Source organism: Mediterraneibacter agrestimuris (assembly GCF_943193195.1).
Classification (GTDB): domain Bacteria; phylum Bacillota; class Clostridia; order Lachnospirales; family Lachnospiraceae; genus Schaedlerella; species Schaedlerella agrestimuris.
The window spans coordinates 1-110977 of the sequence record NZ_CALPDG010000009.1; the positions used below are offsets into that span (position 1 = coordinate 1).

A 110977-nucleotide genomic window follows, 5' to 3' on the forward strand; every position below is an offset into this window, starting at 1 on the left:
AACCAGAACACATCAGCATAAACGAGCACTCGCGTTGACTTCCCGTAAATTTATACGTCTGCTCTTTGGTCTGCTGGGCAAGGGCCAACTCTACTCTCTGGAAAAGAGTAGGTAATCCATATCGAATTCCTAACTTACGTCTTTTTTTGAGAAACAAGCCGTAGGTTTATTAAGATTACCCTTTTCCCTGAAAATCTTTTTAAAATAACTCTTGACTATTTACCAAATTGCTTTCTATGATGCTGCCCGTAAGCTGATTCGTTATTATTCAATATAACAGAGGAAAGTGACAGGAGAGTGACAATTTCATAAAAACAGAAAAATACGGCAAGGGTATGTGGAGCACTCCTCAGCCGCATTTTTTATGTCTTATACAGTTATTTCTAGTCTTCTTTTTCCATGGATACGGACCTTTTTCATATCTGCCTGTACCGTTAATTATATAAAATTCTTTAGATTTATGCAACTTGAGGAATGAGGAATGTTACTTTTCACACCCGGGCCGTGCACTACGCTGCACGGCCTGGGACCAGTACAGTATCGGGGCTGGAATCCGGTTTCTTGCCGTAAGGCAACTTTAAATAGACCGGATTCGTTGCTTTGAGCACCGTAGGTGTGAAAAGTAACGATTTGTGGTTGACTTTTAAAAAGAAACGGTGTAAAGTAATCTTACTAGAAACAGAATAATGCAACTTTCTCTTATTCAGAGCAGTGGAGATACAAAGGATCTGTGAAGCTGCGGCAACCCCTTTTAAAGGAAGGTGCCAGCCTGAGCGATGAAGTCGAACAATAAGGGGATTGTTATGATAATAATTACGACAGTCCGCTTTTTACGCGAAAAGCAACGAGTCGGGATGAATAAGAGGGAGAACCGTTGAGAATTCTGCTTGCAGAAGTTCCAACGGTTCTCCCTCTTATTCATGGGGCGATTGCCCGCAGTCAAGAAGTGCAGTTTCGAGACACAGCGGCGAGGAAACAGAAGAAGCGCAGTTTCGAGAAATAGCCAATAGAGAAGAGAAAGGCAAGTATAAGAAAAAGGAGAATACAAATGGAAAAGATTTTATTTACTTCAGAATCAGTAACAGAAGGACATCCGGATAAGATGTGCGACCAGATTTCAGATGCTATTCTGGACGCTTTGGTAGAGCAGGATCCGATGAGCCGTGTTGCCTGCGAGACATGTACGACTACAGGTCTTGTAATGGTGATGGGAGAAATTACGACCAACGCTTATGTGGACATTCAAAAAATTGTCCGCGACACAGTGCGTGAAATCGGATATACAAGAGCAAAATATGGATTTGATGCAGAAACCTGCGGTGTTATTACGGCAATCGACGAACAGTCAGCAGACATTGCTCTTGGAGTAGACAAGGCTTTGGAAGCAAAGGAAAAACAAATGTCTGATGAAGATGCTATTGAAGCGATCGGTGCAGGAGATCAGGGGATGATGTTCGGATATGCATCTGATGAGACAGAAGAGTATATGCCGTATCCGATCGCTATGGCACACAAGCTGGCATTACAGCTCACAAAGGTGAGAAAGGATGGAACGCTTGATTATCTTCGTCCGGACGGTAAAACGCAGGTTACAGTAGAATATGATGAGAATGGAAATCCGAAACGTCTGGAAGCGATTGTACTTTCTACACAGCATGACCCGGAAGTAACACAGGAGCAGATTCATAAGGATATTAAGGAATATGTATTTAAACCGATTCTTCCGGCAGATATGGTGGATCAGGATACAAAGTTCTTTATTAATCCGACAGGACGTTTTGTAATTGGCGGACCTCATGGAGACAGTGGTTTGACAGGACGAAAGATTATCGTGGATACATACGGCGGTATGGCAAGCCACGGCGGCGGTGCATTTTCCGGAAAGGACTGTACAAAGGTAGATCGTTCTGCAGCTTATGCGGCACGTTATGCTGCAAAAAATATCGTAGCAGCAGGGCTTGCAAAGAAGTGTGAGATTCAGCTTGCTTATGCGATTGGTGTTGCACATCCCACTTCTGTTCGTGTTAATACTTATGGAACAGGTGTTGTTTCTGATACCAAACTGGTAGAGATTATCCGTGAGAACTTTGATCTGCGTCCGGCGGGTATTATCAAGATGCTGGATCTTCGCCGTCCGATTTATAAACAGACAGCGGCATACGGACATTTTGGAAGAACAGATGTAAGTCTTCCTTGGGAGCAGTTAGACAAGGCAGAAGAGCTAAAGAAGTATTTGTAAATGGTTAATAAAAGTAACGATTCTATTAAATTTCAATAAAACTAACAGCGGACATCTTGCGGTGTCCGCTTTATTTATGGTACTGTTAATGACAGGAGACAGAAACAGTGGTCTGTTTGTTACTGTGCACAGCAGCAGGCTGTGAACAGTAACATCTGTTTTATACAATGTGGAGGCGGAGGATGAAACTTAGAACAAAACTGATTATTTCATTTATGGCAGTGGTCATTCTTACTACGCTTTTGACTACGGTGGGCGTGCGGATGCTTGCGTTAGAGGCAATGGGAGATGTGCAGCAGATGTACATGATTGTTATTTTCGTGACGGTGGCACTTTTAATTTACTGGATTTACCGAACGATTTCGATTCCTCTTGCTAAGCTGCAGCGGGCAGTCCGCAATATCAAGGAAGGCAATTTGGATTTTGAGATTCACGCTGAGGCGGATGACGAGATTGGACAGCTTTGTCAGGACTTTGAAGAAATGCGTCTTCGTCTGAAGGCAAATGCAGAAGAGAAGATTGCATATGACAGGGAAAATAAAGAATTGATCAGTAACATTTCCCATGATCTGAAGACTCCTATTACCGCGATTAAAGGGTATGTGGAGGGAATTATGGATGGTGTTGCGGATACGCCGGAAAAGATGGACAGATACATCAAAACGATATACAATAAAGCCAATGAGATGGATTTGCTCATCAATGAGCTGACCCTTTATTCTAAGATTGACACGAATAGGATTCCGTATAATTTTACGACAATTTCGGCGAAAGATTATTTTTCCGACTGTGCAGAGGATTTGTATATCGAGCTGGAATCGAAGGGGGTAGTTTTTGAATATCACAATTATATAGAGGAAGATTCTAAGGTCATTGTAGATCCGGAACAGCTTAGAAGGGTGATTAGCAATATTGTCTCCAATTCTATGAAATATACAGATAAGCCGCGGCGGAATATTACAATGAATGTCCGGGATGTGGGAGATTTTATTCAGATAGAATTAGGCGATAACGGTAAAGGAATTGCGGCAAAGGATTTACCGAATATATTTGACCGTTTTTACCGGACAGATGCGTCACGAAATTCATCCAAAGGCGGCAGCGGAATCGGACTGTCTATTGTGAAGAAGATTGTTGAAGAGCATGGCGGCAAAATTTGGGCGGTCAGTGAAGAAGGGAAAGGAACAACAATGTATTTTGTTGTCAGAAAATATCAGGAGGTGCCGATGAATGAGTAAACGGATTTTGATTGTTGAAGATGAAGAGAGTATTGCAGATCTTGAGAAGGACTATCTGGAATTGAGCAATTTTGAAGTGGAGGTTGCGAATGACGGACAGACAGGTCTGAATCTGGCAATGAACAGTGATTTTGATCTGATCATTCTGGATTTGATGCTTCCGGGGGTGGACGGATTTGAAATTTGCCGTCAGGTGCGCGGCAGCAAGAATACACCGATTATTATGGTGTCTGCTAAAAAGGACGATATTGATAAAATCAGAGGTTTAGGTTTAGGAGCTGACGACTATATGACGAAGCCGTTCAGCCCAAGTGAACTGGTGGCTCGTGTGAAGGCACATCTGGCGAGATATGAACGTCTGATTGGAAGCGTGGTGGAGGAAAACGAGATTATCGAAATCCGTGGGCTGAAGATTGATACTACAGCAAGACGAGTATGGGTGAACGGTGAGGAACGCTCTTTTACTACAAAGGAATTTGACCTGCTCACATTTTTAGCGGGGCATCCGAATCATGTGTATACGAAGGAAGAACTGTTCCGGGAAATCTGGGATATGGAATCCATTGGGGATATCGCAACTGTAACTGTACATATTAAGAAGATTCGTGAGAAGATTGAATATGATACCTCACATCCGCAGTATATTGAGACAATCTGGGGGGTAGGATACAGGTTTAAAGTTTAAAAAGATACTGCAGACAATGTAGAGAAGGAATATAAATACATCCGGAAGCTTTCTGGGTGTATTTTTGCTGCTGCTTATTAGGATATCGAACGTTTCCATGAATCCGTGCTCTTTGCCTTTAAAGGCTCTTTGTTTTTGAACGTATTTGTGGCGGCTGATATCTTAACTATCGACAGCGATTCTTTGCAGAGTTTTGTACTTGCAAATAAAGCGTTGTTTATTTATATTAGTATTAAAGGATATAACCGCCTGGTCATAAGGGCAGGCGGTTATCACAGTATCAGTAAAAATAGCGGACGATAGTCATCCGGTATATTTGGATATAATGGGGAAGACAAGAAGATGATTACAAGTACAAGCAATAAAAATGTAAAAGAAGTCGTGCAGCTTCGGAAGAAGAGTAAGGCACGTTCACAGGCGGGGATATTTCTCGTGGAAGGAATTCGTATGATTCAGGAAGCTCCGCGTGAGCAGCTTTTGAAGCTATATGTGACAGAGGGATTTTATCAAAGACATAAAGAAGATCTGGGGATACAGATTATAGGAGATTCCCGTGGAAAACAGAATCATTTGGGGGCGGAAGATACGGAGGGAAGACCTTTTTGTGCGGAACTGGTATCAGACAATGTATTTGAATATATGTCAGATACGAAGACCCCACAGGGAGTTCTGGGAATTGTGAAACAGACAAAATATAGTCTGGAGGAAATTCTTGGCGGAAATGTGATGGGAACAGGCGGCGCCGTACCGGAACAGGCGGCAAGGACACACAGACCTGCGCCCCATCTCGTTACGCTTGACAATTTACAGGATCCGGGGAATCTGGGAACGATATTCCGTACGGCAGAGGCAGCGGGGGTAACCGGAATTGTGATGAGTAAAGATTGTGTGGATATTTATAATCCAAAGACCATTCGCTCTACTATGGGAGCGATCTACCGGATGCCGTTTTTGTATGTAGAGGACTTGAAAGAGACAATAGATACTTTGAAAAAAACAGGAATCCGCGTATATGCGGCGCATCTGGACGGCAAGAATGCCTATGATCAGGAAGATTACCGGGGCGGCACGGCATTTTTGATCGGGAATGAGGGAAATGGTCTGCGCCGTGAGATCGCAGACAGTGCAGATGCATGGATTCAAATTCCGATGGCGGGACAGGCAGAATCTCTGAATGCGGCTGTTGCTGCGGCAATTCTTATGTTTGAAGCCAGCAGACAGCGCAGGGAGAATTAACGACTGACTGGTTCAGAGTAATAGTAGAAAGAAGGTGAGATGTTTATGTTGTATACATACCCCGATTATTATTCTGAGTTTCACTGTATCGCCGATGCCTGTGAGGATACTTGTTGTGCAGGCTGGCAGATCGTAGTGGATGACAGATCGCTGCGCCGTTATCACTGTGAAGACGGACCGTATAAGAAGAAACTGCATGCTTCTGTTAATTGGAGGCAGAAAGTATTTCGTCAGGACAAGGAGGCGAGGTGTGCGTTTTTGTGTGAGGACAATCTCTGTGATATGTACCGGAACTTGGGCGCAGACAGTTTGTGCAGAACCTGCCGGCTCTATCCGAGGCACATAGAAGAGTTTGAAGGGATTCGGGAAATTTCTTTGTCTATTTCCTGCCCGGAAGCGGCGCACCTTCTGATCGAACGAAGGGAGCCGGTGACATTTCATTCGGTAGAAAAAGAAGGTACAGAAGAATATGAGGATTACGACCCGTTTTTATATTCTATGCTTGCAGACGCAAGAGAATGTTTATTCGAGATTTTGCAGAACCGGAATCTTCCGATGGAAAACCGAATACTGCTCAGCCTTGGTGTTGCCTATGATATGGAAAACAGAGTTGCCGGAGGTAAATTATTTGAATGTGAAGCAGTTTTTGAGAAGTACCGGAAGCAGACTTGGTTTTTTGCTGCGGGAATGAAAGCGGACAAGTACCGTAAAGATATGAAAAAGCGATATCTGTTTTCCAGGGAAATGTTCGGGAATCTGCGGGAGCTGGAGCTTCTCAGAAAGGATTGGGAATACCAGTTAAATGAGGCAGAAATTCTGTTGTTTGCATATGGGGCGGATGGATACGGTAAGATTCAAGAAGCCTTTTATCAGTGGGAACAGGAGCAGCGAAAGAGTGGGTCGGAGGATGCAGGCGAGACGGAGACCAAGGAGACAGAAGGCAGAAAGCAGGAGAAGGACTGGGATTGGAACATTTTCAGTGAGCAGTTGATGGTTTATTTTATATTTACCTATTTCTGCGGGGCAGTTTATGATGGAGAAATTTTTGTAAATGTGCAGATGGCAGCGGCAAGCGTATCGGTCATATGGGATTTGCTGGCAGTACGCTGGCTTAAGAATGAGAAGACGCTGGACGCTGAGGATGTAAAAGAGGTAGTGTACCGCTATTCCAGAGAACTGGAGCATTCCGATAAGAACAAAGCACATTTTCGGGAGAAGTTAAAAAAACAGAGTACATTATTTTACTGCTTATAATAATTTATAAATTAAAATAATAAAAAATTCGCCCGGAACGGTTTTTTTCCGTAAATGTTCGTGTTAAACTATGAACGGATAAAAGATAAAAGAATGTTTGAAGAAATAAAAGGAGACAGAAAATGGGTGGATTTTTTGGCGTAGCATCAAAGAAGAACTGTACCTTGGAATTGTTTCATGGCATAGATTATCATTCACATCTCGGAACAAGACGAGGCGGAATGGCGATGTATGGAGAAGCAGGATTTCAGAGAGCGATTCATAATATCGAGAATTCTCCGTTCCGTACTAAATTTGAAAAAGATGTGGAGGAGATGAACGGGCATCTGGGTATTGGATGCATCTCTGATTACGAGCCGCAGCCACTTTTAATTCAGTCACATCTAGGAAGCTTTGCAATTACGACGGTCGGTAAGATTAATAATGAAAAAGAGCTGTTAGGGAAATTATATACACACGGACATACGCATTTTCAGGAAATGAGCGGCGGTAAGATTAACGCAACAGAGTTGATCGCTTCTTTGATCTGTAAGGCGGACAGTCTTGTGGAAGGTATTAAATTTGTACAGGGGCTTGTAGATGGTTCTATGGCGATGCTTCTGATGACAAAAGATGGTTTATATGCTGCCCGTGACAAATATGGGCGGACTCCGCTGTTTATCGGAAAGCGTGAGGATGGTTATTGTGTATCTTTTGAGAGCTTTGCATATATCAATCTGGGATTTTGCGATTATAAAGAGTTAGGACCTGCGGAGATTGTACATATCACAGCAGACAGTGTGGAAACAGTCAGCCCTCCGGGAGAAGAACTGAAGATATGTTCATTTATGTGGGTATATTATGGGTATCCCACATCGACTTATGAAGGTGTCAATGTGGAGGAAATGCGTTACAAATGCGGAAGTATGCTGGCGAAGCGTGACGAGGATAATGTGTCGCCGGATATTGTAGCGGGCGTGCCGGATTCCGGGATTGCTCATGCAATCGGATATGCCAATGAATCGGGGATTCCGTATGCGAGGCCGTTTATCAAATATACGCCGACATGGGCACGGTCTTTCATGCCGACCAATCAGAGTCAGCGTGAGTTGGTTGCCAGAATGAAGCTGATTCCGGTGCAGGCATTGATCGAGGATAAGAAACTGCTTTTGATAGATGATTCCATCGTACGTGGAACACAGCTTAAGGAGACAACAGACTTCCTGTATCAGAGCGGAGCCGAAGAGGTACATGTGCGCCCGGCATGCCCGCCGCTTCTGTTCGGGTGTAAGTATTTGAATTTCTCACGTTCTAAGTCAGAACTGGATTTGATAACGAGAAGGATCATTGCAGAGCGAGAAGAAGAGGTGACGCCGGAGATTCTGGCAGAATATGCAGATCCGTGCAGTAAAAAATACGAAGAGATGGTAGAGGAGATACGGAAACGCCAGAATTTTACATCATTGCGTTTTCATCGGCTGGATGACCTGGTTGAGGCGATCGGGCTGCCGAAGTGTAAGCTGTGTACATATTGTTTTGATGGAAAAGAATAAGAAAATTAAAAAAACTATTGATTTTTGTTTGAACCTATGATATGATAACACTCGTGTCAGAGATGATGCGGGTGTAGTTCAATGGTAGAACACCAGCCTTCCAAGCTGGATACGTGGGTTCGATTCCCATCACCCGCTTTTTTCATACCATTTTATATGAACAGAGAATAAAGTTACGGCATAAGCTCATAATGAGTTTATGCCGTTTCCTGTGTCACAAAAACCCTCTGGAGGATGCGCACATGGCACGAGAATGCACCAAGGCGCAATCCTTATTTGTGGTTATTAGAATTATCAGATAATAACTGGAAAAATTAAAAAAAGTTTCTCTTCCATTTTACAATGGAATATGGTATTGTAGACTAACAGATACAATATATGGTGTCTGTAAATGGTAAAAAACTATATTTTGTTGTAAAAAGGGCAAAAACTCAGGGTATAAGTGCGAAAAGCACTAGTAATATTAAGAAAAAAGGGGAGATGAAATAAGATGGAAGTAAAGACCAATATCATCAAACGAAATGGAAAGGAAGTTAATTTTGACGTTTCCAAAATTACGAATGCGATTCGGAAAGCGAACAGAGAAATCGATAAGCTGCACCGTCTGAATGAGTATCAGATAGAGGCGATTGGAGATATGATCGCACAAGAGGTTGAAGGGGCTACACATGCGGTTAATGTCGAGGACATACAAGATATGGTAGAAACGGGAATTATGGGGATGCGTGGATATGAGGTGGCGCAGAAGTATGTGCGCTACCGTTATAGAAGAGAGATTACCCGTAAGGCTAACACAACTGATAATGGAATCCTTGCTCTTTTGGAGCACATTAATGAAGAAGTGAAGCAGGAGAATTCTAATAAGAATCCGATCATCAATTCTACGCAGAGAGATTACATGGCAGGTGAGGTCAGCAAGGATCTTTCCAAACGTGTTCTTTTGCCTGAGGAGATTGTAAAGGCACATGAAGAAGGGATCATTCATTTCCATGATACAGATTACTATGCACAGAAAGAGCATAACTGTGATCTGATTAATTTGGAAGATATGCTGCAGAATGGTACGGTCATCAGTGAGACGATGATCGAAAAGCCGCACAGTTTCTTTACTGCATGTAACGTAACGACACAGATTGTTGCACAGGTAGCAAGTAATCAGTATGGAGGACAGTCCTTTACACTGGCGCATCTTGCCCCGTTTGTAGATGTCAGCAGACAAAAGATCCGCAGGAATGTGATTGAAGAACGTACAGCGTGCAAAGAGCCTTTGGATGAGGAAATTATTTCTAAGGTAACAGAGAGACGTCTGAGAGAAGAAGTTAAGAGTGGTATTCAGACCATTCAGTATCAGTTGATCACTTTGATGACTTGTAACGGACAGGCGCCGTTTGTTACAGTATTTATGTATCTGGATGAAGTGCCTGAGGGACAGACAAGAACCGATCTGGCAATGATCATTGAAGAAGTTTTGATCCAGCGTATGCAGGGAGTGAAGAACGAAAAGGGTGTGTGGATCACGCCGGCATTCCCGAAACTGATTTATGTATTGGATGAGGATAATATTACTGAGGAAGCTCCATACTGGCATCTGACAGAACTGGCGGCAAAATGTACTGCGAAGCGTCTTGTTCCAGATTATATTTCTGCAAAGATGATGAAGGAACTGAAAAAAGGCTGTGTATATACTTGCATGGGATGCCGTTCTTTCCTGACTGTAGAGGAAAGCCAGAAAAACCCGGACGGAAGCTACAAGTTCTATGGGCGTTTTAATCAGGGTGTTGTAACAATTAATCTAGTAGATGTGGCATGCTCCTCGGAAGGGGACTTTGATAAGTTCTGGAAGATTCTGGATGAACGTCTGGAATTGTGCCACAGAGGTCTGCGCTGCAGACATGAGCGTCTTCTGGGAACTGTGTCCGATGTGGCTCCGATCCTCTGGCAGAATGGTGCGCTGGCACGTTTGAAAAAGGGCGAGACGATCGACAAGCTGCTCTATAACGGATATTCTACGATTTCTCTCGGATATGCGGGACTGCATGAGATGTGCATGAGAATGTACGGAGTATCACATACACACCCGGAAGCAAGAGAATTTGCATTGAAGGTGATGCAGCGTTTGAATGACAAGTGTGCTGAGTGGAAGGCAGCAGAGAATATAAGTTATTCCGTATACGGTACGCCGATGGAGTCTACCACATATAAGTTTTCAAAATGTCTTCAGAAGCGTTTTGGAATCATTGAGGGTGTAACAGATAAGAATTATATTACAAACAGCTACCACGTACACGTATCTGAGGAAATCAAAGCCTTTGATAAACTGAAATTCGAGTCTGAATTCCAGAAATTGTCTCCGGGAGGTGCGATCAGTTATGTGGAAGTTCCGAATATGCAGAATAATATTCCGGCAGTATTGTCTGTTATGCAGTTTATTTACGATAATATTATGTATGCGGAATTGAATACAAAGAGTGATTATTGCGAGCGTTGTGGATATGACGGAGAAATTCTGATCAAAGAAGACGATGCTGGTAAGCTGATATGGGAGTGTCCGAACTGCGGTAACCGTGACCAGGATAAGATGTCAGTAGCCCGCAGAACCTGCGGATATATCGGAACACAGTTCTGGAACCAGGGGCGTACACAAGAGATTAAAGACCGTGTACTTCACCTGTAAAGAGGTGGTATCATGAATTATGCAAATATAAAAGACTGTGATATTGCAGATGGTCCTGGAGTCAGGGTCAGTCTGTTTGTATCCGGCTGCAGACATCACTGCAAGGGGTGCTTTAATGCAGAGACTTGGGACTTCAACTTTGGCAAGCCTTATACGGAGGAGACAGAGGAAGAGATATTACGTCTCCTTGAACCGGATTATATACAGGGGTTTACTCTGCTTGGAGGAGAACCATTTGAACCGGAGAATCAGGTGATTCTCGTACATTTACTGAAGAAGATTCGGGAGCGGCTGCCTAAGAAGGATATCTGGTGTTATACAGGCTATCTGTATGATGTAGATTTGATTGAAGCCGGTAAGGTGTATACGGAAGTAACGAAGGAAATGCTGTCTTATATTGATGTGCTGGTAGATGGGGAGTTTATTGAAGCAGAGAAAGACCTGTCGTTGGAATTCCGCGGAAGCCGGAATCAAAGAATCGTGAAAAGGGAGGAATTCAAATTAGAAAAATAAGTGAAAATGCTATATACTTAAATTATAAATCAGACTAAAAAAGTATGCTAAGCCACAGGTTAAAAATTCCGGCTTAGCATATTTTTTTGTAACTGTTACATTTTTTTAGATAAGAGGTTAAGAAAAAAGATGTGATACTAGGAATTATATGTTATACTGAAATCATAGTTTAAATTCTTACGGGATTAGATTGGGAAGGAGGATTTTGGTATGGATAAAGCTGCAATGTATAAGCTGACTTATGGATTGTTTGTGCTGACTGCGAAGGATGGCGAGAAGGATAACGGGTGTATTATCAACACAGCTATGCAGGTGACCACTACACCGAATCGAGTGACAATTGTAGTCAATAAGCAGAATTATACACACGACATGATTATGAAAACAAAGGAGTTCAATGTATCCTGCATCAGTGAGGCGGCAGATTTTGATTTATTCAAACATTTTGGGTTCCAGAGCGGAAGAAACGTAGATAAGACGGAAGGAAGAGCTTACCCACGTGCAGAGAATGGGATTATTTATATTCCTGAAATGACAAGCGCATACATTTCCGGCAAGGTGATCGCGGAAACAGATCTGGGAACACATACGATGTTTCTGGCGGATGTAACGGACGGTAAGGTGTTGAGTGATGTGGAGGCAGTTTCTTACAGTTATTATCAGAAAAATATTAAACCTGCGCCGCAGCCAGTGAAGAAAACAAGCTGGGTATGTAAGATCTGCGGATATGTGCATGAGGGAGAAGTGCTTCCAGATGATTTTACCTGTCCGTGGTGTAAGCATCCGGCTTCTGATTTTGAGAAGAAAGAGGCATAAATCATAGCTTTTAAAATGTAATCAAAGATACAACACGATAAGAGAGGAAAGAACGATGAACTTTTTAGAGGAAAGAATTGCAAAAGACGGAATGGTAAAGGCAGGTAATGTATTGAAAGTTGACAGTTTTTTGAATCATCAGATGGATATTGGACTGTTCGACCAGATGGGGGCAGAGTTTAAGAAGCGATTTGCAGATAAACAAATTAACAAGATTCTGACAATTGAAGCTTCTGGAATCGGAATTGCCTGTATCGCAGCCCAGCATTTTCAAGTACCGGTCGTATTTGCAAAGAAATCAAAAAGTATCAACTTAGAAGGGGAAATGCTTGTAGCAGAGGTGGAGTCTTTTACGCATAAGTGTATCAATCATGTGATCGTAGCAAAGAAATTCCTCGGACCGGAGGATCGTGTATTGATCATAGATGATTTCCTTGCAAACGGATGTGCGCTGCAAGGGCTGATCCAGATCGTGCAGTCTGCGGGAGCAACAGTAGAGGGAATCGGAATTGCTGTTGAGAAAGGTTTTCAGGCAGGCGGACGTATCATTCGTAATTTGGGCTTCCAATTAGAGTCTCTGGCGATTGTGGAGAGTATGGATGCTGAGACAGGAGAAATTGTATTCCGCGAACAGTAGGATGAAAATAGAGCATTACAAAGGAATTAAATTACATATATATAGAATGACCGCCATAATATGCAGCGGTCTTCTTGTATTTGGTTTGGATATCTTTGATCAAGGTATTTCCGTTCAGGCGGCAGACAAAAGCTGCAGTGGAATTTTATTAGAGTCTTTGTCGGAAAAAACACCGAAGAAGGATTACCAGTTCAAAGATTATGCCGATGAGTTAAAACGAAGGGAATATACATATAAGATATCTGTGAAGCAGGCAGAGGAATTGTTGGAAGGATCAGGAGAGATTGCACCAGTGCATGAGGACTGGCTTGCATCTAAAGAGCAGATGCGGGAGTTGAAAAAAGAACTTATAAAGTTATTGAAAGATACAGATGGAACATGGAGTATCTATGTCAAAGACTTAAAGAGCAGAGTATCCTTTTCGATTCATAATGAAGAAATGTATGCCGCAAGTCTGGTCAAGCTCTTTGTGATGGAAAAATGTTTTGCAGATTATAAAGAGCTTGTGGCGAATGATATGAAGAACAGTGATGATAAGGAGTGCAGTACAAAGCATATTAGTACGCTTCTGAAAGGAATGATCGAAGTGTCTGATAACGAATCTTTTAATGAATTAGTAAAGCTGCAGAATGCGGACAGGGATTTTGAGGAGGGAGCGGAAGAAATCAATCAATATTTGGAAACACAGGGATATACAGATACCGGGGTGTACCATACACTTCATCCATCGTTTTCAGAATGTGAGTGGATTTCAGATGAGCGAAATCATACATCTGTGGAAGACTGCGGTCTTCTGCTGGAACGGATTTATGAGGGAGATTGTGTATCAAAGAAAGCCTCTGCAGAAATGATGGAGCTTTTGCTGAATCAGCAATTGACAGAGAAAATCCCGGCGGGGCTGCAGGAGAATGAAATGGTAGTGTGCGCCAATAAAACCGGAGAGACAGAATCAGACAACCATGACGCAGCGATTGTGTTCGGTTCAAAGAAAGATTATGTGCTTTGTATTATGTCCTCAGAGTGGGAGGACAGTAATGAAGCGGTTGCAGCCATTCAGGAGATATCAAAAATCGTGTATGAAATGTTAAATAATGATAAGTAACGGAATATGAAAAAGGAAAATTTGGACTTGTCCACTTTGTTTGTAGCATCGAATAGTGCAATGTAGTGCGGCAAGGCGCAGGTATACATAAATTCTTTAATCTTCTTAAGAATTTCTTTTATTTCTTATAATGTCCTCCTTTAGATATGTTCAGTATCATGATATCAAGGTCGAAAGACTTCATGATACGAACAGCTAAAGGGGGACTTTTTTATGAGTATCCAGACATTAACAAATTATTTTATTGAATACGGAGCCTTTTTTATTTTCCTGATCGTATTGCTGGAATACCTGAATCTTCCGGGATTTCCAGCGGGGGTGATCATGCCGCTGGCGGGAATCTGGGCGGCAAAAGGTGAAATCAGTTTTCCGGCGGTGCTGATGATTTCGGTTGCGGCGGGCTTAGTCGGAAGCTGGGCGCTGTATCTGCTCGGAAGAGTGGGAGGACCGAAGGTCATGGGCGTTTATTTTAGGAAGTTTCCAAAGCATCAGCCGGTGATTGAGGACAAGATGGCGATGCTTAGGGAAAAGGGCTGTATTGGTGTTTTTGTCAGCAAGCTGCTTCCGATGGTGCGTACAATCATTTCGATTCCGGCGGGAATGGTGCAGATGAATTTTATGAAATATACAGTCAGCTCCGTACTTGGAATCTTTATTTGGAATCTGGTATTTGTAGGCGCGGGATATTACTTTGGAGACGCGGCGATCCAGATGCTGGCATAAAAAAGATTAAGAGCACGTAAGCAGCCAAAAGACGACTGCTAAGTGCTCATAACAAAGGAGAAGAGATATGAAGATAGCGATGTTGACGAATAATTATAAGCCTTTTGTAGGGGGCGTGCCGATTTCTGTGGAGCGGCAGGCGGAGGAACTGGTGAAACTGGGGCATGAAGTGACGGTATTTGCCCCGGAATATGAGATTGCCGGGGAAGAAGAAAAGAAGGGGAATAAAGTAAACTGCGGGACTGATGGAAGGGGGCGGAAATATGAATATGACAATGGAATCCGAGTGATTCGTTTTCGTACTGGGAAAAGTTGTATGGAGAATGGAATGGTATATCCGAGACTTATTTTAAAAGAAATTACCGATGTCTTTGAAATGGAGTCTTTTGATCTGATCCATACCCATCACCCAATGTTTGTGGGACCGACAGCGCTGTACTTGAGCAGGAAATATCAGATTCCGGTGGTTTATACCTATCATACGAGGTATGAGGATTATTTACATTATTTGGATTTTTTACGGGAGGATAGAATATTTCCGGGGATAAGAAGGCAGATGCTAAAAGCTGCAAAAAAAGTGATTGTACCGGGGTATATGCGGTGGTTTACCAATCAGTGCGATTTGGTTCTGGCGCCGACAGCTGGAATGCTTCATCGTATCCGGGAGAATGGAACTCACGTACAGACGGCAGTATTTCCGACGGGTCTGAAAGAAGAATTTTATCAGGAATATCCGCAGGAGGCTGCAGCGATCCGGAAAAGATATCTTCCAAAAGGAGGAATCTTGTTTTGCACAACGGGAAGACTGGAAGCGGAGAAGAATCCCGGATTTTTGCTGGATGGAATTGTAAAACTGAAAGAGAAAATGAGTAAACCATTTCAAGTGCTATTTATTGGGAGCGGAAGTATGAGAAAGATGCTGGAGCAAAAAGCAGAAGAAATGGGGATTGCAGATGTGGTTAAATTTCTTGGAAATGTGCCTAACGGGCAGGTAAACCGTTATTTGCAGGCAAGTGATCTGTTTCTTTTTGCATCTAAGTCTGAGACTCAAGGAATCGTACTTGCCGAAGCATTTGCCGCAGGCTGTCCGGTTGTGGCGGTGGATGCGTCAGGGGTAGAGGATATTGTAGAGAACGGGGTAAATGGGTACAAGGCAACGGAAGACGTGGATGTGTGGAGCAGCAAGGTGCTGGAAGCGTTGGAGCAACAGGAATATATGAAGGAACAGGCGAAGATTACAGCGGAAGGATACCGCTCCGGCAGACTTGCGGTATATGAAGAATTATTATATGGACAGTGTATTGCGGCAAAAGCGTGCAGACAGGAGGAAACGGGATATGAGTATGAAGAGGATAGGGCAGAGAATCTTACAGGACGTGTTTTCCGGGTATTTAAAACTTCTTGAGAAGACAGTGAAGATCGACTGGCAGGAAGAAGAACTGTGCGGCAGCAGTCAGATTTTTGGATTCTGGCATGAAGACAGTTTCTTTATGAATCTGGTACTGAAAAATCTGGCGGGAAAGACAGCGCCGGTGGATGTGGTTGTGACAGCGGACACAAGGGGAGATTATATTGAGCATATGATACAGAAATGCGGCGGAAGTGTAATTCGTGTTCCTGACGGTTATGCAGCTTTTGGTGCGTTAAAGATGTTAATGCAGCGTTCTTATGAGCAGGCGCGTTCGCTGGCGGTAGCGCTGGATGGTCCGCTGGGACCCAGGCATGAGCCGAAAAAGCTGGCGTTCTATCTGTCGGAACAAAAAGGTGAGGATTTTGTGGGGATAAGCTTACACTATTCTGCATGTCTGCGGATGTTTTGGAGATGGGACAATTATGCTGTTCCTCTTCCGTTCTCTAAAGTGACTGTGGCAGTAAAGGATTACGGTGAGGTCAGCAAACGAGAAATTCCGCAGCTTCCGGTACGGGCAGTGCCGTGGAATGGGGATGTACTGCGGTATCAAAAAATGATATAATGTGCACGGACACAAAGAATCAAGCCGTGCGCAGTGACATTTGATTCTTGTGCGTGAACCATAATAAAAATATCGCAGGAGGAATGAGAAGCGTGGAGATGAATCATGTACTTGTGGTGGAGGATGATAAAGAAATCAGAGAGGGCGTCCAGATTTATCTGAAAAGTCAGGGATACGAGGTGTTTCAGGCAGCAGATGGAATGGAAGGACTTGAAGTGATAGAACGGGAGGAAATCCATCTGGCAATCGTGGATATTATGATGCCCCGGATGGATGGAATCCATATGACAATGAAACTGCGGGAAAAATATGATTTTCCGGTTATTATGCTTTCAGCTAAATCAGAAGAGGTTGACAAGGTGATGGGTTTGAATATCGGCGCCGATGATTATGTAACCAAGCCTTTTACTCCGATGGAGCTGATGGCGCGGGTGAATTCACAGCTCCGCCGTTATAAGCGGTTTATGGAGAAGCTGGAACCAAAGGAAAATGTGCATATGATCGGCGGATTGGAGATCAATGAGGATACAGTACAGGTGACGGTAGACGGCAGCCTGGTAAAACTGACGCCTATAGAGTACAAAATATTATTGCTGCTGGCGAAAAGTCCGGGACATGTATTTTCTGCGGAAGAGATTTACGAGAGAGTATGGCAGGAGCGTGCCATCAACACGGATACGATTATGGTCCATGTCCGGAATATCCGGGAGAAGATTGAATTGGATCCGAAGAATCCAAAATATTTGAAGGTGGTGTGGGGTGTTGGTTACAAAATTGAAAAACAACCGTAAATTTGCAATCTTTCTTATGATTGTAGCTGTGCTTGCGGGCGCAGTTGTAATGGTGAGCGCTTATCCGATTTTTGCAGTGAATCTGTCAGAGGGAATCGCGGATGAAGTACAGGAGGAAAAACTGACGGAGCTGTCTGATGAACTGAAGGATGGAGTCTGCTTTCTTTCTAATCAGGCATATGGATATATAGACCAGTCGGAAATGAATTTTTATTATGGTATGGAAGGTTTTATGCTTCTTCGGAAGTATATGGATTATGAAATCTTTGACTTCGATGGCAAGGCGCTCCTTGGGGAAGATAACAGCAGTAAAGTGAAGGAACTGGTCAAAGAAGAGACAGATTATGCATTCCGTACATCAATTGTCATTAATGAAGACAGCGAGATTCAGGATGTTCAAGTGGACGGAAATGCGATTCATGAGAAAAATGCCTATCAGTTGGAACAGCGTATATTTGACGGAGGACTAAGTGATAATCTGGAACATTCTTTTGAAGGTGCCTTGCCAAAGGAAGTAAAAGTGATTTATGGAATGTCTGAGGAGCAGCTTGACGGATATATGAGCGTCTCTGATGATTTTTTGTATCAATACGCAGTCAGACTTTCCTATAGAGAACTTTATCAGATGTATGAACGGATATTGATTGTGGTCATTGCAGTTATGGGGATTTTGATTGCTGTAAATAAGGGATGGCGGGTACATGAGTGGAAACTATTCCGTGCGCCGCTGGAAATAGTTCTGGCTGTATGTTTGTATGTAGTAATCGGAAATAATATGACACGGGCAGCTCAGGTGTGGAGTGTAATTAACAGAGATGCACGTTATGGTTATGTTTCTGGTATTTCGTATGATATGCAGATACTGTTGAATGTAGCGATGTGGGCAGTTGTATTTGGGATTGTGTTATGGGGCATGGTCTGTATGGCGGAAGTCTTTGTGCTTAAGAAGGAATACCTGAAAGAGCGGACACTCTGTGTATGGCTTTTTCGCTGGAGTAAGGCAGAAAGCGGACAGTATGGGGATAAGATTAAACAGGGAGCCGACGATGCTGCCGGATTTTTCCAGAGGGTCTGGAGAAAGATAAAAGGTTACTTTAGTAAGGTGTATAATGAATTTCTGCATATGGATTTACAAGAGGATTCCAATAAGCTGATCATCAAAGCGCTGGTGATCAATTTCTTCCTTTTGCTGATCATCACATGCTTCTGGTTCTACGGAATCTTTGCGCTGATCATTTATTCTGTGATTCTCTTCCTTATCCTGAGGAGATATTCACAGGATATAAAACAGAAATATGCATTGCTGCTGGAATCTACGAACCTGCTGGCAGAGGGCAATCTGGATGTGCCGATCGATGGGGATCTGGGGATTTTTAATCCGATCAAGACAGAGATTCAGAAGATTCAGAAAGGATTCAAAAAGGCAGTTCAGGAAGAAGTCAAGAGTGAGCGGATGAAGACCGAGTTGATTACAAATGTATCGCATGATCTAAAGACCCCGCTGACGGCGATCATCACTTATGTGGATCTGCTGAAATTGGAAGAGGATCCGGAGAAGCGGAAGGAATATCTGGGGGTGCTGGAGAAGAAGTCGCTGCGGCTGAAAGTGCTGATAGAGGACTTGTTTGAAATTAGTAAAGCGACCAGCAAAAATGTGACAATGAACTTCATGAAGGTAGATATTGTCGGTTTGTTGAAACAAGTTGGTCTGGAATGTGATGAGAAGATTCAGGCGGCTCATTTGGAATTTCGCTGGAGCATGCCGGAGGGGAAGGTTGTGATGCTTCTGGATTCCCAAAAGACATACCGGATATTTGAGAATCTGATTATCAACATTACAAAGTACGCATTGCCGCATACAAGAGTGTATATTGAGTTGATAGATGATGGAAGTCATGTTTCGATTTCTATGAAAAATGTGTCGGCGGCGGAGCTGAATTTCAATACAGAAGAAATAACAGACCGCTTCGTTCGGGGGGATGCTTCCCGAAATACAGAAGGTTCCGGATTGGGATTGGCGATTGCGAAGAGTTTTACGGAGTTACAGTATGGAACACTGCAGATTTCAACGGATGCAGATTTATTTAAGGTGGTGATCCGGCTGCCGAAGCGGAGTGAGTCAGAGGAACAGGAAAATAGCTGACACCGATTGCATCTAAAATAATAATTAGAATTTAGGAGTGCAGATGTGCAAAGACTAAAAGTAAAACTTATATATAAAAGCTTAGATTTATTTGTTAAGTTAAGCATATTGATTAAAAAGATATTTCGTATCTCGCCATATATATGTTGTTTTTCGGTCGTTATAGGGTTCATTGATATTTTATTAGAGGGGAATAAACTGGATTATGTTAGACCTATTTGTTTAGTAACATTTGGGGTGAGTTTTTTAATGTTTTTCGTATCTTTTTATCTTGAATATATTTTTATGTTTCTATGGAAATGTCCTAAATGTAAAGGTAAATTTCCATGGTATAAAACAACTTTAGTATATTTAGGTGGAGAAGGCAGTAGTCTTATAAATAAAACAGTCAAGGATATTTGTGATCGTAGAGATAAGAAAATAACTTTAATTCAATGTGAAAAAAGTAATTTACTTATTCCACAAAAGTGTCCACATTGTCGGGAAGTTATATGGAAAAAATGAGTAAAGTATAATTTAGAAAGCGTGAAAAAATGAAGAAATTATATTGCATGAACTGTGGTACTAAATTAAATATTAAATTTGGAATGATACCACACAAATGTCCTTGTGGAGCTAAATTTGATTCAGCAGACACAAAGAACATTAAAAAAATAGTTATAAGTATTATATTCTTTGTAATTTTAATGTCTCCACCGTTTATTTTTATTCACTTTAGTAGGCAATATTTTCAAGCATCAATTACTTTATATACCTTAGCCTTGATTACTTCCGTGTTCGCTTTCCTATTACGGACGTCAGGGATAGACACCTGCTAATGTGCCAGCACATTGGCAGGTGTTTTTTACTCAACTATTCAATTGCCTGATCTGCAAACAGAACCTGCATTCCTTCGGATTTTAAATCGAAGAGTGGGCGGCGGTTGGCTGTTGAATCCGTGATCAGCAGGTCAATAGCATTCAAATCGAGACTTTTATATGTATAAGTTTTTCCGAGTTTATGTCCGGTCGCAACAAGAACAATCTTTCCAGTGCAGTTTCGGGCAATGCTTTCATAGATTTTCGCTTCCTGATAAATATTGGTGGTTACACCATTTACTGCATCAATGCCATTGGCGCCCAAAAATGCCATATCTACGAAAATAGAATTGATGACATGTTCAGTGAAAGGACCAATGAGTGATTTTGCTTTCAGACGGCATTCGCCTCCGCACAAGATTAATGTAACGTGTTCATTATCTGTATAGACCGGAGCAAGGGCATTGTTTGTAACAACTGTGACACGCTTATGCCCCAGATGTTTGATGATGCTTAATGCGGTGGTGCCTGAGCCGAGAAAAATCGTGGAATTGTTTGGTACTAGTTCAGCAGCAGCTTTACCAATTAAGTCTTTTTCCACAGAGTAATCCTGTTTTTTTGCATCTGCAGTCTGTTCGTTGCCGATCTGGATCATGCGGGCGCCGCCGTGAAAACGTTCAATCAGATGTTCCTGTTCTAAATCCTCCAAATCTCGCCGTATTGTCAGTTCCGAGACGCCTAAGGTGCCGGAAAGAAAGGAGACACGGCAGCTGGAATGCTCTTGGAGCAGTGTGATAAGACTGCGCCGTCTTTCTTCTATTTGTTTTTTGCTCTGTTTCATGAGTCCACTCCTGTTCAATTAAATGTACTTTTACAGATTTTTATGAATGATTGTAAAGATGTCTTCTATTATTAGTATACATGGAAATGAAGAAAAGGGGAATATCAAATTGCATAAAAAATCCAGAATATTTTTGGGTGATTTTAACAAAAGAAAGTAGAAAGTTCCTAAAAATATAATTAAGAACGTTAAATTGTGAAAAAATAATAAAATTAGAATGTGTGTAGAAAGAATAATTCGTAACTGCTGACAATTGACTATTTGATAGTAAAAAGATACAATTAAATCAACAAAAAACAAAGAAAAGTTCATAATGAATGTTTCGACCAAAGCAAAAGGAGGAAAAAAATGAGAAAAACGTTAAAAAAAGGGATTGCATGTACATTGGGAGCTGCAATGATTCTTACTTTGACAGCATGCGGCGGAGGTGCATCCGAAAATGCCGATAATGGTTCAGAAAAAGGAAACGAATCTAAAAAAGAAGCAATTGAGATTCGCCTTTCATCCAGATGGGGCGGTGAGGAAACACTTTCACAGTATTTTAACCAGAAGATTGACGAGTTTAATGAACTGGACAATGGCATTACGATTGTGGCAGATAATGTAACAGATGAACAGCAGTACTTTGATAAATTGAGTTCTCAGTTTGGAGCAGGTACACAGCCGAATGTGTTTATCAACTACGGCGGAACAAGTATCAAAGATTATATTGACGGTGAAGTGCTCTTAGATCTGGAACCATATTTTGAAGAAGATCAAGGATGGAAAGATGCATTTCTTCCACTGTTTGATAACTGGCAGGAAGGAGATGCGACATATGGCGTACCGGTAATGCTTTATCAGATTCTGTTATACTATAATACAGAGATTCTCAGTGCAAACAAAATTGAGGAGCCAAAGACAATTGAAGATCTGGAAGCAGCATGTGATACACTTGTTGCGGCAGGAATTACACCGTTCCAGCTGGGCGAAAGCAGTAACTTCCGTGCAGGACATTTGTTAAACAATCTGTGCTATAAAGCTTACGGCGGAGATATTGCAGCTAAGCTGGCTGACAGAGAGATAAATTATGATTCCAAGGAAATGCTGGATATGTATACTATCATTCAGGGATGGAACCAGAAGGGATACTTCGGAAGCAATCCACTTAGCGTGGACAACAATGGTGAGAAAGCAGCATTCCTTTCAGGGGAAAGTGCATTCCGTTATGATGGAGCATGGTTTGTCGGAGAAATCGCAGGAACTGAAGTAGATGGCAAGGCAGATGTAACTGCGTTCCCGTATTTTGCAGAAAAAGACGAGTATAAGAACTGTGTACAGGGGGGATCTGGACAAGGATTTTCTGTTACAGACAGCGGCGATGAAGCAATTAACGATGCAGCAGTTGAGGTTGTTAAATATCTGACATCTGAAGATTACTATGCAGGTTTGGAAAAAGCCAGCAACGGTGGTATTTATCCGGTAAAATTTGAATCTGATCCAGAAACAGAAATTGATGATATGACTGTGAAGATTAAAGAAATCGTAGAGGGAGCTGAAGTCTTCCACGGTGATATGCAGGAAGTAGATCCGGAAACACATATGCTGAATACAGTAAGAACTGCACTTCAGGGACTGTTTTTAGATGGAACACCAGAGAACTGCGGAGCAGAAATCATTTCTCAGGAAGAAGTAAAATAAAGGGTAAAAACAGACTGACCGGGAAGGACAGTCAGAAGGAAGGGAGTTGTTGCACATTGGCAAAGGGTTTGCAGCAGCTCCTTGCTTTTTTTCGGAAGAATGACAGGATGAAAAAAATGGGCAAGATAAGAAGGAGAAAAGTATGGATAAAAGATTTCAACATGTACAATGGATGATGGATGCCAGATTTGGTTTGTTCATTCACTGGGGACTTTACTGTATTAATGGAGTTACCGAGTGGAAGCGATCTTATGAACGGCTGACAATAGAAGATTATGAACAATATTTTGAGGAATTTGATCCTGTGGATTACAACCCGAAAGAATGGGCGCGGATGGCAAAGGCTGCCGGTATGAGATACGCGGTGCTGACTGTAAAACATCATGAAGGCTTTTGTCTGTTTGATTCGGAATATACCGATTATAAATCTACGAATACAAAATGCGGAAGAGACCTGGCAAGAGAATTTGCAGAAGCATTCCGTGCGGAAGGGCTTGGGATCGGATTTTATTATTCGCTTTTTGACTGGCATCACCCAGACTATCATCATTATGGAGATTTGTATCATCCGATGCGGGATAACGAAGCATACAAGGATTATGAATATGATTTTGACCGATATTTGGAATATATGCACAACCAGATCCGGGAGCTTTGCACCAATTACGGTAAGATCGATATTCTCTGGTTTGACAATTCCTATGGTGAGATGCGCGGGGAAAAATGGAAAGCAACGGAGCTTGTAAATATGATCCGAAGCCTCCAGCCGGATATCGTTTTGAATAATCGGCTGGAATGTAATGCATCAGCAAAGGGAAGTATCAGTACAGCCAATCCGACTGTATATGCAGGGGATTTTGTGGCTCCGGAACAGATTATCCCGCCAGAGGGAATTGTGGATGATATGGGAAATGATCTGCCATGGGAAGCTTGCTGTACGATGAATAATAGTTGGTGCTATACTCCGAATCCATACAATTATAAGGATGCCGCATGTCTGATCAGGAAGCTGGTGGAATGTGTCAGCAAGGGAGGAAATCTTCTGGTAAATATCGGACCAAATGCAAGAGGAAAATTCCCGAAGCCGGCGGTAAAAGTGCTGGAGGATATGGCAGAGTGGTTTGAAGACTATGGAAAATCTATCTGGGGATGCAAAAAAGCAGGTCTTGGAAAACCAGACTGGGGATATTATACCAAAAACGGAAAGTATGTGTATGCACATTTGCTTCAGCAGGAAATCGGACCAATTGCATTGAATATCCCGACAGATATGATTAAAAAGATCCGGAGAGTATCGGATGGATCAGAAGTGCTGATTGTCAGACCATGGGTGACAGAGTTGTTCCCAGAATATACCTTTATTAATTTTCAAGAACCAATTCAGGGAACATTTCTTCTGGAAAATAGAATTGATACGGTACTGGAAATAGAATTGAAGGAAATATACTGAAAGGAGAAAAGGAATGGTTAAAAAGAGGAAAAACTGTATCTATTCGATTGCATTTATTTTACCGGCGCTTAGTCTGCTGTTTGTATTTTTGCTGTATCCGGTATTTGAAGCGGTGAAGCTTTCCTTTTATAAATGGACAGGTATCGCAAGTGCAAAGCCGGTTTTTATCGGACTGGAAAATTATAAAGCCGTGTTTCAGTCTCCGAATTTCTGGCTGTCGATGCGAAACTCTCTGTTTTTTATGATCGGAGGTTTTCTGGTTTTGATGCCGCTTGCATTCTTGCTTGCGAAAATTATTACATCGGGAATACGAGGCGTGAAATTTTTTAAAGTATCATATTATCTCCCGGTTATGCTTCCCGTAACCGCTGTCGGTCTGATCTGGGTATATATGCTTCAGCCGGACTGGGGTCTGGTTAATTCTCTGTTGGAAAAGATCGGGTTAAGTGAATGGGCGCTGAACTGGCTGGGAACGCCTACGCTGAATGTAGTGTCAGTTGTACTGGTTAACGAATGGATCTTTGCCGGATTTAATATGTTGATTTTTGCGGCGGGATTGGTATCCATCCCACAAGATGTTTATGAGTCGGCGAAAATTGACGGAGCAGACAAATTTAAAACATTGATTTATATTACACTTCCGCTTATGAAAGAATCATTCAAGGTATTCTCGGTTCTTTGTATCTGCGGATGTTTAAAGACATTTGACCTGATGTTCGCCATGACAGGCGGAGGACCGAACCATACATCGGAGGTTCCGGCAACGTTGCTGTATATGGAGGCGTTCAGTTCAAAGAACTTTGGCCGTGGAAATGCGATCGGCGTTGTGATTCTTGTGCTGGGAATGGCGCTCAGTATCGGATTGAATAAAGCAATGCAATCAGAAGATTAAGGAGGAGAATGCCATGAAAAAATTAAAGGGTGCCGATATTCTATTTCGTGTCTTTGCATGGCTCTGGGCAGTTGTCACACTGTATCCTCTGCTTGTAACGGTACTGTGCTCATTTAAAGATAATAACGGGATTTACGGAAATATGTTTGCAATCCCTAAAAAGTGGGAGATTGCCAATTACAAAGATGCATTGCTGTCGGCAAATATGCTGCGTGCAATCGGAAATTCTTTGCTGCTTGCAATTTCTACGACAATTCTTGTAGTGATTGTCGGGATGCTGGCATCGTATATTTTTGCACGTATGAAATATAAGTTTTTAACACCTTGTTTTATGTTGTTTATGCTGGGAGTTATGATTCCGATTCATACAACGGTAATTCCGATTTCAAGAATTGCCGCAAATTTGGGAGGATACGATAAATACTGGATGCTGGTACTTGTATATACGACGTTCCAGCTTCCGCAGGCAATCTTCCTGATGACCGGGTATATCCGCGGGGTCAGCCGGGAACTGGACGAAGCCGCGGTAATCGACGGCTGTAGTATGACACAGATTTTGTTTAAGATCATCCTTCCGGTTTCCAAGCCGATTATCGCGACTGTATCGATTATATCTTTTGTATATGCATACAGTGAGTTGATCTTCTCTGTTATTTTGTTATCCACGCCGGATAAATATCCTGTATCGAGAAGCCTTATGTATTTTAAGGGAGATTTTTCAGTACGGATGGGTCCGATTTTTGCATCTATTGTGCTTGCAGTTCTTCCACTGACGATCATTTACCTGATGTTCCATGAAAAGGTACAGGCGGGAATGTTGTCTGGCTCAGTGAAGGGATGATTCAGATGGAACGGGAGAATAAACTATCAGTTGTGATTGATATAGGAACATCCAGTACACGGGTGTTCTTGATCGGCCAACAAGGAACGATTCAGAAAAAATATCAGGAAAGCTATCCCGTATATACTCCAGATGAGCATACGGCGCTTCAAAAGCCAGAAGAAATTATGGGAAAGATCTGGGAGATGTTAAAACAAGCCGGACAGTGGATGGGACAGCAGCAAATAAAGGCAGAGGCTATTTCGGTAACAGGGCAGCGTTCCTCGGTTATTCCGGTGGATCAAAACGGAAAGGCGCTTTCGGATGCTGTTTCATGGCAGGATCGTCGGGCAGAACGCATTTGCCGAAATTACGAAAAAGAATGGGAGAACATATACCGGATTACCGGGATGAAGCTTTCACCGGTATTTTCGGCGCCGAAGATGGTCTGGTTAAAAGAAAATGAGCCGGAATTGTACCAAAATGCGGATAAACTGATCGGGTTTCAGGAATATGTGCTCTATCATCTCACACATAAGTTCGCAACAGACCTTTCTATTGCCAGCAGAACCTCGCTTTTAGATATCGAAAAATTAGAATGGTCGCCGCAGTTGTTGGAAATGTTCGGACTGAATGAGAAGAAACTGTGTCAACTGATTCCTGTAGGAAGTATTGTAGGAGAGGCGGCGCCCGAAGTACTGAGATGCCTGAATCAGACAGAATCCATTCCGGTAATCTCAGCAGGTGGTGACCAGCAGTGTGCAGCACTTGGTCTTGGATGTCTGGAACATGGAGACATGGAGGTGAATTCCGGGACAGGCGCATATGTGATCGGGATTTCAGATGTGCCGGTTTGGGATACATCGATGAGTGTGAATTGTAATGTATCTGCAATTCCGGAGAAATGGATTGTAGAGGGTGCGGTATTGAGCGCTGGAAAAGCAGCCGCATGGCTCAATAAACAGCTTTTTCCGGAAAGCAGAGGTGATTTTACAGAATTTATGGAAGTGTTAAAAGAATCTGTACCGGGAGCAAATGGTGTAATTGCTTCTGTTGCCTTTGCAGGAAAGGGAACGCCTAAGTGGGAGCCGCGTGTACGCGCCGGATTTATGGGCATTGGTTTTGAAAATACAAGAGGAGATCTGGTACGGGCGCTTTTGGAAGGAATTGCTGCAGAGCTTCGTGAATGCTTGAAGGCGGTGGAAGCCATAATTGGAAAAGGCAGTGCGGATATACGGGTATCAGGGGGAATGACTAAGAATCCTGTTTATTGTCAGATTCTTGCGGATATGCTGAAAAAAGAAATATGCAGACCTGAGGAATGCGAGGCAACGGGATTAGGAGCGTGGATTTCTGCACAGACCGCGATCGGCAATGTAAAATCCTTCCGGGATGCTTATGAACGATATGCAAAAAAGAACGCAGAAAATTGTTATGAACCGGATGTACATACGGAAGTTCTGTATCAGAAGGCAGATCAATTGAGAATGTACTACGAATCATATTATGAAAAGGAGCAGACCTATGAGTAAAATAGAAGAGATTACGAGAGAAAATTGGATATTGAATACATTTCCAGAGTGGGGGACATGGCTGAATGAGGAGATTGAAGCAGAAGAGGTAAAGCCGGGAACGGTTGCAATGTGGTGGCTTGGATGTACCGGAATCTGGATCAAAACCCCGCAGGACTGTAATATCAGTATCGATCTTTGGTGCGGCAACGGAAAACGGACACATGGAAACGGAAAGATGGCAGTCGGTCATCAGATGGCAAATATGAGCGGAGCACGGATGATGCAGCCGAATCTTCGGGCGGTTCCGTTTGTGCTGGATCCGTTTGCAATTCAAAAAGTGGATGCAGTGCTGGCAACACATTATCATCAGGACCATATGAGTGCGGAATATGCCTCTCATGTACTCAAGGCCGGACTGACAACAGCAGATGACAATGGAAATGAGATTCCAGTTCCATTTATCGGACCGAAAAAGTCGGTAGAGACATGGATGAAATGGGGAGTTCCAGAGGAGCGCTGTATGGTTGTGAAGCCGGGAGATACGATCCGGATCAAAGATCTGGAAATCGTAGTACTGGATTCTTTCGACCGTACCTGCCTTGTAACAACTGACCGTACAGACGAAAACAGAGAAGAATTGACCGGAGTCTGCCCAACAGATATGGATGATAAGGCAGTAAATTACCTGATCAAGACACCGGGAGGAAATATTTACCACAGCGGAGATTCTCATTACTCTATTTATTATGCAAAGCATGGAAAAGACTACGATATTGATATTGCGCTTGGTTCTTACGGCGAAAATCCTCCGGGGATTATGGATAAAATGACATCAGTAGATATTCTCAGAATGGCGGAAGCTCTGCGGTGCGAAGTGGTAATTCCGGTACATTATGATGTGTGGACAAATTTTATGGCAGATGTTAATGAAATTAAGGTATTATATGAGATGAAGAAAGACCGTCTGGAGTATCAGTTCCATCCATTCTTCTGGGAGGTGGGCGGAAAATATGTTTATCCGACCGATAAGGAAAAGAAAGCATATCATCATCGGAGAGGATTTGAAGATTGCTTTGAAGCTCCGCAGAATATACCGTTCCGTTCCTGCATGTAGGCGGTAAAGAAGAGAAGAACAGGTAACAGTTCAGCGTAGGGCTTTGCACTTGCTGCAAAGTCCGTAAGAATACGTGATGGAAAAATAGAACGGAAGAGGAGGAAATAGTGAGAGCAGAGAAAAAAGTAATTTCTAATCTGACAAAATGTTATTCGATTGCGCCGCTTCATTATCGCAAACAAGATTATTTTCTTGTGGCGGCGGAGAAGACGGACCGTTGTATATTATTTGATTTAGAAGGAAACGAAATAGATACGGTGTGGGAACAGCCCGGCGGAGTCATGAGCATGGTACAGGTTCCGGGATCAGACGGCGTTTTTCTGGCAACGCATCGATTCTATTCACCAAATGATTCCAAGGAGGCGGCAATAGTCCTTGTCAGACCGCCGAAAGAGGATGGGGCAGAATGGAATGTACATACATTGGTTCGCCTGCCGCATGTTCACCGGTTTGATATTGTAGAGCGGAATGGCATTTATTATCTGATCGCATGTGCGTTGAAGTCGGGACACGAATATAAGGATGACTGGACATCTCCAGGCAAGGTATATGCGGCTGTTTTACCAGAAGATATGGAAGCATTGAATGAAGATAAGCCGCTGGAATTGAAGGTGATCAAAGATCAGATGCTGAAAAATCATGGATATTACCGGATTCGTGAGGATGACTATGATACCAGTGTGATTTCCGCAGAAAACGGTGTGTTCCGTTTTATCCCGCCGGAAAAACCGGATGGAGAATGGACGATAGAAACTTTGCTTGACACACCTGCAAGCGATGCAGTGCTTGTGGACATGGATGGTGACGGCGAAAAAGAACTGGCAGTGGTCGCACCATTTCATGGAGAGCATATTCTTATTTATAAAGAAAGACATGGGAAATTTGAATGTGTTTATTCTTATGAAAAACCGGCAGAATTTTGCCATGCGATATATGGCGGACCTTTGTGCGGAGAAAATGCACTGGTGGTGGGACATCGAAAGGGAAACAGAGATTTGCTGAAATTCTCTTATGATAAGGCTGAGAAAACATATCGGTGCGAGGTGATGGATCACGACTGCGGTCCGGCAAATGTCTGGCATTTTGTCCGAAATGGAAAAGATGTGCTTGTGTCGGCAAACCGGGAGACAGACGAAGTGGCAATGTATGAAGTGATATCTTAAACAGGCAGCGAAGTGGTGTGGGAAATTCAAACGAAGAAGAAAAGAGGGGCATATTTCAGGAAGTTTTCCTGATTGCCCCCTCTTTTTCTTTATCTCAAAAATTCCAGACTTCTTTTAAGGATTCCATTCATATGTGCAATTGCCGTTCCGTAATTGGTAAGCGGAATATTCTGGTCTTCAGCGCATTTCAGACGATATTTCATTTCACGTTCGCTGAGCATACAGCCGCCGCAGTGAATGGTCATGCGGTATGGACTTAAATCATCCGGGAATTCGGTTCCGCTGGTGAATTCAAATCGAATGTCCTTTCCGGTGTGTTTTCGTACCAGATTCGGCAGCTTTACAGTACCGATATCGTCGCACTGACGATGATGGGTGCAGCCTTCGGAAATTAAGATGGTATCTCCGTCTTTTAATCTATCCAGTGCATTTGCTCCTTTTACAACGGTTTCCAGGTTGCCTTTATATCTGGCGAACAGAATCGAAAAGGAAGTTAGGGGGATTTCCGGCGGTACAACGGCGGAAACCTGTTGAAATACCTGACTGTCGGTAATGACGAGTTTGGTCAGGCTTCCCAATTTTTGCAGTGTTTCTTTCAACTCCGTATCTTTGACGACAATAGCGGAAGCCTGCGCATCCAGAATGTCCCGTATGGTCTGCTGCTGGGGAAGAATCAATCTTCCCTTTGGAGCGGAAGAATCAATGGGGACAACGAGGACAACAAAATCATTTGGGGCAAGCAGGTCGCTGATAATATGACAGTCGTTTTTTGTGGAGGGCATCTGCTTTGCAACCAATTCCTTTAACTCATAAATGTTTTTTCCTGTTTTTGTACTGACATAGATGCTGTGGCTTTCTGACAGATGAACAGATGCAGCTTCATCTGTGAAAGCATCAGGATTTGCAGGAGCAGGCAGTTTCTCGAAAGTGTTTTTGGTAGATTTTTTTTCCGTCAGCAGATCCATCTTATTCCATACAATCACATATGGAATCCTCTTCTCTTTGATTCGTTCAAGTATCCTCAGATCTTCTTGTGTCATTCCGGCAGAGGCATCAATCACCAGTACAGCGATATCAGTTTTATTTAACATCTGATAGGCTTTTCGGACTCTCATTTCGCCGAGTTCGCCTTCGTCATCTAGTCCTGGAGTATCAATTAGAACAACAGGACCCAGCGGAAGCAGCTCCATTGCTTTGAAGACCGGGTCAGTGGTTGTGCCTTTTACATCAGATACGATAGAAAGGTCTTGTCTGGTAATGGCATTGATGATACTGGATTTTCCGGCATTTCGTTTTCCAAAGATACCGATATGGAGACGCTCCGCGGATGGGGTATTATTCAAACTCATAATAAATTCCTTTCGTTATGAGCACTTAGCGTGCGTTATTTGCACGCTTACGTGCGATACATGCAGGCGCCGTTAGTGAGGTAATCACGAACTTACCAGCCTGCCCGTTATGAGCATTTGGCGTGCTAAAACCGGAAATCTCTCCGGTTATTCTGTTCGATCAGGCGCAGATTTTCCAGTACAGCGGCGCGTGCTTTCTCATTTGGTACATTGAGAGCCTCTCTGGCAATTAATTTATCTCCGATTGCTTTTGTTTCGGGCGACGCATAATCCATCAGATATTCTTTTAGTGTCATCAGTGCATTTGGATGACAGCAGTTTTGAATCTGCCCGTTTTTCAGCAGAGTCATGAAGCGGTCGCCGGTACGTCCCTCTCGGTAGCAGGCAGTGCAGAAGCTGGGAATATAGTCCATTTCCATCAGCCATTTTACTACTTCGTCCAATGTTCGTGTATCGCTGACATCGAACTGTTCAGAATTTTCATCTTCCGGTTCTGGCATATAGTAGCCGCCGACACTGGTTTTGGAGCCGCCGCTGATCTGGGAGATGCCGAGACGGAGCGCACGTTCCCGGGTCTCCTGATTTTCTCTTGTGGAAATAATCATACCTGTGTACGGTACGGAAATCCGGATGCATGCAATCAATTTTGCAAATGTATCATCGTCGATTCCATTATCAAATTGATTCGGGTCAATATCGTCAGCTTGTTTCAGACGAGGGACGCTGATGGTATGTGGTCCGACGCCGAAGGCAGCTTCCAGGTGTTCTGCGTGCATTAAAAGTCCTGCAAATTCGTAACGGTATTTATCCAGACCGAACAAAACGCCGAGGCCTACATCATCGATACCACCTTCCATTGCGCGGTCCATTGCTTCGGTATGATAATTGTAATCGTGTTTCGGTCCTGTTGGATGAAGCTTAAGATAGCTTTCCTTATGATAAGTCTCCTGGAACAAAATGTAAGTTCCGATTCCGGCTTCCTTAAGCAGTCGGTAGTTATCCACTGTTGTTGCTGCGATGTTGATGTTGACACGGCGGATGGCGCCGTTTTTGTGTTTAATATCATATATGGTTTTGATACTTTCCAGATAATAATCCATTGTATTGTGAACAGGATCTTCACCGGCTTCCAGCGCAAGACGTTTGTGCCCCATATCTTGAAGCGCGGTTACTTCGTTCCGAATTTCTTCCTGAGACAGCTTCTTCCGGGCAATGTGTTTGTTTTTCATATGATAAGGGCAGTATGTGCATCCGTTGATACAGTAGTTGGACAGATACAAGGGTGCAAACATAACGATCCGGTTTCCGTAGAAGTCTTTTTTGATCTGTTCTGCCAGCTTGTAAATTCTTTGGTTTTGTTCCTCGTCCTGACAGGCAAGAAGAACAGAAGCCTCCCTGTGGGAAAGTCCCTTGCGTAACGCAGCCTTTTTGATCAAGGCATCAATCAGTTCCAGATTATTATTATTTTCGTCTGCATAAGCAAGTGTTTCGAGGATTTCCTCGTGGTTGATAAAATCGTCTGCATGTTTAGAATAAACATCATACATGATTTGTGTTCCTCCTCTTTTTTATTAAAAGCAATATGTAAAAATGTGTTAAAGTATAGTCTGAATCAGATATTCAGTGAATCACCTCTTGATACAACAATGTTATATCCGATCGCCTGCATGGACTGCTGTAAATGTTCTACAGATTCGGCAGCTTCATCTCCGGTACAGATTTTGTTGTCATAGAGTAAATAATTTTCCCGCACATTTGCAGGCGACAGATTTGGCATGACCACGTTTGCTCCGGCAAGAACGCCGTGTTCCCGTCCGTTCTCTGCAATGGTGCCGAGGGCTGTCGTGGCAGGCAGCAATACTTTTGGCAGCATGAGCCGGATGGCGCCTAACAGGAACAAGGTCAAACTTAGTGTTCCAGGGGTCTGGTCTGCAAACGGAGTGTCATGGTGCGGAATAAATGGTCCGATTCCAACCATCTGCGGATTCAATTTTTTGAGAAAGAGCATGTCGTCAGTCAGTGTTTCTGCCGTCTGTAAAGGGGAACCGACCATGAATCCGGTGCCGACCTGATAGCCAATGTCTTTTAAATCCCAGAGACACTGCTGACGGTGGGCGGCGGATAATTCAGAAGGATGGAGCCTTGCATAGTGCGCGTGGTCATAGGTTTCGTGGCGCAGCAGATAGCGGTTGGCTCCGGCGCTGTAGAGCGCTTCATAGCTTTCACGGGAACGTTCACCAACAGAAAGGGTGATGGCGCAGTCCGGGAATTCCTGCCGAATGGCAGAAACAATTTCCACTAGCGCGGCATCTGTAAAATGTCCGTCTTCTCCTCCCTGAAGCACAAAGGTACGGAAACCAAGTTTGTAACCTTTCCGGCAGCAGTTTAAAATACTGTCCTTTGTCAGCCGGTATCGCTGAGCATTTCGGTTGCTTCGCCGGATCCCACAGTAGTAGCAGTCGTTCTTACAATAATTGGTGAATTCAATCAGTCCCCGGATGAAAACTTGATTGCCATAGTGCTGGTTTTGAATTACCCGTGCACGCTCAAATAGATATTGTGCGTCTTCTGGGGTGAAATTTGTGATCAATGTTATCCAATCGCCCCGGGGGAGTGTCTGGTTTTGCTCCAGCTCGTCGATGAAATCTTTCATAAGAAAAAATCCCTTCTATAATAGATATTAGTTCAATGACAAAAAGCAGTCAAAAAATGACTAGTTTCTAGTTCTGTTTGAAATTAATCTGTAGGTGTCTTTGCATAGATTGTTTTTGTACTGACGCCGGGCAGCATTCCCAGCTTCCCGGAAAGTGCGTTGATGATATCATTAGGCGCGTCCAAGGCAATACTGATGATAGAAATACCCTTTTCGCGGTATGGCAGTCCCATACGTCCGATGATGTGCTGTCCGTATTCACTTAAAATATGGTTCAGTTCGTCAACAGATCCACTGTGGTTTATAACAATACCAATAAGCGCGATTCTTTTGTCCATAAGATTTTCCTCCAAGAATAAAAAATACCCTGCCGTCTGACGGCGCGGGTATCACAAAGAAGAGGGAAGAATCCCTCTGCAAATCTGATATTTGGCGCCTTTTTACGCAGGTATCCGGCAAGAAAAAGACCCTTTGTAATCAGAACGTTTTTGTTATTGTTTAATTAGGTCTGTGCATTTGCTGCACTGACCGTAAGAAAATATATAGCTACAGGCAAAAATCCATCGACAAAGGCGATTTTGCATGGATTTTTGCGCATTGCTGTGAACAGTAGCACGTTTTATAGATAAAATTGTAGCATGGAGCAAAGAAAAAAGCCAGATGGATTTTGAAAATATAAGTGGAAATCAAGGTTACCGGAGGAAGAAGATGGCAGGTTGAACGAATGAGAAATCCTTGCGTAATAAAAGAAATGTGCATTTTGATATATAAAAAGTCTGTATCCTGATCAGAGAAATAAAAATCTCGTAATAATAGACAAAAATTAGAAATAAAATTTGGTTAGTATTACAAGAAATAATTTTCATTTTTTTACTGGAATTTACAGTATACATTCCATCTGGCAGTCATACGGTTCTTTCTCAACATGCGACTGGCTGTACTCCTTGGCTTCCACGCATCCCATATTTTTATAAAATGCCTGACTCTCTATTGCTGAATGAGCTGAAATGTAAAGCTTTTCTGCTGAATGTTCTTTCGCCCAAAATTTTGCTGAATTGAAAAGCACTTTGCCAATGCCATGTCTTCGCATATCCTCTGAAACATAAATATTTGTTAAATCAAGATATTGCTGTGAGGAACCAAATAGATTGCTTTCAACAGAGACAATTCCTTTGAGTTGATTTTCGTAAAATGCTGCATAAACAAATCCGCCAGAACGAACCGTCTCCTGTAAATTTAAAATCAATTCATCATATTCATCTTCCGTCCATTCATCTATAAAAGGATCATTCTCAATTAACCATTTGCCATTGTGTCTGCGCCAGCATTTTGTGACGGCTTGATGACGGATAAAACTAAGGAATAGTTCCCTGTTAATTTCATTTTCTGATAGATTTCTATATATAATCATCTTTTAATCATCTTTCTTTTATAAAAAAATTTCCTCAAAGCATTTCATAATTTCACTCAATGTTTCTCGATTTAATTGATAGTATACCCGCCCATCTTTTTTCTCAACTGTTACCATATGGTTAGTGAGAAGCATACTCATATGATGTGAAGCCGTTGCGGGTGTTAAGTGAAGTTCCTCTGCAATTTCCAGATTGTATCTCCCATGAGATTTTAACAGGCATAAAATTTCAAACTTGCTTTTATCACCCAGAAGTTTCAAAATTTGCGGAAGCATTTTTTTTGCGCTTTCCATGTTTTTCTGATACAAATCCAGTTTATCTGCCAGAATACCCTGGAAAATTATGGTGGGCGTAATCCATTCTATAAGTGGAAGCACTGCTGACAAATAGACTTTTTTTGTCCCAGGGTGGAATTCAGATACAAGATTGCGCAGGACATCTGAAATGTCTGATGGTGTTTCAGAAACCATTTTTTCTAATTGCCCTTTATTTTTCTGAAAGGATATATCAAAGGCAGAACGATTTTTTTTATAAATCTTAAACAGCTCTTGGAATTTTTCAACAGGATTGCTGATCAACTCCAAAAGCCGCCATTTGGTATCTTCAGAATATTCTGAAGACTGAAGCAGCAGGAACCAGTTCTCTAATGAGGTTAAGTTTGGAATAGCTTCTGTTTTTTCTTCCATTAGGAAAGTGGTCGTTACAGAAAGTATATGCCGCTGTTCCAAATAATCTGGCTCTGGTTTAGATTCAAAAAGCTCTATTGCTATAGCCAAAACCGTTAGAAAAAATTCTGTATTATATCCAAAGAAAAAAGTTTCTTCTTCGTTCAAAGAATAAGATTCCTCAAATACTTGCACATAGTTTTCTAAATAAGAAAGATACTGCTTATAAAACTGATTTCCATCAATGTTCATTTCGTTTAAAGAAGTCAGCATATCTGCTTTCACAACTTCAAAATTTTTTGCCATGTAGATAAGTCCCAATGTCTCCAAAAAAGGATGGAGATTTTTAATATCTTTATTTTCCATTTTATAAGCCTCCGTGCATACGATGTGGTTATAATCGGTATCACATATTTCTAATCAGTATAAACGGTTCGGGAGTGTTTTTCAAGCTTTCCATTCTCCATATAGTAGATTTCATCATATAGCATCATTAAGTCTGTATTTGGATTGTGTGTAATGGTAAGCAGAGTAATGCTGCTATTTTTTAGAAGCCAGTTTTCGATTTCATAGGCTGTTTTTTGATCAAGAGCGGAAGTACCTTCATCTAAAATCAAAAGAGGGGCATGTCTAATTAATGCTCTGGCAAGAGTAATGCGCTGCTTCTGTCCGCCAGAAAGTGTACCTCCATTTTCACCTACTACATATTCTAATCCTCCATCTTTTTCAGGGAGGAACATGGCAACACCGCTTTTTTCTACCGCGCTGACAAGTTCCTGCTCTGTAAATTCCTCATGCAGAAGGATATTTTCCCGGATAGACTCATGAAATAAATAAACATTTTGATGGATGACCGCAGAAAGATTGGCAATCATATTGGGATTTAATGTATGTAATTCCTGCCCGTCATATAAGATTGCACCTTTATAATCATCTAAATATCCTGTTAATAATTTGAGCAGGGTACTTTTTCCACAGCCGCTTTGTCCCATGATGGCATATTTTTTACCTCTTTCCAACTTAAGGGTAATGTCGGATAATAAGGTTGTATCGGGGCTGTAGGAAAATGATACATGTTGAAATTCAATGGAGTGATCAAAAGCAGGGATTCCTCTGTCCTCTGACTTGGTGCTGTCACGTTCTGTATATTGATTCAGACGTGTAATTACAGGTTTCATACTCTGTATTTTAGGGATATTCTGCATGAGCAGGATCACAGGAGCCATAAAGGAGCTGCTAAGCTGCACCAATGCAAGTAATGTTCCCATGGTAATATGCCCTATCAGCACGAGATATGCTGATACAAAAATAACAGCGATGGTGGATAGGACAGACAAGGTATCGGAAAGACCTTCATTCAATGCAAATAAACGAGCAGCCTTAAATCTTGTGTGAATTTCTTTTTCATTTTCAACCTGAAATCGCAGGATCGTATTTTCTATACGGTTATAGCTTTTTAAAACCTCATATCCTGAAAAAATTTCTTTTAGTTTTCCTGTGAAGACAGACATTTGTTTTGAAACACAATCCTGCCTTTTTTCCAGCATATGTCCAATCCCTGCCGGAATAAGGAACATCAATAAAAGTGCAATTACAAGAATTGCGGTAACAAGGGGACTGAGGGTAATTAGTAATCCTAAAGTAGCGGCAAACATAATAATCAATTCAAAAGTGTTCAACAGTGCCGAAATATAATTTTCTTCAATCAGTTTCATATCATTTGTCATAGCAGAAACGTAATCAGCAGTAGTTTCCTTGTAATAGTCTGCCGGACGATGGCTTATAATGCCCTGAAATACGTCCTGACGGTATTGTTTGAGCATTTTTTCTGTTAAATATTTAGACACTAAGGAACTAAGATAATTAACCATGCAGAAAAACAGAATATATACGATGGTAAAGATGAAAAGTTTTGCAAACAGTTGTGTTTTACCGGAAACAGCAACATCAATCACTTCTTGAAGAACCAGTGAAATACCTGTAGAACATAAAGAAGAACATGTTCCCAGAAGTAATGTCAGAATTAAAATCCCCATGTTTTTTTTCCAATATTTTTTCATATATCATTCTCCTCTAATTTATTTTATGCAAATAATATATCACGGAATTTTATGAAAGTCAAATATATTTAATGAATATCTAAAAATAGAGTTAGACAAAATGCTTGTAAAAAATGATACATAATAAAAGGACATAAAATATGCACAATACTGATGTGCCTGTCTGGTTGAAAATTCATACCTTGAAGGTTATATAGTGAAAGTGGGGTTCGTATGTGGTATAATCAGGGTATCTCAAATTGAAGAAAAACAGGGGGATGTAAAATGAAGCTACTTTTTAAACAACGGTTTTTTTCATGGTTTGACAGTTATGATATCTACAACGAGTACGGCGAAGTTGTTTATACGGTGAAAGGGCAGCTTTCATGGGGGCACTGTCTGAAGATTTATGATAATGTTGGACGAGAAGTGGGAACAGTGCAGGAAAGGGTGCTTACTCTTTTGCCGAAGTTTGAGATTTATATGGGAAACCAGTATATTGGCTGTATCAATAAGGAATTTACATTTTTCAAACCCAAATTTAATATTGATTTTAACGGCTGGAGTGTAGATGGTGACTGGCTGGAGTGGGATTATCAGATCAGAGATGCCGGCGGCAGTATCATTGCAGTTGTGGCAAAGCAGGTGCTGAACTGGACCGATACATATACGATTGACGTAGATGAGTCGCAGGATCCGCTCTGTGCACTGATGGTTGTACTGGCGATTGATGCGGAGAAATGTTCGAGAAATTGAAACGTAAGATGTGAAAGAGGAATAACAGAAAAGCGTGGAAAATGAGAACTTACGAATTTTAAACAGAGATACAATCAAATACATTGCCGTTTTCGCCATGCTTCTTAATCATATTTCATTGGCATTTCTGGAAAAAGGTACTTTTATAGGGGAACTATTCTTAGATATCGGATATTTTACCGCGCCGGTGATGTGCTATTTTCTTGTGGAGGGATATCACTATACCCGGTCAAAGCGGAAATATGCGGTACGGCTTCTTGGCTTTGCGCTGATTTCCCAAGCGCCGTTTTATATGGCGCTTTCTCATGGAGAAAAATTTCCGGGAATGCTGAACATGATGTTTACATTGTTTATTTGTCTTTTGATTTTGGAAGTGAAAGTACAGGTCTTCAATGAAAAAGTCAAGATTCTTTTGTATGCGCTCCTGATTTTTGCCAACAGTTTTTGTGACTGGCCCACAATGGCGTCGGTCTATACATTATTGTTTGCCTACGCTTATGGCTCTCAGTGGAAAATGAGACGGGCGTTCGGGATTTCTGCGGCGATATTTTTGCTGTCGACATATATGACAAACAGTGAGCTGTTTTCGGTGGAAAAGGCGATGCTGCTGACGGGATGTGCAGAGCTTGGAGTTCTGGCGGCGGCAGCGGCGGTTCTTTATTTTTATAATGGGCAGCAGGCAGTGAGGGGGAGAACATTTTCTAAGTGGTTCTTCTATATATTCTATCCGGCGCATCTGTTAGTGATCGGAATGATAAGAATGTTTTGCGTTTGAGGAGGAAATGAGGTATGATGTCAGAGGTAAGGAAACATATTGTGTTTCACGGGCGCGTACAGGGAGTCGGCTTTCGGTATACGGCAAAATATCTGGCGCAGTCGCTGGAACTGACAGGCTGGGTGGCGAATGAGTATGACGGCACGGTCGTAATGGAAGTGCAGGGACGGGAGACACTGATCAATAAATTGCTCGTGGGATTAAATCATGGTCACTATATTACAATTGAATGGATGGATACGAAAGAGATTCCGTTGGAAGAAGAGGAAAAGGGTTTCAGAGTTCGTGGGTAAGCGTGAAAAGACCTTGCTAACGGCGTCGGCATGTATCGCACGTAAGCGGCTAAAATACAGCCGCTAAGTGCTCATAACGTACCGACTGGTAAGCGTGAAAAGACCTTGCTAACGGCGTTGGCATGTATCGCACGTAAGCGGCTAAAATACAGCCGCTAAGTGCTCATAACGTACCGACTGGTAAGCGCGAAAAGACCTTGCTAACGGCGTTGGTATGTATCGCACGTAAGCGGCTAAAGTACAGCCGCTAAGTGCTCATAACGTACCGACTGGTAAGCGCGAAAAGACCTTGCTAACGGCGTCGGTATGTATCGCACGTAAGCGGCTAAAGTACAGCCGCTAAGTGCTCATAACTAGGAGGAATATATTATGAAATTAGGATTTATTGGAACTGGAAATATGGCGGGAGCGATTATGGGAGGTATTATCCGGCAGGGGTTGATTAAGGCGGATGAAATAATCGGCGCTGATGTGTCGGAAGCCGGACGTGAACGTGTGAAGGAGGCTTATGGAATTCATGTGACGGCAGACAACAAAGAGGTTATTGAATCTGCGGATAAGGTAGTTCTTTCTGTGAAACCGCAGTATTATGCATCGGTGATCGCGGAACTGAAGGATTTGGTCAAGGAGGGGCAAATTATCATTACGATCGCACCGGGTAAGACGCTGAAATGGCTGGAGGAGCAGTTCGGAAAGCAGGTTAAGATTGTACGGACAATGCCAAATACCCCGGCAATGGTAGGGGAAGGTATGACAGCGGTTTGTGCCAATGAATATGTAACGAAGGACGAACTGGACGAGGTGCTTCAGATTCTTGGCACATTTGGTAAGACGGAGGTTATTTCTGAACATCTGATGGACGTGGTTGTTTCTACAAGCGGAAGTTCTCCGGCATATATATATATGATGATCGAAGCAATGGCAGATGCGGCGGTGGCAGACGGAATGGCACGTCCGCAGGCGTATAAATTTGCAGCGCAGGCAGTTTTGGGAAGTGCAAAAATGGTACTGGAAACAGGCAGACACCCGGGAGAGCTGAAAGACATGGTATGTTCTCCGGGCGGTACAACGATTGAAGCGGTCCGCGTGCTGGAAGCAAAGGGATTCCGCAGCGCGGTGATCGAGGCAATGAAAGCATGTGCGGAAGTGTCACGGAATATGTAACAGAGGATTGGGAATGCTGTTACTGAGCGCAGCGGTGGGCTGCGGACAGTAACAAATGCTTGTAATGCGGAAGCATCTGTAAAAGAAAAAGGATCGAGGATTTGAAGATGTATGATATCGGTATTATCGGCGGGGGAACCGCCGGTCTGACGGCTGCGATCTATGGTCAGCGTGCCGGAAAGCAGACGGTTGTATTTGAAGGCGCTAATTACGGAGGGCAGATTGTATTTTCTCCGAATGTAGAGAACTATCCGGGAATTGCAAGTATCAGCGGCGCCCAGTATTCTATGAATTTGATGGAACAGGCGGCAAATCTGGGCGCAGAGATGAAGAGGGAAGCGGTAACGGAAGTGAAAGACATGGAAGAGGGTTTTGTCATTGTGACGGCAGAGCAGGAGTATCCATGCCGGACTGTTATTCTGGCAACCGGAGTAACCCACAGGCATCTTGGACTGGATAAGGAGGAAAAGCTGACGGGTGCAGGCGTTTCCTATTGTGCAACCTGTGACGGGATGTTCTTCCGGGGAAGAAATACAGCGGTGATCGGCGGAGGAAATACAGCATTACAGGACGCTGAGTTTCTCGCAAATTATTGTAATAAAGTGTATCTTGTACACCGAAGAGATGAATTTCGCGGGGATGCGAAAAATGTGGAAGTACTGAAACAGAAAGACAATGTTGAGTTTGTGTTAAATGCTGTGCCGAAAGAACTTCTTGGGGAAAATATGGTAGAAGGTCTGATCGTTACAGATAAAAACACCGGAGAAGAGAAAATGCTGGATGTGGCAGGTGTGTTTGTTGCCATCGGACACCTTCCGAAGAATGAAGCATTTGCGGAGTTGGCGATATTAGATGAAGGCGGATTTATTGCGGCGGGAGAAGACTGCACGACTTCGCGTCCGGGAATATTTGCGGCAGGAGACTGCCGGACAAAGGAAGTCCGTCAGCTTACGACTGCGGCAGCAGACGGAGCAGTAGCGGCACTGGCAGCAGTAAAATATATGCGGTAGTAGTATTGACATTAATGTTCACAGTCGAAATGCGTATAAACCGTGCATTTACGACCAAATACGATGAATTATATATACACAAAATGTAGAATGTGGAAGGAACGACAGATTAATGTGGATTGCAGATAATTGGAAAGATTATGAGGTCATAGACTGTTCAAATGGAGAGAAGCTGGAACGCTGGGGAGATTACATTCTTGTACGTCCGGATCCCCAGGTCATCTGGGACACTCCGAAGTCAGATTATGGATGGAAGCATTGTAACGGACACTATCACCGCAGTAAAAAGGGCGGCGGTGAGTGGGAATTTTTTGATCTGCCGCAGCAGTGGCAGATTCATTATGGCTCATTGACATTTAATTTGAAGCCGTTTAGTTTCAAGCACACCGGGCTGTTCCCGGAGCAGGCGGCGAATTGGGATTGGTTTTCAGATTTAATTTGTAAGGCTGACCGTCCGGTAAAGGTGCTGAACCTGTTTGCGTACACGGGAGGCGCGACGCTTGCGGCGGCAGCGGCAGGAGCGCAGGTGACCCATGTGGACGCCTCAAAGGGAATGGTTGCATGGGCAAAGGAAAACGCAGTTTCTTCAGGGTTAAAAGATGCTCCAATCCGCTGGCTGGTGGATGATTGTGTGAAATTTGTAGAGCGGGAAATCCGCCGGGGCAATAAATATGACGCGATCATTATGGATCCGCCGTCCTACGGACGCGGACCAAAGGGAGAAATCTGGAAGATTGAAGATATGATTCATCCTCTGGTGCAGCTTTGCACAAAGATTCTGTCGGACGATGCTTTATTCTTCCTGATCAATTCATATACAACGGGACTGGCTCCGGCAGTTCTGACCTATATGATCGCAACAGAATTGAAAACATGGGGCGGTCATGTAGAATCACAGGAAATCGGTCTTCCGGTGAAGAATACCGGACTGGTGCTGCCCTGCGGAGCTTCCGGGCGCTGGCAGAGAGTATGAGATCATTCATGAAAAAACGGTCTACGACCGTTTTTTTCTGTATTCACCCGGAGTGACCCCGAATTCTTTTTTAAAGACTCTTGTAAAATGTTCCGGATTTGCATATCCGATGATCTCACAGATATTTGCAATACTGAGGTTGGTGGTCTGAAGCGCACGGCAGGCTTTGTCAAGCTTAATATTGCGGATCAATTGTACAAAATTCTGACCAGTACTGTCTTTGATTAATTTGCTGAAATGGGGCACGGAAAAGCCAAAATGTTTTGCGGCAGATTCTAAAGTAATATCCGCATAGTTTTTCTGAAAATAGTTCAGTGCATCTAATGTAGACAAAGTCTTGTTTGTTGTCATAAAGCTTTCTATATGTTCTTCATGTCTGCGGAGCAGCAGGCTCCAGAATGTCATCAGGCTGCTGTTGAGAAGTGGGATATAGTACTTGTCATGTCCGATATATTCTATGAACAGATCTTCCAGCAGTGAGCGGATGACCTCATCCTTTCCGGTGTGAAAGAGAAGATAATTGTTTTCCGTTTTTCCATATAAAATGTGTGAGAAGAAGATGGATAACACATTTTGTGCAGGAAAAATTTCAAAAAAAGTAGAATGAAACACGGAGGATTTGATGAGTAGGTTCAGGATAATACTGTCATCAAAGACACCGATGCTGTGACTTGTCTTAGGAGGGAGAATACAGAGCTCTCCTTCGTGACAGACTCGTTCTACTCCCTGTATGGTATTGGAACAACTGCCTGAATAAACGTAAAAAACCTCATAAAATCCATGCTCATGTATAAATTCAGGAGAGTACCGGTTGTGTTTTTGAACAATGATATTCTGGGAAGAAAGATGAAAAATCTCTTTTTCCGGAATATAAGACACCCAGCTTCCGTGGATCGCAGGAACATAAAGCTGATGCTGTTCAATATAATCACGGTCCAAAGATGTGATATATTCGGGGAATGTGTCGGGATGAAACTGTTCGGCAAGATAAAGATTTCGATAGAAAAGCTCATCCTCTTCATACTTTTGTAGGTATTCAGGGAAATCCTTTTTAAAAAGTTTCAAGAAAAAACACCTCCTACTATTAGAATATATGTTGATTATAGCATCTTAAAAAATATCAAGTCAATAACGTAAATTATTCAATAGGAGAACGAAAAACGAAGTGCTAGAATAGGCTCATCAAACATAAGTGAATCAAATGAAAGAGAGGTTGGGAACAATGGAGAATGTTTCAGCACTGACAAAAAGAGAATTGTGGAGACAAAGGATTGGTTATGGATCTTCTGATTTTGCATGTAACTTGATCTGGCAGGTGATCTCACTGTATTTATTATATTTTTATACAGATGTGATGCATCTGAATGCAGGCCAGATCAGTATCATGTTTTTAGTAACGAAGATATTTGATGGATTTACAGATTTGGCAGTTGGTTTTTTGATCGATAAGACACATACAAAATGGGGGAAATCAAGACCATGGATTTTGGCGGGAGCGGTTCCGTTTGCAGTGACTGCAGTACTGGCATTCAGTGTACCGAGTATTTCACAGCAAGGAATGCTGGTTTATGCATATGTGACCTATATGTTATTATCTTTTGCATATACGGTTGTAAATATTCCGATGGCATCCATTTTGCCGGCATTGACAGCAGATCCGCAGGAAAGAACAAATCTGGCGACGAGCAGAGTATTTTTCTCTTATATCGGTTCTACGGTTGTATCAGCATTTGCGCTGAAATTAGTTGACAAGTTCGGAAATGGAAATGAAGCAGTTGGTTTTCGGGTGGTGATGATGATATTTGGCATCTTAGGATGTTTGATTTTCTTCTTCTGCTTTTTCAATACAAAAGAACGGGTAGATAGTTCGGAAGAAAAGGTAAGTATAAAGGCAGCGCTGAATTGTCTGATTCATAATAAGCCGTGGCTTTTGTTTGCGGCAAATATTATCTGGTTCTTTGGCGGATATGTCATTCAGGCAGGAGCGATCATTTATTACTTTACATATAATTTGAACAATAAAAATCTGGCAAGTGTTGCGGCAACGATTACGACACTAATTCCGGTGGCAACGAATCTTTGTGTTCCCTTCCTTGCAAAGCTTACGACAAAGCGTAATTTGATGATCATCGGTTCTGTTTTCCATGGTACCGGTCTTCTGGTTGTGTTCTTTGGCGGTATGAGTGTGCCGGTTGTGATGATTGGAGTGGTGATCGCAGCGCTTGGATATGGGCTGAAAGGAAGTATGCATTTTGCGATTCAGCCGGATCCGGTTGATTATGGCGAGTGGAAATCCGGTATCAACACAGCGGGAACATTATCTGCAGTGAACGGATTTATCGGAAAAGTAGGCATGGCAGTAGCAAGCTCTGCTGCAGCGGCTCTTTTGGCATCCAGTGGTTATGTGGCAAATGCGGCGCAGCAGACACAGTTGGCATTAAACGCCATCAGTGCAATGTATATTTGGATTCCGGTTGCAGCAAATGTGCTGACGATCGTTACATTTATGTTTTATGATCTGGATAAAAAACTTCCAGATATTATGAAAGAACTGGAAGAGAGAAGAGCGGGCAAGGAGGCATAAAAATGGCAGCAATCAGTATTGATCTGGATATGAAAAGAAAAACAAATGAAATATTTGTAGAAAAAGCAAAAAAATTAGAGCCTCAGTTAATTGAAAAGGTCATTCATCCGACGCGGCTTGTGACAATTGATGAATCGGCACATGTAACGGTTCGGGAAGAAAAGCTGTCCGATATTGCATTGGCAAAAGGTGAATCCATCGTGTTGGACTTTGGCGACCATCAAGTGGGATATGTGAAGATGAAGATGAAAACGGTAGGCAGTCCGCAGGATGCTCCGGTATATCTCAGATTTAAATTTGGCGAGGTTTCAAAAGAAATCATTGAGAATTCAGAGGAATATGATGGATGGATCAGCCGCGGCTGGATTCAGGAAGAATTTTTACATCTGGATGTACTTCCGCAGGTTGTGGAGCTTCCAAGGCGATATGCATTCCGGTATATGGAGATCAAAGCGATTGATACATCTTTAAAATTTCAGGTTGTCATCGAGGAGGTTACCTGCAAAACAGTATCGGCAGTAGATGTGGGCCAGGTAGAAAAACTGGCGGAAACAGATGCTTTGCTGAAAGAAATGGATAAGGTGAGTATTCGTACCTTACAGAATTGCATGCAGTCTGTATTTGAAGACGGGCCGAAGAGAGACCGGAGGCTTTGGATCGGAGATCTGCGGCTGCAGGCATTGGCAAATTATGCAACCTTTAAAAATTATGATCTCGTTAAACGATGTATGTACTTGTTTGCAGGGCTTACCAGAGATGACGGAGCAGTTGGAGCTTGCCTTTTCGTTGAACCGGAGTATATCGTAGATGATACATTTTTCTTTGATTATTCCTTGTTCTTTGTGTCAATTTTAAAAGATTATTATGATGAGACAAAGGATGTAGAAGTGGCAAGAGAATTGTGGCCGACGGCATATCGTCAGATCGAACTTGCAAGAGCACGCTTTAAAGCGCCCGGAATCATAGAAGAGAGTGGTGACTTCTGGTGCTTTGTGGATTGGAAAGAAGGGCTTGATAAACAGGCATCTGCAAGCGCGATCTATCTGTACACATTAAATGATGCAATTGTACTGGCACAGATTCTTGGAGAGGAAGTTGTGGAGAGTGAACTTAAAGCAGAGAGAGAAGCATGTAAAAAAGCTGTTTTAGAGAGGTACTGGGACGAGGATATCCAAGTATTTGTTAGCGGAAATGACCGGCAGATTTCGTATGCAAGCCAGGCATGGATGGTGCTTGCAGGAGTGATACAGGGAGAAGAGGCACAAGCACTTTTGAACCGGATCATTAAAATGAAACCGGAGATGGGAATGGTCACGCCATATATGAATCATCATTTTGTACAGGCACTTCTGATGTGTGGTGAGAAAGAAAAGGCAAAAGAATACATGGAATATTATTGGGGAGGCATGCTCCGGCAAGGAGCAGATACTTTCTGGGAGCTGTATAATCCGGAAAATCCGCAGGAATCACCATATGGATCCAGTATGGTGAACAGTTACTGCCATGCATGGAGCTGTACACCAACGTATCTTTTGAGAAGAATGTTTTAACAGGAGGGAACAGTGATGGATTGTAAAGCATTGGTAAAAAAGATGACACTAGAAGAAAAGGCAGGTATGTGTTCGGGAAAAGATTTCTGGAATACAAAGAAAGTGGAACGGCTGGAAATTCCGTCCGTGATGGTCAGTGACGGTCCTCACGGGCTGCGCAAACAGGCGGGGGAAGGAGATCATCTGGGATTGAATGAAAGCATTGATGCAGTCTGTTTTCCGGCAGCGTGTGCCACAGCATGCAGTTTTGACAGAGCGCTTATGTATGACATGGGAGTGACACTCGGAAAAGAATGTCAGGCAGAAAATGTATCGGTACTTCTCGGACCGGCAGTGAATATCAAACGGTCGCCGCTATGCGGAAGAAATTTTGAATATGTTTCGGAAGATCCCTATTTGGCGGGAGAGCTGTCTGCAAGTTATATTAAAGGTGTACAGTCTCAAAATGTGGGTACCTCGATCAAGCACTTTGCTGCAAATAATCAGGAACATGAAAGAATGACAGGCTCTTCGGAAGTGGATGAACGTACCTTGCGTGAAATTTATCTTGCCGGATTCGAGACAGCAATTAAAAAAGCAAAGCCGTGGACGGTGATGTGTTCTTATAACAAAATAAACGGAGTATTTGCTTCGGAAAACAAAAGGCTGCTGCATGACATTTTAAAAAAAGAATGGGGATTTGAAGGATTTGTTGTATCAGACTGGGGCGCAGTGAATGATCGTGTAAAAGGGATTGCGGCCGGACTGGAACTGGAGATGCCGGGGAGCAATGGGGTAAATGACGGAGAGATCGTCCGCGCTGTAAAAGAGGGGCGCCTTGATGAGGAAGTACTTGATGAAGCTGTTGAACGTATTTTAAAAGTCATATATCAATATGCAGAAAATCGGCATGAAGAAGTGTATGACAGAGAGTCAGACCACAAAAAAGCAGTAGAAATTGCAAAGAAATGCATCGTACTTTTGAAAAATGAGGAGGTACTTCCGCTGAAGCAAGAAGAAAGAATTGCATTTATCGGAGGATTCGCAGAAGCGCCGAGATATCAGGGAGGCGGAAGTTCCCATATCAATTCTCATGAAGTGGTTTCGGCGGTGCAGCGTGTTGGAAAATATACAGAAGTAACCTATGCAGAAGGATTTACAACGGTGGGGGATGTAGAAGATGCTTCGCTTCAGGCAGAAGCCGTGCATGTGGCAGAGCAGGCAGACTGTGCGGTTATTTTTGCAGGACTTCCGGATGTATTTGAATCCGAAGGTTATGACAGAACACATATGAGACTGCCGGACTGCCAAAATCATCTGATTGAAAAAATATGTGCAGTGCAAAAACGGGTAGTGGTCGTACTGCACAATGGTTCACCGGTCGAGATGCCTTGGATTCATCAGGTGAAAGGTGTTGTAGAGGCATATCTTGGCGGAGAAGGAATTGGGGAAGCTATTGTTGATATTTTGTTTGGGGAGAGTAACCCATGCGGAAAGCTGGCGGAGACATTTCCAATTAGATTGGAAGATAATCCATCTTATTTGAATTTTCCGGGAACAGGGAAAAAGGCGGAATATAAAGAGGGGATTTTTGTAGGATACCGTTATTATGACACAAAGAAAATGGAGGTTCTTTTCCCGTTTGGACATGGATTGAGCTATACGGCATTTTCTTACAGCAACTTGAAACTGGACAAAAATGAGATGAAAGATACTGAGATCTTACATGTATCGGTAGATGTCACAAATACCGGAAGCTGCAAAGGAAAAGAAGTTATCCAGTTATATGTTAAGGATAAAACAAAGGTATCAGTCCGTCCGGAGAAAGAATTGAAGAATTTTGCAGTTGTAGAACTGGAACCGGGAGAGACAAGAACAGTTGAAATGCAGCTTGAGAAGCGTAGTTTTGCATGGTACGATGTGGAGCAAAAGGACTGGTATGCAGCAACAGGAGAGTATGTGGTCGCAGTCGGAAAATCTTCGAGAGAAATTGTGCTGGAGGAACCAGTACGGATTATCAGTACGGTACAGAAACCTTTTGTAATTGATGAAAATACCATGATAGGGGAATTGCTGGCGGATGAAAGAACGAGAGCATATACAAAAGAACATATAGTACCGTTGGCAGCTGGGTTTTCTCAGGCAAGCGGACCAGAATGGGATACGATGATGGAGGCAATGCTGAAATATATGCCTCTTCGTTCGTTAAGAAGCTTTGGATCGGCAGATAATACAACGATACAACAGCTGGCAGAAGAATTGCGGAGTTACTGTAATTAAGGAACACACAGTGGATTTTAATTCATCGGGATTCATTGCCATTCGAGATGAAACATGGTATATTATAGATAGTTTTAGTGTTGTTATGGAGTATCAAAAGCACATGAACACAATAAACAAAAAAGAACAGGGAGTGGTAAACATGTATCAGGATGAGTACAGACGCTGGCTGGAAGCAGATTTGGAAGATGCAGATCTGAAACCAGAATTATCGAAAATCGAAGGGAATGATGAGGAAATCAAGGAGCGTTTTGCAGTAGCGCTGAAGTTCGGAACCGCGGGATTACGCGGTGTGCTTGGAGCAGGAACGAACCGTATGAATATTTACGTTGTACGTCAGGCAACACAGGGACTTGCAAACTGGGTAAAGACACAGGGCGGCAATCAGACAGTAGCGATCAGCTATGACAGCCGTCTGAAGAGTGATGTGTTTGCCAAGACAGCGGCAGGGGTTCTTGCAGCGAATGGAATTAATGTAAGAATCTATGATGCACTGATGCCGGTGCCGGCGCTTTCTTTTGCAACACGTTATTATGAGTGTAACGCAGGTATTATGGTAACTGCATCTCATAATCCGGCAAAGTACAATGGTTACAAGGCATATGGACCCGACGGCTGCCAGATGACAGATGATGCGGCTGCTATTGTATATGATGAGATTCAGAAGACTGATGTCCTGACAGGCGCAAAATATATGTCCTTTGCAGAAGGCGTGGAGAAAGGTCTGATCCGTTTCGTGGGAGATGACTGTAAGAAGGCTCTTTATGATGCCATTGAATCCCGTCAGGTTCGTCCGGGACTTTGTAAGACTGCCGGTCTGAAACTGGTATATAGTCCGCTGAATGGTGCGGGACTTGTTCCTGTTACACAGATTTTGAAAGACATCGGAATTACAGATATAACGATTGTTCCGGATCAGGAATATCCGAACGGTTACTTTACAACCTGCAGTTATCCGAACCCTGAGATTTTTGAAGCTCTGGAACAGGGATTGAATCTGGCAAAGGAAGTAGGCGCAGATTTGATGCTGGCTACAGACCCGGATGCAGACCGTGTCGGTATTGCGATGAAGTGTCCGGATGGTTCATATGAACTGGTGAGCGGTAATGAAGTTGGCGTGCTGCTTCTGGACTATATCTGTGCAGGACGCATTGAAAAAGGAACTATGCCAAAACGGGCAGTTGCAGTGAAATCGATTGTATCTACGCCGCTTGCAGACGCAGTTGCAGAGCATTACGGCGTGGAGCTGAGAAATGTACTTACCGGGTTTAAGTGGATCGGAGATCAGATCGCACAGTTGGAAGCTGCCGGTGAAGTAGATAGATTCATCTTCGGATTTGAGGAAAGCTACGGATATCTGGCGGGACCGTATGTACGTGATAAGGATGCAGTGATCGGTTCTATGCTGATCTGTGAGATGGCAGCTTATTATAGAAGTATTGGAAGTTCACTGAAACAAAGAATGGAAGAGATTTATGCAGAGTATGGTCGTTATCTCAATAAGATTGACAGCTTTGAGTTCCCGGGATTGAGCGGAATGGATAAGATGGCGGGTATTATGCAGAATCTGCGTGAGAATCCGCTTGACGAGATTGCAGGATTGAAGGTAGCGCAGGTTATAGATTATCAGAAACCGGAAGAGACAGGACTTCCGTCAGCAAACGTACTTGTGTATAAGCTGGAAGGCGGTGCAACAGTAATTGTCCGTCCGTCAGGAACAGAGCCGAAGATCAAGATTTACTATACGACATTAGGAAAGGATCTGGCAGAGGCTCAGGCGCAGAAGGATAAGTTTGCAGAGGCTTTGAAACCGATCATGGCATAATATGTGCAGGTCAAGAAGGACAAAATGAAAAAAGGGTGCGTGCAGATTGTACGTGCCCTTTTATGGTACCTATTTTATATGTTTTAGAAGGGTTGAATTCTTTATAAAGTGGGAAAACTTTCAATTAGATGTTTTAGCACAATAAAATTTTTTCTAAAAAGAGTAAAAGGGAGTAACCATGTTTGAAATCACAGAAAAAGATTTATTGCTTGTCATAGACATGCAAAATGTCTACCTTCCTGAAAGTCCGTGGGGATGTGAGCGGATCAGGGAGGCGGCAGCATATATACAGTATATGATAGAGAGATTTCCCAAAGATCAATGTTGTTTTACAAGATTTCTGCCATCAGGAAATCCAGACGGTGTATGGAAAGAATATAATGATCAAAATCAGAAGATCAATAGAAATGGATGGATGAATGAGTATATCGAGGAACTAAAACCATATATAACCCACGAAAATTTCTATACAAAATCAAAGTATTCCTGTTGCAAAAATGAAGAATTGAAGAAACGAATTGACATGTATGAACGTGTCTTTGTGACTGGAGTAGTAGCGGAATGCTGTGTGCTGTCAAGTGTTATGGATTTGATTGACCAAGGTAAAAAGGTGATGTATCTGACGGAAGGAATTGCCGGGGTTAGCAGGGAAAAAGAAGAAATGGTTATTAAGCTGCTGGAGGGAATGTCGCCGCTGCATATTAATTTTTGCTGAATAATAACTTTAGTTGCGAAATCTTCTCCAACACGATAGAATATATCTATAACTGTCTAGCAAGGCTTTACAATTACAGTAAGGCTAATGCCGGACAAGTGATAAGGAGGAAGTGATCATGATTACAGTTAATGCAATAGGCGATGCGTGCCCAATTCCGGTAATTAAGACAAAAAAAGCAATCCAGACGCTGGCAGGGGCAGATACCATTGAAGTACTGGTGGATAATGAGATTGCAGTGAAAAATGTATCCAAGATGGCAGAAGCAGAGGGAGGAGAGGTGAGTTTCAAGGAACTGTCAGAGGGAGGATACAAGGTGACAATTAAGATATCTGCTGCTGATACACATAGAACAAATACAAAAGATACAGTAGGTGAAGCAGATGAAGCAGCTGCAGTGGTACAGGAGTTGTGCATGGAGGGAAGCAGTACATGTAAAAAAACAGTGGTAGTCATTGCGTCTGACCGAATGGGACAAGGTAATGACGAGTTGGGGAAAGTTCTGCTTAAGGGATTTATTTTTGCGGTGACACAGTTAGACGAGCTTCCAAGAGTGATGTTGTTCTATAATGGTGGTGCTGCGCTGACCTGCGAGGGTTCAGATTCGCTTGCGGATTTGAAGATTTTGGAAGAACAGGGGGTGGAGATCATGACCTGTGGAACGTGTCTGGACTACTATGGGTTAAAAGAAAAGCTTCAGATTGGAAGTATTACCAATATGTACAGTATCGTGGAAACGATGAGTGGGGCAGATAAGGTGATCCGTCCATAAATTGATTGTAACTATTCAGTCATGCGTCAATCTGCCAAGACGGACTGATAAGCTTGTAACAGTGCAGCCGAAAAGCTGAGCTGTTACATGAGCTTGGGAATAGTGATGATTGGCGCTTGGTAAGACAGAGATTACAGAAGGGAGACAGCACTTTTATGAAAACAAGGGAAGAAATCCGCTTGACACAAATGAGCAGCACAGCCGGATGAGCGGCAAAAGTCGGTCCTGAGACCCTTGCCCAGGTTCTGGGTAAGCTGCCAAAATTCCAAGATGAAAATCTCTTGGTGGGACTGGAGACATCAGATGATGCCGCAGTCTACAAAATAACAGACGAAATCGCCATGATTCAGACGGTGGACTTTTTCACTCCGGTGGTGGATGATCCGTATACATTCGGGCAGATTGCCGCTGCCAACTCATTAAGCGATGTGTATGCTATGGGCGGAGAGCCGAAGATCGCGTTGAATATCGCTGCATTTCCGAATTGTCTGGATACAGAAATTCTGGGCGAGATACTGCGTGGGGGTGCGGATAAGGTCAAAGAAGCCGGGGCAGTCCTTGTGGGCGGTCATACGATACAGGACAACGAGCCCAAATATGGTCTGAGCGTGTCCGGTTTTGTACACCCAGATAAGATATTCAAGAACTACGGCTGTAAGCCGGGGGAAGTATTGATACTGACCAAGCCGGTTGGAAGCGGAATCGTGAACACTGCAGTCAAGGCAGGTATGGCTTCTGACGAAGCGGTTGATGAGGTGATACGCGTGATGGCGTCACTTAATAAGACAGCCAAAGAAGTGATTCAGAACTATCCGGTGTCTGCATGTACGGATGTTACTGGATTTGGATTACTGGGGCATTGTACAGAAATGGCGTCGGCAAGTGCGGTTACGCTTGATATTTGTCCAAAGGATATTGCATGGATCACTGATGCGGATTCTTATGCCAAAATGGGACTTGTTCCGGCAGGGGCATACCGGAACCGAGAACATTGTGAAGCTATGGTGGAGGTTGGAAATGCAGAAGAATTTGAACTGGATCTGCTGTATGATCCGCAGACCTCGGGAGGATTGTTGTTCAGTGTGGCAAAGGAGTATATGGACTCTATTTTGCAGGATTTTGAAGAATGTCATTTGGAAACAGCAGTGTCTGTGATCGGAAAAGTTACTGAAGCCGGAGAGAAGTGGATCCGTCTGGTGTAAGAGACAGAATATTACAGGAAATATGAAAGCGTAATGGGGAAAATCATGTGGGAAGATAGGAGTAACAACAGATGAATCTCAAGCAGTTGGAAGCATTTGTGCAGGTGGCTGAGAAGAAAAGTTTTTCTAAGGCGGCGAAAACATTGTTTTTGACCCAGCCAACAGTCAGCGCACATATTTCCGGATTAGAGAAAGAACTGAATACAAGGCTTTTGATTCGTAACACAAAGGATGTAGAGCTTTCAAAAGAGGGAGAACGGCTGTATGAGTATGCCAAGCAGATTGTACTAATGACGGAACAGATCATACAGGATTTTGGACGGGAGCCGGATATAAATGAGCAGTCTTTTATTGCTATTGCGGCGTCTACAGTTCCGGCGCAATATCTGCTCCCGGAAATACTGGCGAAATTCCGTCAGAAATATCCGAAAGAACAATTTCATATTCAGGAAAGCGACAGCGCCGATGTAGTGGAGCAGGTTGCTTTACGCAATGTGGACATAGGATTTACAGGTACGGAACTGCCCAATAAATATTGTGAATTTGTGCCCTTCTATGAAGATGATCTGATTGTTATCACGCCGAACACAGAGCAGTTTCACAAACGAAAACATGGCGGCAGCGTTCTGGACTGGATTCGCAGTGAACCGCTGATCATGCGGGAGGAAGGCTCTGGAACACGCAAAGAGACGATGAAGATTTTGCAGAATATGGGAATCAGTCTGAATGAACTGAATATTATTGCCAGTGTGGAGAATCCAGAGACGATCAAGCGTTCCGTGGGCAATGGAATGGGAATTTCCATTTTGTCGGCGCTGGCGGCACGGGACGCCGTGAGTAACGGCGCGGTACTTGGATTTTCACTTGGCTGCCAGACATGCGATAAAACAGCCAGGGGGACTGATTTGAGCTGCCAGACATACGACAAAAATGTCCAGTGGACGCTTTTTAGCGAAACGTTGGGAAAACGGCAGATTTATGTTGTATATAACAAAAGCTTTCATCTGAGTCCGGGGGCGGAACGGGTGCTAAAGATCATGAAGAAAATGTATCCGCAGATGAAGATTTAAAGAGAATGAAGAAAAACATCCATATATGTGGAGAACAATGAGAGGGCTATTTATAGAAAATATCTATAGATGGCCCTTTTTATTATGTCTTTCAATTAGACGATATGGCAGTCAATAGTATATACTGTACAAAGAATCAAAAGAACAGCACAGGACTTTGTATTTGCTGGAAAGCTGAACTGTTACGATCAAGAAGAACGGAATGATGAAAATGATTTATATGGACAATGCAGCCACCACATTACAGAAACCATCTTGTGTGGCGGAAGCTGTTATGAGAGCGATGAGTTCTTTCGGCAATGCTGGAAGAGGAATTAATGATGCGTCTTTAGATGCAGCACGGGTGATTTATGATACAAGAGAGAGGCTATGCCGTTTATTTCATGGAGAAAATCCGAAACAATTTGCATTTACATCGAATGCAACAGAAAGCCTGAACATTGCGATTAAGGGTCTGATCTCTCCGGGAAATCATGTGATCAGTACTGTGCTGGAGCATAATTCGGTATTGCGTCCGTTGTATGAAAAGGAACAGTTTGGGGTTAGTCTTACAATTCTCGGATGTGATGAGGCGGGGAATATTTCCTATGAGGAAATGGAACGTTCAATCCGCAGCAATACGAAAGCGATTGTATGTACACACGGTTCCAATCTGACAGGCAATCTGATAGATATAGAGAGAATCGGTGGGATCGCAAAAAGACATGGTCTATTGTTTGTTGTGGATGCATCACAAACGGCGGGACTGATTCCCATTGATGTGCAGAAGATGCATATTGACGTGTTGTGTTTTACAGGGCATAAAGGCTTGTACGGACCACAGGGAACAGGCGGTATTTATGTGTGTCCTGGATTGAATATAAAGCCGTTGAAAAGCGGTGGGAGCGGAGTCGAAACATATAATAAGAGTCACCCCGCACAGATGCCGACGGCATTGGAAGCGGGAACGCTGAACAGTCATGGGATCGCAGGCTTGAATGCTGCGCTTATATATATAGAAGAGACAGGAATGGAATACATTTCTGCGGTGGCGCAGAACCGGATGCGGCAATTCTACGAAGGAGTTCGTGGGATTCCCGGAGTGAAAGTGTATGGAGACTTTACTGCAAAAGAACGTGCGCCGATCGTTTCTTTGAACATTGGAAATGTGGATTCATCAGAGGTCAGTGATGAACTGCTGACAGAGTATGGAATCGCCACAAGGTCAGGCGGACATTGTGCGCCGCTCATGCACGGGGCTCTGGGAAATGTGGAACAGGGGGCGGTTAGATTTAGTTTTTCCCATTTCAATACAGAGGAAGAAGTAGAGACGGCGGTTTGTGCCGTGAGAGAATTGGCTGTTTAAACCAAAGCTAAATTTAGTGTACGGTTAAACATAAAAGGTCTGATGTGGCAATGTTCTGGAAAAGCAACTGTTCACTCAGGTCTGCGCATTTACTGCGCTGACCATAAGAAAACATACAGTTGCATGCAAAACAGAACTGTTACATAAAGGATAAGAGAAAAGGAGAGGAACACAATGAATTTATCAGACTCAAAGAAAAAACTGGCGCTTGCAGGAGTGCTGTGCGGACTGGTGGCAGCCGGTCTTGCCTATTTTGGAAATCCTGCAAATATGGCGTTCTGTATCGCATGCTTCATTCGAGATACAGCGGGAGCGCTTGGAATGCATCAGGCAGAAGCGGTAATGTATGCCCGTCCGGAAATTATTGGGCTGGTTCTCGGTGCATTTCTAATTTCTGCAATAACGAAGGAATACCGTTCTACGGCTGGTTCAGCCCCGATGGTCCGTTTTCTGCTGGGAATGATCATTATGATCGGTTCACTTGTATTTTTGGGCTGCCCGCTGCGTATGGTGATCCGTATGTCGGCAGGTGACTTGAATGCATGGGTAGCGTTGATTGGATTTATCCTCGGCGTGGCAACTGGTGTATTAGCTTTGAAAAAGGGATTCAGCCTTGGAAGAGCATATGTGACAAATACAGTGTCAGGTGCAGTTCTTCCGATTATTACAGTTGGGATTTTGATTCTTCTGACAGCAACAAATCTGCTGAAAGCAAGTGCGTCCGGTCCGGGAAGTATGCATGCTCCGGTAATCGCATCTCTGATTGGCGGTCTGTTGTTCGGAGCATTGGCACAGAAATCCAGAATGTGTTTCGCAGGCGGAGTTCGTGATGTGATCCTGATGAAGAATTTTGATCTGCTTACGGTTGTAGGAAGTTTGTTTATTGTTATGCTAATATATAATATGGCAACAGGAGGATTTACACTTGGATTCGACACACCGGGAGTGATTGCACATTCAGAACATCTGTGGAATATCCTTGGAATGTATGCAGTGGGATTTGCGGCAGTTCTGGCAGGCGGATGCCCGCTGCGTCAGTTGATTCTGGCGGGTCAGGGTTCGTCTGATTCCGCAGTTACTGTTCTTGGAATGTTTGTGGGTGCGGCATTGTGCCACAATCTGGGACTGGCTTCCAGCGGAACTTCAATGAATCCAGAGACAAAAGAACTGGTTGCAGGCGCAGTTACAACGAATGGTAAAATTGCACTTGTCATTTGTATCATTGCCTGTTTTGTAATTGCATTTACAAGCAAGAGAAAAGCAGCTTAGGAAGAAATAGTCTGGAGAAAAGAGGAATAGAAAATGAAAATTGTAGACGCAAGAGGACTTTCCTGTCCGGAACCATTGATGTTGACAGCAGAGGCATTGAAAAATTATACGGGACCTGTTAAAATCCTTGTAACGGAACCGCATCAGAAAATGAATGTGGAAAAACTTGCAAAGGACGGCGGCAGAAAAGCAACCTCTACAGAAGTAACAGAAGGCTTCGAGATTGTGATTGAGTAAGAGATTGTGGTAAAATTGGGATTTAATGCCGCAATAGAAAAATGAGAAAAAAAGAGCTAAAACTTGTGGTAGCGTTTCATACTACCGCAGATGCAATGGCAATGGAAAAAGCATGTAAGGAAAAGAGCGTTCCGGGGCGCCTGATTCCGGTTCCCCGTTCTGTCTCTGCGGGCTGCGGGCTGGCATGGTGCGCAGCGCTTGAGGAAAGAGGGCAGATTGTAGAGTTGATGCAAAATGCAGGGATAGAGGAAGAAGCACTTCATGAATGTATGATTTAAAAAGGGAAAGGATGATGTTGAAAAGCATTGTCCTTTTTTGATGTTTAAACCGGAAAAATAAGATTTGCAGAGAGCTTTCAAAATAGGGGATGGCTTATCTCTGTAAATCTTTTGTTCCTGTTTCCAGACATTTGAGCAATGGCGAGAGCTTCCGCAGGGAGATTGGGAGTACGGCTCCGGTGTCAAGTAACAAGGTTCTGTGTGCTGTATCGATTGAGACAATGTGCCGGATATTCACAATGTAAGAACGGTGACAGAATACAAATGAATGATCCAGCCGTTTTGCAAGCTCTTTCATCGGTTCATATCCGGTGAATTGTCCGGTACAAGTATGAAGTCTTGTCTGGTGTGTCCGGGCAAGAGATTCTATGTAAACAATATCCTGTGAATGGAAAAACCGCAGATATTGTCCAGATTTAAAAGTAATCGTATGGGGGTTATGTAATGTTTTGGTTCGGTAGCGGGTGTATGCAGTGTTCAATACGGCAGATAACGATTCTTTCAGAGAAACACACGGACTTTTAGTGATAAAATCTAAGGTTTCCAGTTGATATTTAAAAGTCTCTCCTATGCATTCTTCATGGCTTGTAATAAATACAATAAAACCCGAAGGGTCTTTCTCACGAATTTTTGCAGCTAACTGGAGACCATCTAGTTCTGCGTGCAATTCAATGTCTAAAAGATAAAGTCCGGGAATTTTTTCAGGAGTTAAAGCGTTTAAGAGCTGCACCGGAGAAGAAAAGACTCCTGCAATTTCGATATCCCAGCCTTTTAAAAGTGTTAAATTAGAAATAAGTTGTTCGATATTATGTAATTCTTCGTTTACATCATCGCATATGTAAATGTTCAGCATAATATTTCCCTTCTGTTGAAAAAATCAAATATTTTGCAGCGACTGTGAAAAGACAGATGCATTTATACTGGTATTAGACAAAATATGAGGATATCGTTTTAAAATTTCTGATACAGTATATAAACCAACTCCCCGTCCAGAGCCTTTTGTGGAAAAGCCATATTCATTGATACGGGAAAGCGGAAGGTCAGAATCGGAAAAAGAATTAGAGATAGTCCAACATGTGTTTTCATTGGTTTTGGAAAAATAGATGAAAAGTTCTTTTGCTTCTGTTTGCTGGGCTGCTTCAATTGCATTATCCAAATAAATTCCCAAAATCCGTATCAGATCCGTGGTGTTCATCGCCGCAGAGGTTATCATGTAGTCAATACGCAGCTTTAAATTAATATTTAAGGTAATAGCTGTGAGCGTCTTGTTATATAAAAGTCCTTTCAATTCCATTATTTGTATATTGGAAAGGTTGCCGATTTCCTTTTCTGAAAGATTTATGTTTTGGGACAGTGCTGCAAGGGTCTGTGAATAAAAAGTGCGGAGTCCTTTGAAATCTCCGGTGTCAATAAAACTACATGCAGTCGAAAATAAATTTTTATAATCGTGGTTCATACTTTGCACGAGTTTGTATAATTTCTCTAAATTCATAGTATAGGATTCTAATTCTTGCATATGTGCCAATTCTTGTTTGGCGGCAAATTCCTTTTCAAGAGATCTGTGAACACATAATAACAGAATAATGACAGAAAAAAACAAAAGCGAAAACAGGAGACCATTTGTAACAATAATCGCAGGAGAATATCCGAGTTTTTCTCCATAAACAATAAAATAAGCATAAAGTCCGGTATACAAGATTTCTTCAACCACTAGCGCAATACAGAAAAAACGGTAATCCTTCTGTAAAAATAAGTGAATAAAGCGGTGAAATTTCTTGCGTAAAAATCCAAATAAACCGATCAATAAAGCCAAATAAAAGATTTGAAAAAACAAGCTTTTATATCCGACAAGTGCGGAAACAGTAATGCCAAATCCATAAGCAAGTACAGTTAATACAAATTGGTTCAAAGTTACATTAAATAAATAGCCGAAGAGAGCAAGTGTGACATTGGCAAGCTTGTCTTTACTAAATAAGCTAATCAAAAAGACAGAGCATAAAAGGACGATGTAGGTGCTGGTCTGCCCAAGAGTAGAAATAAGATGATAGCATGCAAGTATGACAATATAAAGTACGATATATTGATAGTGTTTTAAAGTTTGCGGTAAAAGAGCAGTGAGTGAAACAAATAAAATTCCAACAGTCAAAAAAGGGATTAAAAGCATATAAAAATTCCTCCGGTTATATTCCTCAAAGCGTTTATGAGTGAAAATCAAGCGTTTAGGAAAAATTTACACAAAACGACAATAAGGTAGTATGCTTATTATAGTGGAAGCGGAAAGGGAATGCAAGAGTATGTATGAAAAACTCAGCAGATGCTTGGCACAGTGGTGTCAAAATCGGTGTCAGGTTAATGAAGAGGAAAGGGAGGCTGTGGAATATGGTATAAGAATTGTAATACTTACTTTTTGTAAGTTTTGGTTATTTGTATTTTTAGGCGGTATTTTGGGATATGGTAAAGAAGTTGTAGCGGCGCTTATAGTTTTCGGAAGTATCAGGAGATTTGCAGGCGGTATTCATATGAGCAGCAGCTTTAAGTGTACACTTGCTATGGGCTGCATGTTGAGCGTTTGCATATGGATGTCAAATTATCCGAAAGCCGATGAAAAAGTTCTTTTCTTTTTCTGGATAACAACGCTTGCGTTAGCGGTATATTTTGCCCCGGCAGATTTTACGGAGAACAAAGGGGCAATGGTACGGTGGAAACAAAAAGTAAAAGCAATCTGCATTATCAATATGTGGTATATTGCAGCCCTTATGATATGTAAAACATCTATGCATAATGTAATTATTGCAGCTGCTGTAATTGAAGCAATATCTTTAATACTGTATGGGGGAAAGGATGAAAGTGAAAGGACGTAAACGGGCAGGGGTGTATTTGGCAAAACTCCTGATAGTTGTTTCAAAAAAAGCAGTAAAACAACACTGGGAAAAAAGTTTTCCACCATGGATATATGAAGAAAAGATGCCGGAAAAAGTGAGGAAGTGGTGTGAAAATGAAGAGAAAAAATAAAGTGATTTAATGGATGTAGTAATCAAATTTAGAAAAGTACAGGAGGAAAATGGAGATGAAGAAGAGAAAATCTGCGGTATGTGGACTTTTAACAATGTGTATTACCATGGGATTAGGAACTTCAGTATTTGCGGGTGAACCTGAAACTAGGGCTACGTGGGATTCGTATTTTAAAGAAGATTTTATTGGATATTCAACAACCCAAGCACATGAAACACCTATGCGATGGAAAGACAATGATTCATATCATTATGTGATGAATACTTCTGGATTTAATCTATGGGTTATTTCGTATGATAGGTACTATAATAATCGAACACGGGGGTTGCGCGCTATTGTTCCGGGTGGGGAATGGTTTATTACAAATTCTGTTTTTGAAGATCATGGATATGTTAGAGATGAGTGTCGTTTAAATATTACGTCGGCTACTTCAGGAGTGAGCGGATATTTGAAAGGAAAATGGAGTCCGGACTCGATTGGATCTTATCCGGTTGCAAATTAGTGGAAATAATATGTGCGGCAATTTGATGATTGCCGCACATGTTTCATAGGAAGGAAGAAATTTATGTTTTCATTGATAAAAAAAGCAAGTTCTTTATTACTTTGCAGCAGTTTTCTGTGTGGTGTGCTGGCGGGCTGTAATGAGACTCTTGATCAGGATAAATATGCTAAAGTTGGTAAACCGGTTGAGCGACCGGAAGAACAATTACAGACAGATAAGATCTATCAGTTAGGAGAAACGGTTTCGACAATGTTTCCTGATAATCTTCGCTATAAACCTGATGGTTATCCGTATGCCAGCATGGAATATACACTTCAGGCAGCGGCTCTTTATGAACATCCGGAAGAGGCAGGGATTGATATGGGGCAGGTTCTTGTAAACGGAGAGGTTTGTTATGATTTAGAGACGGAAGTGCCATATGATCCTGATTATTCCCAGACATCATTTCTGCTTTGTGATGTTTTGATTCGGAATCCGGGGATAGGATATCCGAATATCACGGAGTTGGGAGTGGTCTGCCGTATGAATGAAGAGGGAAAGCTGGGATGGACAGGATATCCGGCATATTTTTCCATGCCAGAGGAAGCACGAGATGACTCAGACGGATACAATTATTTTTTGCCTGTTGGACAGAGCATGGAAGCTAAAGTAGGCTGGTGGATAGACATGGAGCAGTGCAAAAAAGAGAATCTCTATTTATCCTTGAACCACGGTTCGGAAGAGAGTCTTGAGGCGTATTGGGAACTGAAATTATAGGAGGGGAAGATGTTATTAAATACAGTGAGATTAGAAGTATCTAAAGCGCTGAAAAATAGATCGTTTTATACATCTCTGCTTTTGGGATGCATGATAGCATTTCTTGCATTTATTACGGATCTGGGAATTTACAGAAACAATCTTTATATATTGCAGGCAGATGCAATGAATCCGATGTATGCATCCTCCAGCCTGTTCAATCTCTGGATTGGAGGCGAACCTTTTTCACTTGGATCTACCATTTATTTTTTTGTGTTTCCTTTATTGGTTACCATCCCATACGGGTGGTCTTATTGTGAAGAAAAAAATAGCGGATATACGCGGTTAATGCTTGTTCAATGTGGAAAAAGAAATTATTTTCTGTCAAAATATATTGCTGTTTTTTTATCCGGCGCGCTTGCTATGGTGATCCCTCTGTTATGCAGTTTTCTTGTCTCGGCATTGTTTTTTCCGGCAGTTCTTCCATCGCCGATTTACTGTACAACGAATGGTATTTTTTATGATTCTTTGATGTCTGCGCTCTATTATACAGCTCCTTTGCTGTATGTATGTATTTACCTCTGTATTGATTTTATATTTGGCGGACTTATTGCGTGCATCAGTTATGTCTGTTCGTGCTTCGTGAAATATCGCGTTGTTACAGTAATCCTGCCACTGTTTTTATTACTGGGATTCCACTATGTCCGACAGTTTGTTTACGTGTCTCCGATGATACGATATAAAGAAATATCGCCGTTGTTTTTTTTGCGTCCGGTACAGGTCGTTTATAGTGCATCCTGGACGGTAATTATGATTGAAATAATAGTGTTATTTTTAGTGACGGCTTTTTTAATCTTTTTATGGGAGCGCAGGCATGAAGTTTATTAAATTTTTAAAGTTTGACATCCGACAGGGGATTTTTTATAACCTGTGCCTTATCATTTCTCCGATACTGATTGCAACAGTAATATTTATTGACTTTATTTTTAAAGCAAATCGGTATAAAGCTTTTGATATTATAAATCAATTTGTCAGCTTTGGCGATTATCTTTTTTATCTATACGGGGGAATGACAGAGTATATTCCGGATTACGGGGAAGTCTTTATGTTTCCGGTTGTCTGGAGCGTTGTATTTTTGATTGCGCCTTTTATTTTATTAAACTATCCTATAAAAGATATGGTGGGAAATGGTCAGCATATTTTGATTCGTTCGACAAAACGAACATATTGGTGGTTGTCAAAATGTTTCTGGAATATGGCGGGGACATTGTTTTACCATTTTATGATACAAATGACTGGATTGGCGCTGTGCTTAATTTTTCAGGCTGAGGTTACAAACATAATACATGTAGATTTTGTGAAAGCAGCTTTTAGGGTCCGGCCGGAAGAAATCAGAGATGTTTCTGTGTTATTGACATCCGCAGTGCTTTTGCCGGTATGTGTTTCTGTCAGCGTCAATATGCTGCAGATGACATTATCCTTGTTTATCAAACCAATATATAGCTTCTTTTCTGTTTTGCTTGTGTTTATTATATCTGCATATTTGTTATCACCAGTAGGAATTGGAAATTATGCGATGCTTCTCCGGCATGACAAGGTATTGTTATACAATGGAGTTTCCGTGGTGTATGGCTATGCTATATCCATCATTTTGCTGCTTCTATCAATGCTGGCTGGCAGTATAAGGTTTCATTATTATGATATATTGGAAAATATTTAATGGATAAAAATAAGGGATTTAAAAGCATCAGATATTCAGGAAATAGGAAAGGAATACATAGGAATATGACTCAAGTAAAAATTGAGAATGTAACAAAACGGATTCGGGGGAATACAGTTCTCGAATCAATTACAATGGAAATGCACTCAGGAAAGGTATATGGTCTTCAGGGCGTTAATGGTTCTGGAAAAACAATGTTGATGCGTATTATTGTAGGATTGATCAGAACTACAAAGGGAAGTGTGTCAATTGACGGAAAAGAATTGGGAAAAGATGTGGATTTTCCGGAAAGCATCGGATTCCTTTTAGAAAATCCTGCATTTCTCGGACGGTATTCAGGATTGGAAAATTTAAAGCTTCTGGCTGGCATTAAAAATAAAATTTCAGCAGAACAGATACAAGAGGTGCTTGAAATAGTAGGACTGGATGCGCAGGACAAGAAAAAGTATAGAAAATATTCACTTGGAATGAAACAGCGTCTTGGTATAGCAGCCGCCATTATGGAAGAACCGGACATTATTATACTGGATGAACCGACCAATGCACTTGATGAAAAGGGTGTGGCGCTTGTGAAAAAATTAATTTTGCAGCAAAAGAAAAGGGGCGCTCTTATTATAGTTTCCTGTCATGATATTGATATACTGCAGGAAATCTCAGATGAAATATTTAAACTGGAGGCGGGGAAAGTTACAGAGCATTTTTTCTTGTGAGAAATCAGTGAAGGTGAGGAATCGTAAGCGTGAAAAAGAAAAAAATAAGGATGATCATGGCTATTTTTTTTCTGATGGGAATATATATGATAAGAATATATGAAGTTAATACAGATAAAAAACTGCCAGAGCGTCAGGTATTTCAGAAAGGGGAACTTGTTCCTTATGAAAGAGATTATAATATTTCAGAAAATGATATTTGCGAAGGTTACTATGTGAAAGTATTGGATACGAAGGTTATGGAAGCAAAAGAATTCTGCGAAAAATATGATGCGGTGGACATGGGGCTGGCAACACATTATTATATGGTGAATCTCGAAGTGCAAAATAAGGGAAATGAATATGTAGGTGAACAGGGGGTTGCATTGGGACTAGCCATGCTGACAGGGACAAATTATGCGATTATTCCCTCCCCGGAGATGTTTGGGGCAGCAAATCCAGATATGCCTTCGTATTCATTTTCGCTGCAAAACGGAACAAAAAAAGAGATTTGGCTTGTTTTTTCAATCATTCCAAATAATATGCCGGATTATGAATGGATTCAAAAAGATCCCCCGATGTTACAGATAACGCAATATCCTTCTCAAAAACTCATAACACTTTAGTTACTGTTCGTACCCTACGGGTGTTCCAGTAACAGTATCCAGCCCATTTTAAGTCGCTTTCGGCGAGGGGCTGGATATAGCGCTGTCATCACTTCATTGGTCGGACACCTTGTGGCGCAGTGCAAGGCATCGTGCGAACAGTAACTTTTTCGGAGAACATATAACTGGCTCTTATACGGGTCAAACCACCACTTGAAGTGGTGGCCGCGGCTATTTAGTGTTGTTGAGTTTTCTGTACTCTCCCGGAGAAACTCCATAGTTTGTCTTGAATACTTTATAAAAATGAGTTCGATTCGTAAAACCAAGCTGCAACGCAATAGAGGAGATTGAGAGGTCGGTTTCAGTTAAAAGAGAAGCAGCTGTTTTAAGGGTAAAGGAAAGACCATAATCATACAGGCACATGCCTGTATATTTTTTTACAATAGTATTAATGTAATTACCGCTGTAACACAGCGCTTTTTCCAAGGTGCGTCTGGACATCCGGCCGTTAGTGTCTTCCATCAGGTGGCTGATACGCGAAAACAGGAGCAGGTCTGAGCTGGAGTTAAAAGTGACGTTATTTATATGATAAAATTCTTTGGTATCTAGGTATTGAAATAATTCACATACCAATGATTTTATGGCAAAGGTAGAGCCTAATTTGGGAATCAGCATTGCATGTAGTAACTGGTCAGAAAGCTGGTGCAAGTTTTCCAGATGGCTCTGGTTTTGGAATACAGGGAAGAAATCCAGATAATTTTTTCCTTTTTCTGATTGAAGGTTCTCTGCCATAAACTGAAAAATTGAATTTTCAATGGTCCGTTCTTCTTTTGGAAAATAAGCAGTTTTATGAGATTCCAGTAATTCTTTTATCATATCTGCAGACATGCCGAGAAAGAGTATTTTTGCCTTTCCGGTGAATCTTTCTACGTGGACGACATTCTGATTGATCAGGCAGCAAGATCCTGCCGGGTACAAATATTCTTTATCTTCTATTTTTTGCGTGATATTTCCTTCCAGAACAAGCAATAATTCAAAAAAACTATGCTGATGGGGAGTCCGGGCATTAAATTTGTAAAAATCTTCAACGATTGGTGTAGAATACAAAAAATGATCAAGTGGAGAAATCGTCATGATATTAAAGAAATCTTTCTCGGAAAGACCACTGCAATAACTTAAGGTAAATTGTATCGGCGCGGACATATCATAAAAGGAACTGAGGGTACTTTGGGTATGATATACTTTTAAGGTATTGTCTTTTTTGGGGGAATGGGTAGGATTATGTTTCATAAGCTCTCCTTTTACTTTGATAAATCGAAAAGTATATTCACGAATATGATACAGTTTTTGCGGCTCAACGATATCGGTGACATTGTGAAAATTGTATAAAATTGCTAAAATTTATTTATATTAAGATAAAGTATATACATTATCACGAAAAAAGTAAAGGCCATTACAAAAAAACAAAACAAAGTGAAGGAGAAAAAGAGTAAGTTTATGAATGAGAAAAAGTATTTAAAGTGGTATCAAAAGGTGGCGTATGGTTCTGGTGATATGGCAGGAAACTGCGGTTATGCACTGATTTCAAGCTTTATGATGCTTTACCTTACGAATGCTGTTGGTTTGAATAGTGCAATTATTGGTACGTTGATGATGGTGTCAAAATTGTTGGACGGTGTATCAGATATATTCTTCGGTGGTCTTATGGATAAGACGAAAAGTAAGATGGGTCAGGCGCGTCCATGGATGCTGTTTGGGCAGATTGGTGTTTCAGCGAGTTTGTTTTTGGTTTTTTGTATTCCAAGTATGAGTCTAACCATGCAATATGTTTACTTCTTTGTATTCTATACGGCATATAATGCAGTGTTTTATACTGCGAATAGTATTGCATACGCTTCATTGGCAGCAAAAATAACAAAAAACGGGCAGGAAAGAGTACAGCTTGGATCTATCAGATTCATCTTTGCAACATTTACAACATTAGTTATTTCTTACAATGTAATGGGATTGGTAGAAAAATTCGGCGGCGGGACACAGGGATGGCGTATGGTCGCACTGATTTTTGCAATTATAGGGCTTATCGTTAATACATTCTCTGTCCTGATGGTGAAAGAAGTTCCGGACGAAAATATTGATGAATCTGCTGAAAAGAAAAATGAAGCCAGAACGGACATAAGTTTCAAGGAATCTTTAAAACTATTGTTAAAAAATCCATATTATATTATCATACTTGGATTATATCTGGTAAATTATATTTATAGTGGAATTACACAGGGGGCAGGAATTTATTTTATGACCTATTACATGGGTGATCCTGCATTATTGGGAACATTTTCTTTGGTCAGCCTGATTCCGGTTATGATTATCTTGATGTTAACACCAGTGTTGGTAAAAAAAATCGGTACGATGCGGAAGATGAATTTGTATGCCCGTATAATTACTATATTGATGGGGATTGTCTTTATTGTAGCAGCAATGAATAAGAACCTGCCGCTTATGCTGGGATCCGCATTTTTAAGAAATATGGCGGGTGGTCCGCTTACCGGAACGTTAAATGCCCTGGTTGCAGAAACCAGCGATTATACATGGAGAACGCAGAAGAAGAGAATTGACGGAGTTATGTTTAGTTGTTCTTCCATTGGTGTAAAACTCGGCGGAGGTATCGGCAGCGCAATTGTCGGATGGCTTCTTGCGTTGGGAAAATTTGATGGAACTGCTGCAGTGCAGCCTGCAAGTGCGGTTAATGTGATTTTCTTTATGTATGCGGTAACACCGGTTGTGTTTGGCCTGATTATGGCAGTCCTGATCTATTTACTAAAAGTAGAAGATGCAAACAGAGCATTGGATAAAGAACATTTAGAAGGAGAAAATGCATGATTCGTAGTAACTTTAATTCTGACTGGCAGATAATAAAAGGCGGAAAAGGAGCTGATGCAGTTTCATTTATGGGAGCATCAGAGGTGAAGAAGGTACACCTTCCTTATGACGCAATGATACATGAGGAACGCACTCCTGATGTGGAGAGCGGCGCCCAGACCGGGTTTTATCCAGGAGGAGAATACATATATCAAAAGTCTGTGATGATACCGGAAGAATGGAAAGAAAAAAAAGTAATTCTGGAATTTGAAGGAATCTATCAGACTGCGATGATTTATATTAATGGCGCACTGGCAAAGCGGAATTTATATGGATATTCTGGCTTTTATGTAGAGTTAAATCCATGGCTGAATTATGGAACTGAGAATCAGATTAAAGTGATCGCAAATAACAGCACGGTTCCAAACAGCCGCTGGTACACAGGCAGCGGAATTTACCGGAATGTAAAATTAATCATCGGGGACAGGATTCATGTCCCCGTAGATGGCGTCAGGATTACGACTCTGGCAGCTGATGAAGAATCGGCAGTCGTAGAAATAGAAACAAAGATACAAAGCATCAGCAAAGTAAGAGAAAATATATCTGTACTTGTCTGTTTGGAAAAAGATGGGGAGATAATTGCCAAGGATAGACAAAAAGTGGTAATGTATCCGGAAACAAAGGAAACTGCAAGATGCAGCATCTGTGTGACGGAGCCGGAGTTGTGGGATTGTGATACTCCGAATCTGTATCAGTGTAAGGTTCAGATTGAAGATGCCGGCGGAGTTTTGGATGAAACGATAGAAACATTTGGAATTCGGACGTTGATGCTGGATTCAGTGCATGGTCTTCGCATGAATGGAAAGACGGTAAAGATGCGTGGAGCCTGCATCCATCATGACAATGGGATTCTGGGAGCGGCAACATTGGAAAAGGCAGAAGAGAGACGTTGCAGGCAGCTAAAAGAAGCAGGTTTTAACAGCATCCGGAGTTCCCACCATCCAATCAGTAAAGCAATGTTGGCGGCTTGCGACCATTATGGAATCATGGTTATGGATGAACTGAGTGATATGTGGACGCTTCATAAAAATCCTTATGATTTCGCATTACATTTTGAAGATTGTTGGGAACAGGTAGTGGAACAGATGGTGGCAACGGATTATAATCATCCGTCAGTGGTACTGTATTCCTCTGGAAATGAAATTACAGAAGCCGGTTCCGATGCAGGGGCGGCGATCAACCGAAAAATCTGCAATAAGTTTCATGAGCTGGATCACACAAGATTTACGACAATGGGTCTGAACGGTCTTATGACAGCCGGACGGCGTTTGAAGGATATTATGACCGATGTGATGGGAAAATTCGGGACACCGGAAGCGGATGGATCGGGAAACAATGACGGAAGTAATGCCTTTAACAGCTTTATGAGTATGATGGAAGGGGAACGCGGAGAATATTTTTCTACACATCCGCTGCTAACAGAAGCACTGGAGGGCTGTTCGGCATCAAGTGATATTATCGGACTGAATTATCTCACCGGAAGACATGTATTTGAACATGAGTTGCATCCGAATAAAACTGTTCTTGGAACGGAAACCTATCCGGCAGACATTGTGAGGTTATGGGGGATTGTAAAGAAATATCCGCATGTGTTAGGGGACTTTACATGGGCCGGGTACGATTATCTTGGAGAAGCAGGATGTGGAATATTTCATTACGACGGCAATGTAAACTTTTCCAGCGTATATCCGGAAAGGGCTGCTTATATCGGCGATCTGGATCTGATTGGATATCGGCGTCCGATCAGTTATCTCCGGGAAATCGTTTATGGACTTCGGAAAGAACCGTATATCGCAGTGGAGAGGGTAAACCGCTATGGCATGAAGTTTTCGAAAACACCTTGGATGCATAAAGATTCTGTATCTAGCTGGACCTGGCCAGGATTTGAGGGCAGACCGTCTGTTGTAGATATCTATGCAGATGCACAAGAAGTGGAATTATTCCTGAATGGACAGTCACTTGGAAGAAAACCGGCAGGAGAACAAAATGGATTTACCGCAACCTATGAGCTGCGTTATGAACCGGGTGAACTGACTGCAGTCAGTTATCAAGCCGGGGAAGAAATCGGAAGGTATTCATTGAATACAGCGAGTGAGAAAATACAACTCTGTGCAGAAGCTGATAAAAAAATACTTTATGCGGATGGAGAAGATCTTTCTTTTATTACTGTGAAATTGGTGGATGAGAACGGAACGGAAAACCTCTTTGCTTCTAAAAAAGTAGCAGTTTCTGTAGAAGGAGCAGGCAGGTTAGAAGCATTTGGAAGCGCTGATCCGCAATCTCTTTCCGTCTATGATGATACAGAATGGGATACTTATGACGGATACGTAATGGCTGTTATCAGGTCGGGGATGGAGACCGGAAAGATAAAAGTTATTTTCACATCAGAAGGATGCAAGGAGACATGTGTGGAAATTGAAGTTTGTAAGTAGAAAGGAATAAATTTTATGAAGAGAAAAGTTTGGAAGAGAAAAATAATATCTTTTTTGGCAATAATTGCAGCAGCACTTGCGATGAACGAGTCTATTGTGTTTGCAAATGAAGATATTGTGTGTGGTGCAGATATTGGTTGGATGAGTCAAATGGAAGATGAAGGAGTTACTTGGGTAGATGATGACGGGGTAACAACAGATCCTCTTGTTTTATTGAAAAATAAAGGGATTAATGCGGTAAGACTTCGTGTTTTTGTAAAACCATCTTCGGATTTTGAGTGGACAAAACCAGATGGGACCGTTTGTAAACTTGGATATACCGATACAGCTGGTCTATTATATTTGGCACAAAGAGCCAGAAATCTCAATATGAAAATATTAGTAGATTTTCATTATAGTGATTATTTTGCAGATCCTTCTATTCAAGATGTCCCAAGTGAATGGGCAGATGCAACAACTTCAGAGTTAGAACAGTATATATATGATTATACTGTTTATATAATGACACGGTTGGCAAATGAGGGGATTTACCCGGAATGGGTACAGGTGGGAAATGAGGTCAGCCATGGGATTCTGTTTCCAACAGGGTCAAATACAACCAACGATTTTACACAGCTTACTCGCTATTTGAACAGCGGATATGATGCCGTTAAAGCTGTAAGTCCTAATAGCAAAGTGGTTACGCATCTAACGCATGGTGCGGGTATCGATCATTTTGAATGGTTTTTCAGGAATTTTCTGACTGTTCAAGGAGGAAAGACTGATGTTATTGGTATGTCTTACTATCCGTATTGGATGGGGGCAAATGATATTGAAAATATGACATATAATTTAAATAAAATGGCTGCAAAATATGGAAAGGAAGTCATGATTTGTGAAACGGGTGATTACGAAACAAATCCAGAAGGAACTTATACTCTGATGCGCCAGGAGATGAATGCTTTGAAAACTGTAGCAAATAATAAAGCTATTGGTATCTTTTACTGGGAACCAGAAGCGAATTCGGCACTTCTTCCAGATGGATATCCTTTAGGTGCTACTGAATTAGTTGGTGAGAAAACATTGAAGTTTACATCAGCATTGGATGCTTTTATGACGGAGCCGGAATTTTTGGATGATGAATGTAGTTTTGAAATTCAGAATTATAATAGTGGAATGGCTTTGAATGTCGCCGGAGGATCCCTTGAAAATTCTGCGGTAATTGAACAGTATACATACGATAAATGGAATAGCCAGAAATGGATTTTTGAAAAAGTCGATGGAAATTATTATAAAATTGTCAATAAAAATAGTGGAAAAGTTCTGGACATAAATGGTTTGTCAACATCTGCAGGAACTTCGTGTATTCAATATGATTATAATGGAGGTTGGAATCAGATGTGGGAAATTGTTTCGACAACAGAAGGGCAATATAAAATAAAAAATCGTTGGAGCGGATTGTATTTGGGAATTGCTAATGCTTCTGAATCCAATGGCGCTGTATGTGTGCAAATGGAAGATAATGAAAGTGACAATCTTAGATGGTACTTTTTGGTAACAGAATAGTATAATAATAAATTTTAGAGGGTGAAACATTGGTGGTGTGCGTCCCGTCAAGTAGTCAATTAAATAAATATATGTTTTTTTGCTGCCCAGCTTATGCTGGGCAGCATTTTTATGCAGCCATGAGCATTTCATGACTTTAATTTTCACTTTGTTTTAGCCATATGAAATCCCATCCCCGAAGTGTTACCGTCTCAAGCTCCTGTTTTTTGTCGGAGACAAGATTCTCATAGACTCTGCGCTCCGGCATCCAGATTGTTTTCTCTTCATCGCTGTAATTAAATACGGCGTGAAGCGTTTGGCTGTCTGTCTTACGGACGAGCCAGAGGATAGAAGTATCATTGTAATCTTTTGCGTATATATCAGCTTCGGCGGCAAATACTGCTTCGGCAAACCGGATTTTCTCAAGTGCTCCCAGTCCGGCAAATAGTTTCCCCTGCACACTGTCCGGGGCAGAGATGTTATCTGTGAGATTCCAGCGGAACGGACCTCTGTGGAGATAACGGGAATCTGCTGCTTTGTCAGGATTCTGCTTATAGGTATAGTCGTTTACCTGACCGATTTCATCACCGCTGTACAGCATTGGGATACCGGACTGTGTGAGCATGCATGCGTGCAGTGTCAGAATCTTTCTGATTGCCAGCTCCATTTTTTCAGGGTTTTGCTCGAAGCCTGCGCTTTCGACTCCGCACATGGAGGCTGTTGTTCCGCAGAATCGGGCGTCCATCGTGAGGGGATCGTCATTATACAGTTCTCCGCGGCTTGGACTTCCTTCTGTTTTGCCGCAGAAATAGTCGTTTAGATATTTCTTGTGCGGGATTTCTTTCATTCCCCAGTATTTTAATGTCTCATAATCCAGTCCCCATCCGATATCATCATGACAGCGCAGATAATTGAGGAATGTGTATTCTTTTGGAAGACCGCCCACAACATTTATCTGTTTTTTCAACAGGCGGATATCTCTGGTCGCTACGGTGTTCCATGTAGTTGCCATGGTCGTTACGTTGTAGAGCATGTGGCATTCCGGCTTTTCTACGGTGCCGAAATACGGCGCTACCTTATCCGGCTCCATGACCACTTCGCCGAGCAGCACAATACCCGGGCAGACGATCTCGCTGATGATCCGCATGATACGGACAAGGGAATGTACCTGTGGAAGATTCCTGCAGGAAGTCCCCAGCGTTTTCCAGATATAAGGAACGGCATCGATGCGGACAATATCAATTCCCTGATTCGCAAGATAGAGGAAATTGTACATCATTTCATTGAACACCCGTGGGTTATGGTAGTTCAGATCCCACTGATAAGGATAAAATGTTGTCATTACATAGTGGTTCATATCCGGAAGATAAGTGAAATTGCCGGGGGCAGTTGTGGGGAACACCTGAGGAACCGTTTTTTCATATTTTTGCGGTACGGTTGGATCAGAATAGAAATAGTAACGGCTCATATATTCCCCATCGCCGTCTTTTGCCTTTTTCGCCCATTCATGTTCTTCTGACGTATGATTCATGACAAAGTCCATACACAGGCTAATCCCTTTTTCATGACATTTCTCTGCGAGACGGGCAAGATCCTCCATTGTTCCAAGCTCTGGCTTTATCTTGCGGAAATCTGCCACGGCATATCCGCCGTCAGATCTTCCTTTCGGAGAATCCAGAAAGGGCATGAGGTGCAGGACGTTTACATTACATTTTTCAATATAAGAAAGCTTTTCTTCGACGCCTTTCAGATTGTCTGCAAAACAGTCGATATACAGCATCATGCCGAGCATCCTTCTGTCCCGGTACCAGTTTTCGTTGGCTTCCCGCACTTTGTCGAGCTTTTTAAGTTGTTGGTTTCTTTTGTCATAAAACTGTTTCATCTGGCTGCACAGTTCTGCGAACATATCTCCGTTATTGTATAGTTCCATATACAGCCAGCGAAGCTCATCGTGATGTTTTCCGAGACGCTCCGCGAAAATCTGGTCGGCTTCCGTCTGCTTTGCCGCTGCGGATCGTCTGCTTGCTACATGTTTCTTCTTTGCCATCCTGTCACCTCTGTTTTACATTATTCTTCGCTTACGAAATGCCACTGGTATGTCTGGTATTCGCCCGGAAGTACCGGAGTGGGAATACCGGCTTCCATGAGTACAGTGCTGTTATACCGTATTCCGCTGTGTGTGTCACGGTATATTGTGTTTTCCTTTAATCCGCGGACTTTGATGTAATCAACGGTCATATTTGCATGTTTTTTGATGCTGACTGTCTGTACCAGCGCTTCGGTTTTGTCCTCGGAGACAAATTCCCAGGCTCCCTGATTATCAGTCTGGGGATTGGTCAGGCGGTAATACAGACCTTGTTGTATGAGTGATGCGTATTGTTTGTATTCTTTGATCTGGCGCCGGATTTCTGCTTTTTCCTCTGCGCCAAGCTCTTCCAGATTCAGTTCGTATCCGAATGTACCCGCCATTGCCACGGCGCCTCTTGTCTCCATCGAGGTGATGCGCCCTGTCTGATGATTTGGTGATGCAGACACATGTGACCCTACGGAAGAGGCGGGATAAATGAAAGAGGTTCCATACTGTATTTCCAGCCGGTCAACAGGATCGGTGTTATCGCTGCACCATATTTGCGGGGTATAGTACAGCATGCCTGCGTCAAATCGGCCGCCGCCGCCGCTGCATCCTTCAATCAGTATATGAGGGTAGCGGTTTACAAGGCGCTCGAGAAAATCATAGAGTCCCAGTACATAATCATGCAGCACACGGCCCTGATTGTCTGTGGCTGCCGAATAGACGTCGGTAATGCTCCGGTTCATATCCCATTTGACATATTCCACATTACCTTGATCCAGTACAGCGCATATTTTTTCATAGATATAATCGACAACCTCTTTTTGGGAAAAATCAAGTACAAGCTGATGTCTGGAACGGTTGGGGGTGCGTCCGGGGATCACCAGTGCCCACTCTGGATGTTTCCGATACAGATTGCTGTCTTCATTGACCATTTCAGGCTCGATCCAGATTCCGAATTTCAGTCCGAGACCGTTGACCTTTTGGATTAACTCTCCGAGACTGCAGCCTAATTTTTTCTCGTTTACTTCCCAGTCGCCAAGTCCCAGAAGGTCGCTGTCCCGGCTTCCGAACCAGCCGTCGTCCATGACCAGCATTTCGATTCCCAGATCTGCCGCCTGTTCTGCCAGCCGCAGGAGGCTTTCCCCTGTAAAATCAAAGTAAGAAGCTTCCCAGCTGTTGATCAGGATTGGACGTCTTGTTTCTTTATACATGCCCCTGCATAAATGAGTGCGCATACAACGGTGAAGGTTCTGAGAAAGTGTTTCAAGTCCTTTAGAAGAATAGGTCAGGATAACCTCCGGCGACTGGAATTCTTCTCCTGTTTTGAGAGCGTAGTCAAACTGCTCTTCGCTCAGTCCCATAAGGAGTCTTGTCTGGGAATATTGGTCCATGCCCGCTTCACTCTGAAAACCGCCGCTGTAGACAAATGTCATTCCGTAGCAGCCGCCTGCTTTTTCGGTAGTATCGTGTTCAGCTAAAATAACAGCCGGGTTATATTGATGACTGGAAGTACCGCGTAAGCTGCCTATTTTTGTGATACCATGTCCGACAGGCATCCTCTGCATATTCCGTTCCATTGCATGTCTGCCGTAAAAGGTAATATAATCATAATCTCCGCTTAAAATGTCCAGGCATGCCGGAGCCAGCTTTTTTATGGCAATCTGTCCTTCCCCTGTGTTGATGATTTTCACACTTCTGGTGATGATGTCATAACCGGGAAGTATGCCGTAGAGCAGCAGTGCGGTTATATTTGTTGCCGGGTCTTTTAACGTGATCTCCAGCGTCTGTGCGTCTTCATCCTTTGCATAAACAGCCGGCAGTCCGGGGAGGTTATACTTGCCCGGACGGATGCTGTGGGATACATACCGGAAATCACTGCAGTATGTATGGTCTGTATTTTGGATGATGCAGGCGGGGGACCTGAAGTCCCCCGTTCCAAGTGAAGGAAATTCCTGCGGCAGAGAATCCATAGAGTATGTTTTATCGGTGCCTGCCTCGTAAGGGTTACCGGAAAATCCTCTGTCATAATAAGTCAACAGATAATCCATGCATCCTGCCGCGGATCTGCCATAGTATAAATGCAGCAGAAATCCGTATTTGTCAATCTGCATCTGATAAGTTGTATGTTTTGTATGTAATGTGATTGTCTTGTCGGCTTCGTTATAGCTGATACACATTTTCTACCTCCTATTTTACGGCGCCGTTTACCACACCGTTGATAATTTGTTTCTGGCAGATGATGTAGAAGATTAAGATCGGTATCAATGCCAGAAGGTAAGAAGCAAATGCAAGGTTATAATTTGTTCCGAATTGTGTCTGGAAATTAAGCTGTGCCAGAGGCAGTGTATTCTGTCCGGTGCCTGACATAATGACAAGGGGAGTCATAACATCGTTCCACACGGCAAGTGAGGTGATAATGGCAACGGTAGCGTGCATTGGCGTCATCAGCGGGAAAATTACTTTCCAGTAAGTGCGCCATGTACTTGCACCGTCTACTCTGGCTGCTTCTTCTAGTGCAACAGGAATGTTTACAAGATATCCTGAATAAAGGAGTACATTCATCGGCATGTAGAATACCACATACAGGAGAATGACGCCAGCCCAGTTACCCAGTCCCATTGATGCTGTCTGCTTTGCAAGGGGCATCATCAGAATGGCAAACGGAACAAACATACCGCTTACTACAAAAAGGTATACAAATTTGTAAAAACGGCTGTGGGAGCGGTTACGTCCTACGGCATATCCCAGCAGGGAGTGAAGCAGGATCGAGAGTATCACTGTAACCACTGTGATCAGGATACTGTTTCTGAGAGAATGCCAGAAATCTGTCACCTCCATTGCCTGGGAGAAGTTGGAAAAGCTCCATTTTGAAGGCAGGGACAGAATTCCGGAGATGGTGTTGGTCATTTCTGAAGGCTGTTTGAATGCAATTACAATTGCCATATACAGTGGGAATGCAATCGTGCTTAAGCCAAGCAGCAACAAAATCATAACCGGCCAGTTTGCTTTTACTCTAACTGCTTTTTCTTTCATTATAACTGCTCCTCCTTTCGATTAGCAAAAGACATCTGCGCTGCGGAAATCGCAACAATCACAATAAAGAAGATGACTGCGTTTGCGCTCTGATATCCAAAGCTTCCGCCTTTCATACCATTGTTGTAGATCAGGTAAGAGATGGATTCTGTACTTTGTGCAGGTCCGCCCTGTGTCATAGCCATGATCTGGTCGAATACCATAAGGAAGTTCTTTACGCACAGCACTGTATTGATCGTAAAAAATGGAATGATGAGCGGGAAGGTCAGGTGACGGAATTTTCTCCAGCCTGTAGCCCCGTCAAGGGAACCCGCCTCATACACATCTTCAGGAACTGTTTGCAGACCGGAAATGTAGATGATGGTGTTCATAGCGATATTCTGCCAGCAGCATACGATCATAATAGCGATCCATGCAGTTTTTTCACTTGCAAGCATACTTTTTCCCAGTGCTCCGCTGCCTGTGAGATCTCCGAGGGCAGGAAGTATGTAAGTGAACAAATACTGGAAAACATATCCGACTACCAGAGCTCCGAGAACGTTCGGAAGGAAGTATGCCGCCCGGAAAAATCCTTTGGCGCGGATTTTACTGTTTAATCCCAATGCCAGTAAAAGACTGATGACATTTGTTACGATAGTTGCGCATATTGCCAGCTTAAATGTGAACAGATAAGAGTTCCAAACGCGCGTGTCTGTGAAAAGGTCCATGTAATTTCTGAAACCTACATAGTCGTAGGTACCAAATCCTTTGAAGTTAGTAAAGCTGTAGATAATGCCTCGGATCAAAGGAATTGTATTGAAGCAGATAAACAATGCCAGAATCGGTATTGTCATCAATAAAAATGTCCGTTTTCTATCATTTTTCATTTTTTCCTACTCCTTTCTTATTTTGTACTGCCGTGTTCTTCCTCGTGCATCTGTACTTTACGGATGATGTCACGGTTGTAACGCTGCCAGTCCTTGTCGAATCTTGCCAGAAAAGCATCCATATCCTCATTGAGTACATAGGTCTGAAGGATGGCGTCCACTGCCATTTCAGATGGATAATAGTGGTCCTGGTAATCTGTCATGTTTCCTGAATCTATGTATTCACGCATGCCGTCTACCATTGGAGCAAGGTCGAAATCTCCTTCTTTACAAGGAATCGCATTCTGAGCGTCTACATAATCCTGAATGTTTTCATTTTCCAGAAGGAAATCAAGTACCTCGTAAGCGGCTTCCTTGTTTTCACATGCCGATGTCACACAGAAACCGAGGTCGATTCCGGAGTTCAGTGTGTTGCCGTCCTTTTTATTGCTGGCAGGCATTACAAAGGAATCAATATTCATTTCCGGATTGACGGACAGAATCTGTGGAACCGCATAGCTTCCGATTGGGTACATGGCGGATTCACCTCTTGCAAATGCAGTGCAGGCATCATTATAGCCGTATGCGATCGGATCTTTTGGTCCGTATTCAATAAGTTTAATATATTTTTCTGCTGTTTCTTCGTACCCCTCGGTAAATGTTGCTGTTCCCTTGTTGACCTGTCGGCAAAGATCTGCCGGAGCCAGATCGACTGCAATACCATTCCACGGAGCCAGACATGTCCATGTATCTCGGAAACCGAAATAGAAAGGAAGGATTCCTTCACCCTGAATTTCTTCGCATAGCTGGATAAGTTCATCCCATGTGGTTGGGATTTCCCAGCCGTGTTCTTCAAACATTTCCTTATTATATAGAATACCGGCTGCATTCGCCATATATGGCACCATATAGGTTCCGTCTGTCGGAATGATCTCCAGCGCTTCTGCGATATCGACATAGGCTTCTTTAATATCTCCCAAACCATCATAGTCGGATACGTCTGCGAGTATCTCTGCGTCTGTGAAGTAAGAATAGTTGATATCACCGCCGATTCCTATGATATCTGGATAATCTTCCCGGATGAATCTCGTCCTCATGATGGTGGATGCGTCATAAGGGGACGAAATCGTCAGATGGATATTGTCATGTGTCGCATTGAATTGTTCCTCTATCTTGTCAAAATAAGTAGCAGCTTCCGGCTTGTATTGTAAAATCTCTATCTCTGTCTTTGCGCCGGAACCATTGTTTCCGGAACAACCCGACAGAAACAGTACACTGACCATACCGGCAGCAATTGCTGCACCAAGGTATTTTTTCCCTTTTTCTCTCATTTTTTTGTCTCCTTTCTGGGTTTGTTTCTGATGAATTTATTTTAACATATCATTATGCGTCCGTGAATAGCGGTATTTTTGGAGTTTTATACCAAAATGATTGTTTTTGTAAGATATATTGAAATCAACTAGCATTTTGATATATGATGATATCAGGGGTGAAAGGACATGCATTTCATGCTTGCATGAAATACGGAGCAATCCGTGTATTATAAAAAATGTGAAAGGAGGTATATCGTGAGCAATATATTATACTCTATTTTCCCGAGTGAGAATTTTGTTGATCTCGGACTGTACCAATATGGATGGGAGCAGTGCGATCCCGCCCATTCCTACGGTCCGGCGACGAGAAATCACTTTCTGTTCCACTATGTAATATCAGGCGCAGGGATGCTGCTTGCCGAGGATTCTCACGGGGAATCCCTGACATATCATATAAAGACAGGACAGGGGTTCATGATTTTTCCTCACCAGATCTGCACCTATGTGGCGGATAAGGATGTTCCGTGGGAATATACATGGCTGGAATTTGACGGATTAAAGGCAAAAGAACTGGTAGAATCCGTTGGTTTTTCTGTGAATACCCCCATTTATCGTCCAAAACATAAGGACTATACTCAGAAAATGATGGATGAGATGCTGTATATTTGTAATCATTCCCAGGAATCCCCGTTTCATCTGATTGGACACTTGTATCTGTTTCTGGATAACTTTGCCCACTCATGTGCGTGGCAGCTTCAGAATTCTGGCAGTAGGATGAGAGACTTCTATATTAAAGAAGCGCTGACTTTTATTGAACAAAATTTTCAGAATGATATTACGATTGAAGATATCGCAGCGTTCTGTAATTTGAACAGGAGTTATTTTGGAAAAATATTCCACAGCGCCATAGGTAAGACTCCGCAGGAATTTTTGATTTCTTATCGCATGACGAAGGCGGGAGAGTTGTTAAAGCTCACAGATTTATCTATTGCAGATATCGGGAATGCGGTTGGGTATCCGAATCAACTTCATTTTTCCAGAGCATTTAAAAATGTGTATGGTGTTTCACCGAGAACATGGAGATATGAACAACAGGAGTGATAAATGTAACAGTTCAGCATAGGAGTTTGCACTTGCTGCAAACTCCGTAAAAATGCGTGAAGGGAAATAGAATCCGCCCTTTCACCGCAGGTGAATTTAAAATAGGGCGGATTCAGTAACAGTGCAGCCGGAAGGCTGAACTGTTACTGAGAAATTGGTACTGCAAGGCAGAAGCGTTGAAAAGGGGGAGATGATTCTTGAAATGATACACTTAAGAATCTGATTATAGTTATTATTATGAAGGATATACTACTTATTAGATAGTAGAATTATAATAGAGAATGAGCTGCATGTAAGGACTGGAAAGAGGCGAGACGATAAATGAGATGGCTGGGAAAAAAACAGTTAGGGATGATAGTAGCTGCAGGTGTGGTGCTGGTAAGCAGTATTGATGTTACAGTATATGCTGCAGAGGAATCAAAGGGCAGTTATGATCAGGAATCAAAAAGTGACTATAATATAGAAGAAATACATTCAACGGAAGAGGAAGTATCAGCAGGATGTGCTCTGGAGGACGGAGAAATCGGGTATGTGGCTTTGGGAGATAGTATTCCGAATGGATATTGTGCAGACGGAGAACCAGAGATGATAAATTATCCGAATTTGCTTGTAGCAGATCTTAAGGAGTTGGGCGGAGACTGTGTTGAATTTTCACAGTTTACAAAAAATGGGCTGAGTGCTAAAAAGATGAATAAGACAATACTTCAGGATGAAGCGGTATTAAGTGAACTTGAGACGGCAGATGTTGTAACTCTGACAGTCGGTGCTAATGACCTGATGAATGAATTCAAAAAAGTGGCACGTGAGATATTAAATAATGAAAAAAAGTTTCACAATGTATACGAAGCTATGGAGGCGCTGCAGGAAGGAATCTCAGAAAATCCGCTGCTGCTTGTAAAGTGTGCGGGAGCATTGGGAGATTGGGATTATGCTTCTTTTGAGAAAGAGTGGATCGCTGCAGTGAAAACGATAGATGAGCAATGTCCGGAGCAAAGCCAGCTTGTCGTGACGACCATTTATAATCCGGTAGAGCGGATGGAACTTCCGGGAACTTTGAATGCGGTCATTGAAACCATAATCTCTAAAATGAATAAAACAATGTATGATCATGCAGAAGAGTATGATTACCGGGTTGTGGATCTGTTTGATTCCGGTATCGGAGGGTGTACGCAGTCAGACGGACTTCATCCAAACCAAGAGGGACAGGATATGATTCGGGATCTGATCGTAGGAGAACTTGACCTGGATGCATTTTCCAATGAAAAGTTAAATGAAGAAATAGAAGCCCGGAAGCAGAAAGAGATGGAAGAGGCAGCAAGGAAGGCGGCAGAAAAAGCAGAACGTGCAAAGTCAGAACGGAAAAAGAAGATTATAAAATATATCGGATTATCTGCGGCAATAGTCAGTGCAGCTCTGATAATTGGATTGTTCTTAAAAAAATACAATTTTTAAAAAAAACTACTTGAAAAATCAAATGTGATTCGTTATACTAAGAGAGCTGTGGCATGATAGCTGTGAAGCGAGAGGTTGCTGCCGAGTGTAAGATACACAAAAGCAGGTTTTCCGTGGAGCGAATGTCAAGTTAGGAAACTGGCGACAAGTCACTGTACGAATCACAATGTAATTCGCTGACGTATTGCTGAAAAGTAAGATTTCTAAAAAACAGAAATCAACAATCGGCATGCATCGCACATAAGCAGCGAAAACCGTTGCTAAGTGCTCTTAGCGAGAAACAACGTGTGAGTTTCTCACGACACACACGGGAGAGTGTACAGTCACCGCTTGTCGTACTGAAGTAAAAAGTACGAAAAGGAGGCGACTTTTTTTATGGCAAGTCAAGTAATGAGAATCACATTGAAGGCGTATGATCACCAGCTGGTAGATGCATCCGCAAAGAAAATCATCGAAACTGTAAAAAAGAACGGAGCACAGGTGAGTGGTCCGGTGCCACTTCCGACTAAGAAGGAAGTAGTTACAATTCTGAGAGCTGTACACAAGTACAAAGACTCCAGAGAGCAGTTTGAACAGAGAACTCACAAGAGACTCATCGATATCATTACACCAACCCAGAAGACAGTAGACGCACTGTCCAGACTGGAAATGCCGGCAGGTGTGTTCATCGACATCAAGATGAAAAATAAGTAAAACACCTAGCGAGGCAGAAACATTTTAATTAAGAAACAGTAATTCCTAACATTTAGGATGAGCACCCATGCGGCGCTCCGCTGTAAATAACAGGAGGTAGTTATAATGAAGAAAGCTATTTTAGCGACAAAAGTCGGAATGACTCAAATCTTCAACGAAGACGGAACATTGATTCCGGTAACAGTTCTTCAGGCTGGTCCTTGTGTAGTAACACAGGTTAAGACAGTAGAGAACGATGGTTACAGTGCAGTTCAGGTTGGATATGTTGACAAGAAAGAAAAGATTGTCACAAAAGACAAGAGCGGCAAGAAAGAAATCGCACACAGAAACGGTGTAACAAAGGCTGAGAAAGGTCACTTTGACAAAGCCGGTGTTTCTGGTAAAAGATATGTAAAAGAGTTCAGATTTGAAAATGCTGAAGAATACACACTTGCACAGGAAATTAAGGCAGACATCTTTGAAGCAGGAGATAAGATTGATGCAACAGCAATTTCCAAAGGTAAAGGTTTCCAGGGAGCTATCAAGCGTCACGGACAGAGCAGAGGACCTATGACTCATGGTTCTAAGTTCCACCGTCACGCAGGTTCCAACGGCGCTGCATCCGATCCGAGTAAAGTATTCAAGGGCAAGAAGATGCCTGGTCAGATGGGTAACAAGCAGATTACAGTACAGAATCTGGAAGTTGTAAGAGTTGACACTGACAACAACCTGCTGTTGGTGAAGGGCTCTGTACCGGGACCGAAGAAATGTCTCGTAACAATCAAAGAAACCGTTAAGGCTGCTAGATAGTCTGATATCAGGAAAGGAGGAACACACAGATGGCAAACGTATCTGTTTATAATATCGAAGGTAAAGAAGTTGGTACAATCGATCTGAACGATGCTGTATTTGGTGTTGAGGTAAACGAACATCTTGTACACATGGCAGTAGTAAGCCAGCTTGCAAACAAGCGTCAGGGAACACAGAAAGCTAAGACACGTTCTGAAGTTTCCGGCGGCGGAAGAAAACCGTGGAGACAAAAAGGAACAGGTCATGCAAGACAGGGATCCACAAGAGCTCCGCAGTGGACAGGTGGTGGAGTCGTATTTGCTCCGACGCCAAGAGATTATTCTTTCAAGATGAACAAGAAAGAGAAGAGAGCAGCTCTGAAGTCTGCACTGACTTCAAGAGTGGCAGAGAACAAGTTTATCGTGATCGATGAGCTGAAGTTCGATGAGATTAAGACAAAGAAGTTCCAGGAAGTTTTGAACAACCTGAATGTAAACAAAGCGCTGGTTGTGCTTGAAGACGGTAACAAGAATGCAGAGTTTTCTGCAAGAAATATCACCGGAATTAAGACAGCTAAGACTAACACGATCAATGTATTTGATATCCTGAAGTACAACACAGTAATCACAACGAAGGCTTGTGTTGCAACAATCGAGGAGGTGTATGCATAATGGCTAACGTACAGTATTATGACGTAATCCTTAAACCGGTTATTACAGAGAAGAGCATGGAGCTGATGGCTGACAAGAAATATACATTTTTAGTTCATACAGAAGCTACAAAATCTCAGATTAAAGAAGCTGTCGAAAAAATGTTCAGCGGTACTAAAGTAAAGAATGTAAACACAATGAACATGGACGGCAAGAATAAGAGAGTCCGCGGCACTTACAAATATGGTAAGACAGCTAAGACAAAAAAGGCAATTGTCCAGCTTACAGCTGACAGCGCAGATATCGAATTGTTTGAGGGTCTGTAGACTTAACGAGAGCAAGCTGAAGGCGCAGATCGAGTTTTAGTCGAGACCCGTTCGCAACGCTTAGCGATGCATCTACTATGCAAGCTTAGCAGAGCGAACCTGATATCTATTGCGAGAACCGATATCAATCAGATATCCGATGTAATTTATACGCATACAAGCGTGACAACAAATATTGAGCAGACGAAAGGAGAGACAGTAATGGGAATTAAAACATATAACCCATATACACCTTCTAGAAGACAGATGACTGGTTCTGATTTCTCTGAAATCACAAAGACAACACCTGAGAAATCTCTGTTGGATTCAAAGAAGAGAAAAGCTGGTCGTAACAGTCAGGGTAAAATCACAGTTAGACACCGCGGAGGCGGAGCTAAAAAACAGTATAGAATTGTAGACTTTAAGAGAAAGAAAGACGGAATTCCGGCAAAAGTGATCGGTATCGAGTACGATCCGAACAGAAGCGCTAACATCGCTCTTATCTGCTATGCAGACGGTGAGAAAGCATACATCCTTGCTCCGGCAGGACTGACAGATGGAATGACAGTAATGAACGGACCGGAAGCAGAAGTTCGTGTAGGTAACTGCCTGCCGCTTTCCGAGATTCCGGTTGGTACACAGATTCACAATATTGAGCTTTATCCGGGAAAAGGCGGACAGCTTGTTCGTTCCGCGGGAAACAGCGCTCAGTTGATGGCAAAAGAAGGAAAATATGCAACATTGAGACTTCCGTCCGGTGAGATGAGAATGGTTCCGATTATTTGCAGAGCTTCCATTGGTGTTGTAGGTAACGGAGAACACAACCTGATTAATATAGGTAAGGCAGGACGTAAGCGTCACATGGGTATCAGACCTACAGTACGTGGTTCCGTTATGAACCCGAACGACCATCCGCATGGTGGTGGTGAAGGTAAGACTGGTATCGGACGTCCGGGTCCGAGTACTCCGTGGGGTAAACCTGCACTGGGTCTTAAGACACGTAAGAAAAACAAATCTTCTAACAAGCTGATCGTAAGAAGAAGAGATGGTAAAGCAATCAAATAATTAGTATTTAAGGAGGTTAGAACCTATGGCTCGTTCACTTAAAAAAGGACCATTTGCAGACCAGAGCTTACTGAAAAAAGTAGACGCTATGAACGCTGCAGGTGATAAATCAGTTATTAAGACATGGTCACGTCGTTCTACAATCTTCCCGTCATTCGTAGGGCATACATTTGCGGTACATGACGGAAGAAAACACGTACCGGTGTATGTTACAGAAGATATGGTTGGACACAAACTCGGTGAGTTCGTAGCAACAAGAACATACAGAGGTCACGGAAAAGACGAGAAGAAATCCAAAGTTAGATAATAAACAACATTTTGAAAGGAGGATTCATCCATGGCTAAAGGACATAGATCCCAAATCAAGAGAGAAAGAAATGAGCAGCAGAGAGATACAAGACCATCAGCTAAGATTTCTTACGCTAGAGTATCTGTTCAGAAAGCTTGTTTTGTATTAGATGCCATCAGAGGCAAAGATGTACAGACAGCGCTTGGTATCCTGGCTTACAACCCAAGATATGCGTCAAGCGTGATCGAGAAGTTATTAAAATCAGCAATCGCAAACGCTGAGAACAACAACGGTATGAGCGCCGAGAACCTTTATATTGAAGAGTGTTATGCAAATAAAGGACCGACAATGAAGAGAATCAGACCGAGAGCACAGGGTAGAGCTTATAGAATTGAGAAGAGAATGAGTCACATCACTATCGTGCTGAATGAAAGATAAGGAGGAAAATAATGGGACAGAAAGTTAATCCTCATGGCTTAAGAGTCGGAGTTATCAAAGACTGGGATTCCAAATGGTATGCAGAGAAAGATTTCGCTGACAACCTTGTAGAAGACCACGAAATCAGAACATTTTTAAAGAAGAGATTATACAGTGCCGGAATTTCCAAGATTGAGATCGAAAGAGCTTCCGACCGTGTGAAAATTATTGTTTATACAGCTAAACCGGGTGTTGTTATCGGTAAAGGCGGAGCTGAGATTGAGAAAGTCAAGGCTGAACTTGCACAGTTCACAGATAAGAAGCTTATCGTGGATATCAAGGAAGTAAAGAGACCGGACAAAGACGCTCAGTTAGTAGCAGAAAATATTGCACAGCAGCTTGAGAACCGTATTTCTTTCAGACGTGCTATGAAATCATGCATGTCCAGAACTATGAAATCTGGAGCGCTTGGTGTTAAGACATCTGTATCCGGACGTCTTGGCGGAGCTGATATGGCTCGTACAGAGTTCTACAGCGAGGGAACAATTCCGCTTCAGACACTGAGAGCTGACATTGATTATGGATTCGCAGAAGCTGACACAACTTACGGAAAAGTCGGTGTAAAGGTTTGGATTTACAAAGGCGAAGTTCTTCCGACTAAAGGTAACAAGGAAGGGAGCGATAAATAATGTTAATGCCAAAAAGAGTAAAACGTCGTAAACAGTTCCGTGGTACTATGAAGGGAAAAGCCCTGAGAGGTAACACGATTTCATATGGTGAATACGGTATTATTGCAACAGAGCCGTGTTGGATTCGCTCCAACCAGATTGAGGCAGCCCGTGTTGCTATGACACGTTATATCAAGCGTGGCGGTAAAGTTTGGATCAAAATCTTCCCAGACAAACCGGTAACAGCAAAACCAGCAGAAACTCGAATGGGTAGCGGAAAAGGTGCATTGGAGTACTGGGTAGCAGTTGTTAAGCCAGGACGTGTAATGTTTGAGATCGCAGGAGTATCTGAAGAAATAGCCAGAGAAGCTCTTCGTCTTGCAATGCACAAATTACCTTGCAAATGCAAAATCGTTTCTCGCGCAGAATTAGAAGGCGGTGATAACAGTGAAAATTAATACATTTGTAAACGAATTAAGAGGAAAATCCGTAGAGGAATTGAATCAGGAATTAGTAGCTGCTAAGAAAGAGCTTTTCAACTTGAGATTCCAGAATGCGACAAATCAGTTAGATAACACAAGCAGAATTAAGGAAGTTAGAAAGAATATCGCTCGTATTCAGACTATGATCACAGAGGCAGGCCGATAGGCTCAAAGCAACTTGGCGAGGTATTATCGAGTCTAGCGCGAAGCCATTCTTTGAGATTAGCGAGGTGTTATCGAGCTTAGCTAAAAGAACTACCTTATAAAACATTTGAAAGGAGTAGCAACTGTGGAAGAAAGAAATTTGAGAAAAACCCGTACAGGCAAGGTTGTCAGTGACAAAATGGACAAGACAATCGTTGTTGCAGTAGAGGACCACGTTAAGCATCCGTTGTATAAGAAAATCGTAAAGAGAACTTATAAGCTGAAAGCTCACGATGAACAGAACGAATGCCACGTTGGGGATACAGTAAAAGTTATGGAAACAAGACCGCTGTCCAAGGACAAGAGATGGAGACTTGTAGAAATCATAGAGAAAGCAAAATAATTGCTTTACGTTTGTGAGTAGATTAAAGGAGGTTTACCTGCATGATACAACAGGAAAGTAGACTTAAAGTAGCCGACAACACAGGCGCAAAAGAGTTGCTGTGTATCCGTGTACTTGGCGGTTCTACAAGAAGATATGCCAATATCGGAGATGTGATCGTTGCAACTGTTAAAGATGCAACACCAGGCGGCGTTGTTAAAAAAGGTGATGTTGTTAAAGCTGTAGTTGTTCGTTCTGTAAAGGGAGCACGCCGTAAAGATGGTTCTTACATCAGATTCGATGAGAATGCAGCAGTCATTATCAAAGATGATTTGAACCCACGTGGAACACGTATTTTTGGACCAGTAGCACGTGAGCTTCGTGAGAAACACTTCATGAAGATCGTTTCTCTGGCTCCGGAAGTACTGTAGGGAGGTGCGTAAGAATGTCAACAATGAAGATTAAAAAAGGTGATACTGTAAGAGTCATCGCTGGAAAAGACAAAGACAAAGAAGGCAAAGTACTTGCTGTAAATAAAAAGGACGGAAAGGTTCTGGTTGAAGGCGTTAATATGCTGACAAAGCATACAAAACCGAGCATGGCTAATCAGAACGGCGGTATCGTTCATCAGGAAGGACCGATCGACATTTCCAACGTTATGTATGTACACAAAGGAAAAGCAACAAGAATCGGATTCAAGATGGATGGAAACAAGAAAGTTCGTGTTGCAAAATCAACAGGCGATGTTATCGAAGACTAATTTTGAGGAAGGAGGTTCTTAAACTTGAGTAGACTGAAAGAAACATATCAGAATGAGATCGTTGAAGCAATGATCAAAAAATTTGGATATAAAAATAAAATGGAAGTACCGAAGCTCGACAAGGTTGTTATCAACATGGGTGTTGGCGAAGCAAAGGACAATGCAAAAGTATTAGAGTCTGCAATTGCCGATCTTGAGAAAATTTCAGGACAGAAGGCAGTTGTGACAAGAGCAAAGAATTCTGTAGCTAACTTCAAGATCAGAGAAGGTATGGCAATCGGATGTAAGGTTACATTGAGAGGCGAGAGAATGTACGAGTTCGTTGACCGTTTGATCAACCTCGCACTTCCGCGTGTACGTGACTTCAGAGGTGTTAACCCGAATGCATTTGACGGAAGAGGTAACTACGCACTTGGAATCAAGGAACAGCTTATTTTCCCGGAAATCGAGTACGATAAAATCGATAAGGTAAGAGGTATGGATGTAATTTTCGTTACAACTGCCAAGACTGACGAAGAAGCACGTGAGCTTCTGAGACAGTTCAATATGCCGTTTGCAAAGTAATTAAGGAGGGAAATCATGGCAAAGACATCTATGAAAATCAAACAGCAGCGCAAGCCTAAATTCTCTACAAGAGAATACAGCCGCTGTAGAATTTGTGGTCGTCCACATGCATATTTAAGAAAATATGGTATCTGCCGTGTCTGCTTCCGTGAACTGGCATACAAAGGTCAGATTCCGGGAGTAAAGAAGGCAAGCTGGTAAGCACTGAACCGAAAGCAACTTGGCGAGGTGTTGTCGAGCCTAGTGCGAGGTTGTTCTTTGAGCTTAGTGAGGTGTTAACGAACTTAGCGAAAAGAACTTCCTTAGAAAGCGAAGTTTGAACTTAGGCACACGGAACCGAAAGTAGTTTAGTGTGCGAGGCTGTTCTTTGAACTTAGTGAGGTATTAACGAACTTAGTGAAAAGAACTTCCTTAGTCAGCACAGGCAGAAATGTATAATAGATAAATAGAGAAGGAGGATACATCCACATGACTATGAGCGATCCAATTGCAGATATGCTTACAAGAATCCGTAATGCAAATACTGCTAAACATGATACAGTTGATGTTCCTGCATCTAAAATGAAGATTGCAATCGCAAACATTCTTTTGGATGAGGGATATATCGCAAAATACGATATCGTAGAAGACGGAAACTTCCAGACAATTCACATTACCCTGAAATATGGTGTTGATAAGAATGAGAAAGTTATTTCCGGTTTGAAGAGAATTTCCAAACCAGGTCTTCGTGTATACGCTAACAGCGAGGATATGCCGAAGGTACTTGGCGGACTCGGAACTGCTATCGTATCAACAAACAAAGGTGTTATCACAGATAAAGAAGCAAGAAAACTCGGCGTAGGCGGAGAGGTACTGTGCTTTATCTGGTAGACCGAAAGCAACTTAGTGAAAGCAAGCCGAGAGGCGCAGCTTGAACTTAGTGCGAGGTCGTTCTTGGCGCTTAGCGATGCATTAAGTACTTGGCGAGGTATTGTCGAGCCTAGTACGAAAGCAGGTACGCTGAACAAAGTGAAGCGTATCCTACACGCGAGCTTAGCAAGAAGAACTTCATTGTCCCAGCGCTTAGGCGCACGGACGCAAAAGCAACTTAGTGAAAGCAAGCCGAGAGGCGCAGCTTGCGCTTAGGCGCACGGACGCAAAAGTAACTTATTGAATACAGAGGACCGCCAGGTTTGAAAAAACCTCGCTAAGTATTCAATGCGAACTGAAAACAGAACGGACTAAAGCATCCGTTCCGAAAATTTAAGTTATTAGGAGGACAAAGGTATGTCACGTATTGGAAGACTGCCAATTACAATCCCGGCAGGCGTTACTGTTGAGATTACAGAAAATAATGTAGTGACCGTAAAAGGTCCGAAGGGAACTCTGTCAAAAGAGCTTCCGGTAGAAATGGAAATTAAGCAGGAAGGCGAAGAAGTAATCGTTACAAGACCGAACGACTTAAAGAAAATGAAATCTCTTCACGGTCTGACAAGAACACTGATCAACAACATGGTTGTTGGTGTTACAAACGGATACGAAAAAGTTCTGGAAGTAAACGGTGTAGGTTACAGAGCAGCTAAATCCGGTAATAAACTGACACTGAACCTTGGATATTCTCATCCGGTAGAGATGATCGATCCGGAAGGTGTTGAGACAGTTCTGGAAGGACAGAACAAGATTACCGTTAAGGGTATCGATAAAGAAAAAGTTGGCCAGTACGCAGCTGAAATCAGAGACAAGAGAAGACCGGAGCCATATAAGGGCAAGGGTATCAAGTATGCTGATGAAGTTATCAGACGTAAAGTTGGTAAGACTGGTAAGAAATAATTAAGGAGGGTGTGAAAATGGTTAGTAAGAAATCAAGAAGTGAAATTCGCAGAAAAAAACACATGAAATTGCGTAACCGTTTCAGCGGAACAGCTGAAAGACCGCGTTTGGCTGTGTTTAGAAGTAATAATCATATGTATGCACAGATTATTGACGATACAGTTGGGAACACTCTTGTAGCAGCTTCCACTCTTCAGAAAGACGTGAAAGCAGAGCTTGAGAAGACCAATAACGTTGATGCTGCAGCATATCTTGGAAAAGTCATTGCTGAGAAGGCAAAGGAAAAAGGTATTACAGATGTTGTCTTTGACAGAGGCGGATTTATATATCAGGGTAAGATACAGGCATTAGCAGACGCAGCAAGAGAAGCTGGGTTGAATTTCTAGGAAGGGAGAACACATAATGAGACAGGAACGTATTGATGCTAGCCAGTTAGAGTTAGAAGAAAAAGTGGTATCGATCAAGCGTGTTACCAAGGTCGTTAAAGGTGGTCGTAACATGAGATTCACAGCTTTAGTAGTTGTTGGCGATGGTAAAGGCCATGTTGGTGCAGGTTTGGGAAAAGCTACTGAAATCCCGGAAGCTATCCGTAAAGGTAAAGAAGATGCAACAAAGAAACTGATTGAAGTTTCTCTTGATGAGAATGACAGCGTAACACATGATGTTATCGGTAAGTTCGGAAGCGCTTCAGTTCTGTTGAAGAAAGCCCCGGATGGTACTGGAGTAATTGCCGGAGGTCCGGCACGTGCGGTTATTGAGTTGGCAGGAATTAAGAATATCCGTACGAAATCTCTGGGTTCTAACAACAAGCAGAATGTAGTACTTGCTACAATCGAGGGTCTTAAAAATGTGAAGACTCCGGAGGCTGTTGCTAAACTTCGTGGTAAATCAGTGGAAGAGATCGTGGGCTAATTATAGGAGGTAATTGTAATGGCAAATTTAAAAGTTACACTTGTAAAGTCTACCATCGGTGCCGTACCAAAGCACAGAAAGACTGTAGAAGCTTTGGGACTGAAGAAGCTGAACAAAACAGTTGTATTACCGGATAATGCAGCAACAAGAGGTATGGTACAGCAGGTTAGACATTTAGTGAAAGTTGAAGAAGAAGCATAATCATAAAAGATAAGGAGGTAATATCATGGACTTATCAAATTTGAGACCGGCAGACGGTGCAAAGCAGAGTGATAATTTCAGAAGAGGCCGCGGACATGGTTCAGGAAACGGTAAGACAGCCGGAAAAGGCCACAAAGGTCAGAGAGCTCGTTCAGGCGGCACAAGACCTGGCTTTGAAGGCGGTCAGATGCCTTTATACAGAAGAATACCGAAGAGAGGTTTCACATGCAGAAACTCTAAGACAATTGTAGGTATTAACTTAAGCGCGCTGGAAATTTTTGAAGATGGAGCTACAGTATCTGTAGAGACATTAATTGAGACAGGAATCGTTAAGAATCCGAGAGACGGCGTTAAAATTCTTGGCAACGGAGAGTTAACCAAGAAGCTTACAGTTCAGGCAAATGCGTTCAGCGCATCAGCTGCTGAGAAGATTGAGGCACTTGGTGGAAAAGCAGAGGTGATCTAATGCTACAAACAGTACGAAGAGCATTTAGTATTGAGGATATTCGTAAAAAATTATTTTACACGTTACTGATGCTTGTCGTTGTAAGATTCGGTTCCCAACTGCCGACACCAGGCGTGGACCCCAGTTTTATCAAGAACTTTTTTGAGAACCAGACCGGTGATGCGTTCAATTTCTTTGACGCATTTACTGGCGGTTCCTTTACTAATTTCTCAGTATTTGCGCTGAGTATTACACCGTATATTACTTCTTCCATTATTATCCAGCTTTTGACGATTGCAATTCCAAAGCTTGAGGAAATGCAGAAAGAAGGAGCAGACGGAAGAAAGAAGCTGGCGGCGATTACAAGATATACAACAGTAGGAATAGCATTGATTGAGTCAACTGCTATGTCAATTGGAATTGGACGTCAGGGACTCCTTGTTGAATACAATTTTGTAAATGTTGCAATCGTAGTATGTACACTGACAGCAGGGTCGGCTTTCCTTATGTGGATAGGTGAACGTATTACAGAAAAAGGTGTTGGAAATGGTATTTCCATTGTACTGCTGGTCAACATCATTTCCCGTGTACCGGAAGATCTGGTAAGACTGTATACACAGTTTGTTAAGGGAAAGACAGTGGCAAAAGGACTTCTTGCGGCAGTGATCATTATTGCGATTCTGCTGGTGGTAGTTATCTTTGTTATTATTCTGCAAGGCGGTGAAAGGCGAATTGCCGTACAATATTCCCAGAAGATACAGGGAAGAAAGACATATGGCGGACAGTCAACACACATTCCGCTGAAGGTGAATACCGCAGGAGTTATTCCGGTAATCTTTGCGTCATCACTGATGCAGACACCGATTATTATTGCTTCTTTCCTTGGAAAGGGAAATGGCACAGGGATCGGAAGTCAGATTCTTCGCGGATTGAACTCCAACAACTGGTGTGATCCGAAAAATTTAATATATTCATGGGGACTGATTGTTTATATTGTTCTTACCATATTCTTTGCATATTTCTACACATCGATTACATTCAATCCTTTGGAAATTGCGAATAATATGAAAAAGAGCGGTGGATTTATTCCGGGCATCCGTCCGGGCAAACCGACCACAGAGTATCTGACAAAGATTTTGAATTACATTATCTTTATCGGTGCCTGCGGACTGGTCATCGTACAGGTTATTCCATTCTTCTTTAATGGTGTGTTTGGAGCAAATGTTTCCTTTGGGGGAACATCACTCATCATTATCGTAGGTGTTGTACTTGAGACGATCAAGCAGATAGAATCCCAGATGCTCGTCCGCAATTATTCAGGATTTTTGAATAGCAAGAGATAATCACACTTGGATGATAATTAAAGAATTTAGCTCGCTGTGTTTTACCTTGTTTAAGGTGAAATGCAACGAGTTAAAGTTGTATTAAGAAGAAATAAGCGGCTAAAATACAGCCGCTAAATACTCATAACGCGCCGACTGGTAAGCACGGAAATACCTTGCTAACGGCGTTGGCATGTATCGCACGTAAGCGGCTAAAATACAGCCGCTAAGTGCTCATAACGAGGAGGTATACAGTATGAAAATTATTATGTTAGGCGCTCCGGGAGCGGGAAAAGGAACTCAGGCAAAGAAGATTGCTGAAAAATATGCGATTCCGCACATTTCCACAGGAGATATCTTCCGTGCCAACATTAAGAACGGAACTGAGCTTGGCCAGAAGGCGAAGACTTACATGGATCAGGGCCTGCTTGTACCGGATGAATTGGTTGTAGACCTTGTAGTAGACCGTGTAAATCAGGATGACTGTGCAAATGGTTATGTTCTGGATGGTTTTCCGAGAACAATTCCTCAGGCAGAGGCGCTTGATAAGGCATTAGCAGGATTGGGACAGAAGGTAGATTATGCGGTCAATGTGGAAGTTCCAGATGAGAACATTATCAACCGTATGTCTGGAAGAAGAGCGTGCGTAGACTGCGGCGCTACATATCATATTGTATACGCGCCGACCAAGGCAGAGGATGTCTGCGATAAATGTGGCGGAAATCTCATTCTTCGTGATGATGACAAGCCGGAGACTGTAAAGAAACGTCTGGATGTATATCATACACAGACACAGCCTTTGATTGATTATTATACAGAGGCGGGAGTGCTCAGAGAAGTAGACGGAACAATTGATATCGAAGATGTTTTCGGTGAGATTGTAAAGATTCTGGGTTAGCCTGTAAATATAGATTTTGCATCGTGATTGTGAAGGTACTGAACAGTTGCGGTTCAAGGGGAATCATACATGGATTTGGAAGCAGGAATGCTCGCAAGGGCAAAGGCAGGTCATGATAAAGATTGTATATATGTCATAATATCTGTCAATGATGAATATGTATATCTGGCAGACGGGAAGCTAAGACCCGTCTGCCGTCCAAAGAGAAAGAACAGAAAACACGTGCAGCCGATTGTATATGCACACTGTGACTCTGTTACTGATGACGCGGTTATCAGGAAAACAGTCAAGGAATTTCTAAAAGAAAACAATTGACATTGATAAAGGAAATAAACAGGAAGTATAAAAGTGCAAAGGAGCACAGGAGGATTTAGTATGTCAAAAGCTGACGTAATCGAAATTGAGGGAGTTGTAGTCGAGAAACTGCCGAACGCAATGTTCAAAGTTGAGTTGGAGAACGGTCACATCGTTCTGGCACACATCAGCGGAAAGCTGCGTATGAATTTCATCAAGATTTTACCGGGAGATAAGGTAACACTGGAAATGTCTCCTTACGATTTGAGCAAAGGACGTATTGTCTGGAGAGATAAATAAAAAAGTTGTTGACTTTGTATGGAATTTGATGTTACAATATGAAATGGTCGTTTCTAGGGATAGGTGTGCCCTGAAATACCAGGTAACCTAAGGATTTAGCAAAGGATAGAAGGAGGATTTGACATGAAGGTTAGATCATCAGTTAAACCAATCTGTGAAAAATGCAAGATTATCCGTAGAAAAGGAAGTATTCGTGTAATCTGCGAAAATCCGAAACACAAACAGAGACAAGGATAGCCACTGGATACTTAGTGGGACCGGGCGCAGTGAGAATGAATTTAGGCGTACGGACGTATTTGAGTTTGATGTATGTGTAATAATTTAGGCGGCTGACGGTCGGACACACCAGGAAGTGTGTAGACTGTTTAATATACAGTAAGGATACACCGTAATCTATCATACAGGTACCGGTAGAGCCGGTGTTCTGCTGCATTCAGGAGAAGTTTTCTAATATGCAGATGTATATTGCTTAAAATACCCGATATGGACGGATGTTCACAGACCTGTCGGGAAAGGGCATGAGATTTCATGTCTGGGCTGGGATATCGGAAGAAATTCTTTTTATATTGTTTCCGGTAGGATACAAAAGGTTACAGTATCCGCAGCCTCGTTTTAGGACGATAACAAACCATGCGCAGGCTTGGATAAACAGATATGATAAGCCGGCATGGCGGCAGAAGCCAGTCTTATTCTGGCTGAACAAAGCAAACAGAGACAAAAAAGAAAATGGAGGAAAGACACATGGCTCGTATTGCAGGTGTAGACTTACCAAGAGACAAACGTGTAGAAATTGGTTTGACGTATATTTATGGAATTGGAAGAACAAGTTCAAACCGTATCTTAGCAGAGGCTGGAGTAGATCCAAATACTCGTGTTAGAGATTTAACTCAGGAAGATGTAAAGAAGATCAGCGAGATCATCGACGCAACTCAGATGGTAGAAGGTGATCTGAGAAGAGAGATTCAGCTGAATATTAAGAGACTTAGAGAAATCGGCTGTTACCGTGGAATCCGTCATAGAAAAGGACTTCCGGTACGTGGTCAGAAGACAAAGACCAATGCAAGAACATGTAAAGGTCCGAAGAGAACTGTAGCAAACAAGAAAAAGTAGGCTTAAAGCAGCTGAATAAAAATGAAGCTGCATTTAGTGCAAAGCCGTTCGTGAATCTTAGCGGATGTAATAACATAAGTTTAGCTTAGCGGACAGACTTAATGAGACAAAATTTGAAAATTTTAAGAAAGTGAAGAAAGTAGGTTAGTTTATAATGGCTAAGAAAGTTACAAAAAAAGTGACAAAAAAACGTGTCAAGAAAAACGTTGAACGAGGACAGGCTCACATTCAGTCATCTTTTAATAATACAATCGTAACATTAACAGATGCACAGGGAAATGCTCTTTCATGGGCAAGTGCAGGCGGTCTGGGATTTAGAGGTTCAAGAAAATCTACTCCATATGCAGCTCAGATGGCAGCAGAAACAGCAGCAAAGGCAGCATTGGTACATGGTCTGAAGACTGTAGACGTATTCGTAAAGGGACCTGGATCAGGAAGAGAAGCTGCAATCCGTGCATTGCAGGCTTGTGGTATTGATGTAGTTAGTATTAAGGACGTTACTCCGGTACCGCACAACGGATGCCGCCCGCCGAAACGCAGAAGAGTCTGATCATCTGCTGGTGTGAATGTTGATTAAGTGCAAGTAGCGTAGTGGATTGCGAATATCCGCTGTAATATATAGGAGGAAATAAAAATGGCAATAAACAGAGTTCCGGTTCTTAAAAGATGCCGTTCCCTTGGAATGGATCCAATCTATTTAGGAATTAACAAGAAGTCTAACAGACAGCTTAAAAGAGCAAACAGAAAGATGAGCGAGTATGGTCTTCAGTTGCGTGAAAAACAGAAAGCAAAATTCATTTATGGCGTATTAGAAAAACCTTTCAGAAATTATTATGCAAAAGCTAAGCAGATGGAAGGTATGACAGGTGAGAACCTGATGATTCTTCTGGAGTCCAGACTGGATAACGTTATGTTCCGCATGGGATTCGCAAGAACAAGAAAAGAAGCAAGACAGATTGTTGACCACAAGCATGTTCTTGTAAACGGCAAGCAGGTGAATATTCCTTCCTACCTTGTAAAGGCAGGAGATGTCATTGAAATCAAAGAGAAGCACAAAGGAAGCCAGAGATACAAAGAAATTCTGGAAGTAACAGGCGGAAACATGATTCCTGACTGGCTGGAAGTAGATGCAGAGAACCTGAAAGGTGAAGTAAAAGAACTTCCGAAGAGAGAAGCAATCGATGTTCCGGTTGATGAGATGCTGATCGTCGAGTTGTATTCCAAATAATCCGTGAATACGGTATAAGCATCGTATCCCCTCAACATATTTTAACCCATAAGGAGGGTCTGTATAGTGTTTGATTTTAATAAACCTAATATTGAAATTACTGAAATTTCAGAAGATAAAAAATATGGACGTTTTGTCGTGGAGCCTCTGGAAAGAGGATACGGAACAACACTTGGCAATTCCCTGAGAAGAATTATGCTTTCTTCTCTTCCGGGAGCTGCGATCAGTTCTGTAAAGATTGATGGAGTTCTGCACGAATTTAGTTCCATTCCGGGTGTAAAAGAAGATGTGACCGAAATTATCATGAACTTGAAATCTCTGGCAATTAAGAACACATCTGAATCAGACGAAGTAAAGACTGCATATATCGAATTTGAGGGTGAGGGCACTGTAACAGGCGCCGACATCCAGACAGACTCTGATATTGAGATTATGAATCCTGAGCAGGTTATTGCCACATTAAGTGGTGGTAAGGACAGCAAGCTGTATATGGAGCTTTCCATTACAAAAGGCAGAGGATACGTAAGTGCAGATAAGAATAAAACTGAGGATCTTCCGATCAGTGTGATTCCGATTGACTCCATTTATACTCCGATAGAGCGTGTAAACCTCACTGTTGAGAATACACGTGTAGGTCAGATTACTGATTACGATAAGCTGACACTGGATGTATGGACAAAGGGTACATTGCTTCCTGATGAAGCGGTGAGCCTTGCGGCAAAGGTACTCAGTGAACATTTGAAACTCTTTATTGATCTTTCAGAAGTGGCACAGGCTGCTGAAGTTATGATTGAAAAAGAAGATGATGAAAAAGAAAAAGTTCTGGAAATGAGTATTGACGAACTCGAACTGTCCGTCCGCTCATATAACTGTCTGAAGAGAGCCGGTATCAACACTGTTGAAGAACTGACGAACAAGACACCGGAAGATATGATGAAAGTGCGTAATCTGGGACGGAAGTCACTGGAAGAAGTACTTGCAAAATTAAAAGAACTCAACCTTGAATTAAATTCAGGTGAGGAGTAAGAAATTGCTTAATACTTAAATTTTCTGTCAGTAAGCCCGAAGAGCGTGGCAGAAGCATTTAATTAATAAGCCCGAAGATGCATAATTAGATGTGTAATATAGTTTGATCATGCAATGAACAGGAAGGAAAACAATGCCTTCATGGTTTTTTGACTGGCATGTTAAACTATATGGAATTAACAGGAGGAAATTTAAAATGGCAAAGTATAGGAAACTTGGCAGAACATCCAGCCAGAGAAAAGCTCTGCTTAGAAATCAGGTGACAGCTCTTCTTAATAACGGAAGAATGATCACAACAGAAGCAAAAGCTAAAGAAATCCGTAAAATTGCAGAAGGTCTTATTGCTATGGCAGTAAGAGAGAAGGATAACTTTGAAGAGGTTACTGTAAAAGCTAAGGTTGCACGTAAGGATGCAGACGGCAAAAGAGTGAAAGAAGTTGTAGACGGCAAGAAAGTTACTGTTTACGATGAAGTAGAGAAGACGATCAAGAAAGATATGCCGAGCAGACTTCATGCAAGAAGAGAGATGCTGAAGGTTCTTTATCCGGTGAAAGAAGTTCCGGCTGCCGCAGCAGGAAAGAAGAAGAATACAAAAGAGGTTGATCTTGTAGAGAAACTGTTTACAGAGATAGCTCCGAAATACGAGAACCGTAATGGTGGATATACAAGAATCGTTAAGATTGGTCAGCGTAAAGGTGACGCAGCAATGGAAGTACTTATTGAGTTAGTATAATTGTTGTGTTTAGGACGAGGTTTTTACCTCGTCCTTTTTGTTCTTGAAAAGGTTGTAGGAAAATGATATTCTTATAAAAGATATGACAATAAACCAGGGGGATATGAATGTGAAATCGAAAGGTAAGAATTATTTAGAAATTTTGCTTGTTATTCTTCTTGCCAGCGGACTGATCTATGCATTTTATAATGTTCTGAATAGTAAAATTCAAAAGCAGGAGAATTTAAAGCATATGGAGACTGTTTCAAATTCCGTTCTGCAATCTGTCAATACAGCGGAACGTATGGAATGCAAGTCATCCGTGTATCTGGATCTGAATTCAGAAAAAGAAGAGGATAAGCATGACAGATCACAGGACATCAATCTGATTCACGATTTTGGACACCGGCGTTTGTATATCAGCCGCGGGGACAGAACAGAGATTATGGATTATCGTGATAATATGCCGTATATCTATTCCAAGGGCATTTCTCCGGTATACAATAAGGCAGATGTTCAGATGAAAGTAATACCGAAGAATCAGTGGTACAGATATGCTGCTGAGAGTATGTATGGCACGCAGTGGAAAGTGGGAAAAAGCGACCAGATTTCCTATGGTTTTCTGAGAGATGAGGATTTTCTGGTGAAGATTACAAAGCAGGGGAAAGATACAATTGACGAGAAAAATTGTATAAAATACAAGGCAGTCATTAAAAATACTTTAAGAGATAAATCAGCAGAGGAAGAGAGTGATAATGAATTCCGAAAAACCCTCAGTGCATATGGCTTAAATGTCATGGATTTGAAAAAGGGGTATCCTGAGGTATATAAAATGCTGAGAAATACATATAATCAGGATACGGAAGAGATGTATATCTGGACAGATGAAAACGGAAATATGATGAGAATTGAAAAAGACCATACCTTCCGATACTACCTGAATGTCATGAAAGAAAATTCAGAAAAGATTGAAGAGAAAGCAGGGCAGTACGGATATCCGAGAGTCTATTGCAGACAAAACTTTACGTATAGTCCAACTTGCGGAATAGTAGAGATACCAAAAGATTTTGAGGAATTATGAGGAATATGATGCATCAGATAAAAATGATAGGGTTGGACTTGGATGGCACCCTTTTGAATACAAAAAAGGAATTGACGGAATACAGCAGAGATATACTGCGCAGAGCTTTGGATAAAGGGATTATTGTTCTTGTAGCGACAGGGCGTCCGTATACAGGAATTCCCGAAGAGTTGAGGAATTTTCAGGGGATCCGGTATGCACTGACTTCCAATGGCGCACGTGTTCTTGACACGGAGAAAGGAGAGCTTCTGATTGAAGAGCTTTTGCCGATAGAAGATGCCGTTCGGGCGCTGAAGGTATTACAGAAGTACGATACCATGCCGGAAATTTACTTTGACGGACAGGGGTATGCTGATGAAGTGAAGATGGAGCAGATCCACAAGTATCATCACAATCCGCATATGTGGGAGTATGTACGTAAGAGCAGGGTTATAGTGCCGGATATCATGGAACTGGCAAAGCAAAGAGCAGAAGATATGGATAAAGTACAGGGATTATTTGCTGATATGAATGAGAGAGAGCAGGCATGGCAGGAGCTTATGCGGGATGAAAAGCTTGAATTGGTTGGCTCTTTAAAGTATAATATAGAAATTAATGCCGCAGGTGTGAACAAAGGGAAAAGTCTTGTAAAACTGGGAGAATTACTTGGCATCCGCAGGGAAGAAATTATGGCGTGCGGAGACGGCGACAATGACGTAACGATGCTTCGTGAAGTTGGCTTTAGCGTAGCTATGGGAAATGCTGAGGAGACTGTGAAGCAAGCGGCAGATTATATAACAGAAACAAATGATGAAGATGGTGCAGCAAAGGCAATTGAGCGGTATGCACTTTTGTAAAATGGCTTCTATAGAGAAGTATGAGAGGAGACGGATATGTTAGAGGCTTTGAAAGTTATTATTTTGGGTATTGTAGAGGGAATTACAGAGTGGCTTCCGATCAGCAGTACAGGGCATTTGATTCTGGTGGAAGAATTTATTCATCTGAAACTGAGTGAAGAATTTGTGGAAATGTTCAATATTGTGATACAGTTCGGTGCGATTCTGGCAGTTATCATGCTGTATTTTCACAAGCTGAACCCATTTGCAAGGGATAAGTCTAAGAAACAGCAGATGTTGACGATTCAGCTGTGGGTAAAGGTGGCGATCGCAACCATTCCGGCGATGATATTTGGACTGCTTTTTGATGACTATGTAGATGAACATTTTATGAATGCATATGTAGTTGCGGCAATGTTGATTGTTTATGGTATCCTTTATATTATTGTGGAGAGAAGGAATGAGAACAAGAAGCCGGCAGTTACAAAGCTGACCCAGCTTACAATTCCAATGGCGCTGGCGATCGGCGGATTTCAGGTACTGGCGATTATTCCGGGAACTTCCCGTTCCGGCGCCACAATTCTGGGAGGGCTGCTGATCGGCGCGTCCAGAGGTGTTGCGGCAGAGTTTACATTTTTCCTTGCAATTCCGGTTATGTTTGGCTGGAGTGCATTGAAAATGCTTAAATTCGGACTGGGTTTTACAGGACAAGAATTTGGTCTGTTACTTTTGGGATGTGCAGTTGCGTTTTGCGTGTCCGTATTTGCGATTAAGTTCCTGATGCAGTATATTAAGAATCACGATTTCAAGGTATTCGGTTACTACCGAATCGGACTTGGTATTATTGTACTACTGTATTTTGGAATTACTGCATTGCTTGCATTGTAAATATAAAATATCCGCAGGTATATCAATAAAATATATGTATTTACACTAGAAAGAAAAGAACAGCTACTGTATTTAGGGATCAACAATTCCTTGCAGTGACTGTTCTTTTTTTATTAAAAAATGCGCTATGGTAAAAAATATCATGTTTTTGTGAGAAATTGAGTAAAAACAATCAATTGACAAAAAAACACGGGGGGGGGGTAAAATAGAGTAGCTAAGTCTGCGAGGATGACAAAATGAAACAGAAAAAATACAAAATAGACCCGGAAAATCCGGCAAAGCATTTAAACTGGTACAGCAGCAGAAAAGGCGTAGTGCCAAAAAGCTGGAGGCGGACATTCTTGAGAGGATGTCTGATTTTTGCGGGTATTCTTTTTTTGGTTCTGTCAGGAATAGTTGGCGCGTTTGTTTATTTAAGGACAAAAGGCGATAAGAATCTTAGAACAGAAGTGCCGGAAGTGACAGAGAGTAAGACAGAACTTCCAGAGGGAATCTATATTACATATCAGGGCAAACAGTATCGGTACAATTCAGACATTATCAACTTCCTTTGTCTTGGAATTGATAAAGAACTTGCGATAGAAGAGAAAAGAGAAACAGGAAGTGAAGGACTGGCGGATGTAATTCTTCTGGTAAGCATTAATGTGCAAAGCAATGAGTTTAAGATTTTGGCAATTCCGCGAGAAACGGTTGTACCTGTGAAGGTATTGGATAAAGCAGGGAATTTTGTAAAAACAGAAAATAAACAGATTACCCTGCAATATGCGTATGGACGAAGTGCAAAGATGAGTTGTGAATTGATGAGTGAGACGGTATCGAACCTATTGTATAAGCTGCCTGTTCAGAGATATTGCGTTATCAATTTTCAGGCGCTCCCAGTGCTCAATGATGCTATTGGAGGCGTTCATCTGACTGCATTGGAAACTGTGGAGTGGAATGAAGGGGGTTTTTACGAGGGACAAGAGATGTACTTGCTTGGGCAGTCTGCACTGGATTATGTACGTCAGCGGGATGAATATAAAGCAGGAAGCAGTATGGGCAGACTGGAGCGTCAGAAGCAGTATGTAACCTGTTATATGGAGCAGGCGAAGGCGGCTTTGAAGACAGATATCACATTGCCGATACAACTTTATCAAGGTCTGACTGAGCATATGCGGACCAATGTAACAGTAGAAGACATTGCTTATCTTGTGCCGGAAGTGCTGGAGATGAACCTGACTATGGATAACATCATGATGGTGCCGGGGACAACCGTTCCGGCAGGGGATACGGAAGAGTATCAGGCGGATACGGATGCACTCAAAGAACTTGTGATCCAGAATTTCTATGAAGAAGTTCCAGATCAGAAAAAGACAGAAGAAACCAGGGATCCAGAGAAAATCGAAGACTAAAAATCCAGAAAAGCCAGATATCCAGAAAAACGAAGGATTCGGAAGGATAGACAGAAGAGACAGGATAATAGAGAGGGAGATAAAGAGATGAAGAAGACGGTGAAAATAATCATCATTGTTTTAGCGGCGCTCATTTTGGCGGGCGGCGCAGCCGGAGGAGTATTCTATTACTCCTATCAGCAGGAGAAAAAAGAAGCAGAGAAGATAGCAGATCCCGCAGAAGCGGAAGAAGGCTATCAAAAGATGCAGGAAACAGTTGTGAAAAAAGCAGAAGACCCTTATGAGAGTAAGATTGATTTTGAAGAGCTGCAGATGGTCAATCAGGACGTTTATGCATGGATTCAGATTCCAGATACAAATGTGGATTATCCGATCCTGCAGTCCGTTGTGGAGGAGGATGAGTACTATCTGAATACAACAATAGATGGAAAGACGGGACTCCCTGGTTCCATCTATACGGAAAAATACAATTCTCCGTATTTCACAGATCCGGTAACTGTGGTATACGGGCATGATATGCTGGATGGAACAATGTTTACAGACTTGCATAAATACAGCGATAAGACATTTTTTGACAGTCATCCGTACTTTTATATTTACCTGCCGGACCGTACATTGAAATATCAGGTATTTGCGGCAGTTGCATTTGACGACCGCTATATTTTAGGAAACTACAATTTTTTAGATATAGATGATTTTCAGAAGTATTTGGATGAGCTTAAGAGCTCTATAGAGGGAAATGTGAATCCGAATGTGGAAGTTACACAAGAAAGTACCATTGTTACACTCTCTACCTGCATCGCAGACTATCCGGATCAGAGATGGCTTGTGAATGCAACTTTGGCAGGGCAGGAGCAGTAAGGTGAGATACACAGCGGTCGATGCATATGGTTAAAGCATCTTAACAGATGTTTTAATATAATCACGCAAAATAAGTTGAGAGGAGAAACAAAGTGGCAAAAAGAATGAAGAGAATTCTTGCAATTGCTGCTGTATGTGTGCTCACTTTGAGCATGGGAACAGCAGTATTTGCAGCAAGTCCGATTGATCCAGATATTCCAGATGGGATTGAAACACCGGATGAGACTGAGAAGCCAGATGAGACTGACAAGCCATCAAAGCCGGTAACTATCGTAGGTGGAACCGCAGTAGACAAGGATGGCAATAGTGTAACTGTTAAGTATGCTGCAGATGTGGCAGAAGAAGTAAAAGAGATTCTTAAGGATGATGAGCAGGTTAGAGACATTCTGGAAAATAATGGATACATTCCGGAGGATAAAGGGGATATCACCGTTATAGGTGTGGGCGATATTGAACTGCCGGAAGGCGCGATGCCAGAAGGTGGAATTGATTTGTCTATTCCTGTAACAGGAGACCTTACAAATGATCTGAATGAAGGTGATACCGTTTATGTTCTTCATCAGAAACATGATGGTACATGGGAAGTTCTGGAAGGAAAAGTAAGCAGCAAGGATGCAAATGGCGTTGTTGTAGATGCACATTTCGACAGTCTTTCACCTATAGCTATCATCAAAGTAATGTCCGATGGCAAAGCTGTTATTATGGACAAGGACGGGGAAAATAAACAGCCGATTATACCTCCGACACAGGATGAAGTCGATGATGAAACAGACAAAGACGATGATGCCAAGACAGAGAATAAGGCGGATAACAAGACAGAGAGTGGAAAAAACACTGCTGCAAAGGCAGAGAACAACTCTGGTGTAAAACTTTCCCCAAAGACAGGTAAGTAATTTTAGAAAGAAACAAGTATAAATAATTATTTTGTGTGATGATGTAAAACCCATGCGCCGGAAGGTGTTGTGGGTTTTACTTTATTTAATCTTATATGTATTTTATACATTGTTATTATATACAGTATCGATTGTTTTAAAAATCTTGCATAGAATTACTTGCAATTTTGCATAAATATGATAATATATAAAAATACCGTGCATAAAAATACACAGGTAATACTTGAAATAGATGGAGGAAAAGGATATGAAAAAGTTATTAGCAGTAATGCTTAGTACAGTACTCGTTGCAGGACTTATAGCAGGGTGCGGAAGTAAGGGAGACGACAAGAAGGCTGATGAGGGAAGCGCTAAGACAACAGCAAAGGTAATTGAAGTAGATCTGACAGATGAAGAATATGCGTTTGGCGTTGACAAATCTCAGCCGGAGCTTCTGGAACAGGTAAATGCGTTCATCCAGAAGATTAAAGAGGATGGAACACTGGACGAGATCTGCGATAAATATTTCGGTGGCGGAGAGCCGGCTGCAGTCGAGTCTGCAAAGCTGGATGAGTCTAAGGATCAGCTTGTTGTAGCAACAAATGCTGCATTTGAACCGTTCGAGTATACTAAGGGTGAGTCTTACATGGGAATCGACATGGAGCTTGCAGCGCTTCTTGCAGAAGAACTGGGAAAAGAGCTGGTTATTCAGAATATGGATTTTGATGCAGTGTGTCTTTCTGTTGGACAGCAGAAATGTGATATTGCAATGGCTGGTTTGACAGTGAATGAAGAAAGAAAAGAATATGTAACATTTTCCGATTCTTACTACCAGGCATCCCAGCGTCTGATCGTACCGAGTGATGATACAGCATTTGACGGACTGGAAGACGCGGACGCGGTTGCGGAAAAGCTGGCAGAACTGACAAGCGATACAAAGATAGGAGTACAGCAGGGAACAACAGGACAGAGCTATGTAGAGGGTAGTGAGGACTTTGGTTTTGATGGTCTTGCGGCTGCATGCAGCCCGTACAAGAGCGGTTCTTTAGCAGTACAGGATATGCTGAACGGAAACATTGATTATGTTATCATTGATGCGGCTCCGGCAGCGGCGATTTCAGAAGCGATCAATGCAATGCTGTAAAAGCAAAACGTATATTAATATGTAACAGTTCAGCCTTCCGGCTGAACTGTTATATTAAAATTACATATAAGAAAAGTCGGAAAGGAAGATATAGTATGTATTTTCCTTTCTTAGCGCATTTGAGGAAGGATAACAATGGGGAATTTTGGTCTGAAAGTAGATAAGTTTATAGAGATATTTATCGAGCAGAACGGTTATGTTAAAGTAGTGCAGGGACTGCAGAATACCGTTTTTATTGCAGTTGCCGGCTTAATTATCGGTATTTTGATTGGTACTGTGATTGCAACGGTGAAGGTGCTTCCCAAGTATAAGATGCTTCCGAGAGTACTAAATGGAGTCTGTAATTTGTATGTTGCACTCTTCAGGGGAACTCCGATCGTAGTACAGCTTCTGGTAGGATACTATGTTCTTGTACCGTTAACCGGCGTAAACCTGCCGGGTATACGGGTTGCGATGATTGTATTTGGAATGAACAGCGGTGCGTATATTTCTGAGATTATGCGAAGTGGTATCCAGTCAGTAGACAGCGGACAGATGGAAGCAGGACGGGCAGTGGGCTTAAGCTTTGGCACGAGTATGATGAAGATCGTCATTCCGCAGGCGGTAAAGAATATCCTTCCGACTTTGGGAAATGAGTTTATTGCATTGATCAAAGAGACATCAGTCGTCAGCTTTATCGCTGTTGCAGACCTTTATATGGCATTTAACTATATAGGAACAAACAGCTACGAGTTCATGGTGCCTTACCTTGTGATGGCATTAATCTATATCGTACTTGTTCTGATTATTACACTGCTTGTAAGAGTACTGGAAAGGAGCCTGAAGAAGAGTGATAGACGTAATTAATCTTAAGAAAAATTTCGGCAGCCTTGAAATATTAAAGGGAATTAATATCACCGTCAACAAAGGGGATATCGTTGCTGTCCTCGGACCGTCAGGTTCTGGTAAAAGTACATTTCTGCGGTGTTTGAACTGTATGGAAGACCCAACAGAGGGAAGCATTATTTTTAATGGTGTGGATATTGCGGATATGAAGGTAGACATCAATGTACATCGCCGTCATATGGGTATGGTGTTCCAGCATTTTAACCTGTTTAATAATAAGACTGTTCTTCAAAATGTGATGATGGCGCCAGCATATCTGAAATGTAAGGATTTGAAACAGGCGAAGAGCAAGAACCGCATGACCAAGGTCAAGAACCTGTTCCGAGGAAACAAAGAAGAGCTGATTCAAATCACAGCAACAAAGGAGCAGATCAAGGCAGAAGCAAAACAGCAGGCATTGAATCTGCTGAAACGGATCGGATTGGATGATAAGGCAGACGCGTATCCGTCTACATTGTCCGGCGGGCAGAAACAGCGTGTTGCGATTATCCGCTCTCTGGCAATGAATCCGGACGTGATTTTGTTTGATGAGCCTACATCGGCGCTGGATCCAGAAATGGTTGGCGAGGTACTGGAACTGATGAAAGAACTGGCGAGTGAAGGTATGACGATGGTGGTCGTAACACATGAGATGGGATTTGCCCGAGAGGTGGCATCCAGAGTTATCTTTATGGACGACGGACAGATTAAAGAAGAGGCGCCGCCGGAAGAATTCTTCGATAATCCGAAGGATGAGAGATTGAAAGAATTCTTGTCAAAGATTTTATAGTCAGCAAATAAATAATATAAAGAAAAAACGTTTGAACAGATTGTAGATGTAGAGTCTGAGAACACGATGGAGTTCTGGAATTTCTGTAAATACAATATATTCAAGCGTTTTTTTCCGGTAGAAGACAGGGAGCGATTGTGATACAATGTAGATAAAAGTGAAACGGAAAGCAGAGTTTTTATATGAGATATGAAAGAATTATAAAAGGGAAGTTTCTGGAGAGACCAAACCGGTTTCTTGCATATGCAGAGTTAACGGGGAAGCAGGAGATCGTCCATGTGAAGAATACAGGCAGATGTGCCGAGCTTTTGAAGCCGGGAACGGCGATATATGTACAGGAAAGTGACAACCCTGATCGGAAGACAAAGTGGGATCTGATCTGCGTGGAGAAAGGGGAACGGCTTGTAAATATGGATTCTCAGATTCCGAATAAGGTGGTACAGGAATGGATTGAAGAGGGGCATTTGTTTGAAGAGGTGTGTCTGGTGAGACCGGAGAAAACCTATGGGGATTCAAGATTTGATCTGTATGTCGAAGCAGGAAAGGATTGTGGCAAAGAGGAAAACAGAAAGATTTTTATAGAGGTTAAAGGAGTTACGCTGGAAGAGAATGGTGTAGCGCGGTTTCCGGATGCTCCGAGTGACAGAGCTGTGAAACATCTGGAAGAGCTTTGCAAAGCCGTGAAAGAAGGATATGAGGCATATGTATTTTTCGTGATCCAGATGAAGGGGGTACGCTACTTCACACCGAATATAGATACGCATCCTGTATTTTGCGAGACATTGAAAAAAGCGAGGGCGGCAGGAGTTCATGTACTGGCATATGATTGTATTGTTACAACAGACAGTATACGAATGAATGAAGAAGTACCTGTGGTATTGGGAAGCCCGATTCTGAAAGAGAGTGTGGAACCGCTGGTCACATGGTATCGGGAAAATCACCGGCAGCTTCCATGGCGGGAGAATCCAGATGCTTATCGTGTGTGGGTGTCGGAGATTATGCTGCAGCAGACAAGAGTCGAGGCAGTGAAGCCATATTATGAACGGTTTTTGAATACATTTCCAAATGTAGAGGCGCTGGCGGATGCAGAGGAAGACAAGCTGATGAAACTGTGGGAAGGTCTGGGGTATTACAACCGTGTACGCAATATGCAGAAGGCAGCCCGGCAGGTGATGACAGAGTATGGCGGACGATTTCCGGACTCCTACGATGAGATTTTGAAATTGACCGGAATCGGTAATTATACGGCGGGAGCGATCAGTTCATTCGCATACGGAATTCCGAAACCGGCAGTAGACGGCAATGTACTGCGGGTCGTGTCGAGACTTTTGGCAAGTGATGCAGATATTATGAAGGCAAGTGTGCGGACAGAAATTGAACACCTTCTGGAAGAAATTATTCCCGAGGATGCGGCGGGAGACTTCAACCAGGGGCTGATCGAGCTGGGCGCCATTGTCTGTGTGCCAAATGGGGAACCAAAATGTGACATTTGTCCGGCGGTGCATTTATGCAAAGCAAAGGCACAGGAAATTCAGATGAAACTTCCGGTGAAGACCAAGGCGAAAGCAAGGAGAATTGAGAAACGGACTGTTTTGATTTTCCGTGACAGTGAAACAGTGGCAATTCGTAAACGCTCCGCAAAAGGATTGTTGGCAGGTCTGTATGAGCTTCCAAATGTGGAAGGACATCTGACAAGGAAAGAAGTTATCGAATATGGAAGTACAATCGGACTTACACCGGTACGTGTGAAAAAGCTGGCGGCGGCGAAACACATTTTCAGCCATGTGGAATGGCATATGATCGGCTATGAGGTGCTGGTGGACGAACTGGAAAAGAATTGTAACGGAAAGATGATATTTGCGGGGCGGGAGGAAATCAATGAGAAGTATTCCATTCCGTCGGCATTTGAGGCATATATAGATAGATAAATGGAAATATTAAAAGAATCCGCCCTTTCACTGCGGGCGGATTTTGCGGCTATGGAGCTGAAAGGCAGAATAGCTGCCTTTCAGGATACAGGGAGGAAATAGATATGCAGGATTTTAAAGTAATCGAATTAAAGAGAAGTATATTTGAAGATAATGACAGGGATGCGGATTTGCTCAGAGAGGAATTGAAAAAATCAAAAACATTTCTTATGAATCTGATGTCCTCGCCGGGATCAGGAAAGACTACCACTCTGACTGCAATTGCAAATGTGCTGAAAGATGAGATTCGGATGGGAGTTATGGAGGCAGATATTGACTCCAAAGTGGATGCGGAGACTATGGAAAAGGCTGGGGTGAAGTCCATTCAGCTCCACACAGGGGGCATGTGTCATCTGGATGCAGACATGACCCGTCAGGGATTGAAAGAGTTCGGAGCAGAAGAACTGGACTTTGTTGTTCTGGAAAATGTCGGGAATCTGGTATGTCCGGCGGAATTTGACACGGGAGCTGTGAAAAATGCAGTGATTTTAAGTGTACCGGAAGGACATGACAAACCGCTGAAATATCCGCTTATGTTTGAAGTATGCGATATACTGATTATTAATAAGATTGACGTGCTGCCATACTTTGATTTTGATGTGGAGAAGGTAACTGAGTATGCGAAGATGCGTAATCCGAAGATTCAGATTTTCCAGATTTCCGCAAAAACAGGTGAAGGTGTGGATGAGCTTTGCGATTGGATTTGTAAACAGGTGAAGGAATGGAACGCTTAGGGGGGATGTATCAACATCTCCTCCCGTTGCCGGGGAAAGGCTGGTTGTGAAAGAAATTACTGTTCACACCCTGTGGGTGCTCCAGTAACAGTATCCAGCCCATTTTAAGTCGCCTTCGGCGAGGGGCTGGATATATCGCTGTCATCACTTC

The 110977-nt window shown here is 42.3% G+C and carries 114 protein-coding genes, 1 tRNA gene, 1 pseudogene and 1 riboswitch; of the genes and pseudogenes, 99 read left to right on the forward strand and 17 right to left on the reverse strand.

Features of this window, described 5'->3' with window-relative positions; translation table 11 throughout:
• The first annotated feature begins 696 nt into the window (after nt 1–696).
• A riboswitch (SAM riboswitch) is annotated at nt 697–796 on the forward strand.
• A 78-nt stretch (nt 797–874) separates the two neighbouring features.
• The 19 genes from NFS18_RS19355 to NFS18_RS06475 all read left to right on the forward strand — a co-directional run bounded on the left by NFS18_RS19355 (nt 875) and on the right by NFS18_RS06475 (nt 20060).
• Complete coding sequence (locus NFS18_RS19355; protein ID WP_277613530.1) at nt 875–1003, forward strand: hypothetical protein; 129 nt, start codon at nt 875–877, stop codon at nt 1001–1003.
• Between the two features lie 45 nt (nt 1004–1048).
• Nucleotides 1049–2239, forward strand: a complete 1191-nt coding sequence (gene metK, locus NFS18_RS06390) for a methionine adenosyltransferase (RefSeq protein ID WP_251389138.1) — start codon at nt 1049–1051, stop codon at nt 2237–2239.
• 182 nt (nt 2240–2421) lie between these two features.
• Nucleotides 2422–3477 carry a sensor histidine kinase gene (locus NFS18_RS06395; protein ID WP_251389140.1) on the forward strand — a complete coding sequence of 352 codons (1056 nt, stop codon included), beginning with the start codon at nt 2422–2424 and terminating at the stop codon, nt 3475–3477.
• Nucleotides 3470–4162, forward strand: coding sequence for a response regulator transcription factor (locus NFS18_RS06400; RefSeq protein WP_251389142.1), 693 nt, complete (start codon nt 3470–3472; stop codon nt 4160–4162). Before NFS18_RS06395 ends, NFS18_RS06400 begins: the two co-directional genes overlap by 8 nt.
• Nucleotides 4163–4504: 342 nt before the next feature.
• Nucleotides 4505–5398 carry a TrmH family RNA methyltransferase gene (locus tag NFS18_RS06405; RefSeq protein ID WP_251389143.1) on the forward strand — a complete coding sequence of 298 codons (894 nt, stop codon included), beginning with the start codon at nt 4505–4507 and terminating at the stop codon, nt 5396–5398.
• Nucleotides 5399–5443: 45 nt separating this feature from the next.
• Complete coding sequence (gene fliB, locus NFS18_RS06410; RefSeq protein WP_251389146.1) at nt 5444–6652, forward strand: flagellin lysine-N-methylase; 1209 nt, start codon at nt 5444–5446, stop codon at nt 6650–6652.
• Between the two features lie 122 nt (nt 6653–6774).
• Complete coding sequence (locus NFS18_RS06415; RefSeq protein WP_251389148.1) at nt 6775–8184, forward strand: amidophosphoribosyltransferase; 1410 nt, start codon at nt 6775–6777, stop codon at nt 8182–8184.
• Between the two features lie 67 nt (nt 8185–8251).
• Nucleotides 8252–8322, forward strand: a tRNA-Gly gene (locus NFS18_RS06420).
• Nucleotides 8323–8674: 352 nt separating this feature from the next.
• Nucleotides 8675–10858, forward strand: coding sequence for an anaerobic ribonucleoside-triphosphate reductase (gene nrdD, locus NFS18_RS06425; protein WP_251389150.1), 2184 nt, complete (start codon nt 8675–8677; stop codon nt 10856–10858).
• 12 nt (nt 10859–10870) lie between these two features.
• Nucleotides 10871–11371, forward strand: a complete 501-nt coding sequence (nrdG, locus tag NFS18_RS06430) for an anaerobic ribonucleoside-triphosphate reductase activating protein (protein WP_251389152.1) — start codon at nt 10871–10873, stop codon at nt 11369–11371.
• 210 nt (nt 11372–11581) lie between these two features.
• Nucleotides 11582–12187 (forward strand): flavin reductase, encoded by a 606-nt coding sequence (locus NFS18_RS06435; RefSeq protein WP_251389154.1) that lies wholly within the window; start codon nt 11582–11584, stop codon nt 12185–12187.
• Between the two features lie 55 nt (nt 12188–12242).
• A complete protein-coding gene (locus NFS18_RS06440; RefSeq protein ID WP_251389156.1) occupies nt 12243–12824 on the forward strand; it encodes a xanthine phosphoribosyltransferase in 582 nt (193 codons plus the stop codon).
• Nucleotides 12787–13926 (forward strand): serine hydrolase, encoded by a 1140-nt coding sequence (locus tag NFS18_RS06445; protein ID WP_251389157.1) that lies wholly within the window; start codon nt 12787–12789, stop codon nt 13924–13926. Before NFS18_RS06440 ends, NFS18_RS06445 begins: the two co-directional genes overlap by 38 nt.
• 213 nt (nt 13927–14139) lie before the next feature.
• On the forward strand, nt 14140–14649 hold the full coding sequence (locus tag NFS18_RS06450; protein WP_251389159.1) for a DedA family protein: 510 nt from the start codon (nt 14140–14142) through the stop codon (nt 14647–14649).
• A 67-nt stretch (nt 14650–14716) separates the two neighbouring features.
• Nucleotides 14717–16054, forward strand: a complete 1338-nt coding sequence (locus tag NFS18_RS06455; protein WP_251389161.1) for a glycosyltransferase — start codon at nt 14717–14719, stop codon at nt 16052–16054.
• Complete coding sequence (locus tag NFS18_RS06460) at nt 15987–16622, forward strand: lysophospholipid acyltransferase family protein (protein ID WP_251389163.1); 636 nt, start codon at nt 15987–15989, stop codon at nt 16620–16622. The genes NFS18_RS06455 and NFS18_RS06460 overlap by 68 nt, the downstream gene beginning before the upstream one ends.
• Before the next feature lie 92 nt (nt 16623–16714).
• Nucleotides 16715–17413: a response regulator transcription factor gene (locus NFS18_RS06465; RefSeq protein ID WP_251389338.1), complete on the forward strand. Its 699-nt coding sequence runs from the start codon at nt 16715–16717 to the stop codon at nt 17411–17413.
• A complete protein-coding gene (locus NFS18_RS06470; protein WP_251389165.1) occupies nt 17382–19556 on the forward strand; it encodes a sensor histidine kinase in 2175 nt (724 codons plus the stop codon). Before NFS18_RS06465 ends, NFS18_RS06470 begins: the two co-directional genes overlap by 32 nt.
• Nucleotides 19557–19601: 45 nt before the next feature.
• The gene (locus NFS18_RS06475) at nt 19602–20060 is read left to right on the forward strand and encodes a hypothetical protein (RefSeq protein WP_251389167.1); all 459 of its coding nucleotides are present in this window, start codon (nt 19602–19604) and stop codon (nt 20058–20060) included.
• Between the two features lie 348 nt (nt 20061–20408).
• Here the strand turns inward: NFS18_RS06475 and NFS18_RS06480 are convergent, their stop codons facing one another.
• Nucleotides 20409–21194 (reverse strand): DeoR/GlpR family DNA-binding transcription regulator, encoded by a 786-nt coding sequence (locus NFS18_RS06480; protein WP_251389169.1) that lies wholly within the window; start codon nt 21192–21194, stop codon nt 20409–20411.
• Nucleotides 21195–21542: 348 nt separating this feature from the next.
• On the opposite strand from NFS18_RS06480, the gene NFS18_RS06485 reads away from it, so the two are divergent.
• From NFS18_RS06485 to NFS18_RS06515, 7 genes and pseudogenes are all read left to right on the forward strand, one after another.
• Nucleotides 21543–22874: an ABC transporter substrate-binding protein gene (locus tag NFS18_RS06485; RefSeq protein WP_251389171.1), complete on the forward strand. Its 1332-nt coding sequence runs from the start codon at nt 21543–21545 to the stop codon at nt 22872–22874.
• Nucleotides 22875–23010: 136 nt separating this feature from the next.
• A pseudogene (locus NFS18_RS06490) lies at nt 23011–24324 on the forward strand (alpha-L-fucosidase); the annotation flags it as partial.
• A gap of 13 nt (nt 24325–24337) precedes the next feature.
• A complete protein-coding gene (locus tag NFS18_RS06495; RefSeq protein WP_251389175.1) occupies nt 24338–25216 on the forward strand; it encodes a carbohydrate ABC transporter permease in 879 nt (292 codons plus the stop codon).
• Nucleotides 25217–25229: 13 nt separating this feature from the next.
• Nucleotides 25230–26057, forward strand: a complete 828-nt coding sequence (locus NFS18_RS06500; protein ID WP_251389177.1) for a carbohydrate ABC transporter permease — start codon at nt 25230–25232, stop codon at nt 26055–26057.
• Between the two features lie 5 nt (nt 26058–26062).
• Nucleotides 26063–27568, forward strand: coding sequence for a xylulokinase (locus tag NFS18_RS06505; protein WP_251389179.1), 1506 nt, complete (start codon nt 26063–26065; stop codon nt 27566–27568).
• The gene (gene ulaG / locus NFS18_RS06510; RefSeq protein WP_251389181.1) at nt 27561–28664 is read left to right on the forward strand and encodes an L-ascorbate 6-phosphate lactonase; all 1104 of its coding nucleotides are present in this window, start codon (nt 27561–27563) and stop codon (nt 28662–28664) included. The genes NFS18_RS06505 and ulaG overlap by 8 nt, the downstream gene beginning before the upstream one ends.
• Nucleotides 28665–28771: 107 nt before the next feature.
• Nucleotides 28772–29827 (forward strand): hypothetical protein, encoded by a 1056-nt coding sequence (locus tag NFS18_RS06515; protein ID WP_251389183.1) that lies wholly within the window; start codon nt 28772–28774, stop codon nt 29825–29827.
• Nucleotides 29828–29916: 89 nt separating this feature from the next.
• On the opposite strand, the gene hydF is transcribed toward NFS18_RS06515, so the two are convergent.
• The 7 genes from hydF to NFS18_RS06550 all read right to left on the reverse strand — a co-directional run bounded on the left by hydF (nt 29917) and on the right by NFS18_RS06550 (nt 37966).
• On the reverse strand, nt 29917–31176 hold the full coding sequence (hydF, locus tag NFS18_RS06520; RefSeq protein ID WP_251389185.1) for a [FeFe] hydrogenase H-cluster maturation GTPase HydF: 1260 nt from the start codon (nt 31174–31176) through the stop codon (nt 29917–29919).
• A gap of 125 nt (nt 31177–31301) precedes the next feature.
• On the reverse strand, nt 31302–32723 hold the full coding sequence (hydG, locus tag NFS18_RS06525) for a [FeFe] hydrogenase H-cluster radical SAM maturase HydG (protein ID WP_251389187.1): 1422 nt from the start codon (nt 32721–32723) through the stop codon (nt 31302–31304).
• Between the two features lie 65 nt (nt 32724–32788).
• Nucleotides 32789–33829 (reverse strand): [FeFe] hydrogenase H-cluster radical SAM maturase HydE, encoded by a 1041-nt coding sequence (gene hydE / locus NFS18_RS06530; RefSeq protein ID WP_251389189.1) that lies wholly within the window; start codon nt 33827–33829, stop codon nt 32789–32791.
• Between the two features lie 83 nt (nt 33830–33912).
• Nucleotides 33913–34167 (reverse strand): TM1266 family iron-only hydrogenase system putative regulator, encoded by a 255-nt coding sequence (locus NFS18_RS06535; RefSeq protein WP_251389191.1) that lies wholly within the window; start codon nt 34165–34167, stop codon nt 33913–33915.
• A 542-nt stretch (nt 34168–34709) separates the two neighbouring features.
• Entirely contained in the window at nt 34710–35240 is a 531-nt protein-coding gene (locus NFS18_RS06540; protein ID WP_251389193.1) for a GNAT family N-acetyltransferase, read from the reverse strand.
• Nucleotides 35241–35258: 18 nt separating this feature from the next.
• Nucleotides 35259–36272 carry an ArsR/SmtB family transcription factor gene (locus NFS18_RS06545; protein WP_251389195.1) on the reverse strand — a complete coding sequence of 338 codons (1014 nt, stop codon included), beginning with the start codon at nt 36270–36272 and terminating at the stop codon, nt 35259–35261.
• A 50-nt stretch (nt 36273–36322) separates the two neighbouring features.
• On the reverse strand, nt 36323–37966 hold the full coding sequence (locus NFS18_RS06550) for an ABC transporter ATP-binding protein (protein WP_251389197.1): 1644 nt from the start codon (nt 37964–37966) through the stop codon (nt 36323–36325).
• A gap of 264 nt (nt 37967–38230) precedes the next feature.
• Between NFS18_RS06550 and NFS18_RS06555 the strand changes: the two genes are divergently transcribed.
• The 6 genes from NFS18_RS06555 to NFS18_RS06580 all read left to right on the forward strand — a co-directional run bounded on the left by NFS18_RS06555 (nt 38231) and on the right by NFS18_RS06580 (nt 42916).
• A complete protein-coding gene (locus tag NFS18_RS06555; protein ID WP_251389198.1) occupies nt 38231–38701 on the forward strand; it encodes an LURP-one-related/scramblase family protein in 471 nt (156 codons plus the stop codon).
• Between the two features lie 34 nt (nt 38702–38735).
• Nucleotides 38736–39476, forward strand: a complete 741-nt coding sequence (locus NFS18_RS06560) for a TraX family protein (protein WP_251389200.1) — start codon at nt 38736–38738, stop codon at nt 39474–39476.
• Between the two features lie 17 nt (nt 39477–39493).
• Nucleotides 39494–39769: an acylphosphatase gene (locus NFS18_RS06565; RefSeq protein WP_251389340.1), complete on the forward strand. Its 276-nt coding sequence runs from the start codon at nt 39494–39496 to the stop codon at nt 39767–39769.
• Nucleotides 39770–40138: 369 nt separating this feature from the next.
• Complete coding sequence (gene proC, locus NFS18_RS06570; protein WP_251389203.1) at nt 40139–40933, forward strand: pyrroline-5-carboxylate reductase; 795 nt, start codon at nt 40139–40141, stop codon at nt 40931–40933.
• A 107-nt stretch (nt 40934–41040) separates the two neighbouring features.
• Nucleotides 41041–41943 carry a thioredoxin-disulfide reductase gene (gene trxB, locus NFS18_RS06575; RefSeq protein ID WP_251389342.1) on the forward strand — a complete coding sequence of 301 codons (903 nt, stop codon included), beginning with the start codon at nt 41041–41043 and terminating at the stop codon, nt 41941–41943.
• A 112-nt stretch (nt 41944–42055) separates the two neighbouring features.
• A complete protein-coding gene (locus tag NFS18_RS06580; RefSeq protein ID WP_251389205.1) occupies nt 42056–42916 on the forward strand; it encodes a class I SAM-dependent methyltransferase in 861 nt (286 codons plus the stop codon).
• A gap of 21 nt (nt 42917–42937) precedes the next feature.
• On the opposite strand, the gene NFS18_RS06585 is transcribed toward NFS18_RS06580, so the two are convergent.
• Entirely contained in the window at nt 42938–43981 is a 1044-nt protein-coding gene (locus tag NFS18_RS06585; RefSeq protein ID WP_251389207.1) for an AraC family transcriptional regulator, read from the reverse strand.
• Between the two features lie 157 nt (nt 43982–44138).
• On the opposite strand from NFS18_RS06585, the gene NFS18_RS06590 reads away from it, so the two are divergent.
• From NFS18_RS06590 to NFS18_RS06645, 12 genes are all read left to right on the forward strand, one after another.
• Nucleotides 44139–45500 carry a glycoside-pentoside-hexuronide (GPH):cation symporter gene (locus NFS18_RS06590; protein WP_251389209.1) on the forward strand — a complete coding sequence of 454 codons (1362 nt, stop codon included), beginning with the start codon at nt 44139–44141 and terminating at the stop codon, nt 45498–45500.
• Between the two features lie 2 nt (nt 45501–45502).
• Complete coding sequence (locus tag NFS18_RS06595) at nt 45503–47050, forward strand: alpha-L-rhamnosidase-related protein (RefSeq protein ID WP_251389211.1); 1548 nt, start codon at nt 45503–45505, stop codon at nt 47048–47050.
• 15 nt (nt 47051–47065) lie between these two features.
• Nucleotides 47066–49309 carry a glycoside hydrolase family 3 C-terminal domain-containing protein gene (locus tag NFS18_RS06600; protein WP_251389213.1) on the forward strand — a complete coding sequence of 748 codons (2244 nt, stop codon included), beginning with the start codon at nt 47066–47068 and terminating at the stop codon, nt 49307–49309.
• Nucleotides 49310–49451: 142 nt separating this feature from the next.
• On the forward strand, nt 49452–51134 hold the full coding sequence (locus tag NFS18_RS06605; protein WP_251389344.1) for a phospho-sugar mutase: 1683 nt from the start codon (nt 49452–49454) through the stop codon (nt 51132–51134).
• 178 nt (nt 51135–51312) lie between these two features.
• Entirely contained in the window at nt 51313–51849 is a 537-nt protein-coding gene (locus NFS18_RS06610) for a cysteine hydrolase family protein (protein WP_251389215.1), read from the forward strand.
• A 118-nt stretch (nt 51850–51967) separates the two neighbouring features.
• On the forward strand, nt 51968–52621 hold the full coding sequence (yedF, locus tag NFS18_RS06615; RefSeq protein WP_251389216.1) for a sulfurtransferase-like selenium metabolism protein YedF: 654 nt from the start codon (nt 51968–51970) through the stop codon (nt 52619–52621).
• 155 nt (nt 52622–52776) lie between these two features.
• Complete coding sequence (gene selD, locus NFS18_RS06620) at nt 52777–53823, forward strand: selenide, water dikinase SelD (RefSeq protein WP_251389218.1); 1047 nt, start codon at nt 52777–52779, stop codon at nt 53821–53823.
• 71 nt (nt 53824–53894) lie between these two features.
• Nucleotides 53895–54893 (forward strand): selenium metabolism-associated LysR family transcriptional regulator, encoded by a 999-nt coding sequence (locus NFS18_RS06625; protein WP_251389220.1) that lies wholly within the window; start codon nt 53895–53897, stop codon nt 54891–54893.
• 211 nt (nt 54894–55104) lie between these two features.
• The gene (locus NFS18_RS06630) at nt 55105–56238 is read left to right on the forward strand and encodes an aminotransferase class V-fold PLP-dependent enzyme (RefSeq protein WP_251389346.1); all 1134 of its coding nucleotides are present in this window, start codon (nt 55105–55107) and stop codon (nt 56236–56238) included.
• Between the two features lie 174 nt (nt 56239–56412).
• Nucleotides 56413–57507 (forward strand): YedE family putative selenium transporter, encoded by a 1095-nt coding sequence (yedE, locus tag NFS18_RS06635; RefSeq protein WP_251389222.1) that lies wholly within the window; start codon nt 56413–56415, stop codon nt 57505–57507.
• Nucleotides 57508–57540: 33 nt separating this feature from the next.
• Nucleotides 57541–57744: a sulfurtransferase TusA family protein gene (locus NFS18_RS06640; RefSeq protein WP_251389224.1), complete on the forward strand. Its 204-nt coding sequence runs from the start codon at nt 57541–57543 to the stop codon at nt 57742–57744.
• Between the two features lie 41 nt (nt 57745–57785).
• Complete coding sequence (locus NFS18_RS06645; RefSeq protein WP_251389226.1) at nt 57786–58022, forward strand: DUF3343 domain-containing protein; 237 nt, start codon at nt 57786–57788, stop codon at nt 58020–58022.
• Between the two features lie 94 nt (nt 58023–58116).
• Here NFS18_RS06645 and NFS18_RS06650 read toward each other — a convergent pair whose 3' ends face one another.
• Together NFS18_RS06650 and NFS18_RS06655 are read right to left on the reverse strand one after the other, a co-directional pair.
• Nucleotides 58117–58875 (reverse strand): LytR/AlgR family response regulator transcription factor, encoded by a 759-nt coding sequence (locus tag NFS18_RS06650; RefSeq protein WP_251389227.1) that lies wholly within the window; start codon nt 58873–58875, stop codon nt 58117–58119.
• 24 nt (nt 58876–58899) lie between these two features.
• Entirely contained in the window at nt 58900–60186 is a 1287-nt protein-coding gene (locus tag NFS18_RS06655; protein ID WP_251389229.1) for a sensor histidine kinase, read from the reverse strand.
• 130 nt (nt 60187–60316) lie between these two features.
• Between NFS18_RS06655 and NFS18_RS06660 the strand changes: the two genes are divergently transcribed.
• The 8 genes from NFS18_RS06660 to NFS18_RS06695 all read left to right on the forward strand — a co-directional run bounded on the left by NFS18_RS06660 (nt 60317) and on the right by NFS18_RS06695 (nt 65306).
• Complete coding sequence (locus tag NFS18_RS06660) at nt 60317–60883, forward strand: accessory gene regulator ArgB-like protein (protein WP_277613531.1); 567 nt, start codon at nt 60317–60319, stop codon at nt 60881–60883.
• Nucleotides 60864–61034, forward strand: a complete 171-nt coding sequence (locus tag NFS18_RS06665) for a hypothetical protein (RefSeq protein WP_251389233.1) — start codon at nt 60864–60866, stop codon at nt 61032–61034. The genes NFS18_RS06660 and NFS18_RS06665 overlap by 20 nt, the downstream gene beginning before the upstream one ends.
• A 55-nt stretch (nt 61035–61089) precedes the next feature.
• Entirely contained in the window at nt 61090–61536 is a 447-nt protein-coding gene (locus NFS18_RS06670; RefSeq protein ID WP_251389234.1) for a hypothetical protein, read from the forward strand.
• Nucleotides 61537–61599: 63 nt separating this feature from the next.
• A complete protein-coding gene (locus NFS18_RS06675) occupies nt 61600–62292 on the forward strand; it encodes a DUF5027 family lipoprotein (protein WP_251389236.1) in 693 nt (230 codons plus the stop codon).
• Nucleotides 62293–62301: 9 nt separating this feature from the next.
• Nucleotides 62302–63159 (forward strand): hypothetical protein, encoded by an 858-nt coding sequence (locus NFS18_RS06680; protein WP_251389238.1) that lies wholly within the window; start codon nt 62302–62304, stop codon nt 63157–63159.
• Nucleotides 63146–63991, forward strand: coding sequence for a hypothetical protein (locus NFS18_RS06685; RefSeq protein ID WP_251389240.1), 846 nt, complete (start codon nt 63146–63148; stop codon nt 63989–63991). Before NFS18_RS06680 ends, NFS18_RS06685 begins: the two co-directional genes overlap by 14 nt.
• A 65-nt stretch (nt 63992–64056) precedes the next feature.
• The gene (locus NFS18_RS06690) at nt 64057–64701 is read left to right on the forward strand and encodes an ABC transporter ATP-binding protein (RefSeq protein WP_251389242.1); all 645 of its coding nucleotides are present in this window, start codon (nt 64057–64059) and stop codon (nt 64699–64701) included.
• A gap of 29 nt (nt 64702–64730) precedes the next feature.
• Complete coding sequence (locus tag NFS18_RS06695) at nt 64731–65306, forward strand: DUF5028 domain-containing protein (RefSeq protein ID WP_251389244.1); 576 nt, start codon at nt 64731–64733, stop codon at nt 65304–65306.
• 210 nt (nt 65307–65516) lie between these two features.
• Here the strand turns inward: NFS18_RS06695 and NFS18_RS06700 are convergent, their stop codons facing one another.
• On the reverse strand, nt 65517–66575 hold the full coding sequence (locus NFS18_RS06700; RefSeq protein WP_331477565.1) for a helix-turn-helix transcriptional regulator: 1059 nt from the start codon (nt 66573–66575) through the stop codon (nt 65517–65519).
• Nucleotides 66576–66782: 207 nt separating this feature from the next.
• On the opposite strand from NFS18_RS06700, the gene NFS18_RS06705 reads away from it, so the two are divergent.
• The 3 genes from NFS18_RS06705 to NFS18_RS06715 are packed head-to-tail and all read left to right on the forward strand — an operon-like array spanning nt 66783 to nt 72178.
• Nucleotides 66783–68162 carry an MFS transporter gene (locus tag NFS18_RS06705; protein ID WP_251389249.1) on the forward strand — a complete coding sequence of 460 codons (1380 nt, stop codon included), beginning with the start codon at nt 66783–66785 and terminating at the stop codon, nt 68160–68162.
• On the forward strand, nt 68159–70633 hold the full coding sequence (locus NFS18_RS06710; protein WP_251389251.1) for a glycoside hydrolase family 2 protein: 2475 nt from the start codon (nt 68159–68161) through the stop codon (nt 70631–70633). Before NFS18_RS06705 ends, NFS18_RS06710 begins: the two co-directional genes overlap by 4 nt.
• Before the next feature lie 15 nt (nt 70634–70648).
• Nucleotides 70649–72178: a glycosyl hydrolase 53 family protein gene (locus NFS18_RS06715; protein WP_251389253.1), complete on the forward strand. Its 1530-nt coding sequence runs from the start codon at nt 70649–70651 to the stop codon at nt 72176–72178.
• Nucleotides 72179–72314: 136 nt separating this feature from the next.
• Here NFS18_RS06715 and NFS18_RS06720 read toward each other — a convergent pair whose 3' ends face one another.
• From NFS18_RS06720 to NFS18_RS06740, 5 genes are read right to left on the reverse strand one after another with little or no spacing between them, the layout of a single operon-like run.
• Nucleotides 72315–74204 carry an alpha-amylase family protein gene (locus NFS18_RS06720; protein WP_251389255.1) on the reverse strand — a complete coding sequence of 630 codons (1890 nt, stop codon included), beginning with the start codon at nt 74202–74204 and terminating at the stop codon, nt 72315–72317.
• A 20-nt stretch (nt 74205–74224) separates the two neighbouring features.
• Nucleotides 74225–76408, reverse strand: coding sequence for an alpha-galactosidase (locus tag NFS18_RS06725; protein WP_251389257.1), 2184 nt, complete (start codon nt 76406–76408; stop codon nt 74225–74227).
• Nucleotides 76409–76418: 10 nt separating this feature from the next.
• Nucleotides 76419–77264, reverse strand: coding sequence for a carbohydrate ABC transporter permease (locus NFS18_RS06730; protein WP_251389259.1), 846 nt, complete (start codon nt 77262–77264; stop codon nt 76419–76421).
• Entirely contained in the window at nt 77264–78130 is an 867-nt protein-coding gene (locus tag NFS18_RS06735; protein ID WP_251389261.1) for a carbohydrate ABC transporter permease, read from the reverse strand. Before NFS18_RS06735 ends, NFS18_RS06730 begins: the two co-directional genes overlap by 1 nt.
• A gap of 17 nt (nt 78131–78147) precedes the next feature.
• Nucleotides 78148–79440 (reverse strand): ABC transporter substrate-binding protein, encoded by a 1293-nt coding sequence (locus tag NFS18_RS06740; RefSeq protein ID WP_251389264.1) that lies wholly within the window; start codon nt 79438–79440, stop codon nt 78148–78150.
• A gap of 237 nt (nt 79441–79677) precedes the next feature.
• Here NFS18_RS06740 and NFS18_RS06745 point away from each other — a divergent pair, with 237 nt between their 5' ends.
• The 44 genes from NFS18_RS06745 to hypB all read left to right on the forward strand — a co-directional run bounded on the left by NFS18_RS06745 (nt 79678) and on the right by hypB (nt 110826).
• The gene (locus NFS18_RS06745) at nt 79678–80523 is read left to right on the forward strand and encodes an AraC family transcriptional regulator (RefSeq protein WP_251389266.1); all 846 of its coding nucleotides are present in this window, start codon (nt 79678–79680) and stop codon (nt 80521–80523) included.
• Between the two features lie 321 nt (nt 80524–80844).
• Complete coding sequence (locus tag NFS18_RS06750) at nt 80845–81975, forward strand: SGNH/GDSL hydrolase family protein (RefSeq protein ID WP_251389269.1); 1131 nt, start codon at nt 80845–80847, stop codon at nt 81973–81975.
• A gap of 375 nt (nt 81976–82350) precedes the next feature.
• Entirely contained in the window at nt 82351–82668 is a 318-nt protein-coding gene (rpsJ, locus tag NFS18_RS06755) for a 30S ribosomal protein S10 (RefSeq protein WP_251389271.1), read from the forward strand.
• A gap of 105 nt (nt 82669–82773) precedes the next feature.
• The gene (rplC, locus tag NFS18_RS06760) at nt 82774–83457 is read left to right on the forward strand and encodes a 50S ribosomal protein L3 (RefSeq protein ID WP_251389273.1); all 684 of its coding nucleotides are present in this window, start codon (nt 82774–82776) and stop codon (nt 83455–83457) included.
• A gap of 29 nt (nt 83458–83486) precedes the next feature.
• Complete coding sequence (rplD, locus tag NFS18_RS06765; protein ID WP_251389275.1) at nt 83487–84107, forward strand: 50S ribosomal protein L4; 621 nt, start codon at nt 83487–83489, stop codon at nt 84105–84107.
• Nucleotides 84107–84412 (forward strand): 50S ribosomal protein L23, encoded by a 306-nt coding sequence (gene rplW, locus NFS18_RS06770; protein ID WP_251389277.1) that lies wholly within the window; start codon nt 84107–84109, stop codon nt 84410–84412. Before rplD ends, rplW begins: the two co-directional genes overlap by 1 nt.
• A 201-nt stretch (nt 84413–84613) precedes the next feature.
• Nucleotides 84614–85456 carry a 50S ribosomal protein L2 gene (gene rplB, locus NFS18_RS06775; protein ID WP_251389280.1) on the forward strand — a complete coding sequence of 281 codons (843 nt, stop codon included), beginning with the start codon at nt 84614–84616 and terminating at the stop codon, nt 85454–85456.
• A 25-nt stretch (nt 85457–85481) separates the two neighbouring features.
• Nucleotides 85482–85763 carry a 30S ribosomal protein S19 gene (gene rpsS / locus NFS18_RS06780; protein WP_251389282.1) on the forward strand — a complete coding sequence of 94 codons (282 nt, stop codon included), beginning with the start codon at nt 85482–85484 and terminating at the stop codon, nt 85761–85763.
• A 30-nt stretch (nt 85764–85793) separates the two neighbouring features.
• Nucleotides 85794–86183 carry a 50S ribosomal protein L22 gene (gene rplV / locus NFS18_RS06785; protein ID WP_251389284.1) on the forward strand — a complete coding sequence of 130 codons (390 nt, stop codon included), beginning with the start codon at nt 85794–85796 and terminating at the stop codon, nt 86181–86183.
• Nucleotides 86184–86194: 11 nt separating this feature from the next.
• On the forward strand, nt 86195–86851 hold the full coding sequence (gene rpsC, locus NFS18_RS06790; protein WP_251389286.1) for a 30S ribosomal protein S3: 657 nt from the start codon (nt 86195–86197) through the stop codon (nt 86849–86851).
• Nucleotides 86851–87288: a 50S ribosomal protein L16 gene (gene rplP, locus NFS18_RS06795; RefSeq protein WP_251389288.1), complete on the forward strand. Its 438-nt coding sequence runs from the start codon at nt 86851–86853 to the stop codon at nt 87286–87288. Before rpsC ends, rplP begins: the two co-directional genes overlap by 1 nt.
• Nucleotides 87278–87478, forward strand: coding sequence for a 50S ribosomal protein L29 (gene rpmC, locus NFS18_RS06800; protein ID WP_178600274.1), 201 nt, complete (start codon nt 87278–87280; stop codon nt 87476–87478). Before rplP ends, rpmC begins: the two co-directional genes overlap by 11 nt.
• 123 nt (nt 87479–87601) lie before the next feature.
• A complete protein-coding gene (rpsQ, locus tag NFS18_RS06805) occupies nt 87602–87859 on the forward strand; it encodes a 30S ribosomal protein S17 (RefSeq protein ID WP_251389290.1) in 258 nt (85 codons plus the stop codon).
• 41 nt (nt 87860–87900) lie between these two features.
• Entirely contained in the window at nt 87901–88269 is a 369-nt protein-coding gene (gene rplN, locus NFS18_RS06810; RefSeq protein WP_015528295.1) for a 50S ribosomal protein L14, read from the forward strand.
• A 14-nt stretch (nt 88270–88283) separates the two neighbouring features.
• Nucleotides 88284–88598: a 50S ribosomal protein L24 gene (gene rplX, locus NFS18_RS06815; RefSeq protein WP_251389292.1), complete on the forward strand. Its 315-nt coding sequence runs from the start codon at nt 88284–88286 to the stop codon at nt 88596–88598.
• 24 nt (nt 88599–88622) lie between these two features.
• Nucleotides 88623–89162, forward strand: coding sequence for a 50S ribosomal protein L5 (gene rplE / locus NFS18_RS06820; RefSeq protein ID WP_251389294.1), 540 nt, complete (start codon nt 88623–88625; stop codon nt 89160–89162).
• Between the two features lie 15 nt (nt 89163–89177).
• On the forward strand, nt 89178–89363 hold the full coding sequence (locus tag NFS18_RS06825) for a type Z 30S ribosomal protein S14 (protein WP_251389296.1): 186 nt from the start codon (nt 89178–89180) through the stop codon (nt 89361–89363).
• A gap of 267 nt (nt 89364–89630) precedes the next feature.
• Entirely contained in the window at nt 89631–90032 is a 402-nt protein-coding gene (gene rpsH / locus NFS18_RS06830; RefSeq protein WP_251389298.1) for a 30S ribosomal protein S8, read from the forward strand.
• Nucleotides 90033–90428: 396 nt separating this feature from the next.
• Nucleotides 90429–90971, forward strand: coding sequence for a 50S ribosomal protein L6 (gene rplF, locus NFS18_RS06835; protein WP_251389300.1), 543 nt, complete (start codon nt 90429–90431; stop codon nt 90969–90971).
• A gap of 17 nt (nt 90972–90988) precedes the next feature.
• Nucleotides 90989–91357, forward strand: coding sequence for a 50S ribosomal protein L18 (gene rplR, locus NFS18_RS06840; RefSeq protein ID WP_178600295.1), 369 nt, complete (start codon nt 90989–90991; stop codon nt 91355–91357).
• A 16-nt stretch (nt 91358–91373) separates the two neighbouring features.
• On the forward strand, nt 91374–91883 hold the full coding sequence (gene rpsE, locus NFS18_RS06845; protein ID WP_251389302.1) for a 30S ribosomal protein S5: 510 nt from the start codon (nt 91374–91376) through the stop codon (nt 91881–91883).
• A gap of 18 nt (nt 91884–91901) precedes the next feature.
• On the forward strand, nt 91902–92084 hold the full coding sequence (gene rpmD / locus NFS18_RS06850; RefSeq protein WP_015528289.1) for a 50S ribosomal protein L30: 183 nt from the start codon (nt 91902–91904) through the stop codon (nt 92082–92084).
• 25 nt (nt 92085–92109) lie between these two features.
• A complete protein-coding gene (gene rplO, locus NFS18_RS06855; RefSeq protein ID WP_251389304.1) occupies nt 92110–92550 on the forward strand; it encodes a 50S ribosomal protein L15 in 441 nt (146 codons plus the stop codon).
• Nucleotides 92550–93872, forward strand: coding sequence for a preprotein translocase subunit SecY (gene secY / locus NFS18_RS06860; protein WP_251389306.1), 1323 nt, complete (start codon nt 92550–92552; stop codon nt 93870–93872). The genes rplO and secY overlap by 1 nt, the downstream gene beginning before the upstream one ends.
• A gap of 235 nt (nt 93873–94107) precedes the next feature.
• Complete coding sequence (locus NFS18_RS06865; RefSeq protein ID WP_251389308.1) at nt 94108–94749, forward strand: adenylate kinase; 642 nt, start codon at nt 94108–94110, stop codon at nt 94747–94749.
• A gap of 69 nt (nt 94750–94818) precedes the next feature.
• The gene (locus NFS18_RS06870; RefSeq protein ID WP_251389310.1) at nt 94819–95064 is read left to right on the forward strand and encodes a KOW domain-containing RNA-binding protein; all 246 of its coding nucleotides are present in this window, start codon (nt 94819–94821) and stop codon (nt 95062–95064) included.
• Between the two features lie 60 nt (nt 95065–95124).
• Nucleotides 95125–95343, forward strand: a complete 219-nt coding sequence (gene infA, locus NFS18_RS06875) for a translation initiation factor IF-1 (RefSeq protein WP_004074886.1) — start codon at nt 95125–95127, stop codon at nt 95341–95343.
• A 123-nt stretch (nt 95344–95466) separates the two neighbouring features.
• Nucleotides 95467–95580: a 50S ribosomal protein L36 gene (rpmJ, locus tag NFS18_RS06880; RefSeq protein ID WP_020436478.1), complete on the forward strand. Its 114-nt coding sequence runs from the start codon at nt 95467–95469 to the stop codon at nt 95578–95580.
• A 504-nt stretch (nt 95581–96084) separates the two neighbouring features.
• Nucleotides 96085–96453: a 30S ribosomal protein S13 gene (gene rpsM, locus NFS18_RS06885; protein WP_251389312.1), complete on the forward strand. Its 369-nt coding sequence runs from the start codon at nt 96085–96087 to the stop codon at nt 96451–96453.
• 154 nt (nt 96454–96607) lie between these two features.
• Entirely contained in the window at nt 96608–97003 is a 396-nt protein-coding gene (gene rpsK / locus NFS18_RS06890; protein ID WP_178600319.1) for a 30S ribosomal protein S11, read from the forward strand.
• Between the two features lie 84 nt (nt 97004–97087).
• A complete protein-coding gene (rpsD, locus tag NFS18_RS06895; protein ID WP_251389314.1) occupies nt 97088–97681 on the forward strand; it encodes a 30S ribosomal protein S4 in 594 nt (197 codons plus the stop codon).
• 66 nt (nt 97682–97747) lie between these two features.
• On the forward strand, nt 97748–98707 hold the full coding sequence (locus NFS18_RS06900; RefSeq protein WP_251389316.1) for a DNA-directed RNA polymerase subunit alpha: 960 nt from the start codon (nt 97748–97750) through the stop codon (nt 98705–98707).
• Nucleotides 98708–98903: 196 nt separating this feature from the next.
• Nucleotides 98904–99440, forward strand: coding sequence for a bL17 family ribosomal protein (locus tag NFS18_RS06905; protein WP_251389318.1), 537 nt, complete (start codon nt 98904–98906; stop codon nt 99438–99440).
• Between the two features lie 109 nt (nt 99441–99549).
• Nucleotides 99550–100500, forward strand: coding sequence for a hypothetical protein (locus NFS18_RS06910; RefSeq protein WP_251389320.1), 951 nt, complete (start codon nt 99550–99552; stop codon nt 100498–100500).
• Nucleotides 100501–100505: 5 nt separating this feature from the next.
• Nucleotides 100506–101336, forward strand: a complete 831-nt coding sequence (locus tag NFS18_RS06915; protein WP_251389348.1) for a Cof-type HAD-IIB family hydrolase — start codon at nt 100506–100508, stop codon at nt 101334–101336.
• A gap of 36 nt (nt 101337–101372) precedes the next feature.
• A complete protein-coding gene (locus NFS18_RS06920) occupies nt 101373–102203 on the forward strand; it encodes an undecaprenyl-diphosphate phosphatase (RefSeq protein ID WP_251389322.1) in 831 nt (276 codons plus the stop codon).
• 236 nt (nt 102204–102439) lie between these two features.
• Nucleotides 102440–103594 (forward strand): LCP family protein, encoded by a 1155-nt coding sequence (locus tag NFS18_RS06925; protein ID WP_251389323.1) that lies wholly within the window; start codon nt 102440–102442, stop codon nt 103592–103594.
• An 87-nt stretch (nt 103595–103681) separates the two neighbouring features.
• On the forward strand, nt 103682–104455 hold the full coding sequence (gene srtB, locus NFS18_RS06930) for a class B sortase (RefSeq protein ID WP_251389325.1): 774 nt from the start codon (nt 103682–103684) through the stop codon (nt 104453–104455).
• A gap of 92 nt (nt 104456–104547) precedes the next feature.
• A complete protein-coding gene (locus tag NFS18_RS06935; RefSeq protein WP_251389327.1) occupies nt 104548–105348 on the forward strand; it encodes a hypothetical protein in 801 nt (266 codons plus the stop codon).
• Nucleotides 105349–105580: 232 nt separating this feature from the next.
• Nucleotides 105581–106471: a transporter substrate-binding domain-containing protein gene (locus tag NFS18_RS06940; protein ID WP_408631553.1), complete on the forward strand. Its 891-nt coding sequence runs from the start codon at nt 105581–105583 to the stop codon at nt 106469–106471.
• A 135-nt stretch (nt 106472–106606) separates the two neighbouring features.
• Nucleotides 106607–107317 carry an amino acid ABC transporter permease gene (locus NFS18_RS06945; RefSeq protein WP_251389331.1) on the forward strand — a complete coding sequence of 237 codons (711 nt, stop codon included), beginning with the start codon at nt 106607–106609 and terminating at the stop codon, nt 107315–107317.
• Entirely contained in the window at nt 107301–108125 is an 825-nt protein-coding gene (locus NFS18_RS06950) for an amino acid ABC transporter ATP-binding protein (RefSeq protein WP_251389333.1), read from the forward strand. The genes NFS18_RS06945 and NFS18_RS06950 overlap by 17 nt, the downstream gene beginning before the upstream one ends.
• A 182-nt stretch (nt 108126–108307) precedes the next feature.
• Entirely contained in the window at nt 108308–110053 is a 1746-nt protein-coding gene (mutY, locus tag NFS18_RS06955) for an A/G-specific adenine glycosylase (protein WP_251389335.1), read from the forward strand.
• A 104-nt stretch (nt 110054–110157) separates the two neighbouring features.
• Entirely contained in the window at nt 110158–110826 is a 669-nt protein-coding gene (hypB, locus tag NFS18_RS06960; RefSeq protein ID WP_251389336.1) for a hydrogenase nickel incorporation protein HypB, read from the forward strand.
• Nucleotides 110827–110977: the final 151 nt, after the last annotated feature.

Bases quoted from the DNA above. Each gene is read 5' to 3' on its own strand.
- mutY (WP_251389335.1), top strand. From the start codon at position 108,308: ATGAGATATGAAAGAATTATAAAAGGGAAGTTTCTGGAGAGACCAAAC.
- ulaG (WP_251389181.1), top strand. From the start codon at position 27,561: ATGAGTAAAATAGAAGAGATTACGAGAGAAAATTGGATATTGAATACA.
- NFS18_RS06750 (WP_251389269.1), top strand. From the start codon at position 80,845: ATGAGATGGCTGGGAAAAAAACAGTTAGGGATGATAGTAGCTGCAGGT.
- rpsM (WP_251389312.1), top strand. From the start codon at position 96,085: ATGGCTCGTATTGCAGGTGTAGACTTACCAAGAGACAAACGTGTAGAA.
- NFS18_RS06590 (WP_251389209.1), top strand. From the start codon at position 44,139: ATGGAGAATGTTTCAGCACTGACAAAAAGAGAATTGTGGAGACAAAGG.
- rpsC (WP_251389286.1), top strand. From the start codon at position 86,195: ATGGGACAGAAAGTTAATCCTCATGGCTTAAGAGTCGGAGTTATCAAA.
- NFS18_RS06565 (WP_251389340.1), top strand. From the start codon at position 39,494: ATGTCAGAGGTAAGGAAACATATTGTGTTTCACGGGCGCGTACAGGGA.
- NFS18_RS06555 (WP_251389198.1), top strand. From the start codon at position 38,231: ATGAAGCTACTTTTTAAACAACGGTTTTTTTCATGGTTTGACAGTTAT.
- NFS18_RS06660 (WP_277613531.1), top strand. From the start codon at position 60,317: ATGTATGAAAAACTCAGCAGATGCTTGGCACAGTGGTGTCAAAATCGG.
- NFS18_RS06725 (WP_251389257.1), bottom strand. From the start codon at position 76,408: ATGTGTATCAGCTATAACGAAGCCGACAAGACAATCACATTACATACA.
- NFS18_RS06500 (WP_251389177.1), top strand. From the start codon at position 25,230: ATGAAAAAATTAAAGGGTGCCGATATTCTATTTCGTGTCTTTGCATGG.
- fliB (WP_251389146.1), top strand. From the start codon at position 5,444: ATGTTGTATACATACCCCGATTATTATTCTGAGTTTCACTGTATCGCC.
- rplC (WP_251389273.1), top strand. From the start codon at position 82,774: ATGAAGAAAGCTATTTTAGCGACAAAAGTCGGAATGACTCAAATCTTC.
- NFS18_RS06650 (WP_251389227.1), bottom strand. From the start codon at position 58,875: ATGCTGAACATTTACATATGCGATGATGTAAACGAAGAATTACATAAT.
- NFS18_RS06460 (WP_251389163.1), top strand. From the start codon at position 15,987: ATGAGTATGAAGAGGATAGGGCAGAGAATCTTACAGGACGTGTTTTCC.
- metK (WP_251389138.1), top strand. From the start codon at position 1,049: ATGGAAAAGATTTTATTTACTTCAGAATCAGTAACAGAAGGACATCCG.
- NFS18_RS06435 (WP_251389154.1), top strand. From the start codon at position 11,582: ATGGATAAAGCTGCAATGTATAAGCTGACTTATGGATTGTTTGTGCTG.
- NFS18_RS06685 (WP_251389240.1), top strand. From the start codon at position 63,146: ATGAAGTTTATTAAATTTTTAAAGTTTGACATCCGACAGGGGATTTTT.
- NFS18_RS06710 (WP_251389251.1), top strand. From the start codon at position 68,159: ATGATTCGTAGTAACTTTAATTCTGACTGGCAGATAATAAAAGGCGGA.
- NFS18_RS06405 (WP_251389143.1), top strand. From the start codon at position 4,505: ATGATTACAAGTACAAGCAATAAAAATGTAAAAGAAGTCGTGCAGCTT.
- NFS18_RS06705 (WP_251389249.1), top strand. From the start codon at position 66,783: ATGAATGAGAAAAAGTATTTAAAGTGGTATCAAAAGGTGGCGTATGGT.
- NFS18_RS06625 (WP_251389220.1), top strand. From the start codon at position 53,895: ATGAATCTCAAGCAGTTGGAAGCATTTGTGCAGGTGGCTGAGAAGAAA.
- rplN (WP_015528295.1), top strand. From the start codon at position 87,901: ATGATACAACAGGAAAGTAGACTTAAAGTAGCCGACAACACAGGCGCA.
- NFS18_RS06655 (WP_251389229.1), bottom strand. From the start codon at position 60,186: ATGCTTTTAATCCCTTTTTTGACTGTTGGAATTTTATTTGTTTCACTC.
- secY (WP_251389306.1), top strand. From the start codon at position 92,550: ATGCTACAAACAGTACGAAGAGCATTTAGTATTGAGGATATTCGTAAA.
- NFS18_RS06535 (WP_251389191.1), bottom strand. From the start codon at position 34,167: ATGGACAAAAGAATCGCGCTTATTGGTATTGTTATAAACCACAGTGGA.
- NFS18_RS06945 (WP_251389331.1), top strand. From the start codon at position 106,607: ATGGGGAATTTTGGTCTGAAAGTAGATAAGTTTATAGAGATATTTATC.
- NFS18_RS06580 (WP_251389205.1), top strand. From the start codon at position 42,056: ATGTGGATTGCAGATAATTGGAAAGATTATGAGGTCATAGACTGTTCA.
- rpsE (WP_251389302.1), top strand. From the start codon at position 91,374: ATGAGACAGGAACGTATTGATGCTAGCCAGTTAGAGTTAGAAGAAAAA.
- NFS18_RS06645 (WP_251389226.1), top strand. From the start codon at position 57,786: ATGAGAAAAAAAGAGCTAAAACTTGTGGTAGCGTTTCATACTACCGCA.
- NFS18_RS06640 (WP_251389224.1), top strand. From the start codon at position 57,541: ATGAAAATTGTAGACGCAAGAGGACTTTCCTGTCCGGAACCATTGATG.
- NFS18_RS06870 (WP_251389310.1), top strand. From the start codon at position 94,819: ATGGATTTGGAAGCAGGAATGCTCGCAAGGGCAAAGGCAGGTCATGAT.
- NFS18_RS06395 (WP_251389140.1), top strand. From the start codon at position 2,422: ATGAAACTTAGAACAAAACTGATTATTTCATTTATGGCAGTGGTCATT.
- rpsK (WP_178600319.1), top strand. From the start codon at position 96,608: ATGGCTAAGAAAGTTACAAAAAAAGTGACAAAAAAACGTGTCAAGAAA.
- rpmJ (WP_020436478.1), top strand. From the start codon at position 95,467: ATGAAGGTTAGATCATCAGTTAAACCAATCTGTGAAAAATGCAAGATT.
- hydE (WP_251389189.1), bottom strand. From the start codon at position 33,829: ATGAAAGATTTCATCGACGAGCTGGAGCAAAACCAGACACTCCCCCGG.
- NFS18_RS06445 (WP_251389157.1), top strand. From the start codon at position 12,787: ATGCTGAGACAGGAGAAATTGTATTCCGCGAACAGTAGGATGAAAATA.
- rplO (WP_251389304.1), top strand. From the start codon at position 92,110: ATGGACTTATCAAATTTGAGACCGGCAGACGGTGCAAAGCAGAGTGAT.
- NFS18_RS06670 (WP_251389234.1), top strand. From the start codon at position 61,090: ATGAAGAAGAGAAAATCTGCGGTATGTGGACTTTTAACAATGTGTATT.
- infA (WP_004074886.1), top strand. From the start codon at position 95,125: ATGTCAAAAGCTGACGTAATCGAAATTGAGGGAGTTGTAGTCGAGAAA.
- NFS18_RS06720 (WP_251389255.1), bottom strand. From the start codon at position 74,204: ATGGCAAAGAAGAAACATGTAGCAAGCAGACGATCCGCAGCGGCAAAG.
- yedE (WP_251389222.1), top strand. From the start codon at position 56,413: ATGAATTTATCAGACTCAAAGAAAAAACTGGCGCTTGCAGGAGTGCTG.
- NFS18_RS06940 (WP_408631553.1), top strand. From the start codon at position 105,581: ATGGAGGAAAAGGATATGAAAAAGTTATTAGCAGTAATGCTTAGTACA.
- NFS18_RS06540 (WP_251389193.1), bottom strand. From the start codon at position 35,240: ATGATTATATATAGAAATCTATCAGAAAATGAAATTAACAGGGAACTA.
- NFS18_RS06550 (WP_251389197.1), bottom strand. From the start codon at position 37,966: ATGAAAAAATATTGGAAAAAAAACATGGGGATTTTAATTCTGACATTA.
- NFS18_RS06630 (WP_251389346.1), top strand. From the start codon at position 55,105: ATGATTTATATGGACAATGCAGCCACCACATTACAGAAACCATCTTGT.
- NFS18_RS06455 (WP_251389161.1), top strand. From the start codon at position 14,717: ATGAAGATAGCGATGTTGACGAATAATTATAAGCCTTTTGTAGGGGGC.
- nrdG (WP_251389152.1), top strand. From the start codon at position 10,871: ATGAATTATGCAAATATAAAAGACTGTGATATTGCAGATGGTCCTGGA.
- NFS18_RS06740 (WP_251389264.1), bottom strand. From the start codon at position 79,440: ATGAGAGAAAAAGGGAAAAAATACCTTGGTGCAGCAATTGCTGCCGGT.
- NFS18_RS06915 (WP_251389348.1), top strand. From the start codon at position 100,506: ATGATGCATCAGATAAAAATGATAGGGTTGGACTTGGATGGCACCCTT.
- NFS18_RS06925 (WP_251389323.1), top strand. From the start codon at position 102,440: ATGAAACAGAAAAAATACAAAATAGACCCGGAAAATCCGGCAAAGCAT.
- NFS18_RS06440 (WP_251389156.1), top strand. From the start codon at position 12,243: ATGAACTTTTTAGAGGAAAGAATTGCAAAAGACGGAATGGTAAAGGCA.
- NFS18_RS06665 (WP_251389233.1), top strand. From the start codon at position 60,864: ATGAAAGTGAAAGGACGTAAACGGGCAGGGGTGTATTTGGCAAAACTC.
- NFS18_RS06545 (WP_251389195.1), bottom strand. From the start codon at position 36,272: ATGGAAAATAAAGATATTAAAAATCTCCATCCTTTTTTGGAGACATTG.
- NFS18_RS06700 (WP_331477565.1), bottom strand. From the start codon at position 66,575: ATGAAACATAATCCTACCCATTCCCCCAAAAAAGACAATACCTTAAAA.
- rplW (WP_251389277.1), top strand. From the start codon at position 84,107: ATGGCTAACGTACAGTATTATGACGTAATCCTTAAACCGGTTATTACA.
- rplB (WP_251389280.1), top strand. From the start codon at position 84,614: ATGGGAATTAAAACATATAACCCATATACACCTTCTAGAAGACAGATG.
- NFS18_RS06825 (WP_251389296.1), top strand. From the start codon at position 89,178: ATGGCAAAGACATCTATGAAAATCAAACAGCAGCGCAAGCCTAAATTC.
- NFS18_RS06690 (WP_251389242.1), top strand. From the start codon at position 64,057: ATGACTCAAGTAAAAATTGAGAATGTAACAAAACGGATTCGGGGGAAT.
- NFS18_RS06505 (WP_251389179.1), top strand. From the start codon at position 26,063: ATGGAACGGGAGAATAAACTATCAGTTGTGATTGATATAGGAACATCC.
- proC (WP_251389203.1), top strand. From the start codon at position 40,139: ATGAAATTAGGATTTATTGGAACTGGAAATATGGCGGGAGCGATTATG.
- srtB (WP_251389325.1), top strand. From the start codon at position 103,682: ATGAAGAAGACGGTGAAAATAATCATCATTGTTTTAGCGGCGCTCATT.
- rplR (WP_178600295.1), top strand. From the start codon at position 90,989: ATGGTTAGTAAGAAATCAAGAAGTGAAATTCGCAGAAAAAAACACATG.
- rplD (WP_251389275.1), top strand. From the start codon at position 83,487: ATGGCAAACGTATCTGTTTATAATATCGAAGGTAAAGAAGTTGGTACA.
- NFS18_RS06605 (WP_251389344.1), top strand. From the start codon at position 49,452: ATGTATCAGGATGAGTACAGACGCTGGCTGGAAGCAGATTTGGAAGAT.
- NFS18_RS06400 (WP_251389142.1), top strand. From the start codon at position 3,470: ATGAGTAAACGGATTTTGATTGTTGAAGATGAAGAGAGTATTGCAGAT.
- rpsD (WP_251389314.1), top strand. From the start codon at position 97,088: ATGGCAATAAACAGAGTTCCGGTTCTTAAAAGATGCCGTTCCCTTGGA.
- NFS18_RS06415 (WP_251389148.1), top strand. From the start codon at position 6,775: ATGGGTGGATTTTTTGGCGTAGCATCAAAGAAGAACTGTACCTTGGAA.
- trxB (WP_251389342.1), top strand. From the start codon at position 41,041: ATGTATGATATCGGTATTATCGGCGGGGGAACCGCCGGTCTGACGGCT.
- NFS18_RS06680 (WP_251389238.1), top strand. From the start codon at position 62,302: ATGTTATTAAATACAGTGAGATTAGAAGTATCTAAAGCGCTGAAAAAT.
- rplP (WP_251389288.1), top strand. From the start codon at position 86,851: ATGTTAATGCCAAAAAGAGTAAAACGTCGTAAACAGTTCCGTGGTACT.
- rplV (WP_251389284.1), top strand. From the start codon at position 85,794: ATGGCTAAAGGACATAGATCCCAAATCAAGAGAGAAAGAAATGAGCAG.
- NFS18_RS06675 (WP_251389236.1), top strand. From the start codon at position 61,600: ATGTTTTCATTGATAAAAAAAGCAAGTTCTTTATTACTTTGCAGCAGT.
- nrdD (WP_251389150.1), top strand. From the start codon at position 8,675: ATGGAAGTAAAGACCAATATCATCAAACGAAATGGAAAGGAAGTTAAT.
- rpsJ (WP_251389271.1), top strand. From the start codon at position 82,351: ATGGCAAGTCAAGTAATGAGAATCACATTGAAGGCGTATGATCACCAG.
- NFS18_RS06905 (WP_251389318.1), top strand. From the start codon at position 98,904: ATGGCAAAGTATAGGAAACTTGGCAGAACATCCAGCCAGAGAAAAGCT.
- yedF (WP_251389216.1), top strand. From the start codon at position 51,968: ATGATTACAGTTAATGCAATAGGCGATGCGTGCCCAATTCCGGTAATT.
- NFS18_RS06480 (WP_251389169.1), bottom strand. From the start codon at position 21,194: ATGAAACAGAGCAAAAAACAAATAGAAGAAAGACGGCGCAGTCTTATC.
- hydG (WP_251389187.1), bottom strand. From the start codon at position 32,723: ATGTATGATGTTTATTCTAAACATGCAGACGATTTTATCAACCACGAG.
- hydF (WP_251389185.1), bottom strand. From the start codon at position 31,176: ATGAGTTTGAATAATACCCCATCCGCGGAGCGTCTCCATATCGGTATC.
- rpmD (WP_015528289.1), top strand. From the start codon at position 91,902: ATGGCAAATTTAAAAGTTACACTTGTAAAGTCTACCATCGGTGCCGTA.
- NFS18_RS06735 (WP_251389261.1), bottom strand. From the start codon at position 78,130: ATGAAAAATGATAGAAAACGGACATTTTTATTGATGACAATACCGATT.
- NFS18_RS06865 (WP_251389308.1), top strand. From the start codon at position 94,108: ATGAAAATTATTATGTTAGGCGCTCCGGGAGCGGGAAAAGGAACTCAG.
- NFS18_RS06730 (WP_251389259.1), bottom strand. From the start codon at position 77,264: ATGAAAGAAAAAGCAGTTAGAGTAAAAGCAAACTGGCCGGTTATGATT.
- hypB (WP_251389336.1), top strand. From the start codon at position 110,158: ATGCAGGATTTTAAAGTAATCGAATTAAAGAGAAGTATATTTGAAGAT.
- NFS18_RS06715 (WP_251389253.1), top strand. From the start codon at position 70,649: ATGAAGAGAAAAGTTTGGAAGAGAAAAATAATATCTTTTTTGGCAATA.
- rplX (WP_251389292.1), top strand. From the start codon at position 88,284: ATGTCAACAATGAAGATTAAAAAAGGTGATACTGTAAGAGTCATCGCT.
- rpsS (WP_251389282.1), top strand. From the start codon at position 85,482: ATGGCTCGTTCACTTAAAAAAGGACCATTTGCAGACCAGAGCTTACTG.
- NFS18_RS06920 (WP_251389322.1), top strand. From the start codon at position 101,373: ATGTTAGAGGCTTTGAAAGTTATTATTTTGGGTATTGTAGAGGGAATT.
- rpsH (WP_251389298.1), top strand. From the start codon at position 89,631: ATGACTATGAGCGATCCAATTGCAGATATGCTTACAAGAATCCGTAAT.
- NFS18_RS06595 (WP_251389211.1), top strand. From the start codon at position 45,503: ATGGCAGCAATCAGTATTGATCTGGATATGAAAAGAAAAACAAATGAA.
- NFS18_RS06485 (WP_251389171.1), top strand. From the start codon at position 21,543: ATGAGAAAAACGTTAAAAAAAGGGATTGCATGTACATTGGGAGCTGCA.
- NFS18_RS06495 (WP_251389175.1), top strand. From the start codon at position 24,338: ATGGTTAAAAAGAGGAAAAACTGTATCTATTCGATTGCATTTATTTTA.
- NFS18_RS06450 (WP_251389159.1), top strand. From the start codon at position 14,140: ATGAGTATCCAGACATTAACAAATTATTTTATTGAATACGGAGCCTTT.
- rplF (WP_251389300.1), top strand. From the start codon at position 90,429: ATGTCACGTATTGGAAGACTGCCAATTACAATCCCGGCAGGCGTTACT.
- NFS18_RS06600 (WP_251389213.1), top strand. From the start codon at position 47,066: ATGGATTGTAAAGCATTGGTAAAAAAGATGACACTAGAAGAAAAGGCA.
- NFS18_RS06610 (WP_251389215.1), top strand. From the start codon at position 51,313: ATGTTTGAAATCACAGAAAAAGATTTATTGCTTGTCATAGACATGCAA.